The following is a 114,372-nucleotide window of genomic DNA, read 5'->3' as shown; positions in this document are numbered from 1 at the left end:
GCCCTTCAGCATCTCGTCCAGGTCGTAATACACCCGGCAGCCGTACTTCTCCCCCACCGGATCGACCTGCTCCGCCCTGATGTCGCACGCCGCCGCGAGCTTCGCCTCCGGAACAGCGGCCCATCCCGTCAGGTGCGACTGGCTGATGCCGCCCGTTCCCACGATTCCTACCTTCAGCATCTTCTTCTTCCTCCCTTACAGCGCGGCGATCAGGCCGCTCAGGTATTCCTTCGCCTCCAGTATGTCGCGAATCTGTTCCTCGCCCTCGATCTCCCGCTCGATGGTCAGGCTTCCCTCGTACCCCAGCTCGCCCAGCGACCGCACGAGCGCGGGAAAGTCTACCCTGCCCGTGCCGATCTTGACCTCCGTGCCCAGCTCCCGCCCGTTCACCGGGTACAGCCCGTCCTTCGCGTGTACCCCGCGCACGTAGCCCCCGAACACGCACAGCGCGTCCACCGGGTTCGCCTTGCCGTAGAGGATCAGGTTCGCCGGGTCCAGGTTCACGTACAGGTTCCCCGTCCCCACGTCCTCAAAGCAGCGCAGCATCGTCACCGGCGTCTCCTGCCCCGTCTCGAACAGCAGGTTCTGCCCGTTCCCCTTCAGGTGCCCCGCCACCGCGCGTATCGCCGACACGAACCCCGCGTAGTTCGGGTCGTTCGGCGATTCCGGAATGAACCCCATGTGGCTCACCACGTCCTTCACACCCAGACGCTGGGCAAAGTCCGCCCCGTCCATCAGGTTCTGCATGCGCGCAAAGCGATACGCCGCCGGCACCAGCCCCAGCGTCTCCGGCCCGTCCGTGAAGTTCCAGATCCGCGGGCCCGCCCAGCCGCACCAGAAGGCCGTTATCGCGACGCCGCTCTCGCTCGCGTATGCACGGATGCGCTCCGCTTCTTCCTCCGTCCACAGCCCCAGCGCCCAGCTGATCAGCTGGCAATGCGCAAATCCCTTCGCCGCCGCGTCGTGAAACTTTTTCCGCATGCCGCTTTCCGTATGCTCGATGCAAATGCCCACGTTCATCTTTATTTGCCCCTCTCCTTTGTCGTCGTTCCTGCATGAAAGGTTTGGCATACTCTTTCGCGTCCGCGTCCTCGTTTTCCTTCATCCGGCAAAATTCTTATTCGTCCGCAAACGCCGAGGGACTACGGCGAAAAAAGTCCCGCCCGGCCGCCGCAGGGAGCGGGCGGCTGAGCGCTTCCACTGCACGCCTCGCATCCAGCAGCGTCCGGACCGGCGAAAAGCTTCCAGAGACGAACGGCCCCAGCACCGCCAGATTTTCGGACTGCACGGGCAGCATGCGCGGGCGTGCGGCCTCCGTTCCCGCAAGGAGCGGCGCGCCCGCATAGGGCAGGATGCCGAAAAAGACATCCGCTTCCCGATTCGGCAGGCTCATCCCCTCTCCGATCGCGCCGAGCAGCTCCCGCGCGGCCTCCAGACCGCTGCAGGCCCGCATCGGTTTTCCCGTAAGCGCGCCCCTTGCGCCCGGACGCAGACAGCACGCGCAAATCGAACGCGCGCCCCGCGCCCCCTGCACGCGCATCGACATCTCCCAGGGCGTTCCTTCCAGCTTCACGATCGCATCCGCCGCCGCCAGACGTTCAAGCTGCCCGCATGATATGCGAAGGCCGTGTACGAGCAAAAGCGCGCGCTCCGTCGTCTCCGGCATGGTAAAAAAAGCCTCCGGGTTGCCCAAACCCGGGCGGCGCGCGGCGATTCGCCGCCAGAGAACGGCCACGTCCGGACATGCCGGCGCGGAACCGGGCAGGCGCGCCGCGTCCGCCCAGGCAGCACAGTCACCCTGTCCGGGCGAGAAGAAGCACAGGTCGCCCTCGTGCAGCTGCACCATCTCCTCGCGCCTGCCGTCCGTGGTGTACAGCGCGGTGACGGCGGTCTCCTCTCCCTCCTCGAATTCGAGGTCGGTCACGGTCTGCCGGATAAAATGGACGTCCGAGTCGACGAGGAACGCCCGTAACGGACGCACCAGCGACGACTGCGACAGCAGCCATTCCCACAGGGCAGGCGCTTCCCCTTCGGGCGCTGCGGCGCGCAGCTCACCGTCCCGCAGCGTCTTCCATACGCAAGGCGCCGTCTGCGCCCCCGCACACAGGCCGTCCAGTCGTTCCGGCAGCGTCTCGCCCTTATCGGATGGCCTCGGTCCGTCCATCCCCCGCAAGCGCAGCATCCGTCCGTCGCCTGCCGTCTCATAGACGAACAAATCGCCGCCCCGCATGCCCCGCTTGCGCAGGCAGTCCGCGGCCGCCGCCAGCGTGCCCAGTCCGCCGCCCACAAAATAAGCTTTGCTCATCGCATCTCATCTCCAGCACAATGATATCTATCCTGCATTGTACCGGCAGCAAAAACGGCCATCCATAGACAAAGAAGGAGCGGTGCCGAAAATTCAGGCACCGCTCGCGATCTGTATGAACTTTAGACAAAGACCCCTGCTTGTCGCATTCAGGCGCTGAACTTTTCCAGCGCGCGCTTAAAGTCCCCCTCGATCAGCCGCGCAAGCCGCTCCGTCAGCGCGCGCGGCTCCTCCTTCTGCCCGCTGCGAATCCATTCCAGCACTACGCCTACGAAAGCATACATGTAGAAATCGACGATGAAGCGCCGGTCGTCCTGCGATACCCGCATCCCCCGCGCCTGTCCGTCCAGCACGCCCATCAGCAGCTCGAACACGACGCTGTACAGATAGGCTTCCAGATGCTCGCGGCCGATGGAGTGATAGGCGTTTTCCACCATGCGCCGGTGGTTCTGCACGTAGCACAGGGCGTTGAGGAAGCCCTCCTGCCAGCTTTCATAGGTGCGGTTCTCCCCCAAAGTGCGCTCCGCCTCTTCCTTAAACGTGAAGCCGAGCAGGTCGTAAATATCCTGAAAGTGATAGTAGAACGTCTGGCGGTTAAGGCCGCACTCGTCGGTCAGATCCTTGACGGTGATCTTTTCGAGCGGGCGCTGCTCAAGCTGACGTTTGAGCGCTTCGGCCAGCGCTCTCTTGGTGATCTGCGACATGGGAGGTCTCCTTCCGCGCTTTTATCCTATGGTATCATACCCCGCGTCTTCCCGCAAGCACGATCTTCCCTGGGTCAAACCGCAGAGCGGACGCGTCGGGTTTCACTTGACAAATCCAGCGCAGAATAGTATAACTAGTAATACAAATTATACTTTCAAGGAGGCGACGGCATGAAAGCCACTGTGAAGGACGGCAAGTTCATGAGCTCGGTCAAGGTCGGCCCCAAAGGGCAAATCGTCATCCCCAAGGAGGTTCGGGATCTTTTTCAGATCGCCCCGGGCGACACCCTGATATTGCTCGCGGACGCGGAAAAAGGTATCGCGTTGGAACGGTACGCGATATTTTCCAGCATCGCGGACGCCATCTTTGCCGGAAAGGCGAAGGAACTCTACCCGGATCAGCAGGAAGAGGATTCCGTAGCCTTCGCGGAGGCGATCAAACAGGCGGGCGAAACCGATTGACTGCCCTGCCTAAACCGACAGCCCTTCAGGAGGTGCATCATGTCCAAAATCGCTTTTTTCTGTATTCCCGCGCACGGGCATACGAACCCAACCCTAGAGGTCGTCCGCGAGCTCACCCGCCGCGGGCACGACGTCCTATACTTCTCCTATCAGGCGTTTCGAGAAAAAATCGAGGCCGCCGGCGCAACGTTCATCGCCTGCGACCCGTATGACGTAGAGATGAACCTGCGTCCTGAGGATGCCGCGCGCGTCGGAAAGGACATGGGCTTTTCCATCAAGCTGCTCGTTCAGACGACCCTGGCGCTGGATGGAATGGTCTGCGAGACGCTGAAAAAGTGGCGTCCGGACTGCGTAATCGCGGATTCCATGGCCGCGTGGGGAAAGTTTGCAGCGCTCAAGCTGGGCATTCCCTTCATCTCGTCCACCACCACCTTCGCCTTCAACCGCTATTCTGCCCGAATCATGAAGCCGAGCCTTTCGCAGGTTTTTTCCATGATCGCGGCGATGCCTAGCGTCCGTCGCGATTTGAAGCTGCTTCAATCGCACGGGTACCCGGTCAAAAACCTGCTTTCCCTCATCCAAAATGACGACGAGACGGATACCCTCGTCTACACCTCAAAGGCTTTTCAGCCCCGTTCGGATACGTTTTCCGAGCACTACGCCTTCGTCGGCCCCTCCCTCCATGTACCGCAGCCGTTTAAGAGGGATTCGAGAAAGACGATTTACATCTCCATGGGCACCGTCAACAACCGCATGCCCGACTTCTATCAAAACTGCGTGGAAGCTTTTTCGGACGGTACGTACCGCGCCCTCCTGTCCGTAGGCGATGGAACCGACATCGCCGCGCTGGGCCCTCTGCCCGAAAGCGTATCCGTATATGGGCATGTCGAGCAGACGGCGGTGTTGCAGAGCGCCGACGCCTTCCTCTCGCACTGCGGGATGAACAGCGTCAGCGAAAGCCTTTATTTCGGCGTACCGCTGGTGCTCTTCCCGCAGACCGCCGAACAGAGCGGCGTAGCCAACCGGACGGCCGATCTGGGCGCGGGCCTCTTCTTAAAGGAAAACCGCCCCGAGGCGATCCGCCGGGCGGTCGATACGCTCCTGGGCGACGCCGCCTACACGCAAAGCGCCCGCCGCATCGCGGACAGCTTTAAGCGCGCGGGCGGCGCTAACGCCGCCGCGGACTTCGTGGAAAGCCGATTGCGGAAAAGGGCGTAAGCATCCAGGGTCAGCGAAAGACCGCCGGGCCCTGCATCTCCGGCAGGTCGCGCCAATACTTCTTGGGCATGAACTGGCGGCGCTGACGCGGGTTCTCGCGTGCTTTGATCGCGATCGTCTCATAAAAAAGCTTCCACATCGACTGATACCGCGCCTCCCGTGCGCTGATTTCAGGCAGGCGCATCTGCTCGGAGGAGGCGATTACCCAGCCGCGCGTGTCGAACACGCCCGCCTTCTTTCGCCCCCGGTCGTGCAGGATGAAGGACATGTCCCCAAACCGGTCTGCAAAATGAGGCATCAGCAGCTCCGTCACGTCGTTTTCCGGCGTCATTTCTGCGATGTATACGCCGTTTTCGAGCTCGCGGAACCGGAGAAACTCGCGGAGCTGCCCTACCTCGCGCCAGAGCTTTTGGGACGTGTCCCGGACGCAAAGCAGCGTATCGTCGGTCAGCAGATCGTGCACCGCCGGGCCGTAACGGAAGACGAGCCGTGCGTAGCGAACCGCGTCGCGCCCCGCGTGCGGGTTTGCGGAATAGACCGCGTCGCGCACCGCCGAGAGCGCCTGCATGCCGCCCGTGCGCGCGATGCCCGCCTCCACGCGCCGGGCGCGCGCTTCCTCCGTTTCGACGCAGACGGGCGCGCCCAGCAGCGACAGCTGGCTTGGCATGCGCGGATGCACCTCCTCGGGCGTCTCCCGCCGTTCAAACGCGCGGAAGATGCAGCAAAGCAGTCCGTCCAGGGTGCCGTCGTATACGTATTCCACGTCAATCCCCTCCCAGTAAAAGCTGCGGCCTGCCGTCGAAGAGAGAGAGTTGCTCCCCGCCCATGAGGCCGGGTACGCGGCTCTCCCGCGCAAGCTGACGGTAAACCGCGTCCTCCCCGGCGCGCAGGCCGGGCTGCACGCCCCCTTTGCAGGCGACAAAAAACTGCGCCCGCTTTGTGACGACGCCCAGCTTTTTGAGCCCGTCAAACGTCAGCGACGCTTCCCTGCGCGCGGCGACGATGCGCTGCGCCGAGGTGACGCCGACGCCTGGCACGCGCAGCAGCATCTCGATGGGCGCGCGGTTCACGTCCACCGGAAAGTGATCCCGGTGGCGCAGCGCCCAGGCGCACTTGGGGTCGAGCCGCGGGTCGAGCATCTGCGCATTCTGTTCCAGGATTTCATCCGCCGTAAACCCGTAATAACGCAGCAGCCAGTCCGCCTGATAAAGCCTATGCTCGCGCAGAAGCGGCGGAGCCTTGACCGGCAGCAGCCGCTTGTCTCCCACTGGGATATAGGCTGAATAGAAGACCCGCCGCAGGCTGTACCTTTTGTACAGCGCCTGGGTGAGGTGAAGAATCTGCATGTCCGTCTCCGGCGAGGCCCCCACGATCATCTGCGTGCTTTGCCCAGCGGGCGCGAAGCGCGGGGCCGAGCGATAGAGCGCGAGCTCCTGACGGCTCTGCACCGCCCGGTCGCGAATCTGGGCCATAGGCGAAAGGATGGACTGCTTCGTCTTGTGCGGCGCGAGGGCCTTCAGCGACCCGGAACTCGGCAGCTCGATGTTGACGCTCATGCGATCCACCAACAGCCCCAGCCGTTCCACCAGCAGGGGCGATGCGCCGGGAATCGCCTTGGCGTGAATGTAGCCGCGGAACCCATAGACGTTGCGCAGCTTGGAAAGCGCGCGGATCATCATCTCGGTCGTATGGTCGGGCGACTTTACGATGCCCGAGGAGAGAAACAGCCCCTCGATGTAATTTCGCCGGTAAAAGGAGATCGTCAAATCCGCCAGTTCGTCCGGCGTAAACGTCGCACGCTCGCAGTCGTTTGAGCTGCGGGATTGGCAATACTTGCAGTCGCCGATACAGGCGTTGCTCATCAGCACCTTGAGCAGCGATATGCACCGCCCGTCGGCTGCAAAGCTGTGGCAGATGCCGTAGCTGACCGCGTTGCCGAGCCCGCCGCTTCCCTTGCGAGAGACACCGCTGGAGGTGCAGGCGGCGTCGTACTTGGCGGCGTCCGATAAGATGCGCAGCTTTTCCCAAATATCCACGTCCCGTATCTTCCTTCCATCCTCTGATACAGGTATTATATCATGTCTTTTGCATTATTGCAAACACTTGTTCGTATTATGTTAAAATTCAACTTGATAAAGCAAAAACGGCGCGGAAGCTTTTGCAGCATCCGCGCCGTTCCCTTTAAACGCCTTTATTGGAGGCCCACATCCACGCTGAGCAGCGTCTGCCCGGATTTCAGCACGAATACCTCCGTCTCCCCGTATCCGTCCCGAACGTCGGCGATGTCGCTGTCGATTTCCGGCAGACCCTGAACGCGCTGGGTAAACGTCCTGCCCTCGGGCAGGATGGCGCGCAGCACGTATCGTCCAGGCCTGAGATCCTTCATTCGGTAGCGGCCGTAGGCATCGCTCACCGCCGTCTGCGTCAGCGTCATCCCGCCGTCCGCCGAGACCGCGTACAGCTCCAGCGTTACACCCTCTACGAAGGGTTCCCCGTGATCCTGCAAGCCGTTTCCGTTTTCGTCCAGCCAGACCGTGTCGCCCAGCCGTCCGGGCAGTATGCCGCCCACGTCGACGTGCTGCTGCGCGTCGCCCATGGCGAGCGTCATTTCCGGCGTCGTTCCGGTCTGGCCGGGCACGACGAACACGTCCGAATTCTGTTCCGGCGCGTAGGTCGCGTTCTCCGTAAACAGGTAATTGCCCGGCAGCGTGAAGCGCACCGCGTAGGTGCCGGGACGCAGGCGTTCAAAGGCATACGTGCCGTCGTCGCCGACCGTCACGGCTTTCAGCATCTGCCAGCCGCCGTCCGTCTGAAGCATCAATTCTACCTTCGTTCCGGCAAGCACGGGCTCGGCCGCGTCGCGCACGCCGCCCACATCCAGATCTTCCCAGGCGCAACCGCTGATGGACGCGCCGGGCAGCGCCGGATAGTTCAGTCCGTCGATCGAGCAGCCCATGTCCAGCAGCATCTCCGGGCTCTCGCCCTGCGCGTCGTCCTCGTGCGCGAGGTTCAGCGATACCTCACGACCGAACAGATAGCCCGCCGGAAGCGCGATGCGCAGCCGGTAGCTGCCAGGACGCAGCGTTTTAAACGCAAACGCGCCCAGTTCGTCCGTCGTCTGCGAGGCGACGACCGTGCTGCCCTGCATCAGCTCGACGAGCACGCCGCCGAGCGCTTCCTCTCCCTCTGAAAGCTGCCCATCCTCGTTTCTGTCGATGAAGGCCATGCCCTCGATCGATCCGGGCTCGATCGCGCCCGCGTTCACGCCGGTCATGGAAGCGCCCATTTCCAGCTTCATCATCGCCGTCTCTCCCACGTCCGTATCCTGCTGTGGGACGAGACTGTCGCCGTCTTCCTGCGTCTTCGTGAAAATCTCGCCGCCCGGCAGGCGGATGCGCACACTGTAATTTCCCATGCGCACCCGTTCAAAGACATAGCGCCCATGCTCGTCCGTTCGGGTCTGCATCACGAGCGCGCCCGTCTCGTCCAGCAGCTCTGCCTGTGCGTCCGCGATGCCCGCCTCTTCGCGGTTCAGGCGCCCGTCATACTGGCTATCCAGCCAGACGGCCCCGCCAATCGAACCGACGCCGACCGCGCCGATCTGCATCTGCGCGGTGCGTCCGCTCTTGAGCGTAAAGACTTCGCTTTGTCCCTCCAGCGCGTCCGTCGTCAGGATCGCGCTCGTATTTCGTCCGTTCTCGGCTCTGCGGGCGAAGGCGTAACCCTCCGGCAGCGCCGCGCGCAGGCTGTAATCGCCCGGCATGACGTCGTCAAACCGCCACACACCCGATTCGTCCGTTCGGCTTTGCGCGACGCATGCGCCGCTTTCTTCGCTCCACAGGGAAACCTCGACGCCCGGCATGGCGCTCTCGACGCCCGCCGGCCTTCCGTCGTCGTCCGCGTCTATCCAGGCGGTTCCCTCGACCGCTGCGGGCCTCAGCGCGCCGAAGCGCACGTCCGTCCGCCGCTCGCCCATCGCAAGGTCAAAGCTCACGGTTTGCACCGCGCGCTCGCCTTCCGCGGCGACCGCACTGTCCCCGGCACGCGTAAGGACGTATCCGTCCGGCAGCGTCAGGCGCAGGGAGTAGACGCCCGGCATGAGGTCTTCAAAGGAGAATTCTCCCTTGCGCAGGGTCGTCACGGTCTGCACCGCACTCCCCGCCTCGTTCAGCAGCTCCACGACCGCCCCGCGTACCGCGCCTTCCCCTTCGGTCAGCACGCCGTCGAAGTCCTCGTCGTCCCAGACGAGGCCCGTTACGCCGCCCATGATGAGCGCACCCCAGGTCAATCCCTCGACGTCCTCGCCGTAGCGGACCTGTATCTCGCCCGTCATGCCCTTTTCCATCTCGACGCTTTCAAGCCCGCCCGTCGCCGCATACACGTATCCGTCCGGCAGCGTCAGGCGCAGGCGATAGCTTCCCGGGCGCACGCCGCCGAACACGAAGGCGCCGTCCGATACCGTCACGGTCTCGCGCGCCACGCGGTTCGTGTCCGCGTAAAGCAGCTCGACCTGCACGTCCGGCAACATCCGCTCAAACGCGCCCTGCGCGCCGTCGCCGTCACCGTCCTCGAAGATGCGTCCGCTGACGGTCGAAAGCGCCACCACGCCCGCGTTAATTTCCGCAAGGCTTCCGCCCATGGTCACGTTCAACAGGTCGGTGGTAGAGGAGTCTTCCTCCGTTCGCGGCGCGCAACCGCGCGCCTGCGTGCGGCTCGTACCGGAAAACGCGCATCCGTCCGCCGTGAAGCGCACGCGATAACGCCCCGGCGCCAGCCCTTCAAAGGCATAGGCGCCCTCCGCGTCGGAGAATGCCGCCGCCACAGACAGGCCGTCGGCGTCAAGGAGTTCGACCCCAACGCCCGCCAGCGCCGGTTCCCCGGCGTCCCACAGGCCGTTGTCGTCCGCGTCTGCGAAGACAGCGCCCCGAATGGAGCTCGAGATCATCGCGCCGATGTAGACCGCCGCGTCCTGCTGACCCATGGCGAGCGTAAAGGGCTCCGTTTCTCCCGTGGGCAGGGCGGACATCGGCACGCCGCTCACCACTGCTCCCTCGCGCTGCACATTCTTCGTCGTACGCCAGGCGTCCGGCAGCGTATAGGTCAGCACGTACGTGCCCGGGCTCACCGCCTCGAACACGGCGCGGCCGTTTTCATCCGTCTCCAGCGCCAGGGTTTGGGTGAGCGCGCCCGACTCGAGGCGCGAGAGGGAGAGGCGTACGCCCGAAAGCCCGCTCTCCGCAGAGCTCATGATGCCGTCGTACTGTGTATCCTGCCAGCACACGACCGTCATCGACGCCGGCAGCGTCGCGCCCGCGTCCAGGTGCTCGTGCTTTTCGCCCGCGGTGAGCAGGAAGGGCTGCGTCGTGCCGCTGGAGGTCACGGCGCCGTATACGTCGCTTCCTTCCTCCGCGTCCGGCGCGTACTGCGAGAACACATAGCCGTCCGGCAGCTCGAAGAGCACGCGGTACTTTCCGGCGCGCACGCGCTCAAACCGATAGGCGCCTGCCTCGTCCGTCCGGGCGGCCGCGGCCTCCACCGACTGCCCGTCTACGTCGCGAATCAGCTTTACGGAAGCATTCACAAGGCCGCGATCCGACGCATCCCGCAGACCGTCCGCATTCTCATCGATAAAGACGCGGCCTGAAATCTCGCCCACGCGCAGGAAGCCCGCCGTAAATTCCCGGGAAACCTCGCCCGCCTCGAGCGTCATCTCCCCCGTCCTCGCAAGCGACGCGTCGCCAGAAGCGGTCACGTCCGCCCCGCTCACCGCCGCGTAGCCGTCCGGCGCGTCAAAGCGCAGGCTATAGCGCCCCGGGAACAGGTCGTCCAGGTAGAACGCGCCCGACTCGTCGGTCGTGGTGTGCGCGAGCTCCAGGCCCGTTTCGCCGGTGAGCGAAACCCGCACGCCCGCGAGCGCCGCCTCAGACGCATCCCGCGCACCGTCGGCGTTCTCGTCGGCAAAGGCCACGCCGCGCACCGCCGCGCCCAGCAGCGCGCCGGCGTTCACGCAGGCAAAAGCCTGCCGCGCGTCGAGCGCGAAGGCATCCGAGCGTCCCTGTTCGTCGAGCTTCGCGCCTCCGCCCAGTCCGCCCTTTTCCTGTGTAAAGCGCCAGCCTTCCGGCAGCAGCACCTGCACGCGGTAGGTTCCCGGTGCAACGCCGTCAAATCTGTACGCGCCCTGCGCATCCGTCCGCGTTTCAAGGAGCGCCTGTCCATCCTCCGACAGCAGGGTTATCTGCACGCCCTGAAGTCCGTGCTGTCCCTGCGGCCGCATCCAGCCGTCGCCGTCCGCGTCGTCAAAAAGAACGCCCGCGACGGTTCCCGCGGCCTCCTTCGAGGCGCTCTGCGCCCGCACGGCTGAATCGCCGGTGGCACAGCCCGTCACCATATCGCTGTAGACCTGCGCTTCCAGGCTCCCCTCCCGCACGTTTTCGCCGCGCGCGTCCGCGTAGGTATAGATGCCCGTGCGCTGCGCGTTCATCTGTATCTGCGCGTCCTGCGCGCAGACGAGCGCCGCCTCTACCTCGATTTCGGGGGCGGTAAAGCCCGCAGGCACTTCCTCTGCGCCCGTCTTCAGGTCGATGTAGACGACGCGTACCGCGGTCACGCTGCCCGCGACGTCCGCGAGGGAAACCGTCGCGTCCCCCTGCGAAAGATCCGCCGTGCGCACGTCCGTCCACTGCCAGCCGCCGTCCGACAGCTGGTAGACGAGCCGCGCGCCCAGCGCGCGGCCGTCCGCGCTCGTAGGCTGAAGAATCCGCACCGCCTCGATGTCCAGCGTTTCCGTGCCGTAAATCAGCGCGCCTATGCCCTCGACGGGCACGGGGTTATCGCCCTGCGCGACGTTTTGCAGCACAAAATGCGCCCGCCCGTCGCTGCTTTGGAGCTGAGCCTTCAGTTCCCCGCCGAGCGTCTCGCCGATAGCGGCCGCGTTCTTCACGCGAACCGATGCAACGCTGTCGCCCGTCGCGACGTAGGAGGTAATTTCAAGCGGAATCCTCGTGTCGCTTACGCGCGAATCCAGCATATAGCCGTCAGGGGCTGCCTTCTGCACCAGAAGATAGGCGCCCACAGGCAGCGCCATAGCGCTCGTATACGTCCCCTGCGCGCAGGAAAAACTCAGCACGGGCTGCTGTCCCGGCTGCACGCCGGAGCCGCTTCCCGCGAGCGCGTACAGCTCGAATTCGCCGCCCGTGAGGGGCGCGTCCGTCGCTATGTCGGCCAAATCCACGCGGAAGAACCCGCGATCCGCCGTGCTGGTGATCGTGGCCGTCTGCGCCTGGCCCGGGTATACGACGACCTCGTGGTAGCCGTCATCCGCCAGATATCCCTCGGAGGAGCTCCCCTCGACCTCGCGCAGGTAATAAGAGGATCCCTCTGCGCGTGCCGGCAGGGAAAGCGCGGCGCGCGCGCCCGCCTCGATCTGCGCCGCCGTCGCGTTCGCGTAGATCACCGCCTGCGCATCCGCATCCGGATAAGGCAGATAATCGCCCTGTGCCGTACGGGTGTAGACGGCATATGCCGCGCCCAGCGGCACGCTGAACATCTGCAGGGCGCTGTTGAAGGTGATGCCCGTCTTGCTCACGGTGAGCCGCGCGTTTTCCTCCATGCGAAGGTCAAGGCGCAGAATTCGTCCCGCAGGCACGGTAACGGCGCGCTCGTCCGCGCGGCCATAGCCTTCGGGTGCGAGCGTCTGGCGAAGCACGTACGCGCCGGGCGCAACGTCCCTTGCGCGATACAGCCCCGCGCCCGACGCCGGCAGCTCGATCTCCGGCGCGTCCTCGTCCGGAATCCCATCGCCGTCTGCGTCCAGGATGAGCACATAAGCGGTCTGCGCGATCTGCTCCGCCGTCCACGTCCCCTCGAGCGCAGCCTCCACGCCGCCGTTTCCAACGCCGATTTTAAGTTCCTGCTCGCTCCGTTCTCCATCCACCACCGTGAACGTGAGCCCGCAGCCCGACGCTTCGGCACACGAAATCAGCGTCCCGTCCCTGAGCGCAAGGCGGTAGGTGCCTGCGGGCAGGCGCAGAGAAATAGCTCCCTGCGCATCCGCCTTGTACGTCACCGGCGCTTCCGTCGGATAGGGCAGGAAATCCTCCGTTTTTCCGGCGTCACCGTCCGCCTTCAGCGCGTAAAGCGACAAGCTTACGCCCGGCACGGGCGCGCTGACCTCTTCGCCCGCCGCGTCCAGTTCGGTGCGTAGCACCTGCACGGACAGGCCGCCCAGCTCCCTGTGCACCATCTGCGCCTGTACCGCGGGCCCCGGCTGCACGCTGACCCTTACGTCCTCGCAGGCCGCGTACCCGCCCGGCGCTTTTACGCAGGAGAGCACGTAATCGCCCTGCGCGAGCGGCTCCGACACCGCGCGTCCGTTTTCGTCCACCGCAAGCTCAGTACGGTTTCCCGCCGCATCGTACAGCGCGTAGACCGCGCCGCCGAGCCGCGCGTCCTGCTCGCTCAGCGCCCGAACGACGATGCGCGTGCGCGCGGCTGGCAAAGACAGCGTGTCCGCCTCCGTAGGCAGCGAGACCGCCAGACCGCCGGTCGCATAGACCGCGATGGCCTCCTGCCCGTCGTCCGGATAAAGGATGTAGTCGCCCTGCGGCAGCGTCAGTGTGAGCCGCGCGCGCTCGTCCGTCGTCAGCGTCATCGGTGCGCCGGTCGCGGCATCTACGACGGGGGTTCCCTCCGCATCCAGCACGGAAAGCTGGATGCCGGGCAGCTGGGTGCGCGTCTCCTGCCCATCCGGCTGCACCTGCGTGCCCACCAGGGTAAAGGTTTGTGTATACACCGGCAGCAGACGAAGCAGGATTTCCGCTGCCGATGCGTCAAAGATCGTCACTTTCGCCTGCGACAGAGGCATGTGTTCGCCGTTCACCGACACCTCGTCCGCGGGCAGCCAGCCCTCCTCCGCCTCGGATACCGCGATCGAGTAGGCGCCCGCCGGAACCGGTTCCGTGACGTTGCGTCCCGCCTCGACATCGTATGGACCATAGGTCTGTTCTTGGCCGACGAGCGTCACCGAAGCGCCTGCCCCGCCGTCAGCCTCAAGCTCGATCACCGCGCGGCCGCCCAACGCCAACGCCGTCAGCTCCACGCGCGTCTCCTGCTCGTCCGCGACGGCAGCCTCAAACGTCCGCTCTTCGAGCACATAGCCTGCCAGCTCGTCTTCCACCGTCACACGGTAGACCCCCGCGGACAGCGCGCAAACCGCGCGCCCTTCGTCGTCCGTCTCGACCTGCACCGTTCCTTCCGGGCCGGTGAGCGTGAGCGCAAGGCCGGTAAGCGGCACCTCCTGCACCGTCCCATCCTCGAGCGCCTCGCGCGTGACCGCGCGCAGCGAAAGCCGTCCCTTCTGGGGATGCACAAAGGAAACCCGGGCGCGCGAGGCGTCCGCTGCGGAAGCCATCTGCACCGTCTGGGCAAGCGCCACCGCGCCCTGCGGCGCTTCCGCCTCTTCCACCGCGTACAGACCGTCCGTCAGGCCCTCAAATGTCAGCAGGCCCTTGCCGTCGGTCTCCTTCTCCAGCACCGCCCCGTCCGGCGCGGTCAGGCGAATCTTCGCGCCCGCGAGCGCCGTGCCCGCCGTATCGGTCACCTGAACGCATATCTCGCCCGGCATGGCGTTGACGATTTCAAGCGCCGCGCCCGCCTCGACCGGCAGGTATTCCTCGTCCATGGGACGATAACCCGACGGCGCCGACTCCTGGTGGATGTAGAATTGCTGGCCCGCAGGCAGCGCAAAGCTCACCGCTTCCTCGCCGCTGAGCACGCGCATAGGCTCCTGCGGGTACAGCGGGTTCGCCCAGGGGCGCATCTGCCCCTGCGCGTCCTGCACGTATACGCCGAACGACGCGCCCGCGAGCGCGTCGATGGTCACGGGCTCGTCCGACTCCTGCGTCAGCGCAAGGCCGCGAACGGAAAGCAGCACAGCCTGCGAAGCCTCCGCGGTGCGCGCGGGCACGTACGCGTACGTGCCGAGCGACACCTCCTCTACAGCCGCCGTGGGAAGCGGCGACGCCAGCAGCGTTGCTGCCAGAAAGCTCGCCATAAGCCTACGTATGTTCACGCGAATACCTCCATATTCAGCCGCCGCAGAGGAGCAAACGGCCTGTGCAAAGCTCTGTATCGTAGACGCGCCAGGGTTTTTCCCTTCTCCGGCGCCGGATTGCCCAAAGGGCCTATTACCGTAAGAATAATAGTATCGCAAAGCGGTGGACTTGTCAAGGAAAGGACATTGTGGTATCGTTTATAGGATGTTCCGTCTTCTTTCCAAAAAAGCGGAACGATCAGCAAGGAGGCATGACCGGCTTATGCAGCCCTTTTACGAAACCAGCTTTTCTCTAACCGCGCGCGACGTAGATTTTATGGGCCGCTTCCGCCCCGGCGCGATCTTCACCCGCATGCAGGAGGACGGCGAAATTCACGCACACGCGCTCGGCTTTGGCCGCGAGGCGCTGCTTGCGCGCGGGCTCATCTTCGTGCTCGTGCGTGCGCAGCTTCAGATGGACGATTACCCGGTGATGGGCGAAACCGTGGTGCATCGCACCTGGCCCGGCAAGAGCAACCGTTTCTTTTGCCCGCGCTATCATACCTTTGTCCGGCCGGATGGCTCGCCGCTCGGCGCGGTCAGCACGCTATGGGCGGTCGTCGATATGGAATCGCGCGCCGTGCGCTCCCCGCTTACCAGCGGCATCGCCATGCCGGATACCAGCGCCCTCACCCCGCCGCTTTCCACGCCGGAGCGCGTGGAGCATCTTCCCTGTGCGGCCGTTACGCGCGCGCATGTGGCCGCTTATTCCGATCTGGACGTCAACGGTCACGTCAACAACGCGCGCTACATCGACTGGATCTGCGACAGTCTGCCCGTGGAAACGCTGCGCACGCACGCGCTGCGTTCCCTGCTCGTCAACTACGCGAAGGAAATCAAGCCGCAGACACAGACGATTTTGAGCCTTCGCGTCCGGGAGGACGACTTTTCCTTTCTCGCGCAGGACGAGGATGAGCAGCGCTTTTTCGAGGCCGGAGGCAGCTTCATGCCCTGGACGGACGGTCGCCGCTTCTGATTCCTGCATAAGCGCGCCCCGATCGCAAAAACTAAGCCCGCAGAGCAATCTGCAGGCTTTTCTATTTTATTTAAGGAGGAATCGGTATGTTGACCAGAATCGTTACGGTCGGCGCTTCACAGGATGCGGCGCGCGCACGGGCCGCGCTCGAGGGGCTCTCCGGCGTGCTCGCCGCAGACCTGCTCGCGGACGGACGCAGCATTCGCATGCACCAGGGGGATCGGCTCACCCAGGGCGACGTCATCGCCGCGCTGGAAAAGGCGGGCATCGGCGGCGCGCACATTCATTGACGCCGTCTATCCTTTGCGCTATAATGCACGCAAACCCATTCTTTCATATAAGGAAGGTCTGTGCATGACTGCGCTCTCTTACATCGGCGTCCCGACGGACGGGCGGGATCTGTCGGATCTCTTTGACATCCTCTGCGCGTGCCAGCACGAGTTCGTTCCGCCTCTGTGCACCCGCCAAAGCTCGACGCAGCAGGCCCTTGCGGACGGCCGTCCCATCGCCGGGCGGCCTACCGCTTATTTTGAGGAAATGCGCCGTCAGCACTTTATCGTCGGGCGAAATGAAGACGGACTGATGGTCGCTTTTTTGACGTTCAAGCCCCGTTATACCTGCCCCGCGCTCTCTCGTTATGGCGAAAACCTCTACATGACGACGGCCTGCGTGCTGCCGCCCTACCGCGGACAGGGCATCGTCAACCGCATGTATACCTTGGTGGAGGAGGAGCTTCCGCTCTCTCTGCGCACGGCCTACGTAACTACGCGCACCTGGTCTACCAACGCCTCGCAGATGCATTCCTTTCTCAAGCGCGGCTATGCGATTTGCGAACGCATTGCGGACGACCGCGGCAAGGGGATCGACACCGTCTATTTCGTCAAAAAAATAGCGCCGTCCGGTACGGCTTGACCAGGAGGCCGCTCATGCAAAAGCAAATGACGTTTACCGCGTCCGGCGACGCGCTGATCGCCCGGCGCATGCCGGAAAACTACCCGGGGTTCCTCGAAATCTCCCGCTTTCTCCGGCGCGGCGCTGCGCGCATGACCAACCTGGAGACCACGCTCACGCGCGGGGGCTGTTATCCCTCCGCCTTCTCCGGCGGCACGTGGCTGACGTCCGATCCTGCCGTGCTCGGCGACCTGCTTTCCTATGGATTCAACCTCGTCGGCTGGGCGAACAACCATACGCTCGACTATGCCGTGCCCGGTCTGCTCGAGACCCGGCGACATCTCTGCGAAGCGGGCGTCCTGCATGCGGGCGCAGGGGAAAACCTGTACGAAGCGTCCCGTCCCGCTCTGCTCGATACGCCGCATGGCCGCGTCGCTTTTCTGTCCATCTGCTCCACCTTTGATTCCAGCGCTCGCGCGGGAGAGCAGAGCTTTGCGCAGCCCGGCAGGCCCGGCCTGAATCCCCTGCGCCACCAGACGGTCTACACCGTGACGCCGGAGCACATGCGCGCGCTGCGGGAAATCGCCGGCGGCACGCGCATCAACGCCTACGATGAGGCGATGGTGCGTCAGGGCTTTCGCCTGCCCGCGCCGCATGGCTTGTACGCCTTCGGCGACCTGCTCTTCGAGGAGGGCGACGCCGAGGGCAAGCGCACGCTGCCGCATGCGGGCGACGTGGCGCGCACGGTAAAGTCCATTCGCGAGGCGCTGACGGACGCCGACTACGCGGTCGTGATGGTCCACTCCCACGAAGTGCGCGGCGCGTCGGACGAGGAAACGGACGACTTTGTCGAATCCTTCGCGCACAGCTGCGTCGACGCGGGCGCCTGCGCCGTCGTAGGCGGGGGCACGCACCAGCTCAAGGGGATCGAACTGTACAAGGGCCGACCTATCTTCTATTCTCTGGGGAACTTTACGTTTCAAAATCAATCCGTCCGGCTCGTTCCGCCGGACTTCATGGAAATGTACGGCCTGCCCGCTTCCGCCAGCGCGGCCGAGGGGCTGGCTGCGCGCCGCGAAAAAGCGACGGGCAGTCTGCAAAAGAACGTCTGGGCCTACCGCAGCGTGCTCCCGTTCTTCGCTTTCGAAGACGAGCGCCTTGCGCAGCTTGCGCTGCTGCCCGTGTCGCTGGGTGAGAACCTGCCCCGCCACCTCTCTTCCTGGCCCCGTCCCGCCGGGCCCGGCGAGGCGGAGGGGATCCTCTGCTATCTTCGCCGCGTCAGCGAGCGCTACGGCACCTGTTTTGAGATGCGCGAAGGGCTGATCGAAGTCATCCTGTAACCCGTTCCCCTGCCGCAAGCTGCTCTGGCGCAGCGGCAAGGGTTTTTTCGTTTTGGCGCTTAGCCCAGCGTCTGAACGTCTCGTGCGAGACCCCCAGCGCCCTCGCCGCCACACGGATGGACGCCTTGCCCTCGCGGAAGCGGTCGTACCACTCGTAAAACGCCGAGGGTATGGGAATCGGCGGGCGGCCAAATCTCACGCCGCGCAGCTTGGCGGCGGCGATTCCCTCCGCCTGGCGCTGGCGAATGTTCGCGCGTTCGTTTTCCGCGACGAAGCTGAGCAGCTGCAGAACCACGTCCGCGATGAACGTGCCCAGCAGATCCTTGCCGCGTCGCGTGTCGAGCAGCGGCATGTCCAGCACCACGATGTCCACGCCTTTGTCCTTGGTCAGGATGCGCCATTGGTCGATGATCTCGTGATAGTTCCTGCCGAGACGGTCGATGCTCTTGATCACGAGCAGATCGCCCCGGCGTAGCTTGCGCAGCAGCCGCTTGTACGCCGGCCGGTTGAAGTCCTTGCCGCTCTGCTTGTCCAGCCAGATATGCTGCTGCGGCACCGGAAAAGCCTCCATGGCAATCAGCTGGCGATCCTCATTTTGTTCGCGCGTCGACACGCGGATGTACCCGTAGACTCTCTGCTCCATCCTGAATTTACCTCCTTCGTATAAAAAACGGGGTCAGGCTCGGCGCCTGCCCCCGCATTCTGTCGCAGCTTACTTCCCACTGTCTTCCTCTCGCCCCAGATATGCTTCCAATACATATCCGTCGGCCGTATCCGTCTTGACCTCAACCCATCCGTCCGCATCCGCTACGCTTCTGAGCACGATCAGCCGCTGCCCCTTCACCATGCGCATGCGCACGTCGCTGTCCATGTTCGGCTCCACGCGCAGGTTCAGGGTCGAGTTATCCTCGATGTTGCTGACGACCGCGTACCAGGCACCCTCCGGCAATTCCTGGGTCACGGGCATCATCGTCGGCCTGGGCGTATTCGTCGGTTTGGGGGCTGGGGTCGAGATCAGCTCCACGTTCAGCGTCGGCAGGGGAGCCGGCGCGGCCGTACGCACGCTCAGCTCCATGCCGGGATAGTAGAATTTGAGGATCTCTTCGTAGCTCTTGCCGTACTGCTTGGCCATCCACTCCGCGCCCCGCTGGCTCATGCCGACGCCGTGTCCGTACCGCCGCGCCTCGATTTCAAAGGCGCTATCCGTCTCCTGGATGGTCCAAAGCTCGTTTTGATCCTTGTTGATTGAAAGCCGCATCGCCTTTTCCGCGTCCGGGAAGACGGAGAGCTCGACCTCGATCGCCTCGTCCAGCGCCTTGAGGTCGCCCAGCGCGGGCGTAGGCGACGGGTTGGGCGTACCGGATGGCGCCAGGGTTTCCGCAGGCGCGGCGGTGGCAAACAGGTCGTCGTCTTCCTGCGCACTGCTCCCCGCTTCCGGCGCAGGGGTTCCCTTCGTCCCCGCGAGCACCTCGCGGGCCGAAATTTTAAGCGTAAGCGTAAGCTTGGTCATCAGGCGCGAGGGCGCGTCAAACATCGGCGTATGGAGGCTCGTCGCCAGCACCTCGTCGATTCGCACGTTCTCTGCCGCCGTGTCCAGCCCCTTCGCCTCGAGCTGCTCGCTCAATTCCGCGGCAATCAGGGCGTGCAGCGCCTCGCCGACGCCCCGGCTTCCCGGTTTCTTGGCGATCGCGTAGCGGCGCACGACGCTTTGCGGGTTTTCCAGATCATACGGATCCTCGTTCATGGCGATGTAACCGTAATCGCCTTCGCCCGACCAGACGTGCTCCACCAGCTCTGTCTGCCCGCCGTTGCTCGCGGAATAGTAACACTCCGCCAGCTTGCCCTTGTAGTAGCCGCACACGCCGCGCGTCTGTTCCACCGCGGCGATCGCGTTCTGATAGGCGCTGTTCCTGCCCTTATATACCTGGTCGTTCGTCGTGTCTACCACGTCGTAATCGCGCTTTGCGCCCATCTTTCTGAGCACATACGTGCGGGCGGTGACCGCCTGGGCCTTGAGCGCTTCCAGCGGGAAGCTGTCGCTCATCTCGTAGGGCACGACGCCCATCAGATAATCCTCCACGTCGATGGTGAGCACCGGACGAATGACGCCGTCCGACGCGGTCAGCAGCAGGTCTCCCTCGTACAGGTTCGCACCGCCGCCGAAGCGCAGGCCGTTTTCCTCGCCCTCGCCTGCCGCGTGACGGATGAAGGCGATCTGCCCGCCCATGTTGACCGTCATGCCCTGGTAGTGCAGGATCAACTGACCGTTTTTCAGGACCACCGACACGCCCGTGCCCCGCTCAAACGTCAGCATGTCGTTCTCGCCCGCAGCGTACACGCCGTCGAACCGGATGTCCATCCGATCCGATATCTTCAAACGGCTGAGCAGCACGCGCACGCGGCTTTCGGCTTCCGCCGCACGCGCGGCCGGCGCGACGCCTGCCGGCAGCAGGAACGAAAGCGCGCATTGCAGCGTGACGAGGGCGCACAGCGCTGCGCGCAGGATTCGGGACTTTTTCATTCTCAAATCTTTCGTCTCTCCTTTTCGCCTTACGCATGCGCAAGGGTTTCACTCCTACTGACGAATCAAAAAAGCATTTTGTTGAATCTTTTTTCTGTCAGCCTCGTTCCCCTGCACGGGCGATGAGGTGCGCAAACAGCGCGCGCTGCGCCGCATCCTGCGCAAAAAGCTGCTCCGGGTGCCACTGCACGCCCAGCACGTCCTTCCTGTCTGCGAGGGATAGCGCCTCGATCACCCCGTCCCCGCTCCTGGCCTCCACGACCATGCCGGGCGCCACATCGCGAACCGCCTGATGATGCACCGAATTGACCGAAAGCCGCGCCTTGCCGGTGACGCGGGCCAAGAGCCCGCCCGGCGTCAGCTCCACCTCGTGATGCGTCCGGTCATAGGGCTCCTGCTGACGGTGCCGCCCTTCCTCGATGCCAAGCTGCGAGGGGATATCCTGATAGATCGTGCCGCCCAGAGCGACGTTCAGCACCTGGACGCCGCGGCAGACGGCGAGCACCGGCCTGCCCCTTCGCACCGCCGCGCGCAGCAGCGGCAGCTCGAACGCGTCGCGCCGGGGAGAAACCTTACCGCAGCACGGATGCGGCGCTTCCCGGAAATAGGAAGGAGCGATGTCCCCGCCGCCGGAAAAGAGGAAGCCGTCAAAGCGCTCCGCCAGCAGCTCCACGTCCGCTTCCGCCATGTCCATACCGAGCAGCAAGCCGGTGCCGCCCGACGCGTATACGGCCTCCATGTAGCGCGCGTTGATCTTATAGTAGCCGGTTTGCTCATCGTAGTCCGGCGTGATGGCAATCAGGGGTCTTTTCATGCGCACTTCCCCCGTCAATTCCGCTGTGCGGATTTTTCTTCCATCGCGTGCACGAGGCACACCATCAGCGCGTGCGAAGGCGCGGCGACGCCCGCCTGCTCTGCGGCGCGCAAAACCGCGCCGGAAATCGTATCCACCTCGGTGCGGCGGCCGTTTTTGAGGTCCGCATAGATCGACGTGAATCCGGCTGGCGCGCTGCTTACGACCGCACGCACGTGCGAGAGAACCTCCTCGCAGCGAAAATCCTGTCCCTGCGCGCAGGCGACGGCAACCGCCTCGCGCACGAGGCTTTCGACCATCCCCCAGCCCCATGCACTCGACAGCAGGAAGCCCTGATGAACCTGCAAAACGCCGCTGACGACGCTGGAGGATGCGTTGATGAACAGCTTGTCCCAGATGAGGCGGCGGATGTTGTCGTGCAGCATGGTCGCAAAGCCGCAGGCCTCGAACGCATCCTTTACGCCCGCAAGCGCCTGGCTGTCGCCGTAGGCGAGGCCGAGGTTGGTCCTTCCCCCGCCGCCGTGGCTGATTTCGCAGGGCGAGAGCACGGAACAGTTGTGTTCCGTGGTGCCGATAGCGATGTGGTCGCGCGCCGCGTAGGGCGCGAGAACCTCCTCGTGGCCCGCGCCGTTTTGCAGCGTCAGCAGGTACGTGTCCGGGCCGATCAGTCCCTTGTTCTTTTCAAGCGCGTCGCGGCTGAACATCGCCTTGGTGAAGAGGATCACCAGATCCATCCTTCCAAGGTTAGAGGAATCCGTCACGCATCCGGGATAATAGACGGCCTTCCCCTCCTTCTCATGAATGGTGACGCCGCGTTCGCTGATGAGCGCCGCCTTTTCCGGGCTGCGATCCACCAGATAAACCTCGTTTTGGCGCGAGAGATAGCCGCCGTAGAGCGAGCCCATCGCGCCCGCGCCCAGCACCGCGATTCTCATGCCTTTTCCTCTCCCTTGACGTACTTTTCGTTATAGCGCTCGATCGCCTGCGAGATGGCGCGCACCGCGTGGTCGCGGTCGGTTGCCTGGCGCACCACCGTCTCCTTGCCCTCCAGGCTCTTGTAGACCGTGAAAAAGTGTCCCATCTCCTCCAGCACGTGGGCGGGCAGCTGGCTGATGTCGAACATGTAGTTGTAGTTCGGGTCGCCCAGCGGCACGGCGATGATCTTCTCGTCGCGCTCCTCGCCGTCCACCATCTCGATCATGCCGATCGGGCGGCAGGAGACGAGCGTCAGCGGCTCGATCGCCTCGCTGCACAGCACCAGCACGTCCAGCGGGTCGTCGTCCTGCGCGTAGGTACGGGGAATGAAGCCGTAATTGGCCGGATAATGCGTGGAGGTGTACAGCACGCGGTCGAGCTTTAAAAAGCCCGTCTCCTTGTCCAGCTCGTACTTGTTCTTGCAGCCCTTCTTGATCTCGATCACCGCCACAAAGCGCTCCGGCGTGATCTTATCGGGGGATACGTCATGCCAAATGTTCATAAGCCGCTCCTTCTCTCCGTGCGAAGGCCTTCTCCTCCGCACATCTGCTTTGCCGTGCCGCGGCGTTCACGTCCGGATCTTCTCGCCGCGCGGCGCGCGAATCGTCAAAGCACACCCCGGATGTGAAACCCCGCCCATTTTTCTTCCTTTTTTCAGCGTTTAGCAACTTTATTTATACACGTAAAAGACCCATGCGTCAAGCGTTTTCGCCTGATCGCGTTCCTGCACAGAAAACAGGCCGTATTTTCTTACGAGTTACCCTTGACAAACATTCTGCAGATGTCTATGATAGTATCCGGCATAGGCGCATAGATTTGAGGAGAAACGTTAGGAAAGAGAAGGGGGATTCATCATGACGCTCGACCAGCTTCCCATCGGCAAATCCTCCCGCATTATCCAGGTCGGCGGCGAGGGCGCGCTGCGCTGCCGTCTGTTGGATATGGGGCTCACCCCGCGCACCCGGGTAACCGTCAGAAAGGTCGCGCCCATGGGCGACCCCATCGAGCTGATGCTGCGCGGCTATGAGCTCACCATCCGCCTGGAGGACGCACAAAAGATTGAGATTGAGGAGATGCGCGCATGATCTTTGCATTGGCAGGCAATCAGAACTGCGGCAAGACGACGCTGTTCAACCAGCTGACGGGCTCCAACCAGCATGTCGGCAATTTCCCCGGCGTCACCGTCGAGCAAAAGAGCGGCATCATCCGCGGCCACAAGGACATGACCGTGGTGGACCTGCCCGGCATCTACTCCATTCGTCCTTACACGTCCGAGGAAATCGTGACCCGCGACTTTTTGCTGAGCGGGCACCCGGACGGCATCATCAACATCATCGACGCGACGAATATCGAGCGAAACCTCTACCTCACGCTTCAGCTGATCGAGACGGGCATCCCCATGGTGCTCGCGCTCAACATGATGGACGAGGTGCGCTCCAATGGCGGCTCCATCGACGTCAAGGCGCTGAGCGCCGAGCTGGGCATCCCTGTCGTCCCCATCAGCGCCGCGAAAAACGAGGGTATCGAGGAGCTCATCAGCGAGGCGGAGCGCACGGTGCGCGAGCGCGTCGTCCCCAAGCGCGTGGACTTCTGCTCCGGCGCGGTGCATCGCTGCATTCACGCCATCACCCACCTGATCGAGGATCATGCCCAGCGCATCGGCGTGAACCCCCGCTTTGCCGCCACCAAGGTCGTTGAGAGCGACGAGCCCATGCTCAAGGCGCTTGAGCTCAACCAGAACGAACTGGACATGCTCGAGCACAGCATCTCCGAAATGGAGTCGGAGGTCGGGCTCGACCGCAACGCCGCCATGGCCGACATGCGCTATACGTTCATCGAGCAGCTCTGCGACAAGGCGGTCGAAAAGTGCCACGAGAGCCGCGAGCACCGGCGCAGCGTCGCGATCGACAACGTGCTCACGCATAAGGTCTTCGCGATTCCGATCTTCCTGTGCATCATGCTGCTCGTCTTTTACCTCACGTTCGGCGTCATCGGCGCGGCGCTGAGCGATCTGCTCAGCCTGGGCATCGACAGCCTGACGAATCTGACGGACGCTGCGCTCACCGCCTACGGGCTCAACCCCGTGGTGCATAGCCTCGTCATCGACGGCATCTTCGCGGGCGTAGGCAGCGTGCTTTCCTTCCTGCCCATCATCGTGACCCTCTTTTTCTTCCTCTCCATCCTGGAGGACAGCGGCTACATGGCGCGCGTCGCCTTCGTCATGGATAAGCTGCTGCGCAAGATCGGCCTGTCGGGCCGCAGCTTCGTGCCGATGTTGATCGGCTTCGGCTGCTCGGTGCCCGCCATCATGGCGACCCGCACGCTTTCCAGCGAGCGCGACCGCAAGATGACGATCCTGCTCACCCCCTTCATGAGCTGCAGCGCGAAGCTTCCGATCTACGCGGTCTTCTCCGCAGCCTTCTTCCCGGGGAAGGAGCCGCTGGTGATGATCGGCCTGTACGCACTGGGCATGGTCGTGGGCGTGCTGGTGGGTCTGCTGTTCAAAAATACCGCCTTCCGCGGCAATCCCGTGCCCTTCGTCATGGAGCTGCCCAACTACCGCTTCCCCTCGCTGCGCTCCGTCGCGCTGCTGATGTGGGATAAGGCCCAAGACTTCATCGAGCGCGCCTTCACCATCATCTTCGCGGCCACGATCATCATCTGGTTCCTGCAGACGTTCGACATGCGCCTCAACGTCGTCGCGGACAGCCGGGACAGCCTGCTCGCCGCGCTCGGCCAGTGGATCTCGCCCATCTTCGCGCCGCTGGGCTTCAGCGACTGGCGCGTTTCCACCGCGCTGATCACCGGCTTTACGGCCAAGGAAGCCGTCGTCAGCACGTTGGCCGTCCTGACGGGCACCAACATCGCGGGCCTGGCCACGGCGCTCGCATCCCTCTTTACGCCGCTGACGGCCTTCAGCTTCCTCACCTTCACCCTGCTGTACACGCCCTGCGTCGCCGCCATCGCCGCCGTCCGGCGCGAGATGGGCTCGCGCCGCGCCGCCGTCTACGTCGCGCTGATGCAGTGCGGCATTGCCTGGCTCGTCGCTTTCCTGCTCTACCATGCCGCGCTTCTGATTTTCTGAGCGCAGCCTGAAAGGAACGTATGAATCTACTCGACCTTCTCATTCTCCTGGCCGTCGCCGTCGCATTTTTCTTCGCTCTGCGCGCGTATCGCCGCGGCAAGGGACGCTGCGGCGGCTCGTGCGGAGGCTGCCCCTATGCGGGCAGCTGCCACAGCGTTCATAAGAAAGAGCGCGCGGACGACTGAAGCTTTCGTCCGCCCTCTATGCGGGCGGCTTTTGCCGCCGAAGGAGGCCTATAATGCCTGATGCACTTCAAACGCTCTCCGGTTGGGTCAGGGAAAGCCGCTCCATCGTCTTCTTCGGCGGGGCGGGCGTCTCCACCGAAAGCGGTATCCCGGACTTTCGCAGCGTCGACGGGCTGTACAGCCAGCATTACGCGTATCCACCCGAAACGATCCTCAGCCATGCGTTCTTTCTGCGCCATACGGAGGAATTCTTTCGCTTTTACCGTGAAAAGATGCTCTTCACAGACAAGCAGCCCAACGCGGCGCACAAAAAGCTCGCGCTGTGGGAGCGTGAAGGAAAGCTTAAGGCCGTCGTCACGCAGAATATCGACGGTTTGCATCAGATGGCAGGCAGCCAAAATGTGCTGGAGCTGCACGGCAGCATTCACCGCAACCACTGCGTGAAATGCGGCCGCGCCTTTCCGCTCTCCTTTGTCCAGGAAAGCAGGGGCATTCCCCGCTGCCCCTGCGGCGGCGTCGTGAAGCCCGACGTGGTGCTCTACGAGGAATCGCTCGACGCGGACGTCATCGACCGGTCGGTTGCTGCGATCGCGGGGGCGGACATGCTCATCGTCGGCGGCACCTCTCTGACGGTCTATCCTGCGGCCAGCTTCATCGATCTGTATCGGGGAAGCCGTCTCGTCCTCGTCAACAAAGGACAGACGCCCAAGGACGGCGCCGCAGACCTCGTCCTGCGCGAGCCCATCGGCGAGGTGTTCGCACAGCTCCCCTGATCTAAGAAGGTCATAAGGAAAGGGTTCCCGTCTCATCGCGGGAACCCTTTTCCTATGGCGTTACTGCGGCGCATCCTTCTGCCGCTTTCCGCTCCTCCGCCGGTATTCTCCGGGCGTACAGTTCCAGTAGCGCAGGAACGCGCGGTTGAAATTCTGGGGCGTGTGATAGCCAAGCCCCAGCGCCACCTCGTTCGTCTTCCTGCCCGAGCGCAGCAGGTTCCCCGCCGCTTTCATCTTCTCGTCGGTAATGTAGGCGGAAAAGCTCTGCCCCGTCTGCTGCTTGAAGAGCTTGCTGAAATAGCTGTAGCTCAGGTTCAGCTTGTTCGCCACCAGCGACATGTTGATCTCCTGATCCAGGTGTTGGCGCACGTAATTCTTCGCCCAGGCGATGGGCTCGCTTGCGAGGTCGTCCTCCGGCTGCGTGGGTGGGGAATCGCGCCGGGCGGCGGCCTGTTCGATGACCTTTTGCAGGGTCTGCTGCATTTCCTCCTTGCTGAAGGGCTTCAGCAGAAAGTCCACCACGCCCAGCTTGATGGCCTGGTGGGCGTATTCAAAATTCGCGTAAGCGGTCATGATGACGCTCAGGATCTTCGGATTGGTCCGCTGTATTTCCGCGATCAGCTCAAGCCCGTTCATGTCCACCATCCGGACGTCCGTCAGGAGGACGTCCACCTTGAAGGCCTGTGCATAGCTCAGCGCTTCCTCCGCCGAAAAGGCGATCTCTACCTCCTGAAGCGCCTCAAAGCGCATGTCCCGTATCCGCGCCTGCATCCCGCGGCAGGTCAGCTCGTCGTCATCCACGATCAGCAGCCGCATGCGCATCCTCCCCTTTCTTTTCATTCGCAGCCCCCACGTCCTGCGCGTACTTGAAGGAGACGCTTACCCGGGTCAAGCCAGGCCGGGAGGTGATCGTCAGCTCCGAATCCGGTCCGTACAGCAGCCGTATCCGCGCGAAGACGTTTGCGAGGCCAACGCCGCCTCGGCTCTGCGCCTCTTTACTGTGAATGTCGAGATTTGCCAGCTTCTCTTCGGAAATCATCGCGCCGTCGTTTTCGATGTCAAAGTGCGCCCACGCGCCCTCGATGGAGCCGCTGACGACGATGTGCAGCTGCCTGTCCCCAACGATACCGTGCTGAATGGCGTTTTCGCAGATCGGCTGAAAGAGAAAGCGGATCAACAGCATGTCGTCCGGCAGGTTGTCCGTCCTGAATTCCAGGGAAACGATGTCGTGCTTGCGCATGTTCATGAGCTGCACGTAGCTGCGGGTGTTGTCTCGCTCCTCCTCGAGCGTGGCTGTGGCCTGCTCGTTCAGGTTATAGCGCAGCAGCTTGCCCAGCAGGGTGATGGCCTGCGAAAGCAGCTCCCTCTCCACGCCGAGCTCCGCCGTCATCTGAATCCAGTTCAGGGTGTTGAACAGAAAGTGCGGGTTCACCTGGTACTGAAGCGCGAGGCGAAGGGCTCGCTTTTCCGCCTTTTCGTGCTTGATTCGCTCCCGCGCCTCCGCCTGAAGCTGGCCCATCAGGGAATTGAACGACACGATCAGCTGCCCGATTTCGTTTTCCCCCGGATCCGGAAAGGCGATGTCGAGGTTCCCCTCTCGCACCTGCTTGGTGAACGCCACGGCCTGGTCCAGCCGCTTTTGGATTGAGCGCAGAAACGTCCAGGTAGCCAGCAGGATAAACAGGCTGCTTGCAAGCCCTGCCAGCAGCTGCGGAATGCCGCTTTGAAGCGCCTGCCGCATGATCTTCCCGCTGTCTATGCCCATCATGAGCCGCACGCCCAGCGCGTCGATGGATCGGGTAAGATAAAGCTTCCCGTCCGCCATCTGGCGTCTCGCTCCCGCGTCCAGTCCGTCGGGCAGCGCCGGCGCTCCGGCGCTTTGATAAATGGCACCGCCGTCCCCCAGCACGTAGACGTCCCCGTCAAAGTTGGGAATATCGACGGCAGAAAAGAGCTTTTCCTTCGCGACCCCGCACTTGAGTACGCCCGCGCTCTGCCCGAGCCCCGAAATCACGCTGCGGTAATAGCAAAACATTTCGCGGTTGCTGTCCGGGAAGATGACGGTGCTGGGCGGGTAGATCATGCCCATGCCCACCCATGCGTCGCTTCGGCCGCTCTGCGCGAACGCCTGATAGTCCGGTGTGTCCAGCGCGCTGTTCAGGTTCAGCAGATACCAGTAGCTGACAGGCACGCGCTCGTCCCGGGCGAAGAGCACGATGTTCGCCTCCAGCGGCGACAAAAAGGCGCGGGACTGCGCCAGCGCCTCCTGCACCTCATTTTGCTGCATGATGACCCGGCTGTATTGGCTCATTCGCTCGTCCGTCAGAAGCTTGAGCACGTCCCGGTTAAACGACAGCACTTCCACGATGTTTTCCACCATGGCCGAGCTGTTCCTGATGTTCTCGCACGCCATGCCGAGGATGGCATAGTCGTCCTCTACCAGCGTGTCGTAATACCGTCCGGCCGCCGTCCCGTACAAAAAGATGGACAGCACCACGGACGGCACCAGGATGACGAGCGTGAACCACAGCATCATCTTGCGGGCCAGGGAGTCCCTGGGAAATCCGGGCATTTCATCCATCTCCTGACTTAAGGTGGGGCGGGCCGGGCGGACGCTCCCGGCCGCCCCCTTGCGGCGGCACGCCGCGCGGATGAAGACAGCCCGGCGGTGACGCACCGGGCTGTCTTCATCCGCGCCGGAGTCCGAAGACCCCGGCGCAGATTATTCTTTCACAGGAATTTGCGCTTATTCCGCGAACGTGCAGGCGGTGCCGTACGCTGCGTTGTAGGCCGCAAGCTGAGACTGACGCGTCGCTTCGCCGCCCATGCTCAGGTATTCCTTGACGTAGGCATCCCAATCGGTTTCGATGTCCTTCTCGCCCATGATGAAGGCCAGCATATTCGTCTTGAAGAAGGTCTTCAGCTCGGCGTTGTTCTCGATGTACTCGTCCGTAAGGAACATGCAGAAGACGTCCTCGCGCGCGGGTTCCACGTAACGCATGTCGGAGCCTGCGGTGTGCAGCTTGCTCGCCGGCGTATCGACCAGGGCGTTGGCCTGCGCCTGCCAGTCCTCGTGGAAGAGCATCTTGTAGACCTCCATGTCCGTAATTTCGTACTTGCCGGACTTGGACTTGTTGTCGTTCACGCCCCAGTACCAGGTGGTGGTGTTGGTCGCCTCGTCCCAATCGAAGAACTCGTTCTCGACGCCGTACTGGCACACGCGGTAGCCGTAGCCGCCCGCTTGGAAGTTGAGCAGCTTCACCGCCGCTTCCACTTCTTCGGGCGTGCACAGGTAGCTGATGCCGACCACGGAGGTAAAGGGCGCCGAGTAGAGGTTTCCGCTCTTGCCGTCCGCGCCGACAGGGGGCAGAACCGCCTGCACGTTTGCATCGGGCTGCAGGGCGCCAAAGTCAAACCGCGAATAAGCGTTGCCGCCGTGGCTCCACCACGCGGACCAGATGCCCATTTCGCCGCGGCCCCACTTTGCCTGGGCCTGCTCATAGGTACAGGTAAACATTTCCGGGTCGATCAGACCTTCAGCGTAGATGTCCCGCAGGTAGCGCAGCGCCGCCCGGTACTCTTCGCTGATGGCGTTGGTGGTGATGGTGCCGTCGTCGTTCAGGAAGTAGTCCTCCTCGCTCGACGCGCCGAAAGCGCCCATGAGGAAGGAGAGATAGTCCGCGCCCGCGCCGCTCAGGCCGTAGGTGTCGTCCTTGCCGTTTCCGTCGGGATCCTGCGTCTTAAAGGCGCGCATCACTTCGGTGAACTCGTCCAGCGTCTTGGGGGATTCGAGGCCCAGCTTGGTAAGCCAGTCCTGACGCAGGAAGGTCACGTGGCTGGAGGGCACGTCCAGCATGCTCGGCACGCCCAGCACCTGGTCGTCCATCGTCATGTAGACCCAGTTGTCGCCCACGTAGCTCATGAGATCCGCGTTCGCGTCGGTCAGGTAAGCGCTCAGGTCAGCCCACGCGCCTTCCTTGGCGTATTCCATCCATACGTTGTAGTCGCACCAGATGACGTCCGGCATGTCGCCGCTGGAGATGTACAGCGCCAGCTGCTGCACGAAGTTGCTGCTGTCGCCCTGAATCAGGTTCACGTCCACGCCGAGCGTGTCCTTGATGTACTGGTGCGTGAGCTCCGTCGCGTCGTTCATGGGGCGTGAGGTGGCGTAGAACACGTCCAGCTTCACTGGTTCTCCTTCAGCCACGCCGAACGCCGGCAGCGCCGACAGCAGCAGCATGAGAACCATCACGAGAGATAGAGATTTTTTCACGATGATACCTCCTTTTATTCACATAGCGCCCGCTATGCAAGGTCCCGATACGTCAGCCCTTGAGAGATCCGACCATGACGCCCTTCACGAAGTACTTCTGCACGAAGGGATACACGCACAGGATGGGCACGACCGTCACCACGATCATGGCGTCCTTCAGGGTTTCGGATGCCAGGGTCTGCGCGGAGTCGTCGTACATCATGGTGTTGAACTGCGCCGTCTGCAGCGCCTGGCGCAGTACGGTCTGCATGGGCCAGAGGGTGTTGTCCCGAATGTAGATCAAACTCTTGAAGTAATCATTCCAATAGCCCACGGCGTAAAAGAGCGCGATGGTAGCGATCGCCGCGCCGGAAAGCGGCAGCAGGATGTGGAGCAGATACCCCACCAGCGTCTCTCCCTCGATAGATGCCGCCTCGTACAGGCTGTCTGGCACGCTCTGAAAGAAATTTCGCATCAGCACCAGGTTATAGGTGCTCACAGCACTGGGAAGGATCAGCGCCCAAAGCGTATCGAGCAGCTCCAGCTCGCTCACCACCAGATAGGTGGGCACCAGTCCGCCGCTGAACAGCATGGTGAAGACGAAGAAAAACGTGATTGCTGTGCGCCCGGGCAGCTTTTTGATCGTGAGGACGTACGCGCCCAGAATGGTCAGCACCATGCTGATCGCGGTGCCTGCGAGGGTGATGCATATCGTGTTGCGGTAAGCGGTGGGAATAAGGCTGTTGCGGAATACCTGCTGATAGGCGTCCAGGTTCAGCCCATCCGGCCAGAGCACGAAGCCGTTTTTGATCAGATGGCCTACGCTGGAAACGGAGCCAACCAGAACGTACCAGAACGGATACAGCGTGCAGACGAGCACCAGCAGCATCAGCAGCACGTTGACGCTCTCAAACGCGTAATCCACGGGCTTCTTCTTGATCTTCATTACCAGATTCCCTCCCCGTCGGTCAGCTTGCGGCAAACCGCATTGGTGACCAGAACCAGCGCAAGGCCGATCACGGACTTGAGCATGCCGGACGCCGTCGCAAGGCTGAAGTTGTTGGAGGAACCCAGGCCGACACGGTAAATGAAGTAATCGATGGTTTCGCCCACCTCCAGCGTCAGGTCGTTGATCAGGATAAAGATCTGGTCAAAGCTGACGGTCAGGATGTTGCCTACGGCTAAAATGAGCTGGATGGAAATGATGCTGCGGATGCCGGGCAGCGTCACGTGCCAGATGCGGGCGAAACGCCCCGCGCCGTCGATCAGCGCCGCCTCGTACAACTGCTCGTCCACGGAGGAGATGGCGGCCATGTAGATGATGGCGGACCAGCCGATGGATTTCCACACGTGCGAGGCGACCACGATCGTGCGGAAGTACTTGCTCAATCCCAGGTAGTTCTGCGGCTGGCCGCCCAGCGCCCTCACCACCGCGCTGATCGCGCCGGTGCTGGGCGAAAGCAGCATGTAGACCATGCCGCCCGCGACGGACCAGGAGATGAAGTGCGGCAGGTAGCTGACCGTTTGAACGAGCTTTTTAAAGCGCATATAGCGCATTTCATTGAGCAGAATCGCAAAGACGATCGGAATCGGGAAGCCGACCAGCAAATTCAGCCCGCTGATGATGAGCGTATTCTTGATCGAGCGAACGAAAGCGGCGGAGGAAAACAGCTTTTCAAAGTTCTGCCAGCCGACCCAGGGGCTGTCGGCGATGCCGCGGATCACGCTGTACTTCTTGAAGGCGATCACCAGCCCGCCCATCGGCGCGTAGCAGAAGATCAGATACCAGATAACAACCGGAAGCAGCAGCAGGTAAGCGGGCCAGTACTGCTTCAATCTTTGACGGATGGGTTTTCTAGACTTCAATCTGCATGCCGTCATAAGAAAGCGTCACCCCTTCCGCTCCGGCGATGGATTCGTACCAGTCGTGCGGCGGGCACCAGTGAGGCGACATGTGCGTCAGCACGAAACGGCCGTCCGCCGCATAGCAGCCGTTATCCTGAAAGAAATGCAGCATGCGCACGTTGTTGACGAGGCACATATGGCCGCCGTACTGTTCGGTCAACCCCGTGGTTCCCTCCATGACGATGAGGTTGAAGACGTATTTTTTAAGCAGCGCCTCCATGTCCGGATCGTAGCTGCCCGTATCGAGCGCGTAGAGCATCGTGCGCCCATCCTTCTCGATGATGTAGCTGTGCGAGAAACCGCGCTCCACGTGGTTTCCGCGCACGGGCGTCACGCGGTATGCGCCCGCCTGAAAGGTTACCCCTTCCTCGATCCGCTCAAAGCGCATCCGCGCGCCTTCCAGCTGTTCACGCTGCGACGAGAGCAGCTTTTCGGTAAACGCTCCGCCGTACACCGTGAGTTCGGGGATAGGGGTAAAACGCGGACCGCCCCTGCGCATCTGCTCCGCATACGGAAGCCCCAGGTTCCCCTCGTCCGTCCGCCTCCAGGTCAGGTGCTGCGGGTAGAGGTGATCCTCGTGCGGATGGGTAATCAGCAGCGAGGTGACGTGGCAGAGGTTCACGCCAAAGCGCGCGGCATTGTCGAAGCATCCGGGGCCGATATCGATCAGCAGGCTCTCGTCGAGCACCGCGCAGCTGTTTGTACGGACGTTCTTTCCTCCGTGCTTGCGCGCGTAATCGCAGTGCGGACATTCACACCAGAGTCCGGGATATCCTTCTCCAGCGCCTGTCCCTAAAAATGTAAGTTTCATGGGCGTTCCTCCTTATCCTGACGTTATTTTATCATAGCGACCGGCGTGAAAACAGTCTTCGCGTTTGTCATACTGTATCATTATTTGTCTATTTTTAAGGCAATCATTACAATTAAGCAAAAAGTCATGCACAAATACGAAATCCGTCTTTGCACAAAGGCGTATTTGGGCAAAGGCTCATCCCGGCCGTCTCGTTTATTCTAACATGCCAGCCTTAAGAAAACATCTTTCATGTGTAAAATTCCCTTTAAATCCTCGTGGTCCTTACAAAGACATACATTTTTTGTCACATCCAGTCAAAACGGCGGCGCCCGGGGGTTTCCCAGGCGCCGCCGTCCGTATTTTTATATTCTTCCCCGCTTCGCACGTCTTCTGCGCCGCCCGGCGTATACCCCGGCGTAAACGGCCCAGACCAGCGCCGCGCAGGCACTCATGAGCGCGCCCAGCGCCAGCCCGCGTACCCGGTAGGTAAATTCGATCACGTGCTCTCCCGCGCGAAGGGTGACGCCCATGAAGGCGAGGTTCACGCTGAGCACGTCCACAGGTTTTCCGTCGACCGTCGCACTCCACCCCTTGTCAAACGGCACCGTGAAGCAAAGGATGCCGTCGCGCTTCGCGTCGATGTGCGCCGTAAAGCCTGCGGGCGTCCCCTCAAAGCTGTCGCAGGCGTTCTCCCGCAGCTCCGCCGCAGCTTCCTGCCAGGTACGTTCCGGCTGCTCAAGGAGGCGTTTCGGAGTCATGCCTGAAACGCCTCCGACCTGAGATCCGCGCAGCACAACGGCCTTCAGCATCACCTCCGCGGTCGTTTCCGGCGTGAGTGCCTGGTCGAATACGTCGGTAAACGTATCGTACACGAAGCCCATGGGCACGTAGTTCTGGTTTTCGTAGACGTTCACGTCCCCTTCCCTGCGCAGAAACGTGAAGCCCTCGGGCGCGCCCGGTTCGTTTTCCTCGTCGAAGTTATAATAGTATTGGACCGAAAGGAAGCTGCGCAGCGCACCGCTCCCGTCCTGCGGGCGTACGGTCGTCGATTCGTCGAACCCGAAGCCCGCCTGATAGACGAAATCACGCAGATAGCCGCTCCGCAGGCTGTGAAAGGAAGTGAGCGACGGCTCATTCACGATCATGCTGTAATTGCGTGCAAGACCGCTGTGATCGATGCGGTAGGAATAGGCCGTTCCCTCCCGGCGGGGATGGTCATCCAGCAGCTCCGCCTTGGCGATCCGCTCCATGCTGACCGTTCCGTCGTTCGCGGTATCTCCGCCGGAAAGCACGTAGCGGTCGTTGACCGCGATGAACGCCGCGTAGTTGACCACGAGGATCGCGCACAGCGCCAGCATAAACGCCCGGCCTTCCCGCAGCCTCCCGCCGAACACCCACAGCGCTCCATAGTTCAGCGCTGTCAGCGCAAGCGCCATCACGCGGAAGATGCAGGGAGCATACGCCGCGTGGTACTGCTGGCGATACAGAAAAATTGCGACCTGTACGAGCACGCCGTTGTCGCTGTCGTACCAGTCGGCCAGCAGCCAGTGCGGAATCAGGCACGGCAGCGTCAGCAGCGCCGCCAGCGCGAGCGACGCGGCGGCGGCCGGGCGAAGATAACGATCCCGCGCGTCGGGACGCGCCAGCACGTAAGCGGAGGCGAGCGCCAGCATCAGTTCCAGCGCATACCACCAGCGCGTGTATTCCACGTTTGATCCGAGGGTAAACAACCCGTTGAGCGCCGGCACAAACGAGACGATCAGGCAAAGGACGATCAGCGTCTTGAGCCAGCTCCATCCCCGGCGCAGGAAGTAAAGCAGGACCAGCACGCAGCCCGCCATGGGCAGGTAAGCCGCTACGCTCGACCAGTTCGCCGCGTCTCCGTAAAAGGCGTTGAGCGTGTTGCTCTCGATGGGCATGAGAAATACGCGCAGCCTTTCCAGCAGGTCGGAAAGGCCGTACATGCTGAAAATTTTCATCTGCACGCCGTTTGCGCGCGTGAAGCTGAGCAGCGCCCATGCTGACGGAATCAGCAGCACGGAAGCCATCAGGCAGCCCAGCGCACACTCAAACAGGACGCTCAGGCTCTTTCTGAACCGCCTTTTTACGCGCCAGTCCGCAGAAAAGAAGCGGCACGCAAAGTATAACCCTGTGAAGATCGCCGTGCCCGCCATGAAGTAGTAGTTGCACAGCGCATTGAGCCCGCAGGCGAGCGCCAGCGCACCGTGGCGCCGTTCCTTTGAGTAGGCGTTTTCCAGCCCCAACAGGATCAGCGGGAAAAAGGCGATGACCTCCGTAAAATGATAAAATTGCGTATTGATGACCGTAAAAGAAGAAAAAGTATAGAGCAGGGAACCGATAAGGGCGGCGCGCTCCTCCTTCACCATCTTTTTCAGGTACAGGTAACTCGTCAGTCCGCATACCGCGTGCTTGAGCACCGCCATCACGCTGATGCCGTAGGGCACCGCCGCCTCCGGCAAGAGAATGAGCGGCCAGACGAACGGACTGCCCAGCGTATAAAAGGAGTAGGAACCGATGAAGTTCGCGCCGAGGAACGTGTTCCAGCTCCAATAGGGCGTGCCGGAGAGCAGCACGCGCCTCGTTTCCAGGATGAACGGGATCTGCTGCTCCAGGTAATCGCCGCGGGTCACGAACCTGCCGCCGTAGGGCAAGATCGCGGGCAGGAGCGATAAAAAAGCGCAGAGCGCCGACAGCGCAAACGCGCAGAACGCACCGTTCGCTCTCGTATCCTTCATAAGAGGGCTTTTTTGCATGCGCAGCCTTCCTTCGTATGTTCTATCGCAAAGAATCCTCGTCCATTGTAGTGTTTTACGGGGAAATTGTCAACGGAAGGCCTTTACAACCCACCTCGTTTAGGGGTATCCTATTCGTGCTGGTATTTTATCCCCGCAGGAAAGCTCCGGGGCGAAGTCACCCAAAAAGGCGGCCGGCGAGCCGCCCGTTTTCAGGAGGAATCTGATTATGCGCACACAGGACGGAAGCTCGATCTGGGTTCTTTACGCGCTGCTCTCCGCGTTTTTCGCGGCGGCCACGTCCATCCTCGCCAAGCTCGGCATCGAGGGGATCAATTCCAACCTCGCGACGGCCATCCGCACGGTGGTCGTGCTCGTCATGGCCTGGGGCATCGTCTTCGTGACGGGCGTTCAGCACGGCATCGCCGACATCAGCGCCCGTTCCTGGGTCTTCCTGATCCTCTCCGGCCTCGCGACCGGCCTGTCCTGGCTGTTTTATTACAAGGCGCTGCAGCTCGGGGAGGCTTCCAAGGTCGTCCCCATCGATAAATTCAGCGTCGTCATCTCCATGGTGCTCGCCTTCCTCATTCTAAAGGAAGCTGTCACCGTCAAAACCGTGATCGGCGGTCTGCTGATTACGGCGGGCACGTTTGTGCTCATCCTGTAATCACGGCGCGGCGGCGGCCGTCTCCTCGGGCGCGGGCGTAGCATGCTTCGCTTTGGCCGAGCGGACGGTCACCTTTTTCTGTTCCGCGTCCGTCTCGATTTCCGCCTCCATCGCCTCTTCAAAGAAATCGGCCGGAGCGTAGACGACGTCGCCCTCGAACTGCAGCACGCGGTCCACGGGCACGATCATCTTGTCCCGCGCAAAGCTGATGTCCGATACGGTATTGTCCTTGAGCAGATAGGACACGCCGACCTCCTGCGACTTGTCCTCCCCCACGGAAAACGTGTGCACGCGCCGGCGCTGGGCGTCCTCCTCCAGCTCCGAGACGGACGCCTTGTAGCCTAAAGCTTCCGCCGTCTGCACGAGCGGCAGGAACGTCTCGTCCGATTCGATCATGGCCTTGCCCTTGAGCGCCGTGCCGTCCACCGTAACGCTGAGATTCGCACGCGGCTCCTGCGTAGGCGCGGGCGTCTTTTCCCCAGTCGGCAGCACCACGGCCTGCTGCGTCGCCTGGGTGCTCGCGGCGGCAGCCGGCTGCTCCGTGGGCGGCGCGGTCGTCTCCGGCTCGCCCGCCGCGCATCCTCCGAGCCAGAGGGCCAGCGCCGCGCAGGCTGCCAAAACGCATGCGTTCTTTTTTCCTTTCATCGTCCCATCCTCTTTCCTTGCCGCACCCCATCGGCGGGCGCGCTTGCTTTCGCCGGACGATACACCCTATGCGGACAGGCCGAAAAATAGAAAAACCACCGGAATCTTTCACGTGAAAAATTCCGGCGGTTACGCTTACATTTCCCGGCGCCCCTCGATGGCCTTGGAGAGCGTCACCTCGTCTGTGTACTCCAGATCGCCGCCGACAGGCAACCCATGGGCGATGCGCGTCACGCGAATCCCCATAGGTTTGAGCAGCCGCGCGATGTACGCGGCGGTCGCCTCTCCCTCGATATCCGGATTGGTCGCCAGGATGACCTCCTGAACGTCCTCGCGCCCCACGCGCTCCAGCAGCTCGCGGATGCGAATGTCCTCCGGCCCGATGCCCTCCATCGGGGAAATCGTGCCGTGCAGCACGTGGTAGCCGCCGCGATAATCCCGCATGCGTTCCATCGCCGCCACGTCGCGCGGGTCGCGCACGACGCAAAGGATGCCGTTATGCCGCGCCTCGTCTGCGCAGATGTCGCAGGGATCCGACGCCGTATAGTTGCCGCAGATGGAGCAGTATTTGACGGCCTTGCGCCCCTGCCAGATGGCGGCGGCGAGCTCGTGCACCTGATCCTCCGGCAAGCCTACGATGTAATAAGCCAGGCGCTGGGCGCTCTTCTGGCCGATGCCGGGAAGGCGCGACAGCTGGCTCACCATGCGGGCGATCGGTTCAATCTGCCCCGCCATATCAGAACATGCCGCCCAGTCCGGACGCTCCGCCCACCTTGGCCATTTCCTTTTCGCGGGTGTCTTCGCCCGCGCGCAGCGCTTCGTTGACCGCCGCCATGACCATGTCCTGCAGCATCTCCACGTCGTCCGGGTCCACGGCCTCCGGCTTGATCGTCAGTTCCAGCAGCTCGCGCTTGCCGTTTATCTTTACCTGAACCATGCCGCCGCCCGCGCTCGCCTCGTACTCGCGCGCGTCCAGTTCCTCCTGCAGCTGCATCATCTGCTGCTGCATTTTCTGCGCCTGCCGCATGAGCTGCTGCATATTGCCACCGGGAATTCCGGGAAATCCGCCCTTCGCCATTGGAAATATCCTCCTTTTGTTCATAGCATACGTTTCATTATACACCATCCGCCGCTAAAAAAAAAGACTCATATTTTCCTACACAAGCGCGTATACTGGTGGAGACATTTCCTGTCCAATGAAGATAAAAGGAGGATTCTCAAAATGGCGAAATACGTCTGCGCGGTCTGCGGTTACGAGTACGACGAGGAAGCGGGAGATCCGGACAACGGCATCGCCCCCGGCACGAAGTGGGAGGACGTTCCCGAGGACTTCACCTGCCCTCTCTGCGGCGTAGGCAAGGATCAGTTCGAGGAAGCCTGATCTTAACCCAATACGAAATCAGCAAGGTGCTGTTGCAGATTGTCAAAGTCTGCAGCAGCACCTTGTTTGCTATTCAGAAGTATCGCTCCGTCTAAGGCTTCACCGCCCCTCACGCTTTGAGACAGAGGATCTTTTCCGGATCGATGGAGACATGCTCAGGCAGTCCCGCCCTTGAAAATCCCGCCCAGACAGAACGGTCGATTTCCCAGCGGAAGGGTTTACCCTGCGTCCTCAGCATCACCGCTACGGAAAACGGCGCTTCGCTGATCCTCGCATCCGCTGTGGCAAGCACGTTCACGCCGTCAGCCTCCGCCGGGTACAGGTCGTGCGCGCGCACGCCCACGGCGCAGGTTCCCTCCGGCACGCGCTGCGCGCAGGTCAGGGTCATCCCCCACTGCGCGGCGTACAGCGTATGTTCGCCCGTCTTCTTCGCGGGCGAAACGTTCTTGCAGCCCGTCAGCACGGCAGCCGCCTGCGTCCCCGGGTTTTCAAAGAGTTCCTTCTTGCCCGCGAGGGCCACGATATGGCCCCTGTCCACCACCGCAATGCGCTGGCACAGGCGGTAGGCCTCATCCCGATTGTGCGAGACGTAAAGCGGCACGCCGTGATAGCGCGACAGGATGTCGAGCATCTGCGGTTCGAGCTGCCAGCGCAGGTAGCTGTCGAGCGCCGAAAACGGCTCGTCCAGCATCAGCACGTCCGGCATGTACGCCAGCACGCGCGCAAGCGCGACACGCTGCTGCTGTCCGCCGGAAAGCTCGCGCGGATAGCGCCCGCGAAGCTCCTCGAGCTGAAAGACGTGCAGCTGTTCCTCTACGATGCGTCCCTTTCTCGCCTTCTCCATATGCCCCAGGCCCGCGGCGACGTTTTCCTCCACCGTCATGTGCGAAAAGAGCGCATAATGCTGAAACAGGTATCCGACGTTGCGCTTTTGCGGCGGCAGGCTTATGCGGCGGCTTGAGTCAAAAAGCGTCTTTCCGTTCAGCGTGATGACGCCCTCGTCCGGCCGCTCGATACCTGCGATGCAGCGCAAAGTCATGCTCTTGCCGCTGCCGGAAGCCCCCAGCAGCGCCAGGCAGTTTTCGTCCGCATCGAAGCAAACGCCCAGTTCAAAGCCAGGCAGGCGGCGTGTGATGTCCACATGCAGTTTGCTCATGCCCTGCCGCCCCCCTTGCCGCCCGTCAGCGCGTTCATCACCATGATGACCGCAAAGGAGAGCGCCATGATTACCCCCATCCACAGCAGCGCAAGCTCATTTTTGCCGCCCTGCACCGCAAAGTAGATGGCGATGGGAATCGTCTGCGTCCGTCCGGCGATATTGCCTGCCAGCATCAGCGTCGCCCCAAACTCGCCCAGCGCGCGCGCAAAGGAGAGCACCGCGCCCGCCGCCACGCCCGGCCAGGCCTGCGGCATGGCCACGCGCCAGAAGACCTTCGCCTCCGGCATGCCGAGGGTGCGCGCGGCATTCACGACGTCTGGATCCACCTGTTCAAACGCGCCGCGCGCGGTGCGGTACATCAGCGGGAACGTCACCACCACCGCCGCGATGACCGTCGCCGACCAGGAAAAGACCACCTGGGTGCCGATGGCCGCAAGAAAGCGCCCAAAGGCGCTGTTCTTTCCAAAGATGAGCAGCAGCACCAGGCCTACGACCGTCGGGGGCAGCACCATGGGCAGCGTAAATACGCTGTCCATGATGCCGTTCACCCGTCTGGACGCCCCGCACAGCCACCACGCCGCCCATACCCCCAACAAAAAGGTAATGAGCGTCGAGAGCACCGCCGTCTTGCAGGAGATGAGCAGCGGGCTCCAATCCACACTGCCAAAATCAAACGTCGAAAAGTCGAACTTCATGGATTATTCGGCCTTCTCCGCTGCGCGGGAAAAGCCGTACCTTTCAAGCACCTTGAGCCCGTCCTCGCCGGAAACGTAGTCGAGGAACGCCTGCGCCGCCTCCGGCGCCTTCGTATCCTTCACCAGGCAGGCCGGATAGACGATCTTCTCGCAGCTTCCCTCCGGCGCTTCAGCCACGACGGTGACGCCCGGCTCGATCATCGCGTCGGTCGCGTAAACCACGCCCGCATCCGCATTGCCCGTGGCCACATAGGTCAGCACTTCGCGCACGTTGCCCGCAAGCACCAGCTTGCCCGTCTCGGCGCTCAGGCTCTCCCACAGGCCGAGGCTCTCCAGGATCGCCTTGGCATAGCTGCCAGCCGGCACGACCTCGGGATCGCCCACCGCGATGACAGGCGCCTTAGCGATATTCTCAAACGAATCGGGCTCTGTCTTGTCCGCAGGCACGACGAGCACGACCTTGTTTTCCAGCAGGTCGATGCGCGTTCCCTCCAGCACCATGCCCTCTTCTTCCAGGGTATTCATCTGCTTTTGCGCGGCGGAGATAAATACGTCTGCGGGCGCGCCCTGCTCGATCTGAGTCAGCAGCTTTCCTGAGGAATCGTAGCTGGCGGTCACCTTCACGCCGGGCGCGACGGCCTTGTAGTTTTCGATGATTTCGTCCATCGCGTCGGTGAGGCTCGCCGCAGCGAGCACCACGATTTCCGTCTCCGCGAGGGAGGTAAACGGAAGCGCAAACAGACAGAGCGCCAGGCAGAGAGTCAGAATCTTCTTCATAGGGGGTTCTCCTTTTCAAAATATTTATTGAAGAGGAGGCCGGCGCGCACGGCCAAAGCACAGCCTTCGCTGCGCGCACCCTTCTCCTTTTCAAACGCGGAAGGCGGCGCCGTTTCCAGCGCAGCCCTGTGGAGCGCTTCGCGCGCTCCTCGGCGGCAGGACATAGCTTTCACCTTAGCCACAGCCGCTCGGAGAAACAGGTTTCTATATTCGATTTGGAATTTTCAAAATTGCATTACGCGTTCGGCACCTGTGCGCATTCGCCCGCGTCGCCCTTCAGGATAGCGATACCGTGATCCAGCGAGCTCAGGATAAACGAAAGGTTTTCCCGAACCGCCTTAGGGCTTCCCGGCAGGTTCACGATCAGCGTGCGCTTGCGAATGCCGCTGACCCCGCGCGAGAGCATCCCGCGCGGCGTAATCGAAAGGCTCTGCATGCGCATGGCCTCGGCGATGCCGGGCGCGTTGCGCTCGATGGCGTCCATCGTCGCCTCCGGCGCGTTGTCGCGCACGGAAAAGCCCGTGCCGCCCGTCGTCACGACGAGGTCCGCCGCACCGGTATCGGCGATGCGAACGAGCTCACGCGTCAGCCCCTCCCGGTCGTCGCTGAGCAACAGCTGCTCGGCGATTTCATAGCCGCCCTCGGTCAATAGCTCGCGGATAACCTGCCCGCTCACGTCCTCGCGCTCGCCGCGCGCGCCCTTGTCGGACAGGGTGATAATCGCAGCTTTATACATCTGCATCCCTCCATGGCGGCCTGGCCGCCCTCTCTCGTTCGCCGCCGCTTTCAGGTAAATATGCCCATACGCAGCGCTCTTTAATCCTTCGCCCATCCGTTCAGCCGCCGATTTCGTTCATCCGGCGCACCTCGCGGTCTGAGATATCCTCTAAAAAGCCATGGCGGCGCGGTTTCTTTTCTATGGCTTCCTGCAGCGCGGATCGGAGCGCCTCATCCTCCACGCCGTTCCGCAGCAATGCGCGCACGTCCATGCCGGCCTTATGGTTGAGGCAAAGCTTAAGGTAACCGTCCGCCGTCAGCCGCACGCGGTTGCAGGACTCGCAAAACTCGTGACTCATCGCGCTGATGAACCCGATGCTGCCCCGAAAGCCCGCAGGCTTCGCATAGCGCGCCGGACCGAACCCATGGCGCTCGGGGTCGTCCCGAAGCGCCCCCAGCTCGCAGTTCAGCAGCGCGTACACCTCGTCCGGCGGAATGGGTACGAGGTCCGCCCCGCACCCGACGGGCATGAGCTCGATAAAGCGCACGTCGATCGGCCGGTCCTTCGCAAGGCGCGCCAGGTCGACCAGGCCCGCATCGTTCAGGCCGCGAACGGGTACGGCGTTGACCTTGACCCGAATCCCGCTGGCGAGCGCCTCGTCGATTACCCGCAGCACGGGCGAAAGCTCGCCCCTGCGCGTGATGCGCCGGTACGCCTCCGGGTCCAGCGTGTCCAGGCTGATGTTGAGCGCCGTAAGGCCCGCCTTTCGCGCTTCCTCCACCCTGCCATCGAGCAGCAGGCCGTTGGTCGTCATCGAAATTTCTTCGATGCCCTCGATGTCGCGGATGAGACGCATCAGCTCCAGACAGCCCTTTCTCGCCATGGGCTCCCCGCCCGTCAGCCGCACGTAGCGCACGCCCAGCCGGGCGAGCGCGCGCGTCACGCGGACGATCTCTTCAAACGTGAGCACGTCCGCATGCGGGAAGGGTTCGATGCCGCCCGCCGGCATGCAGTATACACAGCGCAGGTTGCATCGATCGGTAATGGATATGCGCACGTAGTCGATCGTGCGCCCGCATGCGTCAATCATCGCCTTCACCTGCAAATTCCGGGTCGTTTACGAACGTCCCGCTCTTTCCGCCCGTCTTCTTCGCCAGGTGAATGCCGGTAATCTCCATGCGCTTGTCGATCGCCTTGCACATGTCGTAAATGGTGAGCAGCGCTACCGAAACGCCGGTCAGCGCCTCCATCTCTACGCCCGTCTTCCCCACCAGCGAGGCCGTGCAAACCGCCTCTACGGCGCACTCGTCTTCGAGCACGCGGAAGTCCACCGCGCACTTGCCCAGCATCAGCGGATGGCACATGGGAATCAGCTCGCTCGCACGCTTCGTGCCCATAATGCCGGCAACCCGCGCTACGCCCAGCACGTCGCCCTTGGAGGCCGTCCCTTCCAAAATCGCCGTAAGCGTCGCCCGGCTCATGCGGATGCGCCCTTTCGCCACGGCAGTGCGGGCGGTCTCCTTCTTTTCCGTCACGTCGACCATGACCGCCTGCCCCTTGGCGTCAAAATGCGTTAACTTTTCGATCATATCGAGCCTTCCTATCGGTCATAGCAGCAAAATCTCCACGTCGTCCCCGTCGGAGAGCGCGCCGCTGCCCGCCGGGATGTCGATCAGGCAGTTGCAGCCGATCATCGTGAAAAGAGAGCCGCTGGAATGGTTTTCCCCTGTCAGGCGCACGCGCTCTCCGTCGAAGAACGCGCGAATCAGCCTTCTGCCCGGGCTCTTCTTCGGAAACCCGCCCGAAAGCTTCGCGTGGACGCGCGGGTTTACCACGCCCCTGTCGCCCGCCAGGCAGGCAATCACAGGCTTCGCGAACAGCTCGAAACAGCACAGCGCGGCAAACGGATTGCCGGAAAGGCAGATCACGAGCTTGTCCCCGTACAGCGCGCAAAGCAGCGGGCTGCCGGGCTTGAGCGCCACCTTCCAAAAGAGCCGCTTTGCGCCCATCAGCGGAAGCACCTGATGGAAGATATCCTTTTTGCCCACCGACACGCCGCCGGTGGTCAGGAGAATATCCGCGTCCTTCGCTGCCTGACACAGCGCACCCGCCACATGTTCCGGCTCGTCGCGCTCGCTTTCAAGCGCCCGCACCTCGACCCCCATCTCCGCAAGGCGCGCGCAGAGCGCCGCGTGGTTGGAGTCGTAAATTTTCCCCCGCGTCAAGGGGCTGCCCGGCTGCACCAGCTCGTCGCCCGTGCACAGGAGCGCCGCGCGCACGCGGCCGTAGACGGACACGCGCGTCACGCCCAGGCTCGCCAGCACGCCGATGTGCGCGCTGGTCAGCCGCTCGCCCGCGCGGACGATCAGGCTGCCCGCCTGCACGTCCTCTCCGCAGAAGCAGATGTTCTGCCGATGCGAAAGCTCCGCGTAAATCTGCACTTGCTCCATGCCCTCGTCGGTGTCCTCCTGGCGGATTACGCAGTCGCATCCGTCGGGAATCTGCGCGCCCGTCATCACGCGTACCGCTTCACCTGCGCCAGGGAAGAATACCTCCCCGCTGCCCGCGCAGACCTCCCCGACCACGCGCAGCGTGCGGGGGTTTTCGCGCGAAGCTCCTGCGATGTCCGCGCTTCTTTGCGCGTAGCCGTCCAGAGGCGAACGGTCGAAGGGCGGCACGTTCATGGGCGAGAGAATATCCTTTGCCGCAACGCGGCCAAGGGCGTCGAGGAGCGTCACTTCCTCTACGCGTCCGATCGGTTTCGTATGGGATAAGAGGAGCGACAGCGCGCTTTCCAGTGTTTCCATCGCGTCCTCACTTTCCAAATCCGCAGTTGGGATAGGTGCAGGTCGGGCAGGAGAGGCAAAGGCCGCCCTCGCCGAACGCCACGATGTCCCGACGCTCCAGCTTCTGCCCTGCGGCGATGCGCGGCAGCACCAGGTCGAACACCGTGCGCTTCGCGTACATCACGCAGCCCGGAAGCCCCAGAATCGGCACGCCGTCCTTCGTGTAGGCCAGCAGCATCATCGCCCCGGGCAGCACCGGCGCGCCGTAGGTGACGACCGTGGCGCCGGTGGCGCGAATCGCGCTGGGCGTGCGGTCGTCGGGGTCTACGCTCATGCCGCCGGTGGTGAGGATCAATTCCGCCCCCTGCTGAAGCAGGCGGTTGATCGCGGCGGTGATCTTCTCCTGGTCGTCGGGGCAGGTTTCGTGTCCCATAACCTCTATGCCGTATTCCGCCACCTTCTGCTCGATGACGGGCGTAAACGTATCCTTGATGCGGCCGTAGAAGACCTCGTTGCCCGTGGTCACGATGCCGCAGCGCATCCGCTTATAGGGAAGCACGTTCATAAGGGGCTCGTCCCCCGCAGCCTTGCGCGCGGATTCCATCTTTTCCTTTTGGATGACCAGGGGGATCACGCGCGTACCTGCCAGCTTGTCGCCCTTTTTCACCGGCGTATTGCCGTGGCGGGTAGCGATCATCAGCTCTTCGATGTCGTTGACCGCGTACAGGCGCTCAGAGTCGATGGTCAGCAGCCCGTCGCAGTCCGCGACCAGCTCGATCTTGCCCTCCTTCGGCTCGGTTCCGTGCATGTTCTCGCCCTTGCAGATCGTGTAGAGAATTTCCGCCGCTTCGTTTTCGTGCAGCATGGTGTCGTCCTTCTCCCAGACGTACAGGTGATCCTTGCCCAGCTTCAGAAGCTCGGGAATGTCCGCTTCCGTCACGACGTGGCCCTTTTTAAAGGCGACGCCCTTTTTGACGTCCTTGACGATGACCGTTATGTCGTGGCAGAGGACGTGTCCGGCTGCCTGTGTCGTTTCAATACATTTCATCTGTTTTTTCCTCCGTTTGGCATTGGGTCAATTATAGCACAAGCATGCCGTTCACATCAAGTTCGAGTTGCTGCCAGCGTACACGGTCGCTTCCCCATAGGAAGCGGCTTGGGATCGCGCATCCCTTTCGAACCGGTCCTTCATCGCCTCACACGGTGGTTCTGGTCATAAAACTCCCGCTTGAGCCGCAGGAAATCCTCCATCCTGCGAAGGATGTAGTACAGTAGCGCCCGGCCCTCAAACTCTTCACGGGATACCGGAAGCTGCTGCTCCCGCATCCGCGCCAGCAATTCGTCCAGCTCCCGCAGCAACTCCCCCACGTCGTTATCCATGCTATATTCCTGCGCCACCCTTTCAAAGAAAGCGCGCACCTCCCCGTGCTGCGGTGGCACGTAACGGATTTTCTCCATCGCCGCGTAAATCTGGGCAAGAATCCGCCGCTGGTGCGAACGCATCTGCAAATAGCGAATTTCGTAGTATGACCGCTTGAAGAGCCGGTTGTTGGCGTCATGCATCGCGGCGGCGCCCGCACGCTGAATGTCCTCTTCCAGCTCATCAAGCCCCCGCGCGACGGTATCCGACCGTTCCTGATCGTCCAGCGCGCGTCCTGTCAGCAGCACAAGCCGCTTCATCTTCCCATCGATGCGTTCAAGCAGCAGCGACATCCTGCGGTCATCCGGTCGCAGGTGCAGATTCACGAGTATGCTGCACACGGTTCCAATGCCAAAGAGCAGCGCCTCGTTCAGGATTACTGGCAGGGCCATCGAATGCTCCGCCAGGAAGTGCGAAACCAGCACGGAGATCATGGCGATGGAATAGTTCCAGCCAAACGTATAGCACACGACGGAGAAGACGAACAGATACAGAGAAAATCCCGCGATCGTGTATCCCAGCACGCCATAGCATACAAAGGCGATCAGAAGCGCCGCCAGAAATGAAATGAGCTTGAAGCCCGCGATGACGAGGGTCTCCTTCTTGGTGCCGAGAATGCCCAGCACCGTGATGATGCCCGCCGTCGAGCTGTACGACAGGCGCAGGAGGTTGGCGAGCACGATGGCCGCCGTAGCCCCCAGCGCCACCTTGATCCCCTGTATGACATAAGCCCGCTCGATTCTCCCTGTCTCCATCGCCGTTCCCCTCCTCAAGCTTGAATTTGCCCGTTTTCAAGATAAAAATATCCGCCGGCTCCTAAAGCCGACGGATTTACTGGTGCCGAAGATGCGACTCGAACGCACACGCCCTTGCGGGCAAGGGATTTTAAGTCCCTGGTGTCTGCCATTCCACCACTTCGGCTTAACCGGGCAGAAGAATTATAGCATGTTTTGAGAAAAGATTCAATCCTTGCATCCTGCTGCTGCCAAAATAGTCTCTGAATCGCCTCCGCCGTCCGGTGCAGGCGCGCTAGGGCGATGAGGCGCGCCGTGCGGGAACCCGTTTTCACCGGCAATGACGCACCGCGTCGCGTAGCCGCGCTTCAGCGCATGGCTGACGCGTCTGCAGTACGCGTCCGAACATATGCCGTTCATGCGGCACAGGAGACCGGCTTTCTCCATTCCCGAAGTTTCAGGCCTTCTACAGGCCGCTCCGCGGGCTGCGGTTTTCTTCCCAATCGCCGCGCCCTCCCCCTCTGCCGCCCCGGCCGTTACCCAAATCGCTTCCTGCGCCGCTGGTGACCTCCGTCGCATCAATCTCTTCCATCAATTCTCCATCGACGTACACCTCGTACGTCGCGTTCCGTTCAATTTCCGGGCTGCTGAAAATTACGGAGGCAAATTGCTTCGGCGCGATCCAGGAGGCAAGCGCGCTTCCCTCTGCGTCCCGCACCTCGACTACGCTGCCTGCCGCATAGTCCGTTCCTGTGACGACGAGGGTGTTCTGCTTCGACGTCTGCGCGGGCGTCTCCATCATGCCCGTGCTCCCAATGCCCAGCACGAGGCCGCCGTCGATGCTAAACGTGCCGTTTGAATCGAATGTCCCGTCGCCGGAACCCGTCGGTCCGCTGACGTAAACCTGCCCGCCGGTGATCGTGAGGTCCCCGTTGGAATCCAGTCCGTCTCCGGAAGCGTCTACGTACAGCAGGCCGCCGCTGATGACGAGGCTGACGCCCTCCTGCGATGCAAAGCTGTCGCGCCCAAAGGGGCCGCTCTGCTGCGATCCGTCGCTGCCTCCCGCCGCATTGATGCCGTCGTCCGACGCACGCACTTCGATTTCGCCGCCGGTAATCTCCACGCTTGCCGCTTCCAGCCCTTCATAGCTCTCCGCAATCGTAACCTTTCCGCCGCTGATTTCAAGCACGGCGTCCGCATGTACGCCATCGTCGCCCGAGCTGGCCTGAATCACACCACCGCTGATGCGCACCGTGTCGTTGCTGTGGATGCTGTCGTCGCAGCTGTCAATCGCGACCGTTCCGCCGGTCATGTCGACGTATACCTCCGCTTTGATGCCTTTGGTGGAGATCGATTCCTCCTGCGTCTGCTGCTGCGCGCCGACGCCCCAGCCGCGTCCGCCGAACGCTTCCACCTTCTGTTCGGCGCTTGCGCTGCCGCCGCCGGTCGTCATCTCGATCTCGCCGCCCGCGATCAGCACGCTCGACGCCGCCTGAATGCCGTCTCCTGCCGCTGTGATGTGAAGCGCGCCGCCTTCCATATAAAAGTAGCCCTGGTCTGCCTCGGTTCCGGTCACCTTGACGCCATCACCCGCGCTCACGATCGATATATCGCCCCCGCGAATGAGCGCCCGATCCTTGGCTACGATGCCGTCATCCGACGCCTCGATGTCAAGCGTACCCCCCGTCAGCTTCAGCGTATCCTTCGTCGCGATGCCGTCGCGTGCCCCGGCCCGGATGACGAGGCTTCCGCTGCCGTTGATCGTGAGATCGGAGCGAGCGAAGATCGTCGCGGTTATCTCCCGACCTTCTTCGTCCTGGGCCGTCTGTTTGTCCGTAAGCGTGCTTTGCGTGCCCTCCGGCAGGCTCACGATCACCTTGTCCGCCTGTATGACATAGAGCGGCGCGGCGCTTGTGCTCGTGACCGCCACATTTTCCAGCACGAGGCGCACGTCCTCGTCCTTATCCGCGCAGACGACGATCTGTCCATCTGAAAGAGAACCGGTCAGCACATACGTGCCCTCCCGCGTGATCGTAACGACATCTCCCTCCACGCCGTACCCTTCACCCGCTTCCGTCGCGCCGTCGGCAAGCGCGATATGTATGGCTTCCGCCCCGTATTCCGTGTATTCATCCTTTGCTTTCCATTCGATCGCGTTTACATCCACCGGCCCCGCCGCCTGCTCGCCGAGCGCGGAGGGAGTGTTGATAAGCAGACAAAGCACCACATAAGCGGCGACAATCGCTTTCATGCAGCCTTCCACCTTTCTTTCTATGTGCGTAATCCATACCGCTTATAACTGGTCGTGCATCCTCTGTCGTCCACAGCTGATTTCCAGGTTGCCGTTGCGGCAGCGTATCTCGTCGATCATCTCTTTTTCCTTCTTTGCGTCGCGCAGCACGATCTCGTACTCCAGCTTGTAGAGACTGCCCATGTTCGTCGTTTTGACGTTTACCAGCTCGCTTGAGGAGGTGTAACGCTGCATGAGATCGTCAAAGAGCGTCGTGTAGTCCAGATTCTCGGGAATTGTAACGGTAAGATGCTTTTCTCCCGTCCCCCGCGCGCCCACGTTTAGCCTGCACAGCAGGACCATTACAGCGGATAGCAGCACGCCCAGAAGCGCCGCCATCGCCAGATACCCAACGCCGGTCGCAAGTCCTACGGCCATCGCTAAAAATATCGCGCCGATGTCGCGCGCGTTGCCCGGCACAGAGCGGAACCTCACGAGGCTGAACGTGCCCGCTACCGCTACGCCGGTGCCGACGTTTCCGTTGACCAGCATGATGACGGTCTGCACGATCGCTGGAAGCAGGATGAGCGTCACGACGAAGCTCTGTGTATAGTGCGAACACTTCATGTAGGCTGCGGCGATCACACCGCCCAGCAGGAGAGAGACAGCGATGCACAGCAGAAACGCGCCCGGCGTCAGAGAAGATCCGACGACGCTTTGAAAGATATCAGGCAATTTGTACAGCCTCCTTTTTCTCCATCATGGCCTTGTAGGCGTTTCCGTACTTGGAAAACGAGGTAGGATAGATTTGAAGTTCGCTGAGCGCCTCCGCAAGCCACAGCGGCATGCCGCCCGCGACCTTGATTTCCATCAGGCGTTCGCCCGGCGCGATGAGCAGTTCTCCGCCCGACCCGCAGAAAAGCGAGAGGTCGCGCGTACGATAACGGATATTTTCGTCCAGCGTCACGCGCAGTTGCGGGTCTTCCAGTCCATATAACGCGACGCGGTCATAACATATCGATGCAGCGGGCGCGATATTTTCATAGCTCTTTAGAAACCACGCGATCTCCGATTCGATCTGTCCCTGCGTGGGCACGCAAAGCCCATGGAAAAGCCACGCCTCCGCCAAAGCATAAGCCGTACTTATGCGCCGCTTATACACCACGCCCTTGTACTTTTTCTTGATCTCCACGTAGGCCGGGCTCTCGGCGGCCGGCACGCCGTATGTGCGCAGGCGAAGTTTCTCCTTGTAAACCGGCTTTTCGAGCGACGTGCGAATCAATTGGAAGTCCGGCGTATCCATGTACACGCTGCAAATCGTCGTGCGGCCGTAATCGTCCGCGCGCATGTGTTTTAACAGACATTTCATCAACGAAGACGCCTGCTCGGCGCTCACCAGATATTTTTTCTCATACCGCTTGAATACGCTTTGAAACGATTCCATCCGGTTCTCACGCTCCTTTGCGAGTAAATTCTATGTAAAACTTATGGCACTACGCAGGCCCAAAAATGAAAACGATGTGAAAACGGCAATCGCCGCCTTCACATCGTTAAACGCTCCTCGCAGGGTATTCGTTGCATGACAGAGGCCATTTTAACCAAATTCCAAGACTTTCACCCAAGCGGTCTTCCTACATCTGGAGGCCATTTGTCCATTATCCGTTTTTCATGGCACAATAACTTTCATCATTCTCCGCCAGGAATGTGCGCGCTCAACGGAAACCGGTGAGAGGCAACCCTCATCCCTCATCCAAGGTGAGATATGCCTTCAAATACCGTTGCAGCGCATCCCGCCAATCCGGCAGCGGTGTAAATCCGTTTTCGGTCAGCTTCCGTTTGTCGAGCCTGCTGTTAAACGGTCTCGCCGCCTTTGATACGCCATATTCCGCCGTCGTAACAGGAACCACTGTTACATTCATACCCGCCTGACGGAAAATCTCGCAGGCAAAGTCGTACCAGCTGATGTATCCACCCTCGTTTGTCGCATGGTAGTAACCGTATTTTTCCGTCAGCAGCATGTCCACCAGCAGCCGCGCCAAGTCAAATGTGTAGGTAGGCGTGCCGATTTGATCGTCTACCACGCGGATCGTGCGGTGCGTATTCCCCAAATTCAGCATGGTTCTGATAAAGTTCTTCCCGTTTAGGCCGAAGACCCAAGCGATGCGCACGATGAAATACTTGCTCAGCAGCCTGCTGACCGCAAGCTCACCCGCCAGCTTCGTTTCGCCGTAGACGTTGAGCGGTTTATAACTTCGGCAGTCCGGCTGCCATGGTTCCTTTCCTTGTCCGTCGAACACGTAGTCTGTGCTAATGTAAACCATCTTGCAGTCGAGTGCCTTGCAAACCTTCGCAATATTCTCCGTGCCGTACGCGTTAATGGCGCGTACCCTCTGCGCATTTGCCTCGTCCTCGGCGGCATCCACCGCCGTCCAAGCCGCGCAGTGCACGACCACGTCGGGCTGTGCCGCATTCAGTACCCGCTCCACGGCCTCTGCGTCCGTGATATCCATCGGCACATAGGGCATCTCCATCACAGCTGTACCGTCCGCAGCCCCGCTGTATATGGGTGCGATATCGCTGCCGATGCCCTCAATCCCTCGCAGTGCCAGCTCATTCATCACATCGTGGCCAAGCTGCCCGGCTACGCCTGTCACCAATACCGTCATACGCATCCTCCGAGCCCCATCAGATTATCTTCAGAAATAAAGTTAAAATTCACCGTCCGCATTTTATCGATTGCCGTACATTCTTCGATAGTAATCCTGATATTCTCCCGAGATAATCGCCTCCCACCAGGAACGATTGTCCAGATACCATTGAATCGTCTTCCTGATGCCATCCTCAAATTTCGTCTCCGGCAGCCAGCCAAGCTCTGTATGAATCTTCGTGGGATCAATGGCGTAGCGCATATCATGGCCCTTGCGGTCGGTAACATAGGTAATCAGGCTCTCGGGCTTGTTAAGCTCCTTGCAGATGATCTTTACGATGTCGATGTTCTTCATCTCGTTGTGACCGCCGACGTTGTACACCTCGCCTACGCGTCCCTTGTGGATGATGAGGTCAATCGCCTTGCAGTGATCCTCCACATACAGCCAGTCGCGTACATTCAGCCCCTCGCCGTACACGGGCAGAGGCTTATCATCCAATGCGTTTGCGATCATCAGGGGAATCAGCTTCTCCGGGAAGTGGTAGGGGCCGTAGTTGTTGGAGCAGCGGCTGAGGGTGACGGGCAGGCCGAAGGTGCGATGATACGCCAGCACCAGCAGATCGGCGCTGGCCTTCGACGCAGAATAGGGACTGGACGTATGAATAGGGGTCTCCTCGGTAAAGAACAGATCCGGGCGGTCGAGCGGCAAGTCGCCGTAGACCTCGTCGGTAGACACCTGATGGTAACGCTTGATACCGTACTTGCGGCAGGCATCCATCAGCGTGGCCGTACCAAGAATATTGGTTTGCAGGAAGATACCCGGGTCTTCAATCGAACGGTCCACATGGGACTCCGCCGCAAAGTTGACGACGACATCCGGCTGCTCCTCCTCAAAGAGCCTATACACGGCCTCACGGTCGCAAATATCCGCCTTCACGAAGCGGAAGTTCGGGTTATCCATCGCAGGAGCAAGGGTCGACAGGTTCCCCGCATACGTCAGTTTATCCAAGCAGACGATGCGGTCGTCCGGGTACTTGTTTAGCATATGAAAGATGAAGTTGGAGCCAATGAATCCTGCCCCGCCAGTCACGATGATCGTCATGTGCATCCTCCTCAGATTTCGCCGTATACAAAGTTGCAGTCGCTGTCCGCAAGCAGCGGCGAAGACGTATCCTTTGCGGAAAGTAACCCTTCCGTCACCTCTCCCCACTCCACGCCGATAGCCGGATCGTTAAAACGGATGCCACGGTCGCATTCCTTGCTGTAGAGGTTGTCCACCTTGTAGCAAAACTCCACATCGTCGGTCAGGGTCTTGAATCCGTGGCCGAAGCCGCGCGGGATGAACAGCATGCGCTTGTTCTGCGCGGAAAGCTCCACGCCGACCCATTGACCATAGTTCGGACTTCCTTTGCGCAAATCGACGGCTACATCCAGCACCGCCCCCTTTGTCACGCGTACGAGCTTGGCCTGTGCCATCGGTGCATTCTGGAAGTGGATACCGCGCAGCGTTCCTTTCGCCGCGGTGAAGGACTGATTGTCCTGTACAAAAACGCAGTTAATTTCAATGTCGGCAAACGCCTGTGTGGAATACGTCTCCATAAAATACCCGCGCTGGTCGCCATGTACATCCGGTTCGACGATGCACACGCCGGGCAGCTTCGTGTCGATTCGCTTCATCTGTTAATACCGCACCCTTCCCTCCGCCACGGACTTAAGATGCTGTCCATAGGGGCTCTTACCATACCGATTCGCCGAATCGAGCAGCTTTTCCTTTGTGATCCAGCCATTTTTATATGCAATTTCCTCCGGCGCGCTGATCTTGATCCCCTGGCGCTTCTCAATCATCCGCACGAAGTCCGCAGCATCCACCAGACTGTCCATCGTGCCGGTGTCCAACCAAGCAAAACCGCGGCCCAAGAGCTGCACATCCAGCCGAGCCTGCCTGAGGTACATGTCGTTCAGCGTGGTGATTTCCAGTTCACCGCGCGCGGAGGGTTTCACGTCGTGTGCCATGGCAGATACGCCCTTCGGGTAGAAGTACAATCCGGTGATGGCGTAATTGCTCTTGGGTTTTTCCGGCTTCTCTTCCACGGAAATCACACGTCCGTCCTCGTCGAATTCTACGATACCAAAGCGCTCCGGGTCGTTGACGTAGTAGCCAAACACGGTGGCTCGATCGTTTTGCTCCGCATTTTCCACTGAAGCGCGCAAAATCTTGCCAAAGCCGTTTCCGTAAAAGATGTTATCGCCCAGCACCATCGCGCACGCATCGTCTCCGACGAAGTCCTCGCCCAGCAGGAATGCCTGTGCCAGTCCATCCGGGGACGGCTGCACGCAATAGGTAAGTTTTACGCCGAACTGGCCGCCATCTCCCAGCAGGTGTTCAAAGCGCGGCGTGTCTTCCGGCGTGGAGATGATCAGGATTTCCTTGATCCCCGCAAGCATCAGCGTGGAAAGCGGGTAGTAGATCATAGGCTTGTCATACACGGGCAACAGCTGCTTGGACGTGACCATAGTCAATGGGTACAGGCGTGTGCCTGCGCCGCCGGCGAGAACGATACCCTTCATGGAGTCCCTTCTTTCCTTCATAATCCAAATGAATCGCAAGCAAATACTTTTCTAAGAGAAATCTATCTTCCGACTTATGTTCAAACTTTTCACAGAAAATGACCGGCAGCTGTCATCATTCCTGATGAAGAACTTGCATATTCCATACTTCACTGATGAGACCAAACTTGTCAATAAGCTGAATAGATACACTGTCCTTCCCTACCAGCATTTCATATGGAATGCTGGTAGAAACGAAGTCATCACCGTAGAAAATTCTTTTTTCCTCTCCATTGACCATAGCAGCCTGAATATGATTGATATTGTCGACTACAATTCCAATATTAATGCCACTTTTTTCGGCCGTCATCTGCTTTGTCACGGTCAAAACTTGGGGATAAACCGACAGGATAACTGGGGCCTTGCGCTGCATGTTTCTTTCAAGTTCATCCACATGGCCGTTCTCATAGCAGTACCATACAGCGTATGGTTCGGTATAGCTGACTTCTTCATCCGCGCGCAACAGCACCGTTTTCAGCGACATGTCCCGCCAGTACAGTCGGCTCACCGAACCGGGGCCGTAGAAGAACGGTGAATAGGAATCAGCATTTTCCAAACGCACATAGATAGTGGAGTTTTCGATAGGCTTATCAATCCGTCCCAGATCCTTCCATGTATTGTTTTCCATTTTGCATGTCTTAAACCAATCGTTGATGAACGAAGTATTGGCCTGCGAATTACCTGCGGCAAAGCAGACCAGAATGGCAAGACACAATGCAGTTGTTCTCTTTGCGGGCAGTTTGACCAGCACACAGGCAAGCAACAAGCCCATAATTGCGGACGGGAAATACAGATACAGCACATGGAGCTGATTGACGAGGGGTAATACGGTTATGATGGAAAAACCAATGGCAAAGTAGCAAAATAGCAGGGAAAAAACTTTTTTGCGAATGGCCAACACTATGGCAGCAATCAATCCCAGAACAACAACGCTTACGCCAATCAAGCCGCTCAAAGATATTTGATAATATGAGAATCCGCCGTGCTTCAAATCAAAGAGCATCATGCAGTAACGCAGCAGAGAAGTTACCAGATCAACGGGGTAAAATGACTGATAATAGGGATTGGAAGGATCTGTCGTAAGGAATTTGTCTTGCAGTTTACAAAGCAAAATACCTGCAAAGAAAATCGCCATCACCAGCAGATTGACTAGGGTTCCCTTGCTGAGACGGAACTTTTTCTTTTCCTCCAACGCTCTCCAGAGATCATAAAGAACAAAGAGGAAAGGAAGCGTATAGAACATTTCCTTAGTTCGGATGGCTAAATAGAAAAAGAAAACCGAAAGAAGCATATTTTGGGCAACGTATTGCGGGTTTTGCCTGCTTCGCAGAAAAAAGATCGTGGAAAGAAACACAAATGTTGTTCCGAACAGATCATTAATGCCCGAAATCCAGATGACCGCCATATGGCTTTTGAACCATATGCCAAAAAAAGCTACTGCCGTTGCCGCGCCAATGAAAACCCGATCATCTTTTTCACCAAATTTTACAGCAAATATATCCTTGGTAATCAGATAGAGCAGAGCCGTATTCAGCAGATGCACCAGAATCTCTGCCGCGTGATACTGCACATAATCCGTACCAAACAAGTCGTACATGGCTTTAGTAATGATATTTCGGATGGGGCGATCCAGATAAATGCTGGTCGGGTAAAAGCTGAACAATTCCCCGTAACTTTTCAGACTATTTTCTGCAATGATGGTTGTATCGTCATAAACAAAGGCATTATTGACAGACAGTCCCCACCATACGGAAATAAGCGAAGCCAGAAAAATACAGCAGAGAATCAATCTTTTTCTTTTGATGCTCATTTCGCTTTTCTCCTCCATTCACCATTTATCAGCAGATTCGTCACAACGTTTTTGCGCGCTAGCATGGAAAGTGGTGTAATCAGTACAACGGTACCTATTAAATAGCCAATCCACAGTCCCTTCCGCTGGCAGCCGGGAACGTGCTAAGTGCAGAAATATCAACCACTTTGAGCAAAAACAGGACAGTCGAAACAAGTCGAAAAGCCAGAAAATGCAAGCTCATCAATGCAAAGCTACTTTGACCAATTGAAATCATCACGCGGTGGTCTAAGCCTTCCATCTCCTTGGCGAGGACATAGACCAAGTAAACGCCGCTGAGCGCTCCTACAATCATAAACACAATACTGCCGAACTCACGCGTAGGCCAATTGTTTTTGTTGGAAGTTAAGTAAGCAACAAACCATACCAGCACTGCACACAGGGGTGTCATGATGTCAGGATCAGTGTTCTCAAAGACCTTCTTTCCTCCGCACAACGTACCAAGTGCATAGAAAAACAACGCGAATAGTCCCAAATCAAAATTGAATGTATACGGCCGATATAGCAATTCCATTTGTGTAACAAAGTAACCACCGAAGCCTACGGCGATACACAGCGGCAGATGCCATTTCTGTGTGTGGAGCCATCTGCAAAGCTCATAAAGCAGCTTTGCGATCACTTCGCACCAAAACAGTGCAAGAACAAACCACAGGGCGCCTGTCAGATCGATGCCGCCCGAATAGACAGCCAACGTTCCGATCTTTTCCACCCAGTCGATCTTTTCTGCATAAAACAGATGATATACGGAGGGAAGCAGCTTTCCCAGCGCAGCCAATGCGATGATGAACAGGGTGTTGAGCGCATAGAAGGGGACAACCCTTGTCAAAAAGCGCCTGCCAATGTAGTGCTTTCTGTCAAAGTGAGCTGTATATCCTGCAAAGAAAAAGAACGCTGGGATATGAAAAGTATAAACAAGGTTTCCAAAGGGCGACGAACAGTGTCCCATGATAATGCACAGAATCAGGATTCCTTTGGCGATATCAAGCCAAGCAATACGCTTGCTGTGGTTCGTCTTTGATTGCATATTTTCCTCTCTTTTATCGATTGTGTTTTCCGATCATCACATTTGTGGAACGTTCAGTTATGCGCAATCAATTGTTCTGCGTTAGCCATTAACATGTTGCGTCCACGAAATACCATGCTTCTTCTCATAGCGCTCTTTGTTAGCATTGAAAATTCGCATGTATTCGTTGTCGGTAAGCTGTTTGAAGCCGCTCCGTCCGTAGTGGTGGATGAAAACATCCTCCGCACACACGGTGCGATAGCCCTGCTTATGCAGTCTGAGCGAGTAGTCATCATCTTCAAACATACCCACCTTGAACTGTTCATCCAACAGGCCAACCTCGTCTACCACCGTGCGACTGATCATGGTACAGAACAGTGCCAGCACTTTGATGTCAAAGATTTCGCCTGCGTGCTGCTGAGAACGCATTAGGGCAAAATCATTCATTTGGGCGATCACATCGTACTTGCCTTCCACCTTTGCATCATTGGCAATGGCATTGGTCATGCAGCCAACAGCACCAATGTCTTTCTGTTGCAGCGACGCTATCATGCCAGAGATCCAGCCTGGCGTAACCACCGTGTCGTTGTTGAGAATGACGTAATAATCGCCTGTAGCTTCTCGGATGCCGGTGTTCATACCTGCGGCAAAGCCCAGATTTTCGTTATTGAGCACCAACTTGATGCCATTATGACCGGCAGCAAACTTTTTGAGCCTGTTGGGAGTTCCGTCAGTAGAAGCATTGTCAACCACTATGACTTCCAGATTGGGATAACCCGAGTAGTCGTAGATGCTGCGCAAACATTCAATGTTGTATTTGGCGTTGTTCCAAGTAAGAATCACGACGCTGACCTTGGGATAAACTTTCGCTGCTTCGGTACGGATGACCGTAGCACGTTCGCTCCAGTCGTTGGCCTTGCCAAAGGAGATGCGATTTCCCTCGCTTGCCAGTCCATCGGTACCGTCCAGACAGCGCTTGATTGCATTCGTAAAACCGTCCGGATCATTGGACATCAGCACATATTGATCACGGAAAGACATTAATTCCGCAATTTCCGTTGTTACAACCTTTTTGCCTGCGCTGAGATACTCGTAGAACTTGACGGGATTCGTTGCCTTGATCAAACTCAAAGAGGCTTTGAACGGAATCAGACAAACATCAAAGGTCTTCAACCAGCCCGTAAGCTGGTTATAAGGAACCTCGCCCACAAATTCCATATTGGACTGTGCACCCAGTTTGGCTGCGACCTTTGAATCACAGTTGCCAACAATCACAAAACGGCAATCCGGCAGCTGTTTGGCAGCGTAGAGCACAAGATCCGCATCAAACCAGTCAGCAACCGCGCCGTAATAACCAATGATCTTTTTGCCGCTGTGTGCCTCACTTCTAGCCGAAGCGAAAGCGGCGCTTTCCGTACCGTTGCGCACGATAAAGCGTGGAGCCTTTGCCTGGCTTGTATGATCATACAGATACTGCGAAGAGGCAAATACTGCGCTGCTATTAGCATTCAGCCAGTTCACGCCCTGCTGAATGAACTTGTTGGTGTTGGTTCCGTTAAATCCTTCATACTCATCAATGTAGTCGAAGAATACATGGAAGCCGTACTTCTCATGCAAACGCTTTGCAATACCAAACCAAGTCGGGTACTCCACTAGAATATTCGCCGTACGGATGTGATGGTGCGACAAATAGTCATCCAGCTGATGAAACAGCTCCTCGCTGTCCTGTTCGGACTCAAGCAAGAAGACGCTATAGGTTCCCAGTTTAGTGGTGGCCAATTTTAGCAGATCAACATTGCCGCGCTTTTCTTCGCACAGCTCGGTGCTCATGTCCGTATTGACGTAGGTTACACGGTCGCCTTTTTCTGCCAGCAGGCGAGCCAGATGCTGCGGGCGCTGAATGCGGAAATCCCAGTCAATGGCCGACAGAACCACCCATTCCATTCTGGCCTCAACAGTAGGATACGCGGCACGCATCAACTGCATGGCGCAGGCGGTCCAGGAATACTGATCGGCACAAGCCTTGATCTCGTCAATCTTTTCAGGATTCTGCGCATCTGCAATGGCCTGATCCAGCTTTGCAACATATTCCTGCACGGTAGAGGTTACATAGACAGGATATTTGAGACATTCACGGATATAGGAGGTAACAATGGGCTTACCCATCGCCATGTACTCAAAAATTTTAATAGGCGAAGTGGATTCCGTAATATCATTGCAGACAAATGAAATAGTTGCTACCGTGAAATACTGGGCTACACCGGGCAGTTCCTTGTAATTGACGGCGTTGCATACGGTGATGTTGGAAACGCTATTCAAGGCGGCAATCTCCTGATTGACCTTGTCATTGATCGTGGGGCCAATGACTACGAACTCGTAATCGGGGCGGAGAGTAGCCGCTTCCTTGAGCAGTTCAAAATCAAACCATGTTGCAATGGCGCCGTAATAGCCGATGATGGGCTTGTTGCGCTTGACAACGACGGCAAAATCTTTTGGCAGATTAGCCACGTCCGCCTTTGGTACCGTGAAATGCTGGATGTCCACACCATTGGAGGAGAGGACACAGTTCACCTCGCCGCCGCGGATGTTGACAACCTCGCCGTGCAGCTTGTCTGCAGTACTCAGCACGCTGAAGGAAGGATCAGCAAGCACACCTTTGTGACGCTCGATTACAAAATCGGGCACTTTGCCGGTAATCTCGGGAGAAATTTCATCGATATATTCGTATACGATGCGGTCTGCATAGGCTTGCAGACGCTTGACCTCAGCCAGCGTAAGGCGAATATCTGTGGAATACACTTCCAGCACGGATTCTTTTTTATATTTCCGCACGGTTTGCAGAATGGCATCCAGAGGAACATCATCGGGGATGAGGATCAGCTTGTCATCATACAGTTTGCGCACCCCCAACACATGGTCGTTGTAATTGGGGGTCACATAGATCAACATGATGCCCAGTTCTGCCAGGGCGATACCAATCTGCTGCGGACGCTGAAACAGCTCGATGTCAAAATCGACAATTGGAGGCAGAACGCACACATAACGACCGCTGTACTCACCGAGTGCTTCAGCTAAAGGAGCAAGCTTTTCTCCGAGATCAGCCCCAATCTGGATGGGAGCATCCGAAACCAACGCAACAGAACGAGACAAACCTGTTGACGCTTTTTCGTAGATCGCGTCCAATGACTCAATCATTGAATATAGGGGATTGTAGCTGTGATCATTCTTGCCCGTACGTTTAAACAGCCAAGAAAGGAACGCCTTCTTCTCCTGCATACTACCGCGTAGGAATTGATTATGGAGACGACTGAGCAGATGTGCTATCTTTGTCGAACGGATACTGGTGACTTCGCGGCCGTGATTGGCGCTCTGTCTGCTATATAGGGCAATTTCGCGCAGTATAGTCACATATTGCGATCCCGTTTTTTGGAAACGGTTTTCTTGGTTTACAATTTCTACCGATTGCTTCTCGATCCGTTCGTTTTGCGTACTCAACAATTTAGATTGCTGATTGATTTTTTCATTTTGGGCGTTTAGCAATTCAGATTGCTGATTGATTTTTTCATTTTGGGTGTTTAGCAATTCAGATTGCTGATTAATTTTCTCATTTTGTATGCTGAGCAACTCCAGTTGCTTTTCAACAATTTCTTTTGCAAGATTGAGCCGCGCTTCGATATTTTCGTTTTCCAATGTATCCGCGCCCTTTCCCAACACCATGTCACTAAGACTAAAAAAGTAATTTCCTTTGGAACGATAGACTTTTAGTGTTTGCGCATCCACTCGATTAGATTTGATCGAATCAAGGATCTTTTCGCCGGTTGTGGGTTCTCCATAGGAAACCATCAGCCCCTCGTATTTCAAATCTGATAGCAGATTCTCAATTTTCGCTTCATAATTGATCACTGCAAACGGTTTGCTCATTATGAGTGCCATGCACAAAGAATGGAATCGGGTGCATATCATAGCATCACATGTACTAATTTGCGCAATAAATGCCATAACATCTCTGGAATATTCAACAACTCGGATGCGGTCCTGTACATGCTCATCCATCAATGCAATAATGTCATCAACGGTATCGCGATCATCAAATTCATTAGTTGAAAATGCAAAAAATGTTACTTGATTCTCGGGGGAGCGTTTCAGATGAATCTCGGCCAAATCTGCCATTTCCTGGATATATACATCATACTGCTTCTGTGTTCCATTCAGCTTTCTGCGAACAGACATACCTAAGTTTGCTGTTCGGGTAATGTCAAAGGTTTGCTGCGCGAAATGATCCGAGAGCGTAAAGGCCATATCACAAGCATAGTAAGCCAGGACATCAGGAAAAAGATGCCTACATTGTTCGTAAGACACCTTGTCACGGAAAGAGACGATATCGATCATATGGAAAAAGCGATAAACATCGGAAAGACTATCCTCCGGGTAATGCTTGTAAAGGCTGCCGCCGAGAACAAACGTCTTTCCTCCATTCTCTTTTACCTTCTTGATTCGGTTACAGCGACCATCATAATCGATATAGGGCGGATAGAAGTCACCGCCCACAAAGATGTATGCACCGAATTCATGAATAAATTGGTCGATTTCCTGCTTTGCTATGGAATGCAGATTGCATAAATGATTGGAGTGAATAATCGCCGCGCATCGATGCTCATCATCAATCAGATAGAATTCATGTTCATGATAATGCTGAGCCAGCAGCACAACAAACAGATCGTCTCCAAAGTTTCTGGCAAGATAAGCTTCCAGCAAGATCTTCATAGATAGATCCACTTCCCTTTTAACTTCTTACTCGTTCACCAGCGCATCGGCAATTCGAACGCAAGCTAGACCATCGCCATAGGGATTGCTTGCCTTGCTCATGGCTTCATAAGCCGTCTTGTCTTCCAACAGACGCTTGAACTCCGTATAGATGGTGTCCTCATTGACACCAACCAGCTTGAGAGTACCGGCGGCGATGCCTTCGGGGCGCTCGGTGGTGTTGCGCATGACTAGCACTGGTTTGCCAAGGCTGGGCGCTTCTTCCTGAATTCCGCCGCTGTCGGTAAGTATCAGGTACGAACGGGAAAGAAAGTTGTGGAAATCCAGCACATCAAGTGGCTCAATGATGTGGATACGATCGTTATCGCCCAGTTCTTCATCCGCTGCCTTACGCACAACCGGATTCATGTGAATGGGGTAAATTACCTTTACGTCCGGATGCTCATCCACAATGCGGCGAATAGCGCGGAACATGTGATGCATCGGCTCGCCGAGATTCTCACGGCGATGCGCGGTGAGCATGATCAGACGGCTGTCTTCTGCCCACTCCAGTTCGGAATGCGTATAATCGGGACGAACAGTGGTCTTCAGCGCATCGATGGCCGTATTGCCGGTCACATAGATGGACTCAGCCTTTTTACCTTCGTTAAGCAAGTTCTTCTTGGACAGCTCTGTAGGGGCAAAGTTATACTTGGCCACAATGCTAACAGCCTGACGGTTGAACTCCTCAGGGTAAGGAGAATAAATGTCATACGTGCGCAGGCCGGCCTCAACATGGCCCACTGCAATCTGCATGTAGAAGCACGCCAAGGCAGTAACGAACGTAGTGCTCGTGTCGCCATGCACCAGCACGACATCGGGCTTTACCTGTTCCAGCACATCGCGAATGCGCTCCAGAATGTTGACCGTCACATCAAAGAGCGTCTGTCTGTCCTTCATAATGAACAAATCATAATCCGGCACAACGCCAAACGCATCCAGCACCTGATCGAGCATCTGACGATGCTGGCCCGTCACGCAGACAACAATCTCCAGCTCCGGGCGCTTCTTCAATTCTAGAACCAAAGGACACATCTTGATCGCTTCCGGACGGGTGCCAAAGACAAGCATAACCTTCTTCATATTTGAACCTCCTGAGCATTGTATCTGTAAAGTAAACGGAGCAACTGCAGCCGGGCTTAACGATTGAGCACCTCATGCGCAGTCGCTGCGCGCTGTGCCCAGCTGTTTTCGTGTAGGAATTCTTCCGTTTGCTCCATGCTACAAAGCGGCATAGTTTTCGCTGCATCCAACTGTGCTGCAAATGTTTGGGCATCCTCGTAGAAAAGTACAAACGGGGCAAAACGCTCCACTTCGGGATACCGTACACAAAGAATCGGCCTACGCAGGCAGATATACTCGTAGAGCTTAACTGGATCAACGCTGATGACGATATCATTGATCACAAAGGGCATCATCAGCACATCCAGCGTTTGCGCGACCTCGGGAATGCGTTCGTGCTCTACAACGCCATGCACAATAAGACGTGGATGAGCCGGAATTCGAATACCAGCCTCCGTCGGGCCGTAGAGATGATACTCTACATCCATATGCTGATTGAGGCTGTTAAGTAGTAAATCAAAGTCAAACCAGCGTCCAATGGTTCCGAAATAGCCTACGCGCAGCAACTTGTCACAATCGCGCACATGGGCAGTCTGTAATATAGGCCAACTGGCATGATAGCCGTTGCGCAAAAGCACCGTATCCCTGCGGCCATGACGTGCAGCTAGCACCCGGCGAAGGCTCTCGCTGGAAGCAAATACCGTATCTGCACGTTTTACAAGTGCGGCTTCCTGCTTTAGCAGCTTGTCGCTTTCGCTGCCCCTCTGAATAGCCACATAGTCATCCATGCAGTCATACACAATGCGCCCTTTGTAAGACGTCGGCACCATATCCATCTGCCAAGGCATAGACAGCCAAAGAATATCCGGCTTCACCCGCCGAATCACTTGGCGAATCTGGAGGGCTGACCATATCTTGTTTAACTGAGCAACGGACAGCCTGCCTCCCAGCGAAGGAAACGTGAAATAAGGAGTCAGCGGCAGAGGCGTCTTCGTCTTCTTTTGCAGCCCCATGCGATTATTGGCATACGGATAAACAACATGGATTCGATCATATTGGCTCAGCTCTTCTGCCAGAAACTGCGGCCTCTGTTTAATCCAGAGCCAGTCAACCGGTGCAATATACAATATCGTCTTCATGCTTTTTCGTATATGTCACACACGTCGTTTACATCGCCAAACATCTGTACCTCTCCGTGTTCAACCCAAAGCACCCGGCTGCACATCTCCCGAACCTGCGGCAAGCTATGACTGACGAACAGCACTGTCGTGCCCCCGCTCATCAATTCCATCATGCGCCTGCGGCTCTTTTCCTGAAAGTCCGCATCACCGACGGAAAGCACCTCGTCCACGATCAGGATCTCCGGTTCCACCACCGTCGCAATGGAAAATGCCAGCCTTGCGATCATACCGGACGAGTAGTTTCTCAGCGGCACATCGATGAACGGACCGATCTCCGAAAACGCCACAACCTCATCGTACTTGCTTGACAAAAACTCTTCAGAGTAGCCCAAAATAGCTCCGTTAAGGAAAATGTTTTCCCGCCCGGTCATGTCCATGTCAAATCCGCTGCCCAGCTCCAGCATCGGAGCAATGTTTCCGCGTACAACCACGCTGCCCTCCGTTGGCTTGAGGATACCGGAGATGACCTTGAGCATTGTGCTTTTTCCCGCGCCATTGTGACCGATCAGCCCTACCACTTCACCCTTGTTTACGTCAAAACTAACGTGCTTAAGCGCCTCAAATTCATTGTATTGCAGCTTCCCCCGCAACATCTGCACCATGTATTCCTTGATGCTGCTGATGCGGTCGTTCGACATGCGAAAGCGCATGGATACGTCCTTTACCTCGATCATCTTTTCCATGGCCTTCACCTCATAGATACAGGACGAACTTGTCCTGCTGTTTCTTGAATGTCCAGATGCCCAGCAAGAGTACTAAAACCGACGATAACAGGCACCAAAGGTACGCCATCGGCTCCGGCGATACCCCATCGATGATACAAATACGCGCAAACGTGATGTACTGATACATAGGATTCATATGATAGAGCGTAAGCAAGCTTTGCGGAATGATGGATTCCGGATAAAACAACGGCGTCAAATACATCCATAGCATGCTTATAACGCCCCACAAAAACTGTGTGTCTTGAAAAAACGTCATTGCAGTTGAAAGCAGAAGGATCATTCCCATTACAAAGCAAAGCAAACAGAAAATATCGTATATGAGTAGCAGAACAGATGACCTGATCGCCGTACCAGTAACCAGCATGACGAGAAATAAGGGAATGAGTGCTAGGCCAAAGTTGATAAGCGACGAAAATAATTTAGAAAAAGGGTAAATATACTTCGGCATGTACACCTTTTTGATCAACGAGGCGTTCCCTGTAATAGAGGTCATTCCCACGGAAACCGCTTCGCTGAAGAAGTTAAAAAAGACGATGCCCGACAGCAGGTAAACCGGATAGTTAGGCGTATCCGACTTAAACAGCGTGGAGAAAACAACGTACTGAACCGCCATAGTCAGTAACGGATTGAGAAAGCTCCACGCCATTCCCAGAACCGATCGTTTATACTTTGCCTTAAAATCGCGCGATACAAGCTGTTTCAAAAGAAAGCGATACCGGCAATACAAGGTGCAGATTGCAACGATGCCATTGTTTTTTCCCATCTTCGCTTTTTTGTAGCCTTGCAACGCGTAGAAACCCAAAACCACAAAAATACCAGCAGTGATCAGCCAGTACGTTTTATAAAAATCCAGTGTTTTTATGCCGTTTAGTCGAATGCACAATTTGCCCGTACCCTGCGTACCATTTACCGTATACAGATCTTCCTGTGAAATAGACTGCACGATGTCAAAGCGCCCTGCCGTTATCATATTGCCGTAGTAAATCGTAACAGCGTTTCCTTCAGCGCATCCCTGTGTGCTCATCGTCAGCGTTAACGGTTCGCCTGGTGCTACCGCAGACGTCTGCTCGAGCGGAATGGTCGTATACTTTCCATCCGTAAATACAGAAACGTCCACACTTTGCAGCGCCACCTCATCTCCCGCAGCATTTTTTACGTTTAGATTAAGCGTGCCGGAGTTGGCTCTGCCATAGGTGGCAGCCATAATATCCAGACCTGTAAGTTGATCCGCAGGAGCTATGAGCTGCTGCGTAATGACAATATCATCGTTAATTTCACCGATCACTGCGATCGGTGAGAGCGCATCGCTCGTCACTGCCGTATGATGAAACTGGTCACCCGCCACCAGATAGATCATTGCAACCAACACCCAGTACAATGCCGCGAGCGTTATCAAGAATCGCTTTGATTTTTTCAAATCCATAGGGACGTTCAACCTCTTCTTCTTTGTATTGTTAGCCGAGCATCATCATGCCGACAAAGCGAAAAAAACCGTGGACATAGGCTCGATTCTGACAATAAAATCCGATCCCGCTCCTTTTTTTCGCCATTTGACATAAAAAGAGTTGATCTTCATCAAAAAGCCTCTGAGCATAGGTTCTTTTAAAAACATCCGCCTGCCGCTTTTTTTCCGAAATCGTTTCTTTTAACGACTGCAAATGACGAAGTTTGAATAACATATAGGATAATCCGCCCACATTCTTCGCCCCGACGCTGTTTCCAGCATGCTGCCTGTAATCGCTCATAGGCTCATCCAGATAGATGATCCGGCCGAACCTTGCCGCCACAGCCGCCAGCCACCAGTCGTGCATGATAACATTCTGCGTGTCTACGCATCGAGCGCCTAACAGCGCCAACGCCCGATTGATCGCCATAGCGCCGCCTGTGACGACGTTTTGCATCAGGATGCTGCGATATTCAAAGGCCTTAAAATATTGCTTTTGATAGCGCATCAACGATGGCGCCAAAGGCCTTAACTGTGCATCGGTAGGCCGCTGATCTGTGAACACGAGGAGTGGCGTTTGTATGCCATACTGATTCTCAGCGGCAAGCATCGCTGCCATAATCTCCTGCACTTTATCCGGATACCACACATCATCCTGATCACAGAACATCATGTATGCCGCGTCACATTGCCGCATTAAACAAAAGAAGTGATCGCGTGCATTCCCGAAACGCTGGCCTGAAAAATAGCGTGTGATTTTTTCCGGATATCGCTGCACATATTCATCCAGTAGCCGCGGCGTGCCGTCAGTCGAGCCGTCATCCGAAACCGTTAAATGCCACCGCGTATCCGACTGGTTGACAATGGAATCCAGTTGCTCGCGAATAAATGATTCTCCGTTATACGCGGCTAATAGGATCTCAACTATCGCCTCGTTCTTCGCCATTCGCGTTTCCTTTCATCGACCGTTCCTTGGTTTCCCTTCTTCTTCCCATACGGTTGCCAAGCAACCGCGCCGCACAGTTTGCCGCAAAGAAAAAGCACTCGAGCACGTGCCCATTTCTAAGCAGTTCCCGCATCGTCTTTTCAACCAACGCGATTCCTTCGCCCGTTTCGTCAACATGCTCAAAGCGCTCCTCATAGCGCTTCATCGTGCGGCCAATAATATAATTTCGCGCATACTCCTGCCGCAAAGAAAAATGATGCGAATGATAAACCGCCGCCCCCGCGCTATACGCAAGCGCGTAGCCCGCATGCAGCAAGCGTTCGGCCATCAGCATGTCCTCGTTCGTCAAGATAGGATAATCGAAGCCACCTGACTGCAAATACGCAGATCTCCGGTAAGCCGCGCAGACATCCGATATCGTGTAAGCGCGTACGCCCAAGCGTCCAATATCGCTCGCGTCCCACATGCGATCCTGCGCCGGATAGTTGTTCTCCCTTACCAGCCGTTCAAATGGCCTTGCATCCGGCCAGGCAATCTGCCTTCCGCCAACAGCCGCGACGCGTTCTTGCTTGAACGGATCCAGCAACCGTTCAAGGCAGTACTCGTCCGTAGGCTGGGCATCCTGGGTCATAAAGACCACGAATTCCCCTTGACTTTGGCGCAGGGCCATATCCCGCGTACCGCCATGGTCAAAGGACGCTCGCTCGATGGAGATAACCCGCACCCCAGGAACACTGGCAGCGGCAACAACGGTATCGTCCTCAGACTGTGAATCCACGACGATGATCTCATCCGGCAGTATGGTTTGACTTTGAAGCGATTTGAGCAGTTTTTTAATACAATCGCCTGCATTGAGCGTGGGAATGATAACAGAACAGTGCTTCACGTTAACATTCCCCTTCCATCCGCAGCCATTCAAATTATCCCCGGTCGTTCATGACTTGTACTCATTTGCCATGAAGACGCGGATCTTTGCAGCCGTTCTTCCATCTCATATGCTCGGATACAAAACTCAGAAATAGAGTATTGTACCTTTCGCCCTAAGGCAACTTTTGCCTTCTATTCTTCATGATTCTACACTATTTTTATTTGCCTGTCAATTACGATGGCGATATATGGCAGACCCTTTTACTTCATTACCCGCGGTAATCTTTCAATCCATTTCCTCCAATAGGAGAGCTACGGATATACAACTCTTGTGTCTGCAGCTTCCTTATATAAAGAGCATTCCGATCGCTTGTGGTTTCCTCTCCTGCATATAAAAAAAGTCATACGTTTGCCTATCTTACGGGCAAAACGTATGGCTCTACTCCGAATCAATGTCGCGAATACGGAGAAACCGGTTATTAAACAGCAAAGAATAGGCAATAGGCTGTCAGTTTGGCTCCACCGCTCGCGAACGCAAATTGAAAATCCGCGCTCTCAGCTCTTCAGTCGGCGTGTCCGCTCCGGGAAGATTCCCAATATCCGCCCATTTGGGATAAACCTCTTCATCTTGATGAAGCAGCGCATACTTGGTGCGGAACTGCACACGGCAAAGCTGCCATACGCTCGCATCGAACCGCCAGCGTTTTAATACTGACTCTCCGCCGACGGTCACCTTTAGGCTGCACTGGTTGCAAACGCAATCGATGTGAAAGGCAAAGCGAATTCTCTCCCCAGGCTGAAAACGAATCAAATGCAGTTCAGAGCCAAACACCCGGGAATTGATCCAACCGTCCGATCGCAGGAGCACCTTTGCAGGCTCGCGCCCGCTGTCATCCTGAAACGCGAGGGTAAACGCCTGAGCCTTCGGCCCGTGATCGAGCGCTACCTCCGTCTCCAGTTCCACCACTGCTCCGGGTGCAAAAGCCCGCTCTGCAATGGCACGATGGTAAGGATCGGAATCGCTCAGCACCAACGCCCCTTCCTTAAGCTCAATTCCGCCCCAACCGGGCAGAGTCAAATTCCAGGTATCCGCGATGTCCTTCCAGCGAACGGAACACATATCGACATTTACATCCTGCGCCTCGACGGCTCGCAGAGGTACAGCGACGCGGCTGATCCAAATATCCTCCTTGTTGTTGCTATAGGTCAGATAAAAGGCGTCGTCCTCCGGCTGCGGGTTATATTCAGCGATCCCGCGAATGTACTGTGGGCCCAGGTTCTTAAGCCGTCCCGCGTAGCGGCAAGGCGGCACCTCCGGCAGCACGGCGTACATATCGCCAAAGTCCTGCCCGTTCTCCCCTCGCGAAACCGCCAACGGCCAACGGTGCGCCGTATCTGTAGTGGGGTTATAGGCCAGCGCATAGCTCCCATCCGGCGTCCGTTGGCCCCATACCTTGCCGGTTGATGTCTCCAGCGAATAGGAGCGCTTACATGGGCTCCACGTCTCGCCGCCGTCATGGGAAACAGAGGTCAATGCATTCTTCATGATTGCAAGCATATCTTTTCCATTGCCAGGAAGCGTATAGATGGAAGGTGCTTCTCCTCCTGTGAGGGTAAAAAAACCGGTCTCATCGCAGCGTTCTTCCTCCCACCATTGCTGGGTAACGACACGATTCCCAAGCAGTTCACGGCAGGCTTCTACAAATTCCTCGTCTCGACTTTCCTCGTAAAAAGGAAATATCTTTGTGTTTTCCCGAGTATAGCCGCCGCTTGATCCATAACGCAAAAAATATATGGGGCCGAAGCTGAAGTCCGGTCGAATTTCGCGAATCGCGCGCCCCACGCCGTAGCCGCTGCCCGGCATCACGAGCATGATATCCGTCATGTCGTAACTCTTCACCGTTCCGTGAGCCGGGAACTCCTTCAGGCGCGGATCGATGGGCACGACGCCGTAATAGGTCATGGCCAGCATGCGGTCGTTTGAAGCGCAAAAGAACGCCATACGATGATGGATGATACAGTTTATGGTATCCTTTCCTTCCAGCACCTCCTTCCCTTCCCCGTTGTAGGGTGCAGCAGGAACGTTGATCGCCGGGAAAATTTCTATAGGTTTGGAGAAATGCAATCCGTCCCGCGAACGGATCAGGAAAGCACGGGAGTCTCCTTCGTGCTCGCTGCGCGCGCCGGCCAAATACTGCACCATAAACTCCCCCTGCCAAAATCCAAGCATGGCGGCATGCGCGTAGGTCCATCCCCTTCCTTCAGGCGCCAGCGACGCGTCCTGACAGGAACGCATGATCTGCACATTTGTGACGCCCATGGCATGGGGCAACGCCCCGTCGGTGAAACGAATGTCCGCTTTACGGGTTACGTGACAGCGAACGTCGCTCTCCTGCAGGATTTTTTCCCGGTAGCTCATTTGTTCATCCTCCCCTGATCCGAATTTAGCTCTGCCCATCCGCCGAAAAACGACGGATGGGCGAGAGCATCCCGTTTACTTTGAAATTACTTGCCTTCCTCGGCGTACATGGCCGTCATGGTCTCGGCCCAGTAGTCCAGCAGCTCCTGCGCGCTGATCTCGCCCGCCATCGCCTGCTGCACCATGGGATCGATCTCGTTGCTCAACACGCCGCTATATGAGGGCATATAGGTAGGGCAATCGTAGAACAGAGTATCCGGCGATGTGATGACCTCCGCAGCGGTCTGCATCCAGGGTTTATCCGGACTCTGAACGTAGCTGTCCTCGCTGGTCAGGAGTTCATTGACGCAGGGAACGAGGCCGATATTCTCCGTATAGATAGCGGCGCCCTCGCCTGCGCACAGGAAGTAAAGGAACTCCCACGCAGCCTCCTTGTCCTTCGCCGTCTCGTTGATAGCAAAACCATCCCAGCTCAGGCTCTGCATTACGCGGGTGCCTTCGACAGACTTGGGGAAGGGCAAAGCTGCGAACTTGGACAGATCGCCATTAAAGGCGTCATAGTGCGCGTCAGCCGAGCCCGTGTTGTGCTGAATGATCGCAGCTACGCCCGTTTGGAAGGCGCCGGCCAACTGACTCCAGCCAAAGTTGATATCTCCCTCGCCGCTGCACACATTGTACAGGGAAAGGTAGCGATCGACAAAATCCACATGCTTCGGGTCGTTGACAGTGCACACTCCCTCCTCCGTGAAGTAATGGGTGATGCCGGAATAGGAGTACATGAGCATCTCCAAATTGGTCGCCGCGCCCTTCCCTCCACGGAGAGCGATGCCGTACCGTCCGGCATCCTTCTCCGTGAGCGCTTCTACATCTGCAAAGAATTCATCCCACGTGACGGGCATGCTCAGGCCCATTTCTTCAAACCAGTCGCTGCGCGCCCACAGGCAAAAGAAGTTACAGCCCGACGGCAAATAATACAGGCGGCTGTTTTCCCGGTCATAGGCGCAGGCCGACTCGATCGCGCTGCTCAGAATCGCATCGTTTCCCTTCTGCGCGTACAGCTCGGTCAGGTCAGACACATAGCCGTTTTCAATATAGGTGGCGATGTTCTTCGAGGTAATGTTCAGGATATCCGGCGCAGTGCCAGCCTCGAAGGCCAGCATCAGCTTGTCGGAGGCATCCTCCGGCAGACCGGTAAAGTCAACCTTGATGTTCGGATGGCTGGCTTCAAAGGACGCGATAATCTTTTCCACCATCGCCATGCGGGCGTCGGTCATATCATCCAACCAGAACGTGACGGTCGCGGCGTCCTCCGCCAATGCAAAAGGCGAAAAACAGCTTAGCGTCAGGGCAAGCATTACCAAAAGGGCCGACAGTTTTTTCATAGGGATTCTCCTTTCATTTATCGATTTCCCTTTCACACGGGAAATCATGACGTCTTGAGAGGCGCTCATCCTTTAAGCGCGCCCGCGCTCATGCCGGACACAAGATAGCGCTGCACATAGCCGAACAGACACAGCGGCGGCAGCAGCGCGATGACAGCGCCCGCAGCCAGACCTGAATAGTTGATGGTGGTCTGCGTAATCATGTAGCGCAAGCCTACCGAAAGGGGAAACTTGCTGCCGCTGTTAAGAAAGGTATAGGGAAGCAAATACTCATTCCAGCAGTTGATGAATGCGAAGGAGATAACCGTTACGATCCCCGGAACGATGACCGGCATGATGACGTGAAACAGCGTCTGCATGCGGGTGCAGCCGTCGATCATGGCCGCTTCATCAATTTCCTTGGGAACGCCGCCGATAAATCCTTTCATCAGGAGCGTCTGAAAGGGGATGGCCGAAGCGATTTCCACCAGAATGACGGAAAGGAAGCTGTCCACCAGCCCCATATCCCGCATGAGCAGATAAAGCGGGGAGATGATGATAATGCGAGGCAGCATCTGCGTCATCAGCATGACCACCATAAACGCCTGCTTCCCCCGAAACTTAAACCGGCTGAGCGCGTACCCATTGAAGAGCACCAGCAGCGAGACGACGGCTACCGCGCTGAGGCTCATTACCAGGCTGTTGGCAAAGTATTGTGAAATACGTCCGCTAGCCCATGTATTCGCATAATTGCTAAAGGTAAAAGGATGCGGTAGAAGGGAGAAGCTTTCGCTGACGACATCGCTCGAATACTTAAACGACAGCGACAGCGTCCACAGCAGCGGAACCATTACAAAAGCCAAGAGAAGAAAAAGCGGAATCCAGCGCAGGATCAGGCGCTCCACCACATGCTTTGCCTTAGGAGACATCACGCTTCCTCCTTTCCAAAGGCGTTTGCCCGCAAGTAGATCACCGTAAATACGCTCAGCATCAGGAAGGAGAGCATCGCAAGCGCACTGCCGTAGCCATAGTTTCCTTCCACCACGGATTTGTTGTATATGTACAGCGCAAGCGTCGTCGTGCGCCCCAACGGTCCGCCGTTGGTCATCGTCATGATGAGGTCCACCGACTGGAATGCCCAAATACAGCGCATCAATGCGGCATAGACAACGGACTCGCGGATGAAGGGAAGCGTTATGCGAAACAGGGTGACGGCCCGGCTCGCCCCATCCACCTTTGCAGCTTCGTAAATATCCTCCGGAATGCTTTGCAGCGCCGCCAGGCAGGTAATCGCTAGAAAGGGAATCCCCCGCCACAGCTCCGCGATAACCACGGCGCCGAACGCGAGATGTTTGTCGCCCAAGTACGAGTGGGTGACAAAGCCACCGGAACTGAGAAGATTGTTGAGCAGCCCGAAATTGTCGTCATAGATCAACATCCACAGAATGCCGGTCAGCACACCCGAAATGGCCCACGGCGCGAAGCAAAGAGTGCGTGCGAAACCCTGTCCGCGAAACTTCTGGTTTAAAAGCAGGGCCGCCGTGAGGCCGATAATCACCTGCAGGCCGACTTCGACCACGACCCACTTGAGCGAGATCAGCAGCGAGCTCGTAAATTTAGCGTCGTTGGTAAAAATGCGCACGTAGTTTTCCAGACCCACAAAACCGTATTGCTTGGGCTTGGTGCGCTGATAATTCATAAAGCTGTTGGCCAGCGTCCTGCCCATTGGGTACAGCAGGAAGATCGTCAGGAACAAAAACGACGGCAGGATCAGCGCATAGGGAAGCACGCGCTCCCCTCTGAGCCTGCGAATACCGGCCGTTCTTTCTCTGCTTGCCACAAGCCTCACTCCCACCAAACAAAATTGCAATAGTTTTCCGGGACGCCCGCGCAGACAGGTAATGCATTCATCTCGTCATCATTGTACGACATCATACAATAATAATATACACTCCTTCTTTTCTTGTCAATAGTTTTTCAAGTTTTTTTGACGTTTTCGGACAAAAGTGACGTTTCCGCCTTGTTTTAGACTTTCGCTAATATAAAATAGGCGGATCCTCTCGATCCGCCTCAACCCATCAACAAAGTCTCATCTTATTATAAAAGAGGATGTATGAGGGGGAAGCTTCCCCTTCATTTGAAATCGTGTCGACCGGCTTTGCCGGTCGGGCGGGGCGTTTTCCGTAGTCAAATGCGCAGCATTTGCGGAGGAAAACATCTCCCGTGACATTCGTGCAAAATGTTTATTCGTTTTGCACGATGCCATCGACTTGGTCGATGGCCATAGACGGATCCTATCGATCCGTCTATGCATTAAAAGGATTTCCCCAAACAGGGTTACCCCTCTGCACCGATATGCGCGCTGATATCCTCAATCGCTCGAACCATATGATAATGCATCGCTTCCACGGCCTCGTCCTCGCTTTGATGGCGAAACGCTTCTATTATGCGTCTGTGCGGCCCCAGCGCGTTTGAATAATTCTTGTCGTCAAAAAACGAAGCGTAGCGGAAGCGGTTGAACGCTTTGATGATCTGACGCCCGAAGTTTACCAGCAACGCGTTCTCCGTCGCCTTGAAGATCAGCATATGAAACTGTTCGTCCAGGCGGATCATCTCTTGCTTATCGAGGGCCTCATTCGCACGGACAAGCGCATCATAATTGGTTTCCAGCTGATCCACCAGCTCAGGTCCAGACCGCCGCACCGCCATCCGCACAGCCAGCTCTTCCACGGGCATGCGAACCTCCATGACATCCTTAAAGCTGCCTGCGGAGAGGGCAGACCAGTAGTCCTCCGCCTCCGTCACGCGTGCAACGAAAGCGCCGCGTCCTGGAATCATCCGAACATAACCTTCCGTCGCCAGAACACGCAGCGCTTCACGCACCACCGTACGGCTCACATCGAGTGCCTGACAGAGCTGGCTTTCCGTGGAAAGCTTATCTCCCACCTTATATTCCCCGCTCAATATGGATTTGCGAATCGCACGGGTCGCTGATTCCGTCGTAGAAACCTTCTCTATTTTTTCCATAAGAGCTGTTCCGACTCCTTCCGTAGGAATTCGTTTGCCTCTTTTTTATTCTAGCTGTCAGAGGAGTTTTTGTCAATGCGCGTCCTAACCACGAAAACCGTGAGAGCAGACGCTTGACATTCAAAGCGCCCATGGTATAATAACGGTGCAATAGTTTTCCGGACAATCGAATAAAGCGCTTACGATAGGTGAGTATCGTCTGTTTTTGTTGCATGCATCATGTCAGCAAAGACAGATTTTTTGTATTTGGAGGTTTTTTTCGTGAGCGCAACCATGAAAGCCGTTGCCGCATTGGAACGCGGCCGTCTGGGCGTCGTCGAGGTGCCCCGGCCCATCCCCGGCGACTACGAATGTCTGACCCAAATCGCCTATTGCGGCATCTGCAACGGCACCGACCTCAAACTGCTAAACGATCGGGTCACCGATAAGCAAATCGCCTATCCTGCCATCCTTGGACACGAAAGCGTGGGACGTATCGTGTCCGTGGGAAAGCGCGTACGGTACTGGCGGGTCGGTGATCCTGTCGTCTCCCCTGTCGGTACCATCGACCCTTCAAGCGGCTTTTCCTGCACTTACGGTCAGATGGCCGAATACGGCATTACGCATGACATCCAAGCGATGATGGAAGACGGCGTGGCGCTCGGCGCACAGCCTCCTCTTCCCGACTACCGCGGGAAACGCATTCCGGACGGGATGCGCCTGCGTGATGCTGTGATGCTGCTTACCTTCAAGGAAAACTACAGCGCGCTTCAAAACTTCGGCTTCAAGCCTTGCATGAACGTGCTCGTTTGCGGAGACGGCCCTGTGGCCATGGGCATTGCGCGTATCGCGCGCGCGATGGGGGCGGCGGACATCGCCTGCGTAGGACATCACGACGACCGCCTCGAACATATTGCAGCCTGCGTACCTGATATCATCGCCGTCAATGCGTACAATCCGTCCGCACTTAAAGCGCTCGAAGGTCACAAGCTGGATATGATCGTAGACGCGGTAGGCGATCTAAACGCCGTAAGAGAACTGGCTCCCCTTCTGAAGCACGGCGGTCTGATCGGCCTGTACGGCGTTTTGAGCAAAGGGCGTGCAGACCTGAACCTCTTCGACCTGCCAAACGACGTTCGTCTCCACATTCTGAATTGGCCCTATGGAGAGCATCGCGTGCACGAGGAGGTCGTCGACCTGGTACGGCGCGATATCCTGGTGCCGTCCGATTATTATAGCCATGTAATTCCTATAGAAGACGTGCAAAGAGGATTTGACCTCGTTGCGGACCGAAAAGCCTTTAAAGTCATCCTGCAGATGCCTGGCACCCAGGAAGTGTGAAGGAGGCGGTCACATGAGTTTTTTGCAGCTACTCAAAGAGGATCGCAGCTATCGCGGCTATCTTCAAACGCCCCGTCCCAGCAGAGAACAGCTTTTCCAGTTGGTCGCGCTGACGCGTCTATGCCCCTCCAGCGGCAACGTACAGCCGCTGAAATATCGGCTGGTTCACGATCCCGACACGTGCAACCGCGTTCTTCCTCTGACGCGCTGGGGCGGCCGGATGCGTGAACCCCGCCTTCCTCGCGATGGCATGGCCCCGACAGCCTATATCGTCCTCTTGCACGACCTATCCATCGCCCCTAATTCAGCCGCTTTTCAGAAGGACGTGGGGATCGCCGCGCATACCCTACTGCTTGGGGCGGTGGAGCTGGGCTTCGGCGGCTGTATGATTGGCGCTTTTTCCGCCGCCAAGCTATCGGAGGCGCTCGCGTTGCCGTCCAAATGGCAGCCCATGCTGGTGGTGGCGCTCGGCACGCCGGCGGAGATCATCGAGCTCGAAGACGCGCCCCCTGGTTTCGTGGATCGGGATCACTGCTTTTACCGCGACGGCAACGACGTACACCACGTGTATAAACGTCCAATCAATGAAATCATCGTATGAGGAAGGAGGGCTTATCTCATGGCGGACTTATTTCCCAAAAAGCTTGGCTTTGGCCTTATGCGCCTACCGCTTCAATCAAACGGTTCCATTGACATGGGCCTCTTGTGTCAAATGGCAGATCGTTTTTTGGATGCGGGCTTTACCTACTTTGATACCGCCTACGTCTATCACGACGGAGCCTCTGAACGTGCGGTAAAGGCCGCCCTCGTGGATCGACACCCCCGCGATGCATTCACGCTGGCCACCAAGATGCCCCATAACTTTCTGACCTGTAAAGAAGACGTGGATGCCACCTTTGAAGAGCAGCTTGAGCGCACAGGCGCGGGTTACTTTGATTTTTACCTCATGCACGGCATCAATAACCGCAACTGGGAGCGCTACGAACGTTTTGGCTGCTGGGAGCATGCGCTGCGCATGAAGCGTCAAGGGCTTATCCGTTATCTGGGCTTCTCCTTTCACGGCACGCCCGAGCTTCTGGAACGCGTATTGTGCGAGCATCCGGAGGCGGAGTTCGTACAGCTTCAAATCAACTACGCCGATTGGGAAAGCCCCCGCATTTGCGCGCACGCCTGTTATGACATCGTCCGCAGTCACCATCTGCCCATCCTCGTCATGGAGCCCATCAAAGGCGGCATGCTCGCCAATCTCCCCCGTGGAGCGGCAAACATTCTGAGTACCGCATCGCCCCGGGCATCGCAGGCCTCTTGGGCCCTGCGCTACGCTGCCTGTCTTCCGGATATAGGCGTCGTGCTCTCCGGCATGAACTCCATCGATCAGCTCGAGGACAACATCGCCACCTTTCGCGCACTCCGGCCGCTCAACGAACGCGAACAGGCGGCGCTCGCCGGGGCAGCCACGGCCCTTCTCAGCGCGCCCACGGAACCGTGCACCGGCTGCCGATATTGTACAGCGGGCTGCCCCGCCGGACTGGAAATTCCCGCCCTGATCGGCGTGCTCAACAACTGCCGTCTCTTCCGCGATTCGCCCGGAATCCGGGATTATTGGGAAAACAACACCCAAAATGGTGCCCTGCCGAGCCGATGCTTCACCTGCGGCCAATGCGAAACGGCCTGTCCGCAGCACTTACCCATCGTTTCCCTGCTGAAAGAACTGTCCCGTTTATATTGACGACAGGAAGGAGCAAGAACATGAAGTCTTATCCGTATGGCGTATGGCCCGTAATGCTGACCCCCTTTACCGATAAAGGGGAAATCGACGAAGATGGGCTTTACGCGCTGGTCGACTGGTACATTCAAAAGGGCGTGGACGGCCTGTTCGCGTCCTGTCAATCCAGCGAGATTTTTCATATGACCTTTGAGGAACGCATGCGCATTGCGAAAATCACGGTGAACGCTGCACATGGCCGTGTGCCGGTGATCGGTTCGGGCTTTACAGATTACCGCGAAGCGGAACAAGTGCGCGATATCTACGCCATGCGGGATACCGGCGTGGAAGCGGTGATCCTGCTGACGAATCGCCTGGCGAGCGAGGGGGAAGACGACGATATGCTGCTGCGGCGTCTTTACAGCCTGCTCGAACAAGTGGACGACGACATTCCGCTGGGACTGTACGAATGCCCGTTTCCCTACAAGCGCCTGCTGTCGCCGCGCGTCATCCGTGAAATTGCCGCTACCGGACGGTTCCACTTTCTTAAGGACACCAGCCTGAACGCGCCTCAAATTCGCGAAAAGCTCGCGGTCATCCAAAACACGCCGCTCAAGCTGTACAACGCTCACATCGCCACGCTTCTGGAATCGCTGCGGGATGGGGCTTATGGCTTCTCCGGCATCATGGCGAACTTCCACCCGGAAGTCTACGTCTGGCTCACCCGCAACGTTCAACATCCCAATGCCGAGAAGGTGCAGCATGTTCTTACCGCCGCTTCCTTGCTGGAGCACGAGCTCTACCCCACGAACGCCAAGTACTTCCTCAGGGAGATCGCGAAGCTCCCCATTACGATTCGCTGCCGTACACAGGACGACCGTCTTTTATCCCCCCACTTCATGGAAGAAACCCGGCAGGTCGCAGCGCTGGTGAGCGAGGCATGCACGGCCCTGTGTAAATAATTTAAAGGGATCGGGAGGAAACTGGTTGTAGGAGTACAATACATATTGGACAGTAGAAGAAAAAAAGGATGAAGGATATGGCCTCATCGGTTATAGTTGGAGTTGCGGACAACAACTATACGAGAGGGGACCACATCCTTCATGAGCAAGAGTATAACACAGGTCATGGCATATCGGCAATCCCTGATGAAGTATGCGGAGAAATACGGCGTGAGCCGGGCCAGCCGGAAATACAACAAGAGCCGGTCGTATATCTACTTCTGGAAAGCTCGCTGGGATGGGAGCATGGCCTCCCTAGCCTGCCAGTCCCGGCGTCCCCACAGTCATCCCAACCAGCATACCGAAGCAGAGCTGAAGCTAATCCGGGATATGCGCCGCAGAGATCCCAAACTAGGTATGGTGGAACTGTGGCACCGCTTACGTCGGCGGGGGTATACCCGCCGCCCGGAGAGCCTCTTCCGCGTGATGCGGAAACTAGGGTTATTCCCACAAGTAGAGAAGAAGCCGGCTTATAGGCCCAAGCCTTATGAGCAGATGACCTATCCTGGACAGCGCGTTCAGGTGGATGTGAAGGTGGTGCCCCGCCGCTGTATCGCGGACCCGGAGCTGCGCCTGTTTCAGTACACTGCCATGGATGAGTTTACCCGACTGCGCTTCCTGGCCGCCTACCCTGAGCAGTCCACCTATTCTTCCGCTGACTTTCTCAAAAGGCTGTTCAAGTGGTATGCCCGCCGGGGTATCCGGGTAGAGTGTGTCCAGACCGACAACGGCTTTGAATTCACCAACCGCTTTTCCAACAGCAAACGCAATCAGGTGACTCTGTTTGAGAAAACGGCTGCTGATCTGGGAATCCGGCATAAGCTCATAAAACCATACACACCTCGCCACAACGGTAAGGTTGAACGCAGTCACAGAGAAGACCAAAAGCTATTCTACAATACCCATTCTTTCTTCTCGCTCGATGACTTTGGTGGGCAGCTAGCTGCCCACCAAGCTCGCACCAACAACAGACCGATGCGCCCTCTCCTTTGGGTTTCGCCTAGAGAGTTCCTTCTTGCTTTCACTGTCCAAGATGTTTGACAAACCTACATCAAAGGGATCGGGAGGAAACCGGTATGAAAAAACCCCGTATTCTCGTCGTCGGCAGCCTCGTCATGGATATGATCTTCCGCGCAAAGCGCTTTGTCGCGCCGGGTGAAACGATCCTGGGCTACGACTTTACCACCGCCTCCGGCGGCAAGGGCGCAAACCAGGCCGTGCAGGCGGCGCGCCTCGGTGCGGACGTGACCCTGGTGGGCAAGATAGGCAGCGACGCCAATGGACAAACCATGACCGCCTCCCTGCGCGAGGCAGGCGTACATGCCAAGAAGGTTATCGTCACGGACACTTGCGCCTCCGGCGTGAGCAACATTCAGATTCAGACGGATGAGCACGGCACGCAAAACCGCATCCTCGTCGTTCCCGGCGCCAATCACAGTTTTCTTCCAAGGGACGTCGCCTTTCTCGAAGAGGAGATCGTCGGATTCGACATGGTGGTTTTGCAGCTCGAAATCCCTATGGTAATCAATGAGCTCGTGGCTCGTTACGCCAGCGCAAAAGGGGTTCCGATTCTGCTGAACCCCGCGCCCTCGGACGGTCTCAGCGACGATCTTTTAGCCCGGCTGGACTACATCATCCCCAACGAACACGAGGCAGAGGACCTCACGGGCATTCGCCCGCGGGACGAACGATCGGCGCGAGCCGCCGCCGACGCGCTTCTCCAGCGCGGCGTAAAGAACGTAATCATTACCCTGGGCGAAGCGGGGGCATTTTACTGCGACGGGAAGCGCTCTTTTTTGTGCCCGGCGATTTCCTGCCCCAGACCGGCCGACCCGACCGCGGCCGGTGACAGCTTCATCGGCGCCTTTTCTACGGCGACCTGCGCGGGCATGGACACGGCAGACGCGATGACCTTCGCCAACCAAGCGGCTTCCATCTCCGTATCTCGCATGGGTGCGCAGCCCAGCCTTCCCGCGCTTCGCGAGGTCAACGCGGCGCTCGCAGCGGCGGGCCGCAAAACGCTTGTTTACTGAAACGACTAAGAACATCGGGCGATTCAAAAAGCAAGGCCGGATCGGAAGGATCCGCCTTGCTTTTTGTTCGGATTCGCTCTGCAAAATAAAAAACTCAGACATTGCATCAACATCTGAGTCCCTTGCTGGAGGCGCCATCCAGACTCGAACTGGAGAATAAAGCTTTTGCAGAGCTTTGCCTTACCACTTGGCTATGGCGCCGGATTGGAGCGGTAGACGAGATTCGAACTCGCGACATCCACCTTGGCAAGGTGGCACTCTACCACTGAGCTACTACCGCACGAAGTGGTGCCTTGGGGCGGAATCGAACCACCGACACGTAGATTTTCAGTCTACTGCTCTACCGACTGAGCTACCAAGGCAAATGGCGACGCGGAAGGGGCTCGAACCCTCGACCTCCAGCGTGACAGGCTGGCATTCTAACCAACTGAACTACCGCGCCATGAAATGGTGGGAACAACAGGGCTCGAACCTGTGACCCTCTGCTTGTAAGGCAGATGCTCTCCCAGCTGAGCTATGCTCCCGAAGTGAGATACCGCGTATCGAGCGCTTCGTTTGCATCGCTCGCGGCGACGTGTTATATAATACACCATTTTCCGCCGCTTGTCAATCAATTTTGCGAATTTTCTTCCAACCTTTTTACCTTTATACCCTGCCGAAGCTTTGGCTTCGGCAGGGCATGCATTCAACGGCGCGAAGCGAGCTCCGTCCAGATTTCGTCCAACGTAATCCCTCTTTGCGCGAGCAGCACGAGCAGGTGATAGAGCAGGTCAGACGCCTCGTAGCATGTCTCGTCCTTGTCGTTCTTGATCGCGGCGATCACCGTCTCCGTCGCCTCTTCTCCAACCTTTTTAGCAATCTTTTCGACGCCCTTGTCTAGCAGATAATTGGTATAGCTGCCCTCCTTGGGATTCGCCATGCGGTCGAGCACGACGTTGTAAACCTCCTGAAGGACCTTTGCGCCGGGGTTGGCTTCCGTTTCCTGCGGTGCGAGCAGCGCATTTTGAAAACAGGAATACGCGCCCGTGTGGCAGGCCGCACCCGTCTGTACGACCTTGAGCAGCAGCGTGTCCCCGTCGCAGTCGTAGAGGATCTCGCGCACGCGCTGCACGTGGCCGCTCGTCTCGCCCTTCTTCCAGAGGGTTTTCCTGCTGCGGCTGTAGTATGTCGCGTATCCCGTATCGATCGTGCGGCGAAGCGACTCCTCGTTCATGTACGCGAGCATCAGCACCGCGCCCGTCTTCGCGTCCTGCGCCACCGCGGGCACGAGGCCGTGTTCGTCAAACTTGATTGCGCTAAGTTCCATCCTTCAATCCTCCTCATAGCCAAGTGCCTGCGCGAGCGTAAACGCGCCGCTGTAGAGCGCCTTGCCCGTGATGACGCCCGCGCACCCCGCCTCTTTCAGCGCCCCGATGTCCGCCAGGCTGCTCACGCCGCCCGAACCGATCACCCGAAGGCCGCTCTCGCGCACCATCCGCGCCGTCTGTTCGATACTGGGGCCCTGCATCATACCGTCCTTAGAGATATCGGTATAGACGACCGTTTCGACGCCCGCATCGCGCACGCGGCGCGCGAGCTCCAGCGCCGGAACGTCCGAGCGCTCCGTCCACCCGCGCACCGCCACAAAGCCGTCCCTGGCGTCGATGCCGACGGCGACGCGCCCTGGATACGCCCGGCAGGCCTCTTTGACGAGCCGCGGGTTTTCAACCGCCGCCGTGCCCAGAATCACGCGCGACACGCCCACGCGCTCGAGCCTGTCCTCCACGTCCGCCATCGTGCGGATGCCGCCGCCCAGCTGCACGGGAACACTCTGCTCCTGCGCGATGCGCGCGATGACTTCCCGGTTCTTGCCTTGTCCGCTAAAGGCCCCGTCCAGGTCGACGAGGTGAATCCATCTCGCCCCTGCCTGCGCCCAGCGCCGCGCCACCTCGCACGGATCGCCGTAATCCGTGACGTCCTCCGCGCGCCCCTGCAAGAGACGCACGCACCGTCCGTCCTTCATGTCTATAGCTGGATAGATAATCATCGAATCTCCCTCACAGTACGCCTTTTGTAGACGGCACACCCCTCACGCGCGGGTCGAGCGACGACGCGTCCATCAGCGCCCGTCCAAACGCCTTAAACAGCGCCTCGATCTTGTGGTGATCGTTCTGCCCGTAAGGCACCCGCATGTGCAGCGTCAGCCCCGCGCCGACCGCGACCGCGCGGAAGAACTCCTGCGCGAGCTGCGTGTCCATCGCCCCCACCATGGGGGCCGAAAACTGCGCGTCAAACACGAGGAACGGCCTGCCTGAAACGTCCAGCGCGACGAACGCCAACGCCTCGTCCATGGGCACACAGGCGTGCCCCAGGCGCGTGATGCCGCGCTTATCGCCGAGCGACTGCGCGATCGCCTGGCCCAGACAGATGCCGACGTCCTCCACCGTATGGTGCGCGTCCACGTCCAGATCGCCCGCGCAGGTCAACTCCATGTCGAAGAGGCCAAAGCGGCAAAACGCCGAGAGCATGTGCTCAAAAAAACCGATTCCACAGCGCACGTCCGCCCGTCCCTCGCCGTCCAGCGAAAAAGAGAGGCGAATGTCCGTCTCGTTCGTCTTTCTTTCGATTTCTGCTTTGCGCATGACCCGCCTCACTTTCCGAAGCGGACGGCCACGGCGTTTGCGTGCGCGTCCAGCCCCTCCGCGCGCGCCAGACGGACGACGTCGTCCGACACCGCCGAAAGCGCCTCGCGGCTGTAGTAAACCAGCGAGGATTTCTTGGTGAAGTCCTCGACGTTGAGCGGAGAAAAGAACCGCGCCGTGCCCGACGTGGGCAGCACGTGGTTCGGGCCTGCAAAGTAATCGCCCAGCGGCTCCGGCGCATAGTGACCCAGGAAGACCGCACCCGCGTTGTGAATTTCACCCAGCAGCTCGAAGGGCTGCGCGACGGAAAGCTCCAGATGCTCCGGGGCGACGAGGTTCGCAACCTCCGCCGCTTGATGCAGGTTCTCGCAGGCGACGATGGTACCGTAGTGCGCGAGCGACTGATCCACGATCTCCCGGCGGGGAAGCAACGCGGTCTGGCGCTCGATCTCCGCCGCCACGCGCGCGGCCATTTCCCGCGAATCGGTCACGACGACCGCCGCCGCGAGCGGATCGTGCTCCGCCTGCGAAAGCATGTCCGCCGCGACGTACACCGGGTTAGCGCTCTCATCCGCAATCACCAGCACCTCGGAGGGACCGGCGACCATGTCGATGCCGCAGTGGCCGAACACCTCGCGCTTGGCATTGGCGACGTAGATGTTGCCGGGGCCCACGATCTTGTCTACCCTTGGAATCGTCTCCGTGCCGAACGCCAGCGCGGCGACGGCCTGCGCGCCGCCAACCTTGTAAATCTTATCCACGCCCGCGATGTCCGCCGCGACCAGCGTCAGCGGGTAGGAGACGTTGCCGTCCGCGCCGGGGGGCGTCACCATGACAATCTCCTTCACCCCCGCCACGCGTGCGGGCAGCACGTTCATCAGCACGCTGGAGGGATAGGCCGCCGTGCCTCCCGGTACGTAGACGCCCACGCGCTCCAGCGGCCGTACCATCTGCCCCAGAGCGATGCCGTCCTCGAAGTCGATCCACGTGCGCTGGCGCTGCTTTTCGTGAAAGGCCGTGATGCGCTTCGCCGCTTCGCGCATGGAGCCGATCCATTCCTCGCCGGCCGCGCGGTAGGCGGCGCGAATTTCATCCTCCGTCACGCGAACGGTCTTTTCGCTCAGCTTCGCCTTGTCAAAGCGCTCGGTGTACTCGAAGAGCGCCGCGTCTCCCCGTTCCTGCACGTCGCGCACGATTTGCTTGACGCGCCCTGTAATCTCCTCGTCCGTGAGCTGTGAACGCGAAAGCAGGCGTTCCTTCAGTGCCTCTTTATCGCCGTACTGCAAAATCGGAATCATGCTCTTTCAGCCTCCCTGCGTCTTATGAGCTCCTGCGCCACGGAATCGATCAGCCAGCGGATGCGTTCGCCCTTCGTCTTGAGCGAGACGCAGTTGACGACCATGCGGGCGCTGACGTCCTGAACGACCGTCTCCTGAATTTCCAGGCCGTTCGCGCGCAGCGTGCCGCCGCTTTCGACGACGTCCAAAATGACGTCCGAGAGGCCCACCAGCGGCCCCAGCTCGACCGAGCCGTTCAGCTTGATGATTTCGATGGTCTGCCCCTTCGCGCCGTAATACTCGCGCGCGATGTTGGGATACTTCGTCGCCACGCGGAAGTTCGCGTCCGTCACCGCGCGCCGCTTGCCCTCCGGAAAGCCCGCGATGCACAGCCTGCACCTGCCAAAGCCCAGGTCGAGGAGCTCGTACAGCGGCCGGTTTTCCTCCATCAGGGTATCCTTGCCCGCCACGCCGATGTCCGCCACGCCGTGATCGACGTACGTCGGCACGTCGCTGGGCTTGACCAGGATGAAGCGAAAGCGGCCCGTGGGCTCGGAAAAGACCAGCTTTCGCCCGGGGCTTCGTACCTGCGCGCAGTCTATACCGACCGCTTCCAGGAGCTCCATCGTCTGTTCCGCCAATCGTCCCTTGGCGAGCGCTATGGTTACGGGTTCCATGCCTGTGCCCCCTCCTTCCAAACATCGTGCGCCCCGCGCCCATCCACATAGACGGCACGCCGCGCCCTCTTTTGAGCAGCCAGCGCCGAGAGCTCCTCCGCGCCACGCTGATAGCACAGCTCCACCGAACGCCCCTCGCCGCGAAGCTGCGTCGCAAGCAGCAGCGCCTGTGCACGCGCCCCCGGCGCAAAGGCCAGCAACACGTCGCTCACGGGGGGATCAAACGGCTCCCCCTGACGCTCCAAAGCGATCAGCAGTTGCTTGATGTCCAGCGCAAACCCCACCGCAGGCATCGGGCGCTCAAAACCCGCCGCGAGCAGGTCGTACCTGCCGCCGGAGAGCAGCGGCTGACCGAGCTGCGAGGTGATGCCGCGCAGGATCATGCCCGTGTAGTAATCGATGGCGTGCACCATGCCAAGGTCGATGGAGACGTATTGCAAAAGACCGTAGTCGGAAAGCACGCTGAGCACGTCGCGCAGATTCTGCAGTGCACGCTGGCACAGCGGCGCCGCGGACATGGCCTGCGCCGCATCCAGCACCTCCGGCCCGCCGTACAGCTGCGGCAAACGCATGATGCGCCGCTTAACCTCGTCGCTCACCGGTTTAGAGCCGAGCGTCAGCTCGATGGCGAGCATGTTCTTTTCCTCGACATAGCCGCGCAGCTGCTCGATCTCGTCCTCGTGCAGCCCCGCCTCCTCCATCAGTCCCTTGAAAAAGCCCACCTGGCCGATGTCGATTTGAAACGACCGCAGCCCCGCGCTCAGCAGCGAACGCACCGCCAGGGCGATGACCTCCGCGTCCGCCTCGGCGGAGGACTCCCCCATCAGCTCCACACCCGCCTGCGTCGCCTGCGAAAAGCGCGGGTTGGCGCGCGCGGGGTACTTGAGCGCGTCCTGCACATAACAGAGCCTGAGCGGGAGCGGCGCACCCTGCATGCGCGTTACGGCCATGCGCATCACGGGTGTGGTGTTGTCCGGCCTGACAGCCAGGATGCGTCCGTTTTTATCAAACGTCTTGTACATCTGTTCCGGCGCGATGCCGCTGACGCCGCCCGCGAACACGTCGCAGTATTCGAGCGCCGGGGTCTGCACCTCGGCAAAGCCGCTTCTTTCAAAGAGCGCGCGAAGCGCGCCCTCCACCTTTCGTTTTTGTCTGCACTCGCCGGGCAGGGTGTCCTGCATGCCCTCGGGGATCTGCTTGCTCAATCGGTTCATGCTGCCTCCGACAATATACTTCACCAAATTAAAGTGATGATGCTGTACATTATAGCACTGCATCATTGCTTGTCAAGCTTTTCTTCATTATACGGCTTGCTGCGGCCCCCATGCAAGGGGAAAACGGCACATTGCGCCAGGAAATCAGATTCTCATTTTTTTGAAGAATTTGAAGCGCTCGCCTGTCGTGAATTGTCAGTTTGCAAAAGGCGCTTTGAGATCACAATAGCTTTGAAAACGAACGGGAGGTGAAAACAGCATGGCAAGCAACAACGGATCTTCGAACAAGGTCAACGTTCCGGAGGCGCGCGAGGCGCTCAACAACATGAAGTTTGAGATCGCTCGCGAACTGGGCGTCAACCTCAAGCAGGGCTACAACGGCGATCTGACCTCGCGTGAGAATGGCTACGTCGGCGGTTACATGGTGAAGCGCCTGATCGAGCAGGCGGAACGTCAGATGGCGGGCCGCTAAAGCGTAGTATCGACAAAAAAGTGGAGGAAGAAAACGATGTATAACAACCAGAACACCCAGAATATGCCCAACGTCGGCGCGGGCGCCGGCACGAACAACAGCGGCTCTTCCAACTCCAACCGTACCGTCGTGCCGGAAGCCAAGCAGGCGCTGAACACGATGAAGTATGAGATCGCCAACGAGCTGGGCATCAACCTCAAGCAGGGCTACAACGGCGATCTGCCTTCCCGTCAGGCCGGCTACATCGGCGGCTACATGGTCAAGAAAATGATCGAGCAGCAGGAGCGCCAGATGAGCGGCAAGTAATCGCTTGCATATAAAAGCGTGCATCCCGAAAAACCGGGATGCACGTTTTTCATGTGATGAGCTTTGCGGAACGAATCGTCTTTTCCACCCGCGTTTCTACATAGCGGCGAAGGAGCGGGAGCGTCTTTTCGGGCATTGCAATTTCGCTGTCCAGCATGGCAAGGCCCAGTTTCATCGTCCCCTGCAAGAAGATCAGCGTCTCGCGCGAGATGCGCTGCGCGGCGCCCGTTTCCATCACAGGTCTTCCCTGAGCGCAGGAAACGCACAGCACGCCGCCCGCGCCGTGATCGAAATAAGCCTCTTTGCCCGGCTCCGGCAGGGGGACGCCGCACCGAAGGCAGCTTCCAAGCCTCGGCCTGTAGCCGAGCAGCGACGCATATCCGCACAGGAAGATCGACGTCAAACGATCCGCAGGCGCCTTGCCGTACGCCAGATGCGCTAAAGAGCGCAGCAGCAACAGAAAGAGCCGCTCGGCCTCCTGACCCGGCTGGATCGCCGCATCGCACAGCTCTGTGATGTAAAGCCCGTGCGTAAGCCGCTCGTAATCGCCGCGCAGGGGATAAAAGCTGTCCTGCACCGCACAGGAGACCACGGTGCAGCGGTCGTTTTTCTGATAGAGCACGTACTCGCCCGCGCAGAGCAGCTCTGATGCCGCGAGCAGCGGGCTCTTTTGCCTGCGGCATCCGCGGCAGAGCGCTTCCACGCGCCCCAGCACCGGCGAAAACAACGTGAGCATGCGATCGTTTTCACGGTAATCCGCATGGCGCACGACGACCGCATGGATGGTAAAGTTACCCATTTCTTATTCGTAGCCCAGGGTACGCAGGTCATCCTTGCGGTTGCGCCAATCCTCCCGCACCTTGACCCACAGCTTGAGCGAAACCTTCGTATCCAGCAGCCGCTCGATGTCCAAGCGCGCCTGCGTTCCGATGGTCTTCAGCATCGCGCCCTGCTTGCCGATAATAATGCCCTTATGCGACGCCTTTTCGCAGTAGATCGTCGCCTGAATCTCCGTCAGAGTGTCCGACAGGCGGGTCATCGCCATCATCTCCACGCCGATGCCGTGCGGAACCTCCTCGCGCAGGTTCCGAAGCGCCTTTTCGCGGATGATCTCCGCGCACAGCACGCGTTCCGGCTGGTCGGTCACCATGTCGCCGGGAAAATAGCGCGGGCCCTCGGGCAGAAAACCGCGCAGCACGCGCGTAAGCTCCTCCAGCCCCTTGCCCGTCTGCGCGCTTAACGGTACCACCGCGTCGTAGCCGCAGTCGTTGAAGGAGGCGAGCACGCTCATGAGCTTCTCCTCCGCCACCATGTCCGTCTTGTTGACGACGAGCACCTTAGGCACCCGTTCCTTCTTCATCGTCTCCACGATCTCTCGGTCATTGGGCCCGACCTCGGAGGCATCCACCATCACGATCAGCGCATCGATCCCGTCGGTCGCGTCCTTCGCGGCCTTCACCATGTACTCCCCCAGGCGCGTACGCGGCTTGTGCAGGCCGGGCGTGTCCAAAAAGACGATCTGCCAGTCGTCATGCGACACGACGCCCATGATGCGGTTGCGCGTCGTCTGGGGGCGGTTGGAGACGATGGCGACCTTCTCGCCGATCATCTTGTTCATCAGCGTCGATTTGCCCACGTTCGGGCGGCCCAGGATGGCCACGAAGCCCGAGTGAAAGGGCGTTTTCTTTTCCGGCATACGTATCTCCTTACTTTTCTTCCATGCCCGGCAGCGAACTGGGGCCGAAACCCTCCGGCAGCAGGGCGTTAAGCGTCGTTTCGCGCACCTGATCGCCCCAGGTGACCAGCACGCGCAGGTCCGGCGCGAACTCGTAGAGCATCTGCCTGCAGGCGCCGCAGGGATAAGGCGCGGAACCATTGGACGCGATGGCGATCGCCTCGAATTCACGCGCGCCCTCGCTGACGGCCTTGCACAGCGCCGTGCGTTCCGCGCACATCGCCATGCCATAGGCTGCGCACTCCACGTTGCAGCCGGTGAAGACGCGCCCATCCTTTGAGCGCAGCGCAGCGCCGACCGTATACCGGGAATACGGCGCGTAGGCGCGCGTCGTCATCTCTCGCGCGGCGGCGAGCAGCTCGCCGTCTCCATCACGGGAAAGGCCCGCGCGCGCCAGCGCCGCCTCTTCCTTTTCGCGCATCGCGCGCTTGTCCGCTTCGTTCATATGGTCATACCCCATTACATGCATCAGCCCATGCGCGAGCAGATACCCGATCTCCCGTGCAGCGCTGTGTCCATATTCTTCCGCCTGCGCACGCGCGTGCTCCAGAGAGATGACGATATCGCCCAGGTGCACACAGCCCGTATCCGGGTCGATTTCACGCCGCAGAAGGGATTCGTTGTCCCGGGCCGTCCCCCGGGGATAAGTGCAGGTGGGAAAGGAGAGCACGTCCGTCGCGGCGTCCTTCTTGCGCATCTCACAGTTGATCTCGCGAATGCGTTCGTCCGTCACGAACATCGCCAGCGCCTGATAACGTCCCGTCAGCCCTTCCTCCTGCTCGCAGGCGTCCGCCACACGGCGCAGCAGCGCTTCGTCCACGTCCCGGCAGGCGCCGTCTATTTCAAGCCTCATCCCGCTTTCCCGCCTTTCCAGCCTCGTCCTTTGCGTCGTCGGGCGTGCTTTCCTGCACCGGATCGGCTTCCGTCTCCTTTGCCGCCGCGTGCAGGTTCTGCTCGTCCGCCTGCGTGGGCACGTAGGCGGCGATCTCGTCGGGCACCTGCTCGTCCTTTTCCGGATGCAGGTTGACGTCCGGGTACTCGATGCGCTCGTGGAACACGCCGTTGAGCACCTGCGCAAACGCCTGGCACACGCGCTCGATGTCGCGGAATGTGAGCGGCGATTCGTCCATCTGCCCGTCGTCGATCTTGCCGCGAACGAGCTTTTGAATCATCTGCTGGATGCTGTCGGGCGTCGGGTCGGGCATGGAGCGAACGGCCGCCTCGACCGTGTCCGCGAGCATCAGCACCGCCGCCTCACGGGTCTGCGGCTTGGGGCCGTCGTAGCGGAAGTCCGCCACGTTGGGCTCCTCGCCCCCCTGCTTGAGCGCTTTATGGTAGAAGTAGAGCACCGGCGTGTCGCCGTGGTGCTGGCGGATGAGGTCGATGATCGCGAGCGGCAGCCGGTTTTTCTGGCCCAGCGCCACGCCGTCCCGGACGTGTGCGATCAGGATTTCCGCCGACACCCGCGGATCCGTGTAGTCGTGCGGGTTCTCGCCCATTTGGTTTTCCTTAAAGTAATTCGGCCGTTTGAGCTTGCCGATGTCGTGATAATAGGCGCCCACGCGCACGAGCAGCGCGTTCGCGCCGATCGCCTCTGCCGCAGCCTCCGCGATGTTGGCGACGACCACCGAGTGATGATACGTGCCCGGCGTTTCGATCATCAGACGGCGCAGGAGCGGCTGGTTGGGATTGGAGAGCTCCAGCAGTTTGGATGGCGTGACCAGGTTGAAGGCCGTCTCCAAAAGCGGCTGAATGCCCACGCACAGCACCGAGGCGATAAAGCCGCCCAGCATCGAATAAAGCGCGCCGTTGAGCACGAGCTGGATGTCGGTGTTCGTGAGTCCCCCGACGCAGAGCACCACCCCCAGGTTTACCGCGCCGACCGCAAGGCCCGATAGCAGCAGACCTACGCGCGTGGCGCGGCGGCGCAGGGTGTAAATGCCGACCGTGCCGCCGACGATGCCCGTCAGCGCCGTGGAAAGCACCTGCGTGGGCACCGCGCCGCTGAGCCTGAGCGTCAGCATGGAAACGATGCCCGCGAGCGTCAGGTTCAGGATGTATGCCGGCGCAGTCCCGATCAGGCTCGCCGCCATCAGCGCGCCCAGCACGATCGGGATGGCGTAGAGGTTAAAGCGCATTACCAGCACCGAAAGCCCCAGCGCCAGCAGCCCGATGATGAGCAGCAGCAGCTCCTGCTTGGTGTCCCCGATCACGGCGGGCGCAAACATCCGAAGCGCCGCCGACATGACGAGCATCAGCATGAGCAGCAGCGCGCCTGTGCCGATATACAGCTGCGCGTCGAAGCTCTTGCCCTCCAGCAGGCCCAGGGACGAAAGCAGCGCGAGCTGTGCGCTGGTCACGCGTTCGCCCTGGCGCACGATGTTTTCACCCTGCTTATAGACGACCGGTTCCACCGCCTCGATGGCCTTCTGGCGGTTCTGCTCGGTGGCCTCCTGATCGATCTTCATGTTGGGCTGAAGCACCGTGCTCAGCAGCGGCTTGGCGACGTTCCACCACAAGGCGGAGCTGGTGTTGTAGGCAATCAGCTGCTGAATGTTGTTGATCGCGTCCGACTCGGAGCCCTCCGGAATGGTGCCGATCAGCGTCGTGCGCGTGGCGGAGCTCAGGCTCTGATAGAGGTTTTTGAGGTCTTCCGCGCTCGCGCTCATCAGGGTGTTGAGCTGATAATTGCTCAATTCCACCATCGTCAGCAGCGCACGCGCCGCGTCGTAGTCCTCCTGGGTAAATTCCGCATCGCCCACCGCCTCCCCGCGCTGGGAAAGGATGGAGGCTCCCAAGGACTGCACGTCTCCGATTTCCTCGAACGCCTTTTCAAAGTCCGCAAGGACAATCTCCTTCACGCCCTCGTCCTTGTAATAGACGGGGGCCGCCTGCGCAGCGGCTGCGTCGCGCCGCTGCTGTGTCGTGACCTCGTCCACCACGTCCTTGCTGGCCGTAATCGTCTTCTTGGCGATGTCGCCCACGCTGAGCGCATAGCGCTCCGGCGTGATGCTCGTCACGCAAAGCGTGATGACCGCGACATAGGCGAGGGCAAAGAGCAACGCGGAGGCCGCTTTCCGGTTACGGACGAACTCCCGAAGCCCCTTCCTGGGCTTCTTTTCCTTCTGTGTCATGCATACCCTCCTTTTCGCGCTGGGCATAGCGCTCGTAAGCGAGCACGATGGACTGCACCAGCTCGTGGCGCACGACGTCGCGGTGCGTGAGGCGCACCATCGCGATGTCCGGTACGCCTTCAAGCACCGCAAGCGCTTCGCTGAGGCCAGAAACCCGGCCGCGCGGCAGGTCCACCTGCGTCAGATCGCCGGTGATGACCATCCGCGAGCGAAAGCCCATGCGCGTCAAAAACATCTTCATTTGCTCGGACGTCGTATTCTGCGCCTCGTCCAAAATGATGAACGAATCGGAAAGGGTGCGCCCGCGCATGTAGGCCAGCGGCGCAACCTCGATCACGCCGCGATCCGAAAGGCGCTGGTAGCTTTCCGGTCCCATCAGGTCGAACAGCGCGTCGTACAGCGGGCGCAGGTACGGGTCCACCTTCTGCGTCAGGTCGCCGGGCAGAAAACCCAGCTTTTCCCCCGCCTCCACCGCCGGGCGCGTGAGCACGATGCGCTCCACTTCCTTGTTCTTGAGGGCGACGACCGCCGCGGCCATCGCGAGGTATGTCTTGCCCGTTCCCGCCGGGCCCACGCCGAACGTGAGCGCGTTCTTCTTGATCGCCCCCACGTATTCGCGCTGCCCCAGCGTCTTGCACTTCACCGGGCGGCCCCGGAAGTTCACCGCGACGATGTCGCTCATCAGTTCGTCCATGCGGTCCAGCTCGCCCGCGCGGTATAGCGACACCGCATAGCGAATGGTGGACGTATCCACCGTCTCGCCGCGGCGCATCAGCGTCAGCATCTGACGGACGACAGCCTCCGCGCAGTCCACATCCTTCTCTTCGCCGGAGATCATCAGATCCGTCCCCCGGAGGATGACGGACGTGTTCGTCTGCTGCCCCAGCACGCGCACATTGCTGTCGTTCGTGCCCAGCAGCGCCATGCAGTTCTCCGATCCCTGCACGGACAGCGTCAGGTTCTTATCGGTCAATCAAGGGATCCTCCATTCTCCGAAGGCGATTGTGCCGCCTCCTCAGACGCCATGCCGATGGATTCGACCGCTTCGATAACCACCGTAGCACACAGCATCTCGTCTTCTATCATACTATAATCTACCCATTTGTCAACAATCTGCGCGTCAAATGGCACGTTTTCCATCGCAATTTGCTCCGCCGCCGCGGCTGCCTCCGCCTGTGCCTGCGCCTCCTCGCGCGGCGTCTTTGAAAGGCTTACCTCGATGTATTGCTCGCGCCTGAGCGTAACGGGCAAAAACGCACCGACGACCGGCTGGAGCACGACGCCGCGGTCGAAGGCGGCATAATCCGGCGCCTCGGGCCACGAAAGGCTTCCCACAGGCGTCGTCAGGGTATTGACGACGGCTTCCCGCCCCGTAGGCGTGCTCGTCACCTCGTAAGCGGGGATGGCCGCCCGGCCTTCGTACCAAACCCTCGCCAAAACCTGCGCATGCGCGGCGACCGGCTTCGTCTCGCCGCCCGCGGTGCGCTCCTCGCCCGCGACGATCACCTGGCCGCGCCGTACCGCATCCCCGATGCGCGCTCTCGCGGTACCTGCCGAGACGAGCAGCTGCGTGATGACCCCGTCGCGCGAGGCGATGATGTCGCGCACACCCCCGCCGTATTCCTCCGGCACCGCGATGCGCGCCGACACGCATTCCACGACCAGCGAAACACCCTGGATGCGCACGTCCACCCAAGAAGCGTCGTTCAGTTCGCGCGCAAGCTGCGCGCGAAGCGCCTGCGGATCCAGGCGCGCCTTGAAGCTGCCCACCCCTACGTCGCGCGCCGAAAGCAGTTCGTATACCTCCGTCGCAATCACGGCGTCCGCGCGTACGTCCACGCGCCAGATACAAAGGTTTACGGCCCATACGCCCAGCAAGAACACGGCCGCGGCGACCGTCAACATCGCGCGCCGCCTGAGCATGCGATAGGCGCGCCCGCCCGCGCTGACATGGATCACCTCGGTCTTCCAGCCGACGTGGCTGCAAAGCTCCTGCAATCTATCATAATCGCGCGCCGCGACGGTCAGCGTCATCACCTTGGGCGATTCACGCGAGACGTCCTTCAGCTCGATTTCCTGATCGAGCGCGCGCGCAAGCATCTTTTCAAGCGATAGCCCCTGCACGCGAACGCGCAGAAAGCCGATTCCATCTTTCACGTCTGTCCCTCCTACCTTTGGTAAAAGAGCTGCTCGATGTCGCCTTCGACGGTCAGGACGCTCGCGCGCAGATGTGCCAGCGTGAGCCCCTTTCCCTTGACGCACAGGATGCCCTCGCTGGTACGCACGCGCACGGTATCATCTCCGCATTCGAGAATTCCCTGATGGTTTTCCAGCGCCATATGGTTCATCCCCGAAAGCGTCAGCTTCGGCGTCCCCAGGACGACCTCCTCGGGCAGACCGACGCTGCGCATGGTCTTTCTGATTCCTTCCTTTGCGCCCTTCACAGCTCTCACCCCCGTACAGCCTATGCGCGCAGGGCGGGTTGGATGCAGTGCGCGCGTCAATCCGCGCGGCCTTCCATCTTTTTTGTCCCTTTTGCCGTCCGCCGCGCTAAGCTGTCGACAAAGGAGGGCAAGCCGTAAAATGGGCCCTCCCGGCATCTTTCGATTCCGGAAGGGCCCATCTGTTTACCGCTTATCGAACCAGCGTGAAGTACAGGATCACCAGTACGCCCAGCACGATTCGATACCATCCAAACACCTTGAAATCGTGCTTCTTGACGAAGGACATCAGGAACTTGATCGCAAATACCGAGACGATAAAGGCCATCAGCGTGCCCGCGAGCAATATCTGCGCCTCCGCCGCGGTGAAGGCCAGGCCGAACTTGAGCATCTTAATGAGGCTCGCGCCAAACATCGCGGGAATGGACATGTAAAAGCTGAACTCCGCCGCCGCCGGTCGTGCAAGCCCCAGGATCATCGCGCCCAAAATTGTCGAGCCCGAACGCGAGGTGCCGGGCACCAGCGCCAGCACCTGAAAGGCGCCGATCAGGATCGCCTGTTTATAGGAAAGATCCTCCAGGTCTTCCAGTCTGCGGCGATGTTTTCCGTGCCCATTTCTGTTTTCCAGCACGATGAAGAGGATACCGTAGCCGATCAGCGCCGCAGCGATGACGAACGGACTGTTGTAAAACAGCGCGTCGATCGCGTCGTCGAAGGGGATGCCGATGACCGCCGCGGGCACACTCGCCACCAGCACCTTGCCCCACAGGTTCATGACGTCCCGCTTCACCAGCCCCTTGGCCCGCGTCGTAAAGGGCCAGAGCTTGTTAAAAAAGAGCAGCACCACGGCCAGGATCGCGCCAAGCTGGATGACGACAAAGAACATCTCCTTGAACGCGTCGCTCGCGTTGAGCTTCACGAACTCATCCACGAGAAGCATGTGGCCGGTGCTCGAAATGGGCAGCCACTCGGTGATACCCTCCACCAGCCCCAGGAAAATCGCCTTTAAAATTTCCATCGTTTCCCGTCCTTATTTCCTTTTTGCCAAATGTATATGCGATAGCTTAAAATCCATCCACCTGCCACTGCACGATTCGTTCAGCGGCGAGCCCTTCGACGCCCCGCACGTCCGTAAGGCCGCAGACGGTTCCGGATACTGCCAGCATCAGATGCCCGGTGTGCTCCTTCACCCGCTCGCCGCAAGCGCCCGAAAGCACCGGCTCCGGCCCCTCGACCTGTGAAGCGCTAAGGCGCCGGGCGGCCTCGCCCAGCAGCGCGTAAAGCGAAGCCTCCTCGCCCGGCACACAGGCCGCGTCCTGAACCTTGAGGACGCCGTCTTCCACATGCACGTCCGCATAGGCGGCAACCCGACCGTTCTCCTCTAACACCAGCGTTTCCTTCCACTCGGAAAGCACCCACCGCTCCCAGTAGGCGCTTTCCCCGCGCCAGAACGAGAGCGGGAACTGACCCATGTACAGGTCGTAAAGCCCCTGCGCCGCGGGCAGATCCGCTCCCTCAAAGGCGCGCACTCGCTGCGCACCCGATAGCTCCGGCAGGCTTTCCAGCGGCACGCGGCGGTAAAATGTCTGAACCGGCGCAAAGCCGTGCCTGCCGTAATGGCTGGTGAGCACGCCGTAAAGGGCGCGCAGGTGCATGCCGCGTTCGCTCATGTACGCCTCCGCCATGGTGAGCAACCGTCCCGAGATGCCCTGCCCGCGATATTCGGGCAGCGTGCAGACCTCGCCGATGCCGCCCGTGAGCTGGGGACACCCCTCCAGCATCAGATAACGCGTAAAGACGCGCACGCTCGAAACGAGCCTGCCCGCGTCCTCCGCCACGAAGATTCCCCCGACGTCCGCCCAGGGATCTGTTTCAAAGTGCCGTCGAAAGTACAGCGGGCCCACCTCAAAGAGCTGGCCGCAAAGCGCATACCAGGCATCCAGTTCCTCCATCCGCAGCGTGCGAAGCGTCACTGCCATACCGTTTCCTCCTTTTATCGGGCGCTTTGGGGCGCCTCAGTTCCATTCGTCCTCTGCGTCCTCTTCCCGCTCAAAGGGCAATAACTCGCGCGCCTTTCCGCCCGGCAGCTCCTGCACGTCCTCCAGCCGCTCCTGAATCGTGCGCGTCTTGCGCGCCGCATCCTCGATGGAATCGGAGGCCTGGCGCAGCTTTTGCTGCGTGCGCACGAGCAGCTCGCTGAAGTGCGAAAACTCCGTCTTGACCGCGCCGAGCAGCTTCCATACCTCGGCGGATTGGCGTTCGATCTGCAGCGTGCGAAAGCCCATTTGCAGGCTGTTGAGCAGCGCGGCCAGCGTCGTAGGGCCCGCTGTCACCACGCGGTATTGGTTTTGCAGCTGATCGCACAGCGCGCCCATGCGAAGCACCTGCGCATAGAGTCCCTCCGTCGGCAAGAACATGACCGCATAATCCGTCGTATAGGGCGGGGCGATGAAGCGGTCGTGAATCCGGCGCGCGTGCAGGCGGACGGACGCCTCCAACGCGCGCTGCGCCGCCTCGATCACGCCGCCGTCCCCGCTGTCGCTCGCGTCGATGAAGCGCGTATAGTCCTCCTGGGGGAAGCTGGCGTCGATGGGCAGGTATACAGGCAATCCGCCGCCGGTTCCCGGCAGCACCAGGGCGTAGTCCACAGCCGCCCCGCCTTCAGGTTTTACCTGAACGGCTGCCTTGTACTGCTCCGGCGCGAGCATCTGCTCCAGCAGCGTACCCAGGCGCACCTCGCTCCAGGAGCCGCTCACGTTCACGTGTGTCAGCACCCGTTTGAGGTCGCCGACCCCGCTGGCCAACGTCTGCATCTGCGAAAGCTCCTGTGTCACCTGCTCCAGCCGGTCGCTCACCAGCCGGAAGGACTCCCCCAGCCGCCTGTCCAGCGAGCCGGAAAGCTTTTCGTCCACCGCCTGCCGCATCTGCTCCAGCTTCTGCTCATTTTCCTGGCGAATGAGGGTAAGCCCGCCCTCCAGCGCCGCGCGCACGCGCTCGATGCGCTCTTCGTTGCTGCTCAGCTTGTCGTCGAGCACCTGCGTGATGCGCTCCATCTGCCCTTCATAGGCTTCCAGCTTTTCGCCCACCGCTCGCTGCATGCGCTCCATGCGCTCCTCGTCCGTGCGGCTGGCGGCGCGAAGCTGTCCCCCGAAGGAATCGAGCTGTCCCTGCTGCGTACGCGCCATTTCGCCCATCATGCGCACGAGCGAATCGTTCACGCCGCGCACGTCGTCCCGTATCTCCGCGCGCTGCTTCTCCTCGCGCTCCGCAGCCCCCTGCGCTTCCTTCTGCGACTGCTCCCGCAGTTCCTGCGACAGCGCCGCAAGGCGCTCCTCCATCCGGCGCGTCTGTCTGCGCGAAAGCAGCCACAGCGCGAGCAGCAGACATAGCGCCGCAAAGGCCCCAATCCCCAGTACAGCTTGATGCCCCGCGAGGAATGACAGCACAGCGTTCACGTTCAGCAACCCCTCTCTTGGCGCCACCGATTCTGAGCGGTGGCAATCAGGCATAAAATAGAGTATAATAGATAGAGAAACCGCTCGGCGCATCCGGCCCGTGGGCATGCACCCCAGGCAGACGCCCTTTTCGGCCTACACATGTATGGGAGGTAAGATCATGGAAAGACGTACGCGGCGCCCCGAAAAAGCGCCTGAAAACAACACAAGCGAAGAGGAGAAGGACGAACGCCGGGAAGCCGCGCAAAACGCCGCGCAGCGGAAAATGCGCCTGCTCATCATCGGGCTCTTCGTCTGCATCGTGATCCTGACGATCGTTCTGTGCGCGCTGCTCCTCGCCCGGCGCGGAAATCCGCAGACCGTGCAGCCGCCGGCGGAGAGCACGCAGGCGCCCCTTGCCTACGACGTCACCGCGCCCTTTGGGCCTTCGGACCTCACGCAGGAGCAGATGCAGCGTGCAGTACAGGAGGGTTCCTACAAACTCGCCGCAGGCGAGGCCGGTCCTCGTGGCATATCCATCGGCGATTCGCTGGACACGCTGCTCGCGCGCCTGCCCATTCATTACAGTGAGGACATGAACGACGACATGGCGGTGCTCTACTCCGCGGGCAGCGGCACGGAGGGCGATTCGGACGTGATTCTTCCGCCTTACGGCATGCTGACCGTCGCTTCGGACATGATCGAAATCACACTCGTCGCGCCGCTCACCACCTACCCGGACAACGTGGGCGCCTGCTACGTGAAATACCCGAACGTCTGGTGCCGCTACACCGTCAATCCGGAGGACAACGCCATCTCCCAGATCGCGCTGGGCGCCGGCAACCTGTAAATAAAGTAAAGGAGCGCCAAAGGCGCTCTTTTTTTATGGCGAACGCCTTAGAAGATCGCGTCTACAAACTCGGAAGCGTCGAAGGCCTGCAGGTCGTCAATCCCCTCGCCCACGCCCACATAGAGAACCGGCACGTTCAGGGCATCCCGAATCGCTACGGCAATGCCGCCCTTTGCGGTGCCGTCCAGCTTCGTAAGCACGATGCCGGTGATGTCCGCGACGTCGTTGAACTCCCTGGCCTGCGAAAGGCCGTTTTGGCCCGTGGTCGCGTCGATGACGAGCATCGTGCGCACCTCAGCCTCCGGGTACTCGCGCTCGATGATGCGCGTCATCTTGCGCAGTTCCTCCATGAGGTTCTTCTTGTTGTGCAGCCGTCCCGCCGTATCCACGATCAGCAGGTCCGCCCCGCGGCCCTTCGCGGACTGCACCGCATCGTACACGACCGCCGCGGGATCCGCGCCTTCCTCGCGGCGGACGAGCGGCACCTGTGCGCGGTTCGCCCAGATTTCGAGCTGATCGGCCGCCGCCGCGCGGAACGTATCCGCCGCCGCCAGCATGACGGTGTGCTGCGCATCCTTAAAGCGCAGGGCGAGCTTGCCGATCGTCGTCGTCTTGCCTACGCCGTTGACGCCCACGATCAGCATGACCATCGGCCACTTGAGCGGTGGACGCGGCATGTTCATCTTTTCCTTGAGGATGTCCTTGAGGATGTCGTGCGCACGGTCGGCGCTCTTCGTCTTTTCAGCGGCGACGCGGCGCTTGAGCTCCTCGATCATCTCGTCCGTCGTCTTCATGCCGATGTCCGCCATGATGAGAATGTCGGTGAGCTCCTCGTAAAAGTCGTCGTCGATCTCGCGGGTCGAAACCACGAGCTGATCCACCCTGCCCGCCAGCGAATCGCGCGTCTTGGTCAGTCCCTCTTTCAGGCGCGCGAAAAAGCCTTTTTTCTTTTCTTCCGCCATGATTTTCCCTCCTTATTCCATATGGTCGCTCAGTTGTACGCTAATCATGCGCGAAACGCCCTTTTCTTCCATCGTCACGCCGTAAAGCGCGTCGCAGCGTTCCATCGTCCCCTTGCGGTGGGTGACGACGACAAACTGGGTGTTCTGCGCAAATTCCTTTAAGTAGTCCGCATAGTAAGAAATGTTTGCGTCGTCCAACGCCGCCTCGATCTCGTCCAGAATGCAGAACGGCGTCGGTTTGAGGCGAAGCATCGCAAACAAAATCGCGATTGCGGTCAGCGCCCGCTCGCCGCCCGAAAGGAGGCTCAGCATCTGCAGCTTCTTTCCCGGGGGCTGCGCCACGATCTCGATGCCGCAGTTCAGCACGTCCGAGGGATCCTGCAGCTTGAGCTCCGCCCGTCCGCCGCCGAACAGGCGCGTAAACGTCTCGCCGAAGAAGACGTTCAGCTGGTCGAAGTTCTGCTTGAACTGCCTTTCCATCTTCACGAGCAGCCCCTCGATGATGCCCTGCAAGTCCTCCTGCGCGCGGGTCAAATCGTCCCGCTGCGCGCTCAGGTCGTCAAAGCGTTCCCGGCACGCGCGGTAGTCCTCCACCGCGTTGACGTTGACCGAACCCATCTGACGAATCTCGGTGCGGATGACGCCGATGCGCTTTTCGCTGTCCGCCAGTTCAAAGCCCTCCGTCCTGAATTCCAGCGCGCCCGCGTAGGTCAGCTCGTAATCCTCCCAGATGCGCTCCTGCATTTGAGAAAGATCGCTTTGCGCGCGGGAAAGCTGCAGCTCCGCGCGGTGGTGCTTGTCCACGTCCTGCGCGACGGATTCGCGCAGCGCGTCCAGCCGCTCCGTGATCTCGCGAACCGCCTGCTGACGCTCCTCGCGCCGCCGCTGTGCCCGCGCAAGCGCGTCCTGCGCCCCGTTCAGGCGCTGCTGGCAGTCCTGCTGATCCGCCTCGCCCTGCGAAAGCTGCTCCGCAGCTTCCTTTCGCGTACGCAGGCTCTCTTCGCGGGCGCGCGCGTTTTCCTCTCTGCGCGCGCGCAGCGTCTGCTGCTCGTTTTGCAGGCGCGCGCTGTCGCGCCGCAAAGCTTCGATCTCGCGCTCAAGCGAGGCCAGCTCCACGCGCTGCGCGGTCACCTGTTCGCGCAGGCCATCCACCTGCGCGCGCGCCTCGCTCTGCACGAGCGCGAGCTGCGCCGTCTCCTGCTGCATGCGGGCCGTGTCCTGCTGCGCGCCATCCTGACGCTCGGTCATGCCCGCAAGCTGTTCGCCGATGTCCGCGAGGTTGTCGCTGATCTGCTCGCGCATCGCCTGCGCCTGGCGCATGCGCGCCTCGTGCTGCGAAAGCTCCGTCTGCGCGGAAGCTACGCGCTCCTGCTCGCGGGCGACCGCGATCTCTTCCTGATGCAGGCGCGAAAAGAGCTCCGAGCGCAGGCGCTTTTCTTCGCTGCGGGACTGCTCGATCTGCTCCAGCTCCTGCCTGATCTCCTCGATCTGCTTCGCGTTCTGGGCGATGAGTGCCTCGTGCTCGGAAATCTCGCGCTCGCGCGAGAGCAGGCTCGTCATGCGCGACTGCGAGCTGCCGCCAGTCATCGATCCGCCGGAGTGCATGACGTCGCCCTCCAGCGTCACCAGGCGGAACGCCTGCCTGCCCCGGCGCATGATCTGAATGCCCGCGTCCAGATCCTTCGCGATGATCGTGCGCCCCAACAGGCTCTCCACGACCCCGCGGTACTTCTCGTCGTAGGTAACCAGCTCCGACGCCACGCCCAGACAGCCGGGCATCGACAGCACCTGACGCTCGGCGGGCGAAAGCACGCGGCCGCGTACGCTCGTCAGCGGTAAAAACGTCGCCCTTCCATAGCGGTTCTGGCGCAGGTAGGCGATCATGTCCTTGGCGACGTATTCATCCTCGGTGACGACGTTTTGCAGCGCCCCGCCGAGCACCGCCTCGATGGCGCGTTCGTATTCCCTGGGCGCATGAATCAGCGTCGCCACGACGCCGTGCACGCCGCCCTTTTTCTCGCCATGCAGCAGCACCTGCTTGACGGCGTGCTGATAACCCTCGTAATCGCGCTCCATCTCGCGCAGCACACGCAGACGCGAGGACAGCCCCTGCTGCCTGCCCGATAGCTCCTGAAGCTGGTTCTTCAGCGCCTCGCCGCGCTCGCCGTGCGCGCGCACCTTGACATCGAGACGTTCCGCCTCGTCCTGTAAGTCGCGCAGCCCGCCATCCACCGCCGAAAGCGCGTCCTTGGCGGCCGACAATGCTTCCTGCAGGCGCGCCTGTTCCGCCTCCATGTCGCCCTTTTGCGACAGCGATTCCTCCAGCCGCTTTTCCAGCGACTGGCGCATGGTCGTCAGCCGCGTCTGCGTCGTGCGCACATCGGAAAGGCGGTTCATCGCGTCGATGATCGCCGCCTTGTGCGCGTTGAGCGTCTCCTCCGCCTCCTCCGCGTGCGCCTGCGCCCCGAGCAGCTCTTCCTCCAGCGCCGCGAGCGCTGCCCGGCCCTCGTCCAGAAGGCCGCTGCGGCTGCCCTCGTCGCCGGTGCTGCTCTCGGCCAGGGTACGCAGAGCCTCCAGGCGCTTGTCCGCCTCGTCGACCTGCGCGCCTAATCGCTCTTCGTCCTGCTGCGCGTGGGCGATTTCCGCGCGCAGGACGTTGTTCTCGCCTTCGCGCGCCTCCAATTCCCGCGTCAGGTCGAGCACCTGCGCGTGCGCAGCGGAAACCTGACGATCCAGCTCTGAAACAGCCTCTTCCTGCTGGGCGCGCTCCTGCGTGTTTTCCTGTGTGCGGCGTTCCCCCTCGGTGATCGCCTCCTGCAGGCCGTCGATCGTCTTTTGCAGGGCGTCGATGCGCTCCTTCGCCCGGTCGGATCGAACGACGAACGCGTTCAGCTCCAGCCCGCGCAGCTCTTCGCGCAGGGCAATGTAACGCCGCGCCGTCTCGCTCTGCTTCTGCAGGGGTTCCAACTGTGCCTGCAATTCCTCCAGGATGTCCTCGACGCGCAGCAGGTTCTGGCGCGTGTTCTCCATGCGCCGTTCCGCTTCGTCCTTGCGCACCTTGTACTTGACGATGCCCGCCGCTTCCTCAAAAACCTGACGGCGATCCTCCGACTTGGCGGAAAGGATCTCGTCGATACGGCCCTGGCCGATCAGCGAATAGCCCTCCTTGCCGATGCCGGTATCGCGAAAGAGGTCGATGATGTCGCGCAGGCGGCAGGCCGTCTTGTTGAGCTGATACTCGCTCTCGCCGTTTCGATAGACGCGCCGCGTCACGCACACCTCGGAAAAATCCACCGGCAGGGCGCGGTCTTCGTTTTCAAACGTCAGCGATACCTCACAGTAACCCAGCTTCTTTCGCTTCTCCGTGCCGCCGAAGATGATGTCCTCCATGCGGCCGCCGCGCAGGCTGCGCGCGTTCTGCTCGCCCAGTACCCAGCGCACCGCGTCGGATATATTCGATTTGCCGCTGCCGTTCGGCCCGACGATCCCCGTGATCCCCTGGTCAAAGACGATCTCGGTGCGATCGGCGAACGACTTAAAGCCGTAGATCTCCAGTTTTTTCAGCCGCAACCGCGTTCCAACTCCTTATCGCTTTTCCTGCGTCAGGCGTTCCAGCGCCTGCTGCGCCGCCTGCTGCTCCGCGCGCTTCTTGCTCACGCCCTCGCCGCGCCCAAGCAGCTCTCCGTCCGCGCGCAGCACCTCCGCCGTGAACACGCGCGCATGGGGAGGCCCTTCCTCCGCCACGATCTGATAGCGCGGCACGGTTTCACCCGCCGCCTGCAAAAACTCCTGAAGGCGCGATTTTGCGTCGCGGTCCTCCTCTTCCTCCGGCTCGTAATCGCCCATCATCCGATCCACCAGCGCAGCGGCGGCTTCCATGCCGCCATCCAGATATACGGCCGCCAGCACCGCCTCCATCGCGTCCGCGAGAATCGAAGGCTTCTCCCGCCCGCCGTCCAGCTCCTCGCCGTGATCGAGCAGCAGCGCCGGGCCCAAGCCCAGCCGCCGTGCCGCAGCGGCCAGCGTCGCCTCGCGCACGAGCAGCGCCCGCCTGCGCGTAAGCTGTCCCTCCTGCATCTGCGGATAGCGCGCATACAGCACGCGGCTGACGCAGATTTCGAGTACCGCATCTCCCAAAAACTCCAAGCGCTGGTTGTCCGGCACGTGGTGCTGCAGGGCATACGACGGGTGGGTCAGCGCCTGCGCCAGCAGCTTGTCGTTCCGGAACGCATAGCAAAGCGCCCGGCTGATCGTCTCCGTATCCATAGCTTCCTCCCATTCACAGGGGAAAGCATCAGCACTGCCGCCCGCTCTGCGGGTTGCACTGCTCATGCTTCCATCTTTCCAGGCAGCCTGCGGGCGCGGGCATAATCTGCCCGCGCCCACGGCAGCGCGTCACTTTTTGGCTTCGATGTACTTGACCAGGTCGCCGACCGTCTTGACGGTCGCGATCGCGTCGTCGTCCACGGTGATGTCAAAGTCCTGCTCGATGTCCATGATGAGCATCATCACGTTCGCGCTGTCCGCCTTTAGGTCCTCTTGAAGGCGCGCCTCCAGCGTCACCGCGCTTTCGGGCACCTTAAGCTGACGGACGATCATCTTTTTGAGTTCTTCAAAGACCATGTGAATGACCCCTTTCTTAATTTTCCTTATTTCTGTTCCTGCTGCGCGTCCTGCGCGAGCACGAGGTTGGTGACTTCACGCCCGATGATCTCGACTACCCGGCCCTCGACCATCTTGCGCGCCTGACGGATTGCGCAGAAGATCGCGCGCGCGTTGGAATTGCCGTGCGCCTTGACGACCGCGCCCTCCACACCCAGCAGCGGCGCGCCGCCGACCTCCGTGGAGTCCATGGAATGCTTGATCTCCCGAAATACCGGCTTGCAGAGCAGTGCGCCGATCTTTCCGCGCAGCGAGCCCATCAGGCCTGTCTTGATCATGCCGAACATGGTGCCCGCCATACCCTCGGTGTACTTGAGCACGACATTGCCCACGAAGCCGTCGCAGGCAAGCACGTCCACCTGACCCGATAGGATCTCTCTTGCCTCCACGTTGCCCGCGAATTGGTACGGCTGCCCCTGAGACATGAGCTCGTACGTCTTCTTTGTCAGGTCGTCGCCCTTTTCCGCTTCTTCGCCGATGTTGATGATGCCGACCTGCGGTGCCTTCACGCCCATGACCTTTTCCATGTACACGCTGCCCATCAGGCCGAACTGCACCAGCCACTCCGGGTGGCAGTCCACGTTCGCGCCCGCGTCGATGAGCATCAGCGGCTTCTTAGGCGCGGGCAGCACGGGCGCGAGCGCCGGGCGCTCGATGCCGTCAATACGGCCGATCTTGAACATCGCGCCCGCCATGATCGCGCCGGTCGAGCCTGCGGAGACGAACGCCTCCGCCTCCTTCGCGCGCACAAGGTTCATACCCACCACCAGCGAGGACTGCGGCTTTTTGCGCAGCGCCATCACGGGGTGCTCGTGCGTGGTGATGACGTCCGGCGCATCGACGATCTCCAGCCTGTCCGCCACGTCGGCGTACTCGCCCAGGCAGGCGCGAATGTCGTCCCTGCGCCCGACGAGAGCGATTTCCACGTCCGGGAAGGCGCGCAGCGCGTCGATCGCGCCCTGCACGTTGACCGCCGGTGCGAGGTCGCCGCCCATCGCATCCACAACAATTTTCATTTTTCGTCCCCCATTTTCAAGGTATCGCTTTATTGTATCAAATTTTACCTCATTCTTCAAGCGTATACCGGGCGCGCGCGCCGCCGATCAGCTTCGGGCGCGCATAGGCCATGACGAGGTTCGCGTGCCCCACCGTGTGAAAGGGCGCACGCAGCGGTACGGCGACGCGGCGCAGGTGCATGCCGATCAGCGTGTCCCCAATATCCATCCCCGCATCCGCAGAGACGGCTTCCACCAAGATGGGGTCGCGCAGCATGCGGTAATAGGCTGCGCCGCAGGATCCGCCCGCTTTCGGATAGGGAACGGCCATCACCTCTTCCAGACCGCGAATCTCTGCCTGCCTCCGCTCGATGACGAGCGCGCGGTTCAGGTGCTCGCAGCACTGTACGCACCCGGCAAGCCCATGCGCCTCACAGGCGCGCAAAAACGCCTCGGCGAGCACCTTGCCCATCTCCGGGTCCGAGTTCTTCCCAATGCGTCCGCCGCAAACCTCGCTCGTCGAGCAGCCGAGCACGACGAGGCTTCCCGCAGCCAGACGCCCCTGCTCCGCCAGATATGCGACGGCCTCTCCCACTTCCCGGGCGACCTGCGCGCGCAGTTCCTCTGTTTCCATCCAAGACGCTTCCTTTCTCGTTTTCCCAAAGCAGGCGCACACGCGCCTTACGCTTCCGGCTTCTTTTCCGCCCGTGCGAACGTGTACGTGCCAATGCCCACGGCGATGGCCAGGTTCAGCGAGTCGATCGCAGCGCTGTGAGGGATCAATACGCTCGTGCCCATCCGCGCAAACGCGTCCGGCAAGCCGGACGCTTCGTTGCCGAAGACCAGCGTATAAGGATACTTCGCCTCAGGAGCCGCCTCCCCCAGCGGCACGGCGCCCGTGAGCATGAAGGGATAGAGCGCATGCTCCGGGAACTCGGCGCGGTACGCTTCAAAGTCGTCGTAATGCTGAACGCTCATGGAAAAGAGCGCCCCCATCGACGCGCGCACCACGCGCGGATCGAACAGATCCACCGCCGGGCGGACGATCGCAAGCTGCTGGAAGCCAAAGCCCAGGCAGGTGCGCAGGATCGTGCCGAGGTTTCCGCTGTCGGACGGATGGTGCAGCACGATGTGCGGCCGCTCCCGCGCAAGGGGACTCTCCCGCTTTTCAAAGACCATCGCCGCGTAGCAGTTGTCCTTATGGGCAATCCGGGCAAGCGCACGATCCGCCGTCTCCACGCGAATGCCCGCCGCCTCGCTCTCCTGCACGAGCCGCCGCATCCCTTCGCTGCTTTCGCCCGCGCTGCTGACCAGCAGGCGCAGGCAGCGCTCCGGACAGGCATGCAGGCACTCCATAGAGGGAAAGATGCCTGGCGCATAGGAATAGGAAAGCGAACGGTCGTATGTCTCGAGCTTTGGCATGTGCGTTTCATCCTCATCTTCGTATTGAAGGCAGGCTCAGCCTGCCGTTTGAACACGCGTTTATTGTATCAGAAAAGCGTCCGCAGCACAATGGGCGCACAGGTAAAAACGCGGGCCGCGCACAGCGCGCTTACGGCTACAGGCGCTTCTTTAAAAACGACGAAAAAAGACTGCCTTGCGGCAGTCTTCTTTTTTCATCTTAGTAGCGGCTCTGACGGTTGCGCTCAAAGCAATCGCGGCAGTAGACGGGCTTGTCGCCACGGGGCTGGAAGGGCACCTGCGTGGTGCAGCCGCAGCCGTCGCAAACGACTTCGTACATCTGGCGCTCCGGGCGGTTGCCGCCGTTCTGAGCGCGGCGCGCAGCACGGCAGTTCGGGCAGCGGCTGGGCTCATTCTGGAAGCCCTTTTCCGCGTAGAAAGCCTGCTCGGAAGCAGAGAAAACGAATTCGGCACCGCACTCGCGGCAGGTCAGCGTCTTGTCCTGATACATAATAAAAAACCTCCTAAATTTCTTGTGCCTCACCCGATGCCAACCCTGATGTGCTCCAGACGGACTTCCGGTCATCGAACGAAGCGATAGACGAAGGAGGCCTTGAAATACGAACCGGGTAATACCTTGGTTGAGGTCCAACGCTGACATTATAACACGTTTCTCCGGAAATAGCCAGTCTTTTTTTTTAAAGAATGTGCCAATTTCAGCCAAACGCCAAAAATCGATCAAATTCGGCAGGATTCGGCAAAATGAGGTCGAATGTAAACAAAAAATCGTCCACGTTCGCGTCGGTTCGTATCTGTCCGCCGAACGAAGAAGGAGCTATCGTATGAACTATGTATCGTTGGGGCAGCGCATTAGAAAGAAGCGTCAAATTCTCCACTGGACACAGGCACAGCTGGCGCAGGCCGTAGGGCTGTCCGTTTCCTTTCTGGGCCATATCGAACGAGGGAGCCGCAAGGCCAGTCTGGAAACGCTGGTTTCCATCTGCAATGTGCTCGACATTTCTCCGGCTTATCTGCTCGAGGAATCGCTCACCATCACGGACAAGACGCCGATGCCTGACGCGCTAAGCGACCGTCAGCGCGTCGCGCTCAATCAGATCGTTCACTATCTGGACGTTTGGAACGAATCCGGTTCCAAATAAAAGAAAGCCGCCTTATCGTGAACTGTGCCAAGTGCAAAGGCCAGTTCATTGCAGGGCGGCTTTTTGATACCATGAAAAAACGGCGCAGCTTTGGCTGCGCCGAAAATGTTTGCACCCCTTTTGACAGAGCGCTTTTTATTTGAGCTTGATGCCGCAGATTCTGCCGGTCGATGTGCCCACCACGACCATATCGTTGTAGGCGGCGGGCGATCCGACGATCGGCGATCCCAACGCTACCGTCGACAGGGTCGAACCCGTGAAGCCGTCCATCAGGCGCAGCGTACCGTTCGTATCGCCCTGGACGATGTAGCCCTTGCCGTCGGTGGTGTAAACCGCGGTCGGGGACGAGTACGAGTAGGCGTCCAGCGGCTGATTCCACAGTTCCTCGCCCGTCAGCTTGTCCAGCGCGATGACAGAGGCCATTTCCTCTTCTCCGGTCTGGTTAATCGTATAGACCACCATGTCGCTGATGTCGCCCTGACCGACGACCGGCGAGGACATCGCGCCTGCCGTGTTGTCGCTGGAGTATTTGCACTTGATCGTGTACTCCCATTCCAGCACGCCCGTCAGCGCGTCATAGCGGCGGATCGAAACATCCCCGCTGCGCTCGCGCTTTTGAATGGTGTTAGCCGTATACAGCGCGATGGTTCCATCGCCCTCGTCTTCCAGCGCGACCGTCGAACAGGTAGCGTCGGTCACGTCTACCGCCCACAGGCACTCCATGGTGTTCAGGTCCACACACTGCAGCACGCCCAGATTGTCCGCAAAGTAGGCGTAATTGCCGTACATCGCCACGCTGCTCACGATGCCCTGCGTGCCCTTGAGATTGCTCTTATAGCGGTAAGCGACCGTCTCGGGATCGATCTTCAGCGTACCCTCCGCGAGGTCAAACTCCGTGTTGAGACCGATCGTGTAGAGCAGGCCGTTTTCCCCGGTATAAACGAGGGTGTTCGAATCACGCTCCAGCAAGGCGGAGCTGTCCACCGCTCCGCTGGACACATTCGCCAGCGCGTTGCGCCCGCTCTCAAAATAAATCTGCGTCTGATCGATCAGGTTGTACACGCGCATGCCGATCGTGCCGGTATTGCTCCGAAGCTGGGAAATGCCCTGGCCCGCAAACAGCATCGGATAGCCGCTCGTGTCTACCGCCGCGGTCGCGCGGAAGGGATAGCCCAGCTCGATCGGGTCGCGGGTAGGCTTGCCGTCGTCCAGGTCGAGGAAGTAGATTTTGCCGTCCATCGCAGGCAGGATGACTTCCTTGAGCCCGGTGATCGACTTCTTGGAATCCTTTAGGTTCATCAGTTCGCGGATTTCCTTGTGCCACTTGACGATCAGCGGCTGACCCGTCCAATCCGAACCCTGATAGATCGTCTTGCCCTCGCCCGCAACCATACCGGTCTTGCTCGACCATGCGAGTTCCAGCGTCTCGTCGCTGATATCGGCCGCGCCAAAGGAAGCGTTCTGGCGCATCGGGCCATTGCGGAACGTCAGCACCCCGTCCTGGCGTCCGTATTCCTCAGGATTGCCCATGGAAATCTTCTGCGACGCGCTCTCCTGCTCCGCGCCGTTTGCGATCACCGACGTCGTCATGGCGAGCGCTTAGACGGGTGTGTCGCTGCCTGTGAATTATGTGTGGTGGTGGGTGTTGTGAGGGGGAGGAGGAAGCGTCGGGGTCGGCACGGGGGTCGGAGTCGGCGTGGGCGTCGGGGTTGGCGTGGGTGTCGGGCTCGGCGTCGGCGTGGGTTCCGGCGTCGGCTCAGGGGTCGCAGTCGGTTCCGGCGTCGGCGTCGGAGCCGCCGTCGGCTCGGCGGTCGCCGTGGGCTCTGGCGTCGGCTCAGGGGTCGCAGTCGGTTCCGGCGTCGACTCGGGTTCAGGTTCCGCTGTCGGCAGCGCAGCCGCCGGCTCCACCATCTGGGGCGGCAGAACCATTACGGCCGTCGCCGCGCTCTGCGTATCCTCCATAGCCCAGGCGGCATCCGAACCCGCATAGGCAAGCACGGCGCCCTCGTACGCTTCGTCGAACGTTACCGGAATCTCCCATACATAATAATCATCTGCCCAGGCATCTCTCACCTGGAATGTCACGCCATCCTGCGGCACGAGCGCAATCTGCTCGCCCTCATTGTTGACGAGCTGCACCCGGGAAGCATTTCTAGAGGTTTTTACCGTGAAGACGACCTGTCCGCCGGCGTCCACAGTCTGCGGCTCGGCCGTCAATTCAAACGCCGAATACGCGGACATGTCGTCCTGCGTGGTGGCAAAGCCCACCCGTTCGAGCAACGAATCGCGCAGTTCGGGCATGAAGAACCAGCCGCAAACGCACAGCGCCAGCAGCACGAGCAGCGCAATCAGCACTGCGATCAGGCAGCCCCTGCCCTTGCCGCGGCGGGGAGGCTGCTCGTCCAAATCCGGCTCGTCCTCAAAACCGTCCGTCTCGTCGAAGTCATAATCCATGCCGTCCATGGCATATCCTTCGTCGTCCGGATCCAAACGTTTTGTCGCCCGAATGCCGGGCGGCGGCGTACGGCGCATCGGCGCCGGCTCCTCGTCCCTCGCAGGAGGCTCTGCGGATGCAGTCTCCTTCGGCGGATTTATCTCTGCGTCCGGCTCGTCCAGATTTGGACGGCGGCGGCGACGACGGCGCGGCTCGCCACTTTCCTGCTCTTCCTGCCCGGCGCGGTCGATGTCATAGCCTTCGCCAAACTGATCGTTCAAAATCGTTACACCCCTTTTCTGATTTTGCCCCCGCGCAGGGAGCGAAAACGCTCCGTCCGGTGCTGTATGCGCCCCGGCGGCGCGTATAGCAAAACAAGCGGATCATACTTCATTTATTATACAGAAGGAAACGGAAATACTCAACGTTTTTTTCATATTTCACGGCCATTTTGACTTATTTCGCCATTTAAAGCGCACGGCTTCGCCGCTTCACATTCTCCCAGATGCGCGCATACATTGAAATGGACCATCGAAAACAGAATACCATGGAGGGATTAAGCTATGGAAAACCCATCTCCGTTCGATCTTTTGCAGGGCGCAGCAGTCCCCTTTTCCCAGCTTACCGATACCCAGCGCTTTGACCGCTGGCGTGAGATTCAAAGTATTTCACCGCGTCAGCAGCCCGTTTCGCGCGATGCCGACGTGCCTGCGTCTAGGCAGGAAGCTCCCGCGCCCGCGGCAGACGAACGTCCTGTCCCGGCGCCAGAACCCGAAGCAAAGGCCGAAACCTCCGAGACGGAGCCGGAGCAAAGGGGGCAGCGTCCCGCCCCGGCGCCGAAGCCTCACAGGAATTATTATGACAGTATCATTCAAAAACATACACTCGCAGCCAATCAAACCGTCTTCATACCCGTCACAAAGCCCTGAACATATCCGGAAGCAGAAAGACGCCGTCCCTGTGCGCAGCCCCAGGCGCCAGCGGCAGGGGCGGCCACGCTGCCGCGCGAAAGGTCTGTCCCGTCAAAATGCCGTCCTGATAGATCAGTTCTCTGCGCGCATCCGGCGGAGCCGGAACGCGCACAACGCCTTCATCCGAACGCTCGGGCGCGGTTTTCTCTTCTATTATATAGTGCTCTGCGGAGTCCGCCGTCTCCTTCGTGATTTTTTCCTGTTCGCGTGCCTCCCGTACCGGCTCGTCGGCATGCGGAGCATATGCCGCGCTCAACCGCGCGCGAATCGCCAGCGCGCTTTGTGTGCAGCCCCTTAAAAACCCCAAAGCGGCGATTTGTCCGTCCGTCGTGCAAAGCGCAAGCCCCTGTGCGTGCGAAGAGGTAACTTTCTCTGTCAGCGTCCCCTTTTTTGCGCTCCAAACGCCGACTCGCCTTGTGCGTTCCCGCTCTATGAGCACGACGTCGAGCGTCTGTCCGCCCAAGTCCTGCGTACACCGAATATCCAGCGCAATCTTACTGTCCCTTTCCTGCCAGACGGCGGCCCCGCATGCAGTTCCGTCAGGCCGTCTGATCGTCACAATCTGTCTGCAATACGTCATGTCGTCCTCCCTCCGCCGCAAAGCGGTCAATTCCTTTTCCCGCCATGCTTATGCCAAACGTTCACATTTTAGCGCTTGATCTTCTCCCGCATGAAATGATATAATAAAATGACATTCCGTATTCTCCGGCAGGATGCCGTCTCTTCGTATTATATAGGAGGCTTTTCGTGAAACGATTTTTCATTCTTTTACTCGCGCTGTCGCTCCTGCTTGGTTGCCTAACCCCTTCGGCCCTTGCCGCGCCGGAGATTCTCTACACCGGCGTAACCCTCAAAAGCCTCACGCTGCGCGAGGCGGAAAGCGCGGAAAGCGCCGCGGTCGGCGTCCTGAAGGAAAAAGAGCGCGTCGGCATCATCGATTACTCGCCTGAATGGCTCCATATTTATAGCGAAGACAAAGGCGAGGGCTACGTCAAACGCCAAAACGTCACGGACATTAAACCGTTGGATCCGGAAAACACGCCGCCCTATGGCGCCGTGCTGCACACCCAGGTGGCGACAGTGAAGACGGAATCGCCCGTTTATGCGGCGATGGATTCCACCGCAGAGGCCCTGTGCACCGTGACCCCCGGCAGCCGCATCTCCTTTTGGTACATCGAGGACGGCTGGATCGTCATCCCCTATCAGCGCAAGATCGGCTATCTGCCCGCCTCGGCCATCGAAAACCTGGAACCCATCGCACCCAGCGCCGAATATGCCGAAAGCGGCGACATTCTCGCCGCCTTCACCAGCTTCTATAAGGTCAAGCAGACCGAGCTGAACAAAGGGCGCATGGTCAATATCGACGTAGCCTGCGACTACATCTCCATCGACATGGAACCTGGACAGTCCTTTTCCTTCAACGGCATTGCCGGCCCCTACAAAAAAGCCCGCGGCTATCAGGCCGCCCCTGTATTGATCGACGGCACCACGATGCCCGGCTATGGCGGCGGCACCTGCCAGGTTTCCACCACCCTTTACAACGTGCTGCTTCAGCTCTGGGACGGGATTACCATCATCCACCGCCGTCCGCACGGTCCCGGCGGGGCGAGCTATGTGCCTCACGGCGTGGACGCGGCGGTCGGCAACGAAAAGCTCGACCTGATCTTTCAGAACGACTATGCCTTTCCCATCCACATCGACGCCAGCGCGAAGGACGGAGCGCTCTTTATCGCCATCCGAAAGGCCTGACATTCAGATCGCGGACAAAAAGCCGTCTTTGCAAAATGCAGAGGCGGCTTACCCTATATTATAGAAGCTTTTCCTTTAAAATGGCGTGAAACTGCCCACCGCATCGCGCGAGCTCGTCCAGCACCGCGTCGATGCCCGCTTCCGTCTTGGTCCAGTTGTCGCGCGTAATCCCCTGTGCGCTGACCGGGCAGACGATGAATTCCGCGTCCGGATACAGCGTCTCGTAGTACATGAGCGCGCGGCGGGCATGCTGCTCCTTGCAGCAGATCATCGCGCTGCGCACCTCAATGCCCAACGCATCGGTCACCCGGCGCGAATAGATCGCGTTTTCATACGTGTAGGTCGCCTGATCCTCCCGCAGAATGGCGTGCTCTGGAACGCCGCCGCGCATCAGCACGTCGCGGTAAAACACCCATTCGCTCTCATAAGGGCCCGGATATTCCGCCGCCCGCGACTGCGGCCCCGGAAAGCGCCCCAGCGTCACGCTGAACCGCCCCGAGGGAAGCAGCAGCGGCGCGTAGCCCTCCCGATACATGCGCGCGCCCTGAAGGGCGGTTTCCGCATAGGGACTGCCGGGCAGAAAAGCGATGTCTACCGGTCGCGGCGCATGGCGCACGAAGATA

Annotated in this window: 104 protein-coding genes, 6 tRNA genes and 1 riboswitch (2 of these 111 cut by a window edge); of the genes, 24 read left to right on the top strand and 86 right to left on the bottom strand. The window is 59.5% G+C overall.

The genetic code is table 11. From position 1 onward, the window contains the following. The 4 genes from C1725_RS08015 to C1725_RS08000 all read right to left on the bottom strand — a co-directional run. A protein-coding gene (locus tag C1725_RS08015) for a Gfo/Idh/MocA family oxidoreductase (protein WP_102411107.1) crosses the window boundary here: on the bottom strand, positions 1-180 show its beginning. It extends 774 nt beyond the left edge of the window; only the first 180 of its 954 coding nucleotides appear in the window; the start codon lies at positions 178-180; the stop codon falls past the left edge of the window. Positions 181-195: 15 nt separating this feature from the next. Further along, a complete protein-coding gene (locus C1725_RS08010) occupies positions 196-1,020 on the bottom strand; it encodes a TIM barrel protein (protein WP_102411106.1) in 825 nt (274 codons plus the stop codon). A gap of 97 nt (positions 1,021-1,117) precedes the next feature. After that, positions 1,118-2,305, bottom strand: coding sequence for an oleate hydratase (locus tag C1725_RS08005; RefSeq protein WP_102411105.1), 1,188 nt, complete (start codon positions 2,303-2,305; stop codon positions 1,118-1,120). 149 nt (positions 2,306-2,454) lie between these two features. Continuing rightward, complete coding sequence (locus C1725_RS08000; RefSeq protein ID WP_102411104.1) at positions 2,455-3,009, bottom strand: TetR/AcrR family transcriptional regulator C-terminal domain-containing protein; 555 nt, start codon at positions 3,007-3,009, stop codon at positions 2,455-2,457. Positions 3,010-3,180: 171 nt separating this feature from the next. Between C1725_RS08000 and C1725_RS07995 the strand changes: the two genes are divergently transcribed. Both C1725_RS07995 and C1725_RS07990 read left to right on the top strand, forming a co-directional pair. Beyond that, complete coding sequence (locus C1725_RS07995) at positions 3,181-3,471, top strand: AbrB/MazE/SpoVT family DNA-binding domain-containing protein (RefSeq protein ID WP_102411103.1); 291 nt, start codon at positions 3,181-3,183, stop codon at positions 3,469-3,471. Between the two features lie 39 nt (positions 3,472-3,510). After that, positions 3,511-4,689, top strand: a complete 1,179-nt coding sequence (locus C1725_RS07990; protein WP_102411102.1) for a macrolide family glycosyltransferase — start codon at positions 3,511-3,513, stop codon at positions 4,687-4,689. A gap of 10 nt (positions 4,690-4,699) precedes the next feature. Here C1725_RS07990 and C1725_RS07985 read toward each other — a convergent pair whose 3' ends face one another. The 3 genes from C1725_RS07985 to C1725_RS07975 all read right to left on the bottom strand — a co-directional run bounded on the left by C1725_RS07985 (position 4,700) and on the right by C1725_RS07975 (position 14,758). Next, positions 4,700-5,452, bottom strand: a complete 753-nt coding sequence (locus C1725_RS07985) for a TIGR03915 family putative DNA repair protein (protein ID WP_346026463.1) — start codon at positions 5,450-5,452, stop codon at positions 4,700-4,702. Position 5,453: 1 nt separating this feature from the next. Beyond that, entirely contained in the window at positions 5,454-6,725 is a 1,272-nt protein-coding gene (locus C1725_RS07980; protein ID WP_102411100.1) for a putative DNA modification/repair radical SAM protein, read from the bottom strand. A gap of 155 nt (positions 6,726-6,880) precedes the next feature. Next, the gene (locus tag C1725_RS07975; protein WP_146009188.1) at positions 6,881-14,758 is read right to left on the bottom strand and encodes an SdrD B-like domain-containing protein; all 7,878 of its coding nucleotides are present in this window, start codon (positions 14,756-14,758) and stop codon (positions 6,881-6,883) included. A 244-nt stretch (positions 14,759-15,002) separates the two neighbouring features. Between C1725_RS07975 and C1725_RS07970 the strand changes: the two genes are divergently transcribed. The 4 genes from C1725_RS07970 to C1725_RS07955 all read left to right on the top strand — a co-directional run bounded on the left by C1725_RS07970 (position 15,003) and on the right by C1725_RS07955 (position 17,986). Continuing rightward, positions 15,003-15,755 (top strand): acyl-[acyl-carrier-protein] thioesterase, encoded by a 753-nt coding sequence (locus C1725_RS07970; RefSeq protein ID WP_346026462.1) that lies wholly within the window; start codon positions 15,003-15,005, stop codon positions 15,753-15,755. Between the two features lie 86 nt (positions 15,756-15,841). Continuing rightward, a complete protein-coding gene (locus C1725_RS07965) occupies positions 15,842-16,045 on the top strand; it encodes a hypothetical protein (protein WP_102411097.1) in 204 nt (67 codons plus the stop codon). Between the two features lie 64 nt (positions 16,046-16,109). Beyond that, positions 16,110-16,667, top strand: a complete 558-nt coding sequence (locus tag C1725_RS07960; protein ID WP_102411096.1) for a GNAT family N-acetyltransferase — start codon at positions 16,110-16,112, stop codon at positions 16,665-16,667. A gap of 14 nt (positions 16,668-16,681) precedes the next feature. Beyond that, on the top strand, positions 16,682-17,986 hold the full coding sequence (locus C1725_RS07955; protein WP_102411095.1) for a CapA family protein: 1,305 nt from the start codon (positions 16,682-16,684) through the stop codon (positions 17,984-17,986). Here C1725_RS07955 and C1725_RS07950 read toward each other — a convergent pair. The 5 genes from C1725_RS07950 to C1725_RS07930 form a co-directional block, all read right to left on the bottom strand. Beyond that, positions 17,976-18,629 (bottom strand): recombinase family protein, encoded by a 654-nt coding sequence (locus C1725_RS07950; protein WP_102411094.1) that lies wholly within the window; start codon positions 18,627-18,629, stop codon positions 17,976-17,978. The genes C1725_RS07955 and C1725_RS07950 overlap by 11 nt on opposite strands. 69 nt (positions 18,630-18,698) lie before the next feature. After that, entirely contained in the window at positions 18,699-20,507 is a 1,809-nt protein-coding gene (locus tag C1725_RS18975) for a SpoIID/LytB domain-containing protein (protein WP_146009187.1), read from the bottom strand. Between the two features lie 97 nt (positions 20,508-20,604). Continuing rightward, on the bottom strand, positions 20,605-21,321 hold the full coding sequence (locus tag C1725_RS07940) for a gamma-glutamyl-gamma-aminobutyrate hydrolase family protein (protein ID WP_102411093.1): 717 nt from the start codon (positions 21,319-21,321) through the stop codon (positions 20,605-20,607). A gap of 14 nt (positions 21,322-21,335) precedes the next feature. Further along, positions 21,336-22,256 carry a 2-dehydropantoate 2-reductase gene (locus C1725_RS07935; protein ID WP_102411092.1) on the bottom strand — a complete coding sequence of 307 codons (921 nt, stop codon included), beginning with the start codon at positions 22,254-22,256 and terminating at the stop codon, positions 21,336-21,338. Then, entirely contained in the window at positions 22,253-22,798 is a 546-nt protein-coding gene (locus C1725_RS07930; RefSeq protein WP_102411091.1) for an inorganic diphosphatase, read from the bottom strand. The genes C1725_RS07935 and C1725_RS07930 overlap by 4 nt, the downstream gene beginning before the upstream one ends. A 352-nt stretch (positions 22,799-23,150) precedes the next feature. Here C1725_RS07930 and C1725_RS07925 point away from each other — a divergent pair, with 352 nt between their 5' ends. From C1725_RS07925 to C1725_RS07910, 4 genes are read left to right on the top strand one after another with little or no spacing between them, the layout of a single operon-like run. After that, on the top strand, positions 23,151-23,381 hold the full coding sequence (locus tag C1725_RS07925; protein ID WP_102411090.1) for a FeoA domain-containing protein: 231 nt from the start codon (positions 23,151-23,153) through the stop codon (positions 23,379-23,381). Next, a complete protein-coding gene (gene feoB, locus C1725_RS07920; protein ID WP_102411089.1) occupies positions 23,378-25,381 on the top strand; it encodes a ferrous iron transport protein B in 2,004 nt (667 codons plus the stop codon). Before C1725_RS07925 ends, feoB begins: the two co-directional genes overlap by 4 nt. Positions 25,382-25,401: 20 nt before the next feature. Continuing rightward, complete coding sequence (locus C1725_RS07915; protein ID WP_102411088.1) at positions 25,402-25,566, top strand: FeoB-associated Cys-rich membrane protein; 165 nt, start codon at positions 25,402-25,404, stop codon at positions 25,564-25,566. A 53-nt stretch (positions 25,567-25,619) separates the two neighbouring features. Next, a complete protein-coding gene (locus C1725_RS07910; protein ID WP_102411087.1) occupies positions 25,620-26,339 on the top strand; it encodes an NAD-dependent protein deacylase in 720 nt (239 codons plus the stop codon). Between the two features lie 60 nt (positions 26,340-26,399). Here the strand turns inward: C1725_RS07910 and C1725_RS07905 are convergent, their stop codons facing one another. The 7 genes from C1725_RS07905 to C1725_RS07875 all read right to left on the bottom strand — a co-directional run bounded on the left by C1725_RS07905 (position 26,400) and on the right by C1725_RS07875 (position 36,045). Beyond that, positions 26,400-27,155 carry a response regulator transcription factor gene (locus tag C1725_RS07905; RefSeq protein ID WP_346026461.1) on the bottom strand — a complete coding sequence of 252 codons (756 nt, stop codon included), beginning with the start codon at positions 27,153-27,155 and terminating at the stop codon, positions 26,400-26,402. Next, complete coding sequence (locus C1725_RS07900; protein WP_346026460.1) at positions 27,133-28,911, bottom strand: sensor histidine kinase; 1,779 nt, start codon at positions 28,909-28,911, stop codon at positions 27,133-27,135. Before C1725_RS07900 ends, C1725_RS07905 begins: the two co-directional genes overlap by 23 nt. 174 nt (positions 28,912-29,085) lie before the next feature. Next, the gene (locus C1725_RS07895; protein ID WP_146009186.1) at positions 29,086-30,612 is read right to left on the bottom strand and encodes an extracellular solute-binding protein; all 1,527 of its coding nucleotides are present in this window, start codon (positions 30,610-30,612) and stop codon (positions 29,086-29,088) included. 52 nt (positions 30,613-30,664) lie between these two features. Continuing rightward, positions 30,665-31,537 (bottom strand): ABC transporter permease subunit, encoded by an 873-nt coding sequence (locus tag C1725_RS07890; protein WP_102411083.1) that lies wholly within the window; start codon positions 31,535-31,537, stop codon positions 30,665-30,667. Then, positions 31,537-32,472 (bottom strand): ABC transporter permease subunit, encoded by a 936-nt coding sequence (locus C1725_RS07885; RefSeq protein WP_102411082.1) that lies wholly within the window; start codon positions 32,470-32,472, stop codon positions 31,537-31,539. Before C1725_RS07885 ends, C1725_RS07890 begins: the two co-directional genes overlap by 1 nt. Continuing rightward, a complete protein-coding gene (locus C1725_RS07880; RefSeq protein ID WP_102411081.1) occupies positions 32,447-33,307 on the bottom strand; it encodes an MBL fold metallo-hydrolase in 861 nt (286 codons plus the stop codon). Before C1725_RS07880 ends, C1725_RS07885 begins: the two co-directional genes overlap by 26 nt. A gap of 344 nt (positions 33,308-33,651) precedes the next feature. After that, on the bottom strand, positions 33,652-36,045 hold the full coding sequence (locus C1725_RS07875; RefSeq protein ID WP_346026459.1) for a YfhO family protein: 2,394 nt from the start codon (positions 36,043-36,045) through the stop codon (positions 33,652-33,654). A 250-nt stretch (positions 36,046-36,295) separates the two neighbouring features. Between C1725_RS07875 and C1725_RS07870 the strand changes: the two genes are divergently transcribed. Beyond that, positions 36,296-36,709 carry an EamA family transporter gene (locus tag C1725_RS07870; RefSeq protein ID WP_102413283.1) on the top strand — a complete coding sequence of 138 codons (414 nt, stop codon included), beginning with the start codon at positions 36,296-36,298 and terminating at the stop codon, positions 36,707-36,709. Here C1725_RS07870 and C1725_RS07865 read toward each other — a convergent pair whose 3' ends face one another. The 3 genes from C1725_RS07865 to C1725_RS07855 all read right to left on the bottom strand — a co-directional run bounded on the left by C1725_RS07865 (position 36,710) and on the right by C1725_RS07855 (position 38,432). Further along, the gene (locus C1725_RS07865) at positions 36,710-37,354 is read right to left on the bottom strand and encodes a stalk domain-containing protein (RefSeq protein ID WP_102411079.1); all 645 of its coding nucleotides are present in this window, start codon (positions 37,352-37,354) and stop codon (positions 36,710-36,712) included. Between the two features lie 135 nt (positions 37,355-37,489). Further along, positions 37,490-38,089, bottom strand: coding sequence for a recombination mediator RecR (gene recR, locus C1725_RS07860; RefSeq protein WP_102411078.1), 600 nt, complete (start codon positions 38,087-38,089; stop codon positions 37,490-37,492). Position 38,090: 1 nt separating this feature from the next. Next, positions 38,091-38,432 (bottom strand): YbaB/EbfC family nucleoid-associated protein, encoded by a 342-nt coding sequence (locus tag C1725_RS07855; RefSeq protein ID WP_102411077.1) that lies wholly within the window; start codon positions 38,430-38,432, stop codon positions 38,091-38,093. Between the two features lie 144 nt (positions 38,433-38,576). Between C1725_RS07855 and rd the strand changes: the two genes are divergently transcribed. Then, positions 38,577-38,735, top strand: a complete 159-nt coding sequence (gene rd, locus C1725_RS07850) for a rubredoxin (RefSeq protein ID WP_102411076.1) — start codon at positions 38,577-38,579, stop codon at positions 38,733-38,735. 109 nt (positions 38,736-38,844) lie between these two features. Here the strand turns inward: rd and C1725_RS07845 are convergent, their stop codons facing one another. The 31 genes from C1725_RS07845 to C1725_RS07695 form a co-directional block, all read right to left on the bottom strand. Continuing rightward, complete coding sequence (locus C1725_RS07845) at positions 38,845-39,891, bottom strand: ATP-binding cassette domain-containing protein (protein WP_102411075.1); 1,047 nt, start codon at positions 39,889-39,891, stop codon at positions 38,845-38,847. Continuing rightward, positions 39,888-40,589 carry a molybdate ABC transporter permease subunit gene (modB, locus tag C1725_RS07840; protein ID WP_102411074.1) on the bottom strand — a complete coding sequence of 234 codons (702 nt, stop codon included), beginning with the start codon at positions 40,587-40,589 and terminating at the stop codon, positions 39,888-39,890. Before modB ends, C1725_RS07845 begins: the two co-directional genes overlap by 4 nt. A 3-nt stretch (positions 40,590-40,592) precedes the next feature. Beyond that, complete coding sequence (gene modA / locus C1725_RS07835; protein WP_102411073.1) at positions 40,593-41,366, bottom strand: molybdate ABC transporter substrate-binding protein; 774 nt, start codon at positions 41,364-41,366, stop codon at positions 40,593-40,595. 67 nt (positions 41,367-41,433) lie between these two features. Further along, positions 41,434-41,572, bottom strand: a riboswitch (molybdenum cofactor riboswitch). A gap of 29 nt (positions 41,573-41,601) precedes the next feature. Beyond that, positions 41,602-42,102: a molybdenum cofactor synthesis domain-containing protein gene (locus C1725_RS07830; protein ID WP_102411072.1), complete on the bottom strand. Its 501-nt coding sequence runs from the start codon at positions 42,100-42,102 to the stop codon at positions 41,602-41,604. Between the two features lie 100 nt (positions 42,103-42,202). Then, positions 42,203-43,174, bottom strand: coding sequence for a GTP 3',8-cyclase MoaA (gene moaA / locus C1725_RS07825; protein ID WP_102411071.1), 972 nt, complete (start codon positions 43,172-43,174; stop codon positions 42,203-42,205). Then, on the bottom strand, positions 43,167-43,673 hold the full coding sequence (moaC, locus tag C1725_RS07820; RefSeq protein ID WP_102411070.1) for a cyclic pyranopterin monophosphate synthase MoaC: 507 nt from the start codon (positions 43,671-43,673) through the stop codon (positions 43,167-43,169). Before moaC ends, moaA begins: the two co-directional genes overlap by 8 nt. A gap of 18 nt (positions 43,674-43,691) precedes the next feature. Next, entirely contained in the window at positions 43,692-44,891 is a 1,200-nt protein-coding gene (locus C1725_RS07815) for a molybdopterin-binding protein (RefSeq protein ID WP_102411069.1), read from the bottom strand. A 7-nt stretch (positions 44,892-44,898) separates the two neighbouring features. After that, positions 44,899-45,918 (bottom strand): molybdopterin-binding protein, encoded by a 1,020-nt coding sequence (locus C1725_RS07810; RefSeq protein WP_102411068.1) that lies wholly within the window; start codon positions 45,916-45,918, stop codon positions 44,899-44,901. A gap of 140 nt (positions 45,919-46,058) precedes the next feature. Then, positions 46,059-47,045, bottom strand: a complete 987-nt coding sequence (locus C1725_RS07805; RefSeq protein ID WP_102411067.1) for an aromatic acid exporter family protein — start codon at positions 47,043-47,045, stop codon at positions 46,059-46,061. Positions 47,046-47,125: 80 nt separating this feature from the next. Beyond that, positions 47,126-47,211, bottom strand: a tRNA-Leu gene (locus tag C1725_RS07800). Between the two features lie 279 nt (positions 47,212-47,490). After that, the gene (locus tag C1725_RS07795; RefSeq protein ID WP_102411066.1) at positions 47,491-49,275 is read right to left on the bottom strand and encodes a carbohydrate-binding domain-containing protein; all 1,785 of its coding nucleotides are present in this window, start codon (positions 49,273-49,275) and stop codon (positions 47,491-47,493) included. Between the two features lie 42 nt (positions 49,276-49,317). Further along, positions 49,318-49,989: a DUF4956 domain-containing protein gene (locus tag C1725_RS07790; protein ID WP_102411065.1), complete on the bottom strand. Its 672-nt coding sequence runs from the start codon at positions 49,987-49,989 to the stop codon at positions 49,318-49,320. Further along, the gene (locus C1725_RS07785; RefSeq protein WP_102411064.1) at positions 49,982-50,698 is read right to left on the bottom strand and encodes a VTC domain-containing protein; all 717 of its coding nucleotides are present in this window, start codon (positions 50,696-50,698) and stop codon (positions 49,982-49,984) included. The genes C1725_RS07790 and C1725_RS07785 overlap by 8 nt, the downstream gene beginning before the upstream one ends. Positions 50,699-50,993: 295 nt before the next feature. Next, positions 50,994-51,920 carry a dTDP-4-dehydrorhamnose reductase gene (gene rfbD, locus C1725_RS07780; protein WP_102411063.1) on the bottom strand — a complete coding sequence of 309 codons (927 nt, stop codon included), beginning with the start codon at positions 51,918-51,920 and terminating at the stop codon, positions 50,994-50,996. A gap of 63 nt (positions 51,921-51,983) precedes the next feature. Continuing rightward, positions 51,984-53,003, bottom strand: coding sequence for a dTDP-glucose 4,6-dehydratase (gene rfbB / locus C1725_RS07775; protein WP_102411062.1), 1,020 nt, complete (start codon positions 53,001-53,003; stop codon positions 51,984-51,986). Between the two features lie 11 nt (positions 53,004-53,014). Then, positions 53,015-53,578 (bottom strand): dTDP-4-dehydrorhamnose 3,5-epimerase, encoded by a 564-nt coding sequence (gene rfbC / locus C1725_RS07770; RefSeq protein WP_102411061.1) that lies wholly within the window; start codon positions 53,576-53,578, stop codon positions 53,015-53,017. A gap of 3 nt (positions 53,579-53,581) precedes the next feature. Then, positions 53,582-54,469 (bottom strand): glucose-1-phosphate thymidylyltransferase RfbA, encoded by an 888-nt coding sequence (gene rfbA / locus C1725_RS07765; protein ID WP_102411060.1) that lies wholly within the window; start codon positions 54,467-54,469, stop codon positions 53,582-53,584. Positions 54,470-54,584: 115 nt separating this feature from the next. After that, a complete protein-coding gene (locus C1725_RS07760; RefSeq protein WP_102411059.1) occupies positions 54,585-56,318 on the bottom strand; it encodes a hypothetical protein in 1,734 nt (577 codons plus the stop codon). Between the two features lie 97 nt (positions 56,319-56,415). Then, positions 56,416-57,381, bottom strand: a complete 966-nt coding sequence (locus tag C1725_RS07755) for an acyltransferase family protein (RefSeq protein WP_102411058.1) — start codon at positions 57,379-57,381, stop codon at positions 56,416-56,418. A gap of 81 nt (positions 57,382-57,462) precedes the next feature. Then, positions 57,463-62,124, bottom strand: coding sequence for a glycosyltransferase (locus C1725_RS07750; RefSeq protein ID WP_102411057.1), 4,662 nt, complete (start codon positions 62,122-62,124; stop codon positions 57,463-57,465). 27 nt (positions 62,125-62,151) lie between these two features. Further along, positions 62,152-63,246, bottom strand: a complete 1,095-nt coding sequence (gene wecB / locus C1725_RS07745) for a non-hydrolyzing UDP-N-acetylglucosamine 2-epimerase (protein WP_102411056.1) — start codon at positions 63,244-63,246, stop codon at positions 62,152-62,154. 56 nt (positions 63,247-63,302) lie between these two features. Then, positions 63,303-64,364, bottom strand: a complete 1,062-nt coding sequence (locus C1725_RS07740) for a glycosyltransferase family protein (protein WP_102411055.1) — start codon at positions 64,362-64,364, stop codon at positions 63,303-63,305. Continuing rightward, positions 64,361-65,089, bottom strand: coding sequence for an ATP-binding cassette domain-containing protein (locus tag C1725_RS07735; protein ID WP_102411054.1), 729 nt, complete (start codon positions 65,087-65,089; stop codon positions 64,361-64,363). Before C1725_RS07735 ends, C1725_RS07740 begins: the two co-directional genes overlap by 4 nt. A 10-nt stretch (positions 65,090-65,099) precedes the next feature. Next, the gene (locus tag C1725_RS19275; protein WP_346026458.1) at positions 65,100-66,554 is read right to left on the bottom strand and encodes an ABC transporter permease; all 1,455 of its coding nucleotides are present in this window, start codon (positions 66,552-66,554) and stop codon (positions 65,100-65,102) included. Positions 66,555-66,585: 31 nt separating this feature from the next. Continuing rightward, entirely contained in the window at positions 66,586-67,521 is a 936-nt protein-coding gene (locus C1725_RS07725; RefSeq protein ID WP_102411053.1) for a glycosyltransferase, read from the bottom strand. Further along, positions 67,496-68,407, bottom strand: a complete 912-nt coding sequence (locus C1725_RS07720) for a glycosyltransferase (RefSeq protein WP_102413281.1) — start codon at positions 68,405-68,407, stop codon at positions 67,496-67,498. The genes C1725_RS07725 and C1725_RS07720 overlap by 26 nt, the downstream gene beginning before the upstream one ends. Before the next feature lie 489 nt (positions 68,408-68,896). Beyond that, entirely contained in the window at positions 68,897-70,807 is a 1,911-nt protein-coding gene (locus C1725_RS07715) for a hypothetical protein (RefSeq protein ID WP_102411052.1), read from the bottom strand. Positions 70,808-70,893: 86 nt separating this feature from the next. Then, entirely contained in the window at positions 70,894-72,189 is a 1,296-nt protein-coding gene (locus C1725_RS07710) for an ABC transporter substrate-binding protein (RefSeq protein WP_346026457.1), read from the bottom strand. 65 nt (positions 72,190-72,254) lie between these two features. Continuing rightward, positions 72,255-73,097, bottom strand: coding sequence for an ABC transporter permease subunit (locus tag C1725_RS07705; RefSeq protein WP_102411050.1), 843 nt, complete (start codon positions 73,095-73,097; stop codon positions 72,255-72,257). Beyond that, entirely contained in the window at positions 73,097-74,008 is a 912-nt protein-coding gene (locus C1725_RS07700; protein ID WP_146009185.1) for an ABC transporter permease subunit, read from the bottom strand. The genes C1725_RS07705 and C1725_RS07700 overlap by 1 nt, the downstream gene beginning before the upstream one ends. Before the next feature lie 497 nt (positions 74,009-74,505). After that, on the bottom strand, positions 74,506-75,195 hold the full coding sequence (locus C1725_RS07695; protein WP_102411048.1) for an FCD domain-containing protein: 690 nt from the start codon (positions 75,193-75,195) through the stop codon (positions 74,506-74,508). Positions 75,196-75,456: 261 nt separating this feature from the next. Here C1725_RS07695 and C1725_RS07690 point away from each other — a divergent pair, with 261 nt between their 5' ends. The 6 genes from C1725_RS07690 (at position 75,457) to rbsK (ending at position 81,254) form a co-directional block, all read left to right on the top strand. Beyond that, on the top strand, positions 75,457-76,515 hold the full coding sequence (locus C1725_RS07690; protein ID WP_346026456.1) for a zinc-dependent alcohol dehydrogenase: 1,059 nt from the start codon (positions 75,457-75,459) through the stop codon (positions 76,513-76,515). Positions 76,516-76,528: 13 nt separating this feature from the next. Further along, positions 76,529-77,116: a nitroreductase family protein gene (locus tag C1725_RS07685; RefSeq protein WP_102411046.1), complete on the top strand. Its 588-nt coding sequence runs from the start codon at positions 76,529-76,531 to the stop codon at positions 77,114-77,116. Between the two features lie 18 nt (positions 77,117-77,134). Next, entirely contained in the window at positions 77,135-78,244 is a 1,110-nt protein-coding gene (locus C1725_RS07680) for an aldo/keto reductase (RefSeq protein ID WP_102411045.1), read from the top strand. 20 nt (positions 78,245-78,264) lie between these two features. Beyond that, entirely contained in the window at positions 78,265-79,182 is a 918-nt protein-coding gene (locus C1725_RS07675; protein WP_102411044.1) for a dihydrodipicolinate synthase family protein, read from the top strand. A 141-nt stretch (positions 79,183-79,323) separates the two neighbouring features. Then, complete coding sequence (locus tag C1725_RS07670) at positions 79,324-80,262, top strand: DDE-type integrase/transposase/recombinase (protein WP_102411043.1); 939 nt, start codon at positions 79,324-79,326, stop codon at positions 80,260-80,262. A 35-nt stretch (positions 80,263-80,297) separates the two neighbouring features. Then, positions 80,298-81,254, top strand: coding sequence for a ribokinase (rbsK, locus tag C1725_RS07665; protein WP_102411042.1), 957 nt, complete (start codon positions 80,298-80,300; stop codon positions 81,252-81,254). Positions 81,255-81,380: 126 nt separating this feature from the next. Here the strand turns inward: rbsK and C1725_RS07660 are convergent. The 11 genes from C1725_RS07660 to hisZ all read right to left on the bottom strand — a co-directional run bounded on the left by C1725_RS07660 (position 81,381) and on the right by hisZ (position 87,043). Next, positions 81,381-81,455, bottom strand: a tRNA-Cys gene (locus C1725_RS07660). A gap of 4 nt (positions 81,456-81,459) precedes the next feature. After that, positions 81,460-81,534: transfer RNA gene (locus tag C1725_RS07655), tRNA-Gly, on the bottom strand. Between the two features lie 6 nt (positions 81,535-81,540). Beyond that, positions 81,541-81,616, bottom strand: a tRNA-Phe gene (locus C1725_RS07650). A 3-nt stretch (positions 81,617-81,619) separates the two neighbouring features. Continuing rightward, a tRNA-Asp gene (locus C1725_RS07645) sits at positions 81,620-81,696 on the bottom strand. A 6-nt stretch (positions 81,697-81,702) separates the two neighbouring features. Then, a tRNA-Val gene (locus C1725_RS07640) sits at positions 81,703-81,778 on the bottom strand. Between the two features lie 161 nt (positions 81,779-81,939). Continuing rightward, complete coding sequence (gene hisIE, locus C1725_RS07635; protein WP_102411041.1) at positions 81,940-82,560, bottom strand: bifunctional phosphoribosyl-AMP cyclohydrolase/phosphoribosyl-ATP diphosphatase HisIE; 621 nt, start codon at positions 82,558-82,560, stop codon at positions 81,940-81,942. Between the two features lie 3 nt (positions 82,561-82,563). Beyond that, positions 82,564-83,280 (bottom strand): 1-(5-phosphoribosyl)-5-[(5-phosphoribosylamino)methylideneamino]imidazole-4-carboxamide isomerase, encoded by a 717-nt coding sequence (gene hisA / locus C1725_RS07630; RefSeq protein WP_102411040.1) that lies wholly within the window; start codon positions 83,278-83,280, stop codon positions 82,564-82,566. Positions 83,281-83,290: 10 nt separating this feature from the next. Then, a complete protein-coding gene (gene hisB, locus C1725_RS07625) occupies positions 83,291-83,875 on the bottom strand; it encodes an imidazoleglycerol-phosphate dehydratase HisB (RefSeq protein ID WP_102411039.1) in 585 nt (194 codons plus the stop codon). Positions 83,876-83,883: 8 nt separating this feature from the next. Further along, positions 83,884-85,173, bottom strand: a complete 1,290-nt coding sequence (gene hisD, locus C1725_RS07620) for a histidinol dehydrogenase (protein ID WP_102411038.1) — start codon at positions 85,171-85,173, stop codon at positions 83,884-83,886. After that, entirely contained in the window at positions 85,170-85,829 is a 660-nt protein-coding gene (gene hisG / locus C1725_RS07615; protein WP_102411037.1) for an ATP phosphoribosyltransferase, read from the bottom strand. The genes hisD and hisG overlap by 4 nt, the downstream gene beginning before the upstream one ends. Then, positions 85,817-87,043, bottom strand: coding sequence for an ATP phosphoribosyltransferase regulatory subunit (gene hisZ, locus C1725_RS07610; protein WP_346026455.1), 1,227 nt, complete (start codon positions 87,041-87,043; stop codon positions 85,817-85,819). The genes hisG and hisZ overlap by 13 nt, the downstream gene beginning before the upstream one ends. 259 nt (positions 87,044-87,302) lie before the next feature. On the opposite strand from hisZ, the gene C1725_RS07605 reads away from it, so the two are divergent. Together C1725_RS07605 and C1725_RS07600 are read left to right on the top strand one after the other, a co-directional pair. Beyond that, a complete protein-coding gene (locus C1725_RS07605) occupies positions 87,303-87,515 on the top strand; it encodes a small, acid-soluble spore protein, alpha/beta type (protein ID WP_102411035.1) in 213 nt (70 codons plus the stop codon). A gap of 36 nt (positions 87,516-87,551) precedes the next feature. Next, complete coding sequence (locus C1725_RS07600; RefSeq protein ID WP_428829576.1) at positions 87,552-87,821, top strand: alpha/beta-type small acid-soluble spore protein; 270 nt, start codon at positions 87,552-87,554, stop codon at positions 87,819-87,821. 49 nt (positions 87,822-87,870) lie between these two features. On the opposite strand, the gene recO is transcribed toward C1725_RS07600, so the two are convergent. From recO to C1725_RS07550, 10 genes are all read right to left on the bottom strand, one after another. Then, positions 87,871-88,620: a DNA repair protein RecO gene (gene recO / locus C1725_RS07595; RefSeq protein WP_102411034.1), complete on the bottom strand. Its 750-nt coding sequence runs from the start codon at positions 88,618-88,620 to the stop codon at positions 87,871-87,873. 3 nt (positions 88,621-88,623) lie between these two features. Beyond that, positions 88,624-89,517: a GTPase Era gene (gene era, locus C1725_RS07590; protein ID WP_102411033.1), complete on the bottom strand. Its 894-nt coding sequence runs from the start codon at positions 89,515-89,517 to the stop codon at positions 88,624-88,626. 10 nt (positions 89,518-89,527) lie between these two features. Beyond that, a complete protein-coding gene (locus C1725_RS07585; protein ID WP_102411032.1) occupies positions 89,528-90,409 on the bottom strand; it encodes a cytidine deaminase in 882 nt (293 codons plus the stop codon). Then, a complete protein-coding gene (locus tag C1725_RS07580) occupies positions 90,399-92,690 on the bottom strand; it encodes an HD family phosphohydrolase (RefSeq protein ID WP_346026454.1) in 2,292 nt (763 codons plus the stop codon). Before C1725_RS07580 ends, C1725_RS07585 begins: the two co-directional genes overlap by 11 nt. Beyond that, positions 92,638-93,663 (bottom strand): PhoH family protein, encoded by a 1,026-nt coding sequence (locus C1725_RS07575; protein WP_346026453.1) that lies wholly within the window; start codon positions 93,661-93,663, stop codon positions 92,638-92,640. The genes C1725_RS07580 and C1725_RS07575 overlap by 53 nt, the downstream gene beginning before the upstream one ends. Further along, entirely contained in the window at positions 93,660-94,847 is a 1,188-nt protein-coding gene (locus C1725_RS07570; protein ID WP_102411030.1) for a sporulation protein YqfD, read from the bottom strand. Before C1725_RS07570 ends, C1725_RS07575 begins: the two co-directional genes overlap by 4 nt. 11 nt (positions 94,848-94,858) lie before the next feature. Further along, the gene (locus C1725_RS19270) at positions 94,859-95,134 is read right to left on the bottom strand and encodes a YabP/YqfC family sporulation protein (protein WP_346026452.1); all 276 of its coding nucleotides are present in this window, start codon (positions 95,132-95,134) and stop codon (positions 94,859-94,861) included. 190 nt (positions 95,135-95,324) lie between these two features. After that, the gene (locus C1725_RS07560) at positions 95,325-96,149 is read right to left on the bottom strand and encodes an undecaprenyl-diphosphate phosphatase (protein ID WP_102411028.1); all 825 of its coding nucleotides are present in this window, start codon (positions 96,147-96,149) and stop codon (positions 95,325-95,327) included. A gap of 46 nt (positions 96,150-96,195) precedes the next feature. Next, on the bottom strand, positions 96,196-97,110 hold the full coding sequence (locus C1725_RS07555; protein WP_102411027.1) for a GNAT family N-acetyltransferase: 915 nt from the start codon (positions 97,108-97,110) through the stop codon (positions 96,196-96,198). Between the two features lie 36 nt (positions 97,111-97,146). Continuing rightward, positions 97,147-98,586, bottom strand: coding sequence for a DNA recombination protein RmuC (locus C1725_RS07550; protein WP_346026451.1), 1,440 nt, complete (start codon positions 98,584-98,586; stop codon positions 97,147-97,149). A 160-nt stretch (positions 98,587-98,746) separates the two neighbouring features. Here C1725_RS07550 and C1725_RS07545 point away from each other — a divergent pair, with 160 nt between their 5' ends. After that, a complete protein-coding gene (locus tag C1725_RS07545; RefSeq protein WP_102411025.1) occupies positions 98,747-99,415 on the top strand; it encodes a hypothetical protein in 669 nt (222 codons plus the stop codon). A 47-nt stretch (positions 99,416-99,462) separates the two neighbouring features. On the opposite strand, the gene ftsY is transcribed toward C1725_RS07545, so the two are convergent. The 8 genes from ftsY to C1725_RS07505 all read right to left on the bottom strand — a co-directional run bounded on the left by ftsY (position 99,463) and on the right by C1725_RS07505 (position 107,946). Next, entirely contained in the window at positions 99,463-100,377 is a 915-nt protein-coding gene (ftsY, locus tag C1725_RS07540) for a signal recognition particle-docking protein FtsY (protein ID WP_102411024.1), read from the bottom strand. Between the two features lie 12 nt (positions 100,378-100,389). Continuing rightward, the gene (smc, locus tag C1725_RS07535) at positions 100,390-103,947 is read right to left on the bottom strand and encodes a chromosome segregation protein SMC (RefSeq protein ID WP_102411023.1); all 3,558 of its coding nucleotides are present in this window, start codon (positions 103,945-103,947) and stop codon (positions 100,390-100,392) included. A 15-nt stretch (positions 103,948-103,962) separates the two neighbouring features. Beyond that, positions 103,963-104,643 (bottom strand): ribonuclease III, encoded by a 681-nt coding sequence (gene rnc, locus C1725_RS07530; RefSeq protein ID WP_102411022.1) that lies wholly within the window; start codon positions 104,641-104,643, stop codon positions 103,963-103,965. Positions 104,644-104,772: 129 nt separating this feature from the next. Then, complete coding sequence (locus C1725_RS07525; protein ID WP_102411021.1) at positions 104,773-105,000, bottom strand: acyl carrier protein; 228 nt, start codon at positions 104,998-105,000, stop codon at positions 104,773-104,775. A gap of 26 nt (positions 105,001-105,026) precedes the next feature. Continuing rightward, the gene (gene plsX, locus C1725_RS07520; RefSeq protein WP_102411020.1) at positions 105,027-106,055 is read right to left on the bottom strand and encodes a phosphate acyltransferase PlsX; all 1,029 of its coding nucleotides are present in this window, start codon (positions 106,053-106,055) and stop codon (positions 105,027-105,029) included. A gap of 49 nt (positions 106,056-106,104) precedes the next feature. Next, positions 106,105-106,668 carry a TIGR01440 family protein gene (locus C1725_RS07515; protein ID WP_102411019.1) on the bottom strand — a complete coding sequence of 188 codons (564 nt, stop codon included), beginning with the start codon at positions 106,666-106,668 and terminating at the stop codon, positions 106,105-106,107. 47 nt (positions 106,669-106,715) lie between these two features. Further along, a complete protein-coding gene (locus C1725_RS07510) occupies positions 106,716-107,456 on the bottom strand; it encodes a TrmH family RNA methyltransferase (protein ID WP_102411018.1) in 741 nt (246 codons plus the stop codon). A 199-nt stretch (positions 107,457-107,655) separates the two neighbouring features. Then, positions 107,656-107,946, bottom strand: a complete 291-nt coding sequence (locus tag C1725_RS07505; protein WP_102411017.1) for a zinc-ribbon domain containing protein — start codon at positions 107,944-107,946, stop codon at positions 107,656-107,658. A 331-nt stretch (positions 107,947-108,277) separates the two neighbouring features. Between C1725_RS07505 and C1725_RS07500 the strand changes: the two genes are divergently transcribed. Then, complete coding sequence (locus C1725_RS07500; protein WP_102411016.1) at positions 108,278-108,595, top strand: helix-turn-helix domain-containing protein; 318 nt, start codon at positions 108,278-108,280, stop codon at positions 108,593-108,595. Positions 108,596-108,730: 135 nt separating this feature from the next. On the opposite strand, the gene C1725_RS07495 is transcribed toward C1725_RS07500, so the two are convergent. Together C1725_RS07495 and C1725_RS19265 are read right to left on the bottom strand one after the other, a co-directional pair. Continuing rightward, entirely contained in the window at positions 108,731-110,185 is a 1,455-nt protein-coding gene (locus C1725_RS07495) for an outer membrane protein assembly factor BamB family protein (RefSeq protein WP_102411015.1), read from the bottom strand. A gap of 36 nt (positions 110,186-110,221) precedes the next feature. Further along, positions 110,222-111,310 carry a hypothetical protein gene (locus C1725_RS19265; protein WP_346026450.1) on the bottom strand — a complete coding sequence of 363 codons (1,089 nt, stop codon included), beginning with the start codon at positions 111,308-111,310 and terminating at the stop codon, positions 110,222-110,224. 282 nt (positions 111,311-111,592) lie between these two features. Here C1725_RS19265 and C1725_RS07485 point away from each other — a divergent pair, with 282 nt between their 5' ends. Continuing rightward, positions 111,593-111,958 carry a hypothetical protein gene (locus C1725_RS07485; RefSeq protein WP_102411014.1) on the top strand — a complete coding sequence of 122 codons (366 nt, stop codon included), beginning with the start codon at positions 111,593-111,595 and terminating at the stop codon, positions 111,956-111,958. On the opposite strand, the gene C1725_RS07480 is transcribed toward C1725_RS07485, so the two are convergent. Further along, a complete protein-coding gene (locus tag C1725_RS07480; protein WP_102411013.1) occupies positions 111,945-112,580 on the bottom strand; it encodes a hypothetical protein in 636 nt (211 codons plus the stop codon). The genes C1725_RS07485 and C1725_RS07480 overlap by 14 nt on opposite strands. A 167-nt stretch (positions 112,581-112,747) precedes the next feature. On the opposite strand from C1725_RS07480, the gene C1725_RS07475 reads away from it, so the two are divergent. Then, on the top strand, positions 112,748-113,749 hold the full coding sequence (locus C1725_RS07475; protein ID WP_102411012.1) for a VanW family protein: 1,002 nt from the start codon (positions 112,748-112,750) through the stop codon (positions 113,747-113,749). A 58-nt stretch (positions 113,750-113,807) separates the two neighbouring features. Here the strand turns inward: C1725_RS07475 and C1725_RS07470 are convergent, their stop codons facing one another. Then, positions 113,808-114,372, bottom strand: partial view of an ElyC/SanA/YdcF family protein gene (locus tag C1725_RS07470; protein WP_102411011.1) — the 3' portion only. 29 nt of this gene lie beyond the right edge of the window; only the last 565 of its 594 coding nucleotides appear in the window; its start codon lies off the right edge, out of view; its stop codon occupies positions 113,808-113,810.

Origin of the sequence: Beduinella massiliensis (assembly GCF_900199405.1) — a bacterium.
GTDB lineage: Bacteria > Bacillota > Clostridia > Christensenellales > Aristaeellaceae > Beduinella > Beduinella massiliensis.
The sequence above is the reverse complement of the archived record's forward strand: the minus strand, read 5'-3'. Positions and strand labels throughout refer to the sequence as shown.

What these genes read in the sequence shown, in the direction of transcription:
- C1725_RS08010 (WP_102411106.1), bottom strand. Translation starts at nt 1,020, where the DNA reads ATGAACGTGGGCATTTGCATCGAGCATACGGAAAGCGGCATGCGGAAA.
- C1725_RS08005 (WP_102411105.1), bottom strand. Translation starts at nt 2,305, where the DNA reads ATGAGCAAAGCTTATTTTGTGGGCGGCGGACTGGGCACGCTGGCGGCG.
- C1725_RS08000 (WP_102411104.1), bottom strand. Translation starts at nt 3,009, where the DNA reads ATGTCGCAGATCACCAAGAGAGCGCTGGCCGAAGCGCTCAAACGTCAG.
- C1725_RS07995 (WP_102411103.1), top strand. Translation starts at nt 3,181, where the DNA reads ATGAAAGCCACTGTGAAGGACGGCAAGTTCATGAGCTCGGTCAAGGTC.
- C1725_RS07990 (WP_102411102.1), top strand. Translation starts at nt 3,511, where the DNA reads ATGTCCAAAATCGCTTTTTTCTGTATTCCCGCGCACGGGCATACGAAC.
- C1725_RS07970 (WP_346026462.1), top strand. Translation starts at nt 15,003, where the DNA reads ATGCAGCCCTTTTACGAAACCAGCTTTTCTCTAACCGCGCGCGACGTA.
- C1725_RS07965 (WP_102411097.1), top strand. Translation starts at nt 15,842, where the DNA reads ATGTTGACCAGAATCGTTACGGTCGGCGCTTCACAGGATGCGGCGCGC.
- C1725_RS07960 (WP_102411096.1), top strand. Translation starts at nt 16,110, where the DNA reads ATGACTGCGCTCTCTTACATCGGCGTCCCGACGGACGGGCGGGATCTG.
- C1725_RS07955 (WP_102411095.1), top strand. Translation starts at nt 16,682, where the DNA reads ATGCAAAAGCAAATGACGTTTACCGCGTCCGGCGACGCGCTGATCGCC.
- C1725_RS07950 (WP_102411094.1), bottom strand. Translation starts at nt 18,629, where the DNA reads ATGGAGCAGAGAGTCTACGGGTACATCCGCGTGTCGACGCGCGAACAA.
- C1725_RS18975 (WP_146009187.1), bottom strand. Translation starts at nt 20,507, where the DNA reads ATGAAAAAGTCCCGAATCCTGCGCGCAGCGCTGTGCGCCCTCGTCACG.
- C1725_RS07940 (WP_102411093.1), bottom strand. Translation starts at nt 21,321, where the DNA reads ATGAAAAGACCCCTGATTGCCATCACGCCGGACTACGATGAGCAAACC.
- C1725_RS07935 (WP_102411092.1), bottom strand. Translation starts at nt 22,256, where the DNA reads ATGAGAATCGCGGTGCTGGGCGCGGGCGCGATGGGCTCGCTCTACGGC.
- C1725_RS07930 (WP_102411091.1), bottom strand. Translation starts at nt 22,798, where the DNA reads ATGAACATTTGGCATGACGTATCCCCCGATAAGATCACGCCGGAGCGC.
- C1725_RS07925 (WP_102411090.1), top strand. Translation starts at nt 23,151, where the DNA reads ATGACGCTCGACCAGCTTCCCATCGGCAAATCCTCCCGCATTATCCAG.
- feoB (WP_102411089.1), top strand. Translation starts at nt 23,378, where the DNA reads ATGATCTTTGCATTGGCAGGCAATCAGAACTGCGGCAAGACGACGCTG.
- C1725_RS07915 (WP_102411088.1), top strand. Translation starts at nt 25,402, where the DNA reads ATGAATCTACTCGACCTTCTCATTCTCCTGGCCGTCGCCGTCGCATTT.
- C1725_RS07910 (WP_102411087.1), top strand. Translation starts at nt 25,620, where the DNA reads ATGCCTGATGCACTTCAAACGCTCTCCGGTTGGGTCAGGGAAAGCCGC.
- C1725_RS07905 (WP_346026461.1), bottom strand. Translation starts at nt 27,155, where the DNA reads ATGCGGCTGCTGATCGTGGATGACGACGAGCTGACCTGCCGCGGGATG.
- C1725_RS07900 (WP_346026460.1), bottom strand. Translation starts at nt 28,911, where the DNA reads ATGCCCGGATTTCCCAGGGACTCCCTGGCCCGCAAGATGATGCTGTGG.
- C1725_RS07890 (WP_102411083.1), bottom strand. Translation starts at nt 31,537, where the DNA reads ATGAAGATCAAGAAGAAGCCCGTGGATTACGCGTTTGAGAGCGTCAAC.
- C1725_RS07885 (WP_102411082.1), bottom strand. Translation starts at nt 32,472, where the DNA reads ATGACGGCATGCAGATTGAAGTCTAGAAAACCCATCCGTCAAAGATTG.
- C1725_RS07880 (WP_102411081.1), bottom strand. Translation starts at nt 33,307, where the DNA reads ATGAAACTTACATTTTTAGGGACAGGCGCTGGAGAAGGATATCCCGGA.
- C1725_RS07875 (WP_346026459.1), bottom strand. Translation starts at nt 36,045, where the DNA reads ATGAAGGATACGAGAGCGAACGGTGCGTTCTGCGCGTTTGCGCTGTCG.
- C1725_RS07865 (WP_102411079.1), bottom strand. Translation starts at nt 37,354, where the DNA reads ATGAAAGGAAAAAAGAACGCATGCGTTTTGGCAGCCTGCGCGGCGCTG.
- recR (WP_102411078.1), bottom strand. Translation starts at nt 38,089, where the DNA reads ATGGCGGGGCAGATTGAACCGATCGCCCGCATGGTGAGCCAGCTGTCG.
- C1725_RS07855 (WP_102411077.1), bottom strand. Translation starts at nt 38,432, where the DNA reads ATGGCGAAGGGCGGATTTCCCGGAATTCCCGGTGGCAATATGCAGCAG.
- rd (WP_102411076.1), top strand. Translation starts at nt 38,577, where the DNA reads ATGGCGAAATACGTCTGCGCGGTCTGCGGTTACGAGTACGACGAGGAA.
- C1725_RS07845 (WP_102411075.1), bottom strand. Translation starts at nt 39,891, where the DNA reads ATGAGCAAACTGCATGTGGACATCACACGCCGCCTGCCTGGCTTTGAA.
- modB (WP_102411074.1), bottom strand. Translation starts at nt 40,589, where the DNA reads ATGAAGTTCGACTTTTCGACGTTTGATTTTGGCAGTGTGGATTGGAGC.
- modA (WP_102411073.1), bottom strand. Translation starts at nt 41,366, where the DNA reads ATGAAGAAGATTCTGACTCTCTGCCTGGCGCTCTGTCTGTTTGCGCTT.
- C1725_RS07830 (WP_102411072.1), bottom strand. Translation starts at nt 42,102, where the DNA reads ATGTATAAAGCTGCGATTATCACCCTGTCCGACAAGGGCGCGCGCGGC.
- moaA (WP_102411071.1), bottom strand. Translation starts at nt 43,174, where the DNA reads ATGATTGACGCATGCGGGCGCACGATCGACTACGTGCGCATATCCATT.
- moaC (WP_102411070.1), bottom strand. Translation starts at nt 43,673, where the DNA reads ATGATCGAAAAGTTAACGCATTTTGACGCCAAGGGGCAGGCGGTCATG.
- C1725_RS07815 (WP_102411069.1), bottom strand. Translation starts at nt 44,891, where the DNA reads ATGGAAACACTGGAAAGCGCGCTGTCGCTCCTCTTATCCCATACGAAA.
- C1725_RS07810 (WP_102411068.1), bottom strand. Translation starts at nt 45,918, where the DNA reads ATGAAATGTATTGAAACGACACAGGCAGCCGGACACGTCCTCTGCCAC.
- C1725_RS07805 (WP_102411067.1), bottom strand. Translation starts at nt 47,045, where the DNA reads ATGGAGACAGGGAGAATCGAGCGGGCTTATGTCATACAGGGGATCAAG.
- C1725_RS07795 (WP_102411066.1), bottom strand. Translation starts at nt 49,275, where the DNA reads ATGAAAGCGATTGTCGCCGCTTATGTGGTGCTTTGTCTGCTTATCAAC.
- C1725_RS07785 (WP_102411064.1), bottom strand. Translation starts at nt 50,698, where the DNA reads ATGGAATCGTTTCAAAGCGTATTCAAGCGGTATGAGAAAAAATATCTG.
- rfbD (WP_102411063.1), bottom strand. Translation starts at nt 51,920, where the DNA reads ATGACGGTATTGGTGACAGGCGTAGCCGGGCAGCTTGGCCACGATGTG.
- rfbB (WP_102411062.1), bottom strand. Translation starts at nt 53,003, where the DNA reads ATGACGATCATCGTGACTGGCGGGGCAGGATTCATTGGCTCCAACTTC.
- rfbC (WP_102411061.1), bottom strand. Translation starts at nt 53,578, where the DNA reads ATGAAGCGAATCGACACGAAGCTGCCCGGCGTGTGCATCGTCGAACCG.
- rfbA (WP_102411060.1), bottom strand. Translation starts at nt 54,469, where the DNA reads ATGAAGGGTATCGTTCTCGCCGGCGGCGCAGGCACACGCCTGTACCCA.
- C1725_RS07760 (WP_102411059.1), bottom strand. Translation starts at nt 56,318, where the DNA reads ATGAGCATCAAAAGAAAAAGATTGATTCTCTGCTGTATTTTTCTGGCT.
- C1725_RS07755 (WP_102411058.1), bottom strand. Translation starts at nt 57,381, where the DNA reads ATGCAATCAAAGACGAACCACAGCAAGCGTATTGCTTGGCTTGATATC.
- C1725_RS07750 (WP_102411057.1), bottom strand. Translation starts at nt 62,124, where the DNA reads ATGAAGATCTTGCTGGAAGCTTATCTTGCCAGAAACTTTGGAGACGAT.
- wecB (WP_102411056.1), bottom strand. Translation starts at nt 63,246, where the DNA reads ATGAAGAAGGTTATGCTTGTCTTTGGCACCCGTCCGGAAGCGATCAAG.
- C1725_RS07740 (WP_102411055.1), bottom strand. Translation starts at nt 64,364, where the DNA reads ATGAAGACGATATTGTATATTGCACCGGTTGACTGGCTCTGGATTAAA.
- C1725_RS07735 (WP_102411054.1), bottom strand. Translation starts at nt 65,089, where the DNA reads ATGGAAAAGATGATCGAGGTAAAGGACGTATCCATGCGCTTTCGCATG.
- C1725_RS19275 (WP_346026458.1), bottom strand. Translation starts at nt 66,554, where the DNA reads ATGGATTTGAAAAAATCAAAGCGATTCTTGATAACGCTCGCGGCATTG.
- C1725_RS07725 (WP_102411053.1), bottom strand. Translation starts at nt 67,521, where the DNA reads ATGGCGAAGAACGAGGCGATAGTTGAGATCCTATTAGCCGCGTATAAC.
- C1725_RS07715 (WP_102411052.1), bottom strand. Translation starts at nt 70,807, where the DNA reads ATGAGCTACCGGGAAAAAATCCTGCAGGAGAGCGACGTTCGCTGTCAC.
- C1725_RS07710 (WP_346026457.1), bottom strand. Translation starts at nt 72,189, where the DNA reads ATGAAAAAACTGTCGGCCCTTTTGGTAATGCTTGCCCTGACGCTAAGC.
- C1725_RS07705 (WP_102411050.1), bottom strand. Translation starts at nt 73,097, where the DNA reads ATGTCTCCTAAGGCAAAGCATGTGGTGGAGCGCCTGATCCTGCGCTGG.
- C1725_RS07695 (WP_102411048.1), bottom strand. Translation starts at nt 75,195, where the DNA reads ATGGAAAAAATAGAGAAGGTTTCTACGACGGAATCAGCGACCCGTGCG.
- C1725_RS07685 (WP_102411046.1), top strand. Translation starts at nt 76,529, where the DNA reads ATGAGTTTTTTGCAGCTACTCAAAGAGGATCGCAGCTATCGCGGCTAT.
- C1725_RS07680 (WP_102411045.1), top strand. Translation starts at nt 77,135, where the DNA reads ATGGCGGACTTATTTCCCAAAAAGCTTGGCTTTGGCCTTATGCGCCTA.
- C1725_RS07675 (WP_102411044.1), top strand. Translation starts at nt 78,265, where the DNA reads ATGAAGTCTTATCCGTATGGCGTATGGCCCGTAATGCTGACCCCCTTT.
- C1725_RS07670 (WP_102411043.1), top strand. Translation starts at nt 79,324, where the DNA reads ATGAGCAAGAGTATAACACAGGTCATGGCATATCGGCAATCCCTGATG.
- rbsK (WP_102411042.1), top strand. Translation starts at nt 80,298, where the DNA reads ATGAAAAAACCCCGTATTCTCGTCGTCGGCAGCCTCGTCATGGATATG.
- hisIE (WP_102411041.1), bottom strand. Translation starts at nt 82,560, where the DNA reads ATGGAACTTAGCGCAATCAAGTTTGACGAACACGGCCTCGTGCCCGCG.
- hisA (WP_102411040.1), bottom strand. Translation starts at nt 83,280, where the DNA reads ATGATTATCTATCCAGCTATAGACATGAAGGACGGACGGTGCGTGCGT.
- hisB (WP_102411039.1), bottom strand. Translation starts at nt 83,875, where the DNA reads ATGCGCAAAGCAGAAATCGAAAGAAAGACGAACGAGACGGACATTCGC.
- hisD (WP_102411038.1), bottom strand. Translation starts at nt 85,173, where the DNA reads ATGATTCCGATTTTGCAGTACGGCGATAAAGAGGCACTGAAGGAACGC.
- hisG (WP_102411037.1), bottom strand. Translation starts at nt 85,829, where the DNA reads ATGGAACCCGTAACCATAGCGCTCGCCAAGGGACGATTGGCGGAACAG.
- hisZ (WP_346026455.1), bottom strand. Translation starts at nt 87,043, where the DNA reads ATGAACCGATTGAGCAAGCAGATCCCCGAGGGCATGCAGGACACCCTG.
- C1725_RS07605 (WP_102411035.1), top strand. Translation starts at nt 87,303, where the DNA reads ATGGCAAGCAACAACGGATCTTCGAACAAGGTCAACGTTCCGGAGGCG.
- C1725_RS07600 (WP_428829576.1), top strand. Translation starts at nt 87,552, where the DNA reads ATGTATAACAACCAGAACACCCAGAATATGCCCAACGTCGGCGCGGGC.
- recO (WP_102411034.1), bottom strand. Translation starts at nt 88,620, where the DNA reads ATGGGTAACTTTACCATCCATGCGGTCGTCGTGCGCCATGCGGATTAC.
- era (WP_102411033.1), bottom strand. Translation starts at nt 89,517, where the DNA reads ATGCCGGAAAAGAAAACGCCCTTTCACTCGGGCTTCGTGGCCATCCTG.
- C1725_RS07585 (WP_102411032.1), bottom strand. Translation starts at nt 90,409, where the DNA reads ATGAGGCTTGAAATAGACGGCGCCTGCCGGGACGTGGACGAAGCGCTG.
- C1725_RS07580 (WP_346026454.1), bottom strand. Translation starts at nt 92,690, where the DNA reads ATGACACAGAAGGAAAAGAAGCCCAGGAAGGGGCTTCGGGAGTTCGTC.
- C1725_RS07560 (WP_102411028.1), bottom strand. Translation starts at nt 96,149, where the DNA reads ATGGAAATTTTAAAGGCGATTTTCCTGGGGCTGGTGGAGGGTATCACC.
- C1725_RS07555 (WP_102411027.1), bottom strand. Translation starts at nt 97,110, where the DNA reads ATGGCAGTGACGCTTCGCACGCTGCGGATGGAGGAACTGGATGCCTGG.
- C1725_RS07545 (WP_102411025.1), top strand. Translation starts at nt 98,747, where the DNA reads ATGGAAAGACGTACGCGGCGCCCCGAAAAAGCGCCTGAAAACAACACA.
- ftsY (WP_102411024.1), bottom strand. Translation starts at nt 100,377, where the DNA reads ATGGCGGAAGAAAAGAAAAAAGGCTTTTTCGCGCGCCTGAAAGAGGGA.
- rnc (WP_102411022.1), bottom strand. Translation starts at nt 104,643, where the DNA reads ATGGATACGGAGACGATCAGCCGGGCGCTTTGCTATGCGTTCCGGAAC.
- C1725_RS07525 (WP_102411021.1), bottom strand. Translation starts at nt 105,000, where the DNA reads ATGGTCTTTGAAGAACTCAAAAAGATGATCGTCCGTCAGCTTAAGGTG.
- plsX (WP_102411020.1), bottom strand. Translation starts at nt 106,055, where the DNA reads ATGAAAATTGTTGTGGATGCGATGGGCGGCGACCTCGCACCGGCGGTC.
- C1725_RS07515 (WP_102411019.1), bottom strand. Translation starts at nt 106,668, where the DNA reads ATGGAAACAGAGGAACTGCGCGCGCAGGTCGCCCGGGAAGTGGGAGAG.
- C1725_RS07510 (WP_102411018.1), bottom strand. Translation starts at nt 107,456, where the DNA reads ATGCCAAAGCTCGAGACATACGACCGTTCGCTTTCCTATTCCTATGCG.
- C1725_RS07505 (WP_102411017.1), bottom strand. Translation starts at nt 107,946, where the DNA reads ATGTATCAGGACAAGACGCTGACCTGCCGCGAGTGCGGTGCCGAATTC.
- C1725_RS07500 (WP_102411016.1), top strand. Translation starts at nt 108,278, where the DNA reads ATGAACTATGTATCGTTGGGGCAGCGCATTAGAAAGAAGCGTCAAATT.
- C1725_RS07495 (WP_102411015.1), bottom strand. Translation starts at nt 110,185, where the DNA reads ATGACGACGTCGGTGATCGCAAACGGCGCGGAGCAGGAGAGCGCGTCG.
- C1725_RS07485 (WP_102411014.1), top strand. Translation starts at nt 111,593, where the DNA reads ATGGAAAACCCATCTCCGTTCGATCTTTTGCAGGGCGCAGCAGTCCCC.
- C1725_RS07480 (WP_102411013.1), bottom strand. Translation starts at nt 112,580, where the DNA reads ATGACGTATTGCAGACAGATTGTGACGATCAGACGGCCTGACGGAACT.